104 protein-coding genes, 2 rRNA genes and 1 pseudogene (1 of these 107 cut by a window edge) are annotated in these 114,391 nt (G+C 64.7%); 64 read left to right on the forward strand and 43 right to left on the reverse strand.

Going from position 1 to position 114,391, the window contains the following annotated elements; all coding sequences use genetic code 11:
• Window positions 1–1,156, forward strand: a 23S ribosomal RNA gene (locus AC56LN_RS13695); the annotation flags it as partial.
• A 158-nt stretch (window positions 1,157–1,314) separates the two neighbouring features.
• Window positions 1,315–1,427: ribosomal RNA gene (rrf, locus tag AC56LN_RS13700) — 5S ribosomal RNA — on the forward strand.
• A gap of 176 nt (window positions 1,428–1,603) precedes the next feature.
• Here rrf and AC56LN_RS13705 read toward each other — a convergent pair.
• From AC56LN_RS13705 to AC56LN_RS13725, 5 genes are all read right to left on the reverse strand, one after another.
• Entirely contained in the window at window positions 1,604–1,945 is a 342-nt protein-coding gene (locus tag AC56LN_RS13705; RefSeq protein ID WP_482897277.1) for a DUF1840 domain-containing protein, read from the reverse strand.
• Window positions 1,946–2,014: 69 nt separating this feature from the next.
• Window positions 2,015–3,568, reverse strand: a complete 1,554-nt coding sequence (locus AC56LN_RS13710) for a putative ABC transporter permease subunit (RefSeq protein WP_499572499.1) — start codon at window positions 3,566–3,568, stop codon at window positions 2,015–2,017.
• A complete protein-coding gene (locus AC56LN_RS13715) occupies window positions 3,565–4,299 on the reverse strand; it encodes an ABC transporter ATP-binding protein (protein ID WP_499572501.1) in 735 nt (244 codons plus the stop codon). Before AC56LN_RS13715 ends, AC56LN_RS13710 begins: the two co-directional genes overlap by 4 nt.
• An 8-nt stretch (window positions 4,300–4,307) precedes the next feature.
• Window positions 4,308–4,814, reverse strand: coding sequence for a hypothetical protein (locus AC56LN_RS13720; RefSeq protein ID WP_499572503.1), 507 nt, complete (start codon window positions 4,812–4,814; stop codon window positions 4,308–4,310).
• A gap of 40 nt (window positions 4,815–4,854) precedes the next feature.
• Entirely contained in the window at window positions 4,855–6,384 is a 1,530-nt protein-coding gene (locus tag AC56LN_RS13725) for a YifB family Mg chelatase-like AAA ATPase (RefSeq protein ID WP_499572505.1), read from the reverse strand.
• A gap of 236 nt (window positions 6,385–6,620) precedes the next feature.
• Between AC56LN_RS13725 and AC56LN_RS13730 the strand changes: the two genes are divergently transcribed.
• Together AC56LN_RS13730 and AC56LN_RS13735 are read left to right on the forward strand one after the other, a co-directional pair.
• Window positions 6,621–7,547, forward strand: coding sequence for an ABC transporter ATP-binding protein (locus AC56LN_RS13730; RefSeq protein WP_499572507.1), 927 nt, complete (start codon window positions 6,621–6,623; stop codon window positions 7,545–7,547).
• A gap of 9 nt (window positions 7,548–7,556) precedes the next feature.
• Window positions 7,557–11,138 carry an ABC transporter permease/M1 family aminopeptidase gene (locus AC56LN_RS13735; protein ID WP_499572509.1) on the forward strand — a complete coding sequence of 1,194 codons (3,582 nt, stop codon included), beginning with the start codon at window positions 7,557–7,559 and terminating at the stop codon, window positions 11,136–11,138.
• A 28-nt stretch (window positions 11,139–11,166) separates the two neighbouring features.
• Here the strand turns inward: AC56LN_RS13735 and AC56LN_RS13740 are convergent, their stop codons facing one another.
• Together AC56LN_RS13740 and AC56LN_RS13745 are read right to left on the reverse strand one after the other, a co-directional pair.
• Window positions 11,167–11,685 (reverse strand): DUF1579 family protein, encoded by a 519-nt coding sequence (locus tag AC56LN_RS13740; RefSeq protein WP_499572511.1) that lies wholly within the window; start codon window positions 11,683–11,685, stop codon window positions 11,167–11,169.
• 280 nt (window positions 11,686–11,965) lie between these two features.
• Window positions 11,966–12,199: pseudogene (locus AC56LN_RS13745) on the reverse strand (accessory factor UbiK family protein); the annotation flags it as partial.
• 261 nt (window positions 12,200–12,460) lie between these two features.
• On the opposite strand from AC56LN_RS13745, the gene AC56LN_RS13750 reads away from it, so the two are divergent.
• The 12 genes from AC56LN_RS13750 (at window position 12,461) to AC56LN_RS13805 (ending at window position 23,838) form a co-directional block, all read left to right on the forward strand.
• The gene (locus tag AC56LN_RS13750; protein WP_499561467.1) at window positions 12,461–13,195 is read left to right on the forward strand and encodes a TorF family putative porin; all 735 of its coding nucleotides are present in this window, start codon (window positions 12,461–12,463) and stop codon (window positions 13,193–13,195) included.
• A 19-nt stretch (window positions 13,196–13,214) separates the two neighbouring features.
• Window positions 13,215–13,553 carry a P-II family nitrogen regulator gene (glnK, locus tag AC56LN_RS13755; RefSeq protein ID WP_137171558.1) on the forward strand — a complete coding sequence of 113 codons (339 nt, stop codon included), beginning with the start codon at window positions 13,215–13,217 and terminating at the stop codon, window positions 13,551–13,553.
• 14 nt (window positions 13,554–13,567) lie between these two features.
• On the forward strand, window positions 13,568–14,968 hold the full coding sequence (locus tag AC56LN_RS13760; RefSeq protein ID WP_499572513.1) for an ammonium transporter: 1,401 nt from the start codon (window positions 13,568–13,570) through the stop codon (window positions 14,966–14,968).
• Window positions 14,969–15,130: 162 nt separating this feature from the next.
• Window positions 15,131–16,432 (forward strand): glutamate--cysteine ligase, encoded by a 1,302-nt coding sequence (gene gshA, locus AC56LN_RS13765; protein ID WP_499572514.1) that lies wholly within the window; start codon window positions 15,131–15,133, stop codon window positions 16,430–16,432.
• Between the two features lie 88 nt (window positions 16,433–16,520).
• On the forward strand, window positions 16,521–17,465 hold the full coding sequence (gene gshB / locus AC56LN_RS13770) for a glutathione synthase (RefSeq protein WP_499572515.1): 945 nt from the start codon (window positions 16,521–16,523) through the stop codon (window positions 17,463–17,465).
• A gap of 4 nt (window positions 17,466–17,469) precedes the next feature.
• Entirely contained in the window at window positions 17,470–17,871 is a 402-nt protein-coding gene (locus AC56LN_RS13775) for a PTS sugar transporter subunit IIA (protein WP_343024972.1), read from the forward strand.
• A gap of 76 nt (window positions 17,872–17,947) precedes the next feature.
• Window positions 17,948–18,217, forward strand: coding sequence for an HPr family phosphocarrier protein (locus tag AC56LN_RS13780; RefSeq protein WP_183556652.1), 270 nt, complete (start codon window positions 17,948–17,950; stop codon window positions 18,215–18,217).
• 41 nt (window positions 18,218–18,258) lie between these two features.
• Window positions 18,259–20,013, forward strand: a complete 1,755-nt coding sequence (gene ptsP, locus AC56LN_RS13785; protein ID WP_499572517.1) for a phosphoenolpyruvate--protein phosphotransferase — start codon at window positions 18,259–18,261, stop codon at window positions 20,011–20,013.
• A gap of 67 nt (window positions 20,014–20,080) precedes the next feature.
• Window positions 20,081–21,250: a homoserine O-succinyltransferase MetX gene (gene metX, locus AC56LN_RS13790; RefSeq protein ID WP_499572519.1), complete on the forward strand. Its 1,170-nt coding sequence runs from the start codon at window positions 20,081–20,083 to the stop codon at window positions 21,248–21,250.
• On the forward strand, window positions 21,247–21,864 hold the full coding sequence (gene metW, locus AC56LN_RS13795; RefSeq protein WP_183556659.1) for a methionine biosynthesis protein MetW: 618 nt from the start codon (window positions 21,247–21,249) through the stop codon (window positions 21,862–21,864). Before metX ends, metW begins: the two co-directional genes overlap by 4 nt.
• A gap of 143 nt (window positions 21,865–22,007) precedes the next feature.
• Window positions 22,008–22,892, forward strand: a complete 885-nt coding sequence (locus AC56LN_RS13800) for a M48 family metallopeptidase (protein WP_482897291.1) — start codon at window positions 22,008–22,010, stop codon at window positions 22,890–22,892.
• Between the two features lie 7 nt (window positions 22,893–22,899).
• Entirely contained in the window at window positions 22,900–23,838 is a 939-nt protein-coding gene (locus AC56LN_RS13805; RefSeq protein WP_499572521.1) for a pseudouridine synthase, read from the forward strand.
• Here the strand turns inward: AC56LN_RS13805 and AC56LN_RS13810 are convergent, their stop codons facing one another.
• The gene (locus AC56LN_RS13810) at window positions 23,839–24,609 is read right to left on the reverse strand and encodes an exodeoxyribonuclease III (RefSeq protein ID WP_183556665.1); all 771 of its coding nucleotides are present in this window, start codon (window positions 24,607–24,609) and stop codon (window positions 23,839–23,841) included. It abuts the gene before it with no gap.
• Between the two features lie 201 nt (window positions 24,610–24,810).
• On the opposite strand from AC56LN_RS13810, the gene AC56LN_RS13815 reads away from it, so the two are divergent.
• Window positions 24,811–26,772, forward strand: coding sequence for a hybrid sensor histidine kinase/response regulator (locus AC56LN_RS13815; RefSeq protein WP_499572523.1), 1,962 nt, complete (start codon window positions 24,811–24,813; stop codon window positions 26,770–26,772).
• A 32-nt stretch (window positions 26,773–26,804) separates the two neighbouring features.
• Window positions 26,805–27,476, forward strand: a complete 672-nt coding sequence (gene pyrE, locus AC56LN_RS13820; protein ID WP_499572525.1) for an orotate phosphoribosyltransferase — start codon at window positions 26,805–26,807, stop codon at window positions 27,474–27,476.
• 469 nt (window positions 27,477–27,945) lie between these two features.
• Here pyrE and gatB read toward each other — a convergent pair whose 3' ends face one another.
• From gatB to gatC, 3 genes are read right to left on the reverse strand one after another with little or no spacing between them, the layout of a single operon-like run.
• Window positions 27,946–29,406, reverse strand: a complete 1,461-nt coding sequence (gene gatB / locus AC56LN_RS13825) for an Asp-tRNA(Asn)/Glu-tRNA(Gln) amidotransferase subunit GatB (protein WP_499572527.1) — start codon at window positions 29,404–29,406, stop codon at window positions 27,946–27,948.
• A 32-nt stretch (window positions 29,407–29,438) separates the two neighbouring features.
• Window positions 29,439–30,914 (reverse strand): Asp-tRNA(Asn)/Glu-tRNA(Gln) amidotransferase subunit GatA, encoded by a 1,476-nt coding sequence (gatA, locus tag AC56LN_RS13830; RefSeq protein ID WP_499572529.1) that lies wholly within the window; start codon window positions 30,912–30,914, stop codon window positions 29,439–29,441.
• Window positions 30,915–30,963: 49 nt separating this feature from the next.
• Window positions 30,964–31,263 carry an Asp-tRNA(Asn)/Glu-tRNA(Gln) amidotransferase subunit GatC gene (gatC, locus tag AC56LN_RS13835; RefSeq protein WP_499572531.1) on the reverse strand — a complete coding sequence of 100 codons (300 nt, stop codon included), beginning with the start codon at window positions 31,261–31,263 and terminating at the stop codon, window positions 30,964–30,966.
• Window positions 31,264–31,579: 316 nt separating this feature from the next.
• Here gatC and AC56LN_RS13840 point away from each other — a divergent pair, with 316 nt between their 5' ends.
• From AC56LN_RS13840 to AC56LN_RS13865, 6 genes are all read left to right on the forward strand, one after another.
• Entirely contained in the window at window positions 31,580–32,623 is a 1,044-nt protein-coding gene (locus AC56LN_RS13840; protein WP_183556678.1) for a rod shape-determining protein, read from the forward strand.
• A gap of 99 nt (window positions 32,624–32,722) precedes the next feature.
• Window positions 32,723–33,895: a rod shape-determining protein MreC gene (gene mreC / locus AC56LN_RS13845; protein WP_499572533.1), complete on the forward strand. Its 1,173-nt coding sequence runs from the start codon at window positions 32,723–32,725 to the stop codon at window positions 33,893–33,895.
• 6 nt (window positions 33,896–33,901) lie between these two features.
• Window positions 33,902–34,420: a rod shape-determining protein MreD gene (mreD, locus tag AC56LN_RS13850; RefSeq protein ID WP_343024960.1), complete on the forward strand. Its 519-nt coding sequence runs from the start codon at window positions 33,902–33,904 to the stop codon at window positions 34,418–34,420.
• Window positions 34,421–34,454: 34 nt separating this feature from the next.
• Complete coding sequence (gene mrdA, locus AC56LN_RS13855) at window positions 34,455–36,443, forward strand: penicillin-binding protein 2 (protein ID WP_499572535.1); 1,989 nt, start codon at window positions 34,455–34,457, stop codon at window positions 36,441–36,443.
• A gap of 3 nt (window positions 36,444–36,446) precedes the next feature.
• Complete coding sequence (rodA, locus tag AC56LN_RS13860) at window positions 36,447–37,565, forward strand: rod shape-determining protein RodA (protein ID WP_482897300.1); 1,119 nt, start codon at window positions 36,447–36,449, stop codon at window positions 37,563–37,565.
• An 18-nt stretch (window positions 37,566–37,583) separates the two neighbouring features.
• Window positions 37,584–38,612, forward strand: coding sequence for a septal ring lytic transglycosylase RlpA family protein (locus AC56LN_RS13865; RefSeq protein WP_499572537.1), 1,029 nt, complete (start codon window positions 37,584–37,586; stop codon window positions 38,610–38,612).
• 27 nt (window positions 38,613–38,639) lie between these two features.
• On the opposite strand, the gene AC56LN_RS13870 is transcribed toward AC56LN_RS13865, so the two are convergent.
• The 7 genes from AC56LN_RS13870 to argS form a co-directional block, all read right to left on the reverse strand.
• Window positions 38,640–39,416, reverse strand: coding sequence for a PEP-CTERM sorting domain-containing protein (locus AC56LN_RS13870; protein WP_499572539.1), 777 nt, complete (start codon window positions 39,414–39,416; stop codon window positions 38,640–38,642).
• A gap of 208 nt (window positions 39,417–39,624) precedes the next feature.
• Window positions 39,625–40,356 carry an SPOR domain-containing protein gene (locus tag AC56LN_RS13875; protein ID WP_499572540.1) on the reverse strand — a complete coding sequence of 244 codons (732 nt, stop codon included), beginning with the start codon at window positions 40,354–40,356 and terminating at the stop codon, window positions 39,625–39,627.
• Window positions 40,350–41,087 carry a type III pantothenate kinase gene (locus AC56LN_RS13880; RefSeq protein ID WP_499572542.1) on the reverse strand — a complete coding sequence of 246 codons (738 nt, stop codon included), beginning with the start codon at window positions 41,085–41,087 and terminating at the stop codon, window positions 40,350–40,352. Before AC56LN_RS13880 ends, AC56LN_RS13875 begins: the two co-directional genes overlap by 7 nt.
• Entirely contained in the window at window positions 41,084–41,848 is a 765-nt protein-coding gene (locus AC56LN_RS13885; RefSeq protein WP_499572544.1) for a biotin--[acetyl-CoA-carboxylase] ligase, read from the reverse strand. The genes AC56LN_RS13880 and AC56LN_RS13885 overlap by 4 nt, the downstream gene beginning before the upstream one ends.
• The gene (locus AC56LN_RS13890; protein ID WP_499572545.1) at window positions 41,845–42,630 is read right to left on the reverse strand and encodes an SDR family oxidoreductase; all 786 of its coding nucleotides are present in this window, start codon (window positions 42,628–42,630) and stop codon (window positions 41,845–41,847) included. The genes AC56LN_RS13885 and AC56LN_RS13890 overlap by 4 nt, the downstream gene beginning before the upstream one ends.
• 6 nt (window positions 42,631–42,636) lie before the next feature.
• On the reverse strand, window positions 42,637–43,299 hold the full coding sequence (locus AC56LN_RS13895) for an SPOR domain-containing protein (RefSeq protein ID WP_499572547.1): 663 nt from the start codon (window positions 43,297–43,299) through the stop codon (window positions 42,637–42,639).
• Between the two features lie 32 nt (window positions 43,300–43,331).
• Complete coding sequence (gene argS / locus AC56LN_RS13900) at window positions 43,332–45,044, reverse strand: arginine--tRNA ligase (protein ID WP_499572549.1); 1,713 nt, start codon at window positions 45,042–45,044, stop codon at window positions 43,332–43,334.
• Window positions 45,045–45,253: 209 nt separating this feature from the next.
• Here argS and rsmB point away from each other — a divergent pair, with 209 nt between their 5' ends.
• The 8 genes from rsmB to AC56LN_RS13940 all read left to right on the forward strand — a co-directional run bounded on the left by rsmB (window position 45,254) and on the right by AC56LN_RS13940 (window position 53,810).
• A complete protein-coding gene (gene rsmB / locus AC56LN_RS13905) occupies window positions 45,254–46,852 on the forward strand; it encodes a 16S rRNA (cytosine(967)-C(5))-methyltransferase RsmB (RefSeq protein ID WP_499572552.1) in 1,599 nt (532 codons plus the stop codon).
• Between the two features lie 43 nt (window positions 46,853–46,895).
• The gene (locus AC56LN_RS13910; RefSeq protein WP_499572553.1) at window positions 46,896–47,471 is read left to right on the forward strand and encodes a DUF4390 domain-containing protein; all 576 of its coding nucleotides are present in this window, start codon (window positions 46,896–46,898) and stop codon (window positions 47,469–47,471) included.
• A 4-nt stretch (window positions 47,472–47,475) separates the two neighbouring features.
• Complete coding sequence (locus tag AC56LN_RS13915; protein ID WP_499573290.1) at window positions 47,476–49,776, forward strand: sensor histidine kinase; 2,301 nt, start codon at window positions 47,476–47,478, stop codon at window positions 49,774–49,776.
• Between the two features lie 196 nt (window positions 49,777–49,972).
• Window positions 49,973–50,743, forward strand: a complete 771-nt coding sequence (locus AC56LN_RS13920; RefSeq protein ID WP_499572555.1) for a response regulator — start codon at window positions 49,973–49,975, stop codon at window positions 50,741–50,743.
• The gene (locus AC56LN_RS13925; protein WP_499572557.1) at window positions 50,743–51,186 is read left to right on the forward strand and encodes a GTPase; all 444 of its coding nucleotides are present in this window, start codon (window positions 50,743–50,745) and stop codon (window positions 51,184–51,186) included. Before AC56LN_RS13920 ends, AC56LN_RS13925 begins: the two co-directional genes overlap by 1 nt.
• Window positions 51,187–51,308: 122 nt before the next feature.
• Window positions 51,309–51,566, forward strand: coding sequence for a BTH_I0359 family protein (locus tag AC56LN_RS13930; protein WP_343024945.1), 258 nt, complete (start codon window positions 51,309–51,311; stop codon window positions 51,564–51,566).
• Window positions 51,567–51,646: 80 nt separating this feature from the next.
• Entirely contained in the window at window positions 51,647–52,435 is a 789-nt protein-coding gene (locus AC56LN_RS13935) for a class II glutamine amidotransferase (RefSeq protein ID WP_499572559.1), read from the forward strand.
• 97 nt (window positions 52,436–52,532) lie between these two features.
• The gene (locus tag AC56LN_RS13940) at window positions 52,533–53,810 is read left to right on the forward strand and encodes an EAL and HDOD domain-containing protein (protein ID WP_499572561.1); all 1,278 of its coding nucleotides are present in this window, start codon (window positions 52,533–52,535) and stop codon (window positions 53,808–53,810) included.
• A 253-nt stretch (window positions 53,811–54,063) separates the two neighbouring features.
• Here AC56LN_RS13940 and metH read toward each other — a convergent pair whose 3' ends face one another.
• A complete protein-coding gene (gene metH, locus AC56LN_RS13945; protein ID WP_499572562.1) occupies window positions 54,064–57,834 on the reverse strand; it encodes a methionine synthase in 3,771 nt (1,256 codons plus the stop codon).
• Between the two features lie 235 nt (window positions 57,835–58,069).
• Between metH and AC56LN_RS13950 the strand changes: the two genes are divergently transcribed.
• Window positions 58,070–58,300, forward strand: coding sequence for a BrnA antitoxin family protein (locus tag AC56LN_RS13950; protein ID WP_499572564.1), 231 nt, complete (start codon window positions 58,070–58,072; stop codon window positions 58,298–58,300).
• Window positions 58,301–58,396: 96 nt separating this feature from the next.
• Here AC56LN_RS13950 and fmt read toward each other — a convergent pair whose 3' ends face one another.
• The gene (fmt, locus tag AC56LN_RS13955; RefSeq protein WP_499572566.1) at window positions 58,397–59,344 is read right to left on the reverse strand and encodes a methionyl-tRNA formyltransferase; all 948 of its coding nucleotides are present in this window, start codon (window positions 59,342–59,344) and stop codon (window positions 58,397–58,399) included.
• Entirely contained in the window at window positions 59,344–59,883 is a 540-nt protein-coding gene (def, locus tag AC56LN_RS13960; protein WP_482897318.1) for a peptide deformylase, read from the reverse strand. Before def ends, fmt begins: the two co-directional genes overlap by 1 nt.
• Before the next feature lie 279 nt (window positions 59,884–60,162).
• On the opposite strand from def, the gene AC56LN_RS13965 reads away from it, so the two are divergent.
• The 4 genes from AC56LN_RS13965 (at window position 60,163) to AC56LN_RS13980 (ending at window position 66,020) form a co-directional block, all read left to right on the forward strand.
• Window positions 60,163–61,284: a LysM peptidoglycan-binding domain-containing protein gene (locus AC56LN_RS13965; protein ID WP_499572568.1), complete on the forward strand. Its 1,122-nt coding sequence runs from the start codon at window positions 60,163–60,165 to the stop codon at window positions 61,282–61,284.
• A gap of 7 nt (window positions 61,285–61,291) precedes the next feature.
• Window positions 61,292–62,434 carry a DNA-processing protein DprA gene (dprA, locus tag AC56LN_RS13970; protein WP_499572570.1) on the forward strand — a complete coding sequence of 381 codons (1,143 nt, stop codon included), beginning with the start codon at window positions 61,292–61,294 and terminating at the stop codon, window positions 62,432–62,434.
• Window positions 62,435–62,647: 213 nt separating this feature from the next.
• Entirely contained in the window at window positions 62,648–63,106 is a 459-nt protein-coding gene (locus tag AC56LN_RS13975) for a Smg family protein (RefSeq protein ID WP_183556726.1), read from the forward strand.
• A 244-nt stretch (window positions 63,107–63,350) separates the two neighbouring features.
• Window positions 63,351–66,020, forward strand: coding sequence for a DNA topoisomerase III (locus AC56LN_RS13980; RefSeq protein ID WP_499572572.1), 2,670 nt, complete (start codon window positions 63,351–63,353; stop codon window positions 66,018–66,020).
• 71 nt (window positions 66,021–66,091) lie between these two features.
• Here the strand turns inward: AC56LN_RS13980 and AC56LN_RS13985 are convergent, their stop codons facing one another.
• The 3 genes from AC56LN_RS13985 to AC56LN_RS13995 are packed head-to-tail and all read right to left on the reverse strand — an operon-like array spanning window position 66,092 to window position 70,831.
• Entirely contained in the window at window positions 66,092–66,298 is a 207-nt protein-coding gene (locus tag AC56LN_RS13985) for an addiction module protein (protein WP_332532557.1), read from the reverse strand.
• Window positions 66,299–66,341: 43 nt separating this feature from the next.
• Window positions 66,342–69,935, reverse strand: coding sequence for an ABC transporter permease/M1 family aminopeptidase (locus AC56LN_RS13990; protein ID WP_499572573.1), 3,594 nt, complete (start codon window positions 69,933–69,935; stop codon window positions 66,342–66,344).
• A gap of 2 nt (window positions 69,936–69,937) precedes the next feature.
• Window positions 69,938–70,831: an ABC transporter ATP-binding protein gene (locus AC56LN_RS13995; protein ID WP_332532559.1), complete on the reverse strand. Its 894-nt coding sequence runs from the start codon at window positions 70,829–70,831 to the stop codon at window positions 69,938–69,940.
• A 230-nt stretch (window positions 70,832–71,061) separates the two neighbouring features.
• Here AC56LN_RS13995 and AC56LN_RS14000 point away from each other — a divergent pair, with 230 nt between their 5' ends.
• Entirely contained in the window at window positions 71,062–71,493 is a 432-nt protein-coding gene (locus tag AC56LN_RS14000) for a hypothetical protein (protein WP_499572574.1), read from the forward strand.
• A gap of 15 nt (window positions 71,494–71,508) precedes the next feature.
• The gene (gene coq7 / locus AC56LN_RS14005; protein ID WP_499572576.1) at window positions 71,509–72,153 is read left to right on the forward strand and encodes a 2-polyprenyl-3-methyl-6-methoxy-1,4-benzoquinone monooxygenase; all 645 of its coding nucleotides are present in this window, start codon (window positions 71,509–71,511) and stop codon (window positions 72,151–72,153) included.
• A gap of 166 nt (window positions 72,154–72,319) precedes the next feature.
• Here coq7 and AC56LN_RS14010 read toward each other — a convergent pair whose 3' ends face one another.
• Genes AC56LN_RS14010 through AC56LN_RS14025 form a run of 4 tightly spaced genes read right to left on the reverse strand, consistent with a single transcriptional unit; the run spans window position 72,320 to window position 76,163 of the window.
• Window positions 72,320–72,742, reverse strand: a complete 423-nt coding sequence (locus AC56LN_RS14010) for an OsmC family protein (RefSeq protein WP_499572578.1) — start codon at window positions 72,740–72,742, stop codon at window positions 72,320–72,322.
• A gap of 54 nt (window positions 72,743–72,796) precedes the next feature.
• Window positions 72,797–73,981 (reverse strand): ABC transporter permease, encoded by a 1,185-nt coding sequence (locus AC56LN_RS14015; protein WP_499572580.1) that lies wholly within the window; start codon window positions 73,979–73,981, stop codon window positions 72,797–72,799.
• Entirely contained in the window at window positions 73,978–74,709 is a 732-nt protein-coding gene (locus tag AC56LN_RS14020; RefSeq protein WP_499572582.1) for an ABC transporter ATP-binding protein, read from the reverse strand. The genes AC56LN_RS14015 and AC56LN_RS14020 overlap by 4 nt, the downstream gene beginning before the upstream one ends.
• 14 nt (window positions 74,710–74,723) lie before the next feature.
• On the reverse strand, window positions 74,724–76,163 hold the full coding sequence (locus AC56LN_RS14025; protein ID WP_499572584.1) for an alpha/beta fold hydrolase: 1,440 nt from the start codon (window positions 76,161–76,163) through the stop codon (window positions 74,724–74,726).
• Window positions 76,164–76,426: 263 nt separating this feature from the next.
• Between AC56LN_RS14025 and rplM the strand changes: the two genes are divergently transcribed.
• The 4 genes from rplM (at window position 76,427) to erpA (ending at window position 79,058) form a co-directional block, all read left to right on the forward strand.
• Entirely contained in the window at window positions 76,427–76,855 is a 429-nt protein-coding gene (gene rplM, locus AC56LN_RS14030) for a 50S ribosomal protein L13 (RefSeq protein WP_183556744.1), read from the forward strand.
• 9 nt (window positions 76,856–76,864) lie between these two features.
• Window positions 76,865–77,257, forward strand: coding sequence for a 30S ribosomal protein S9 (gene rpsI, locus AC56LN_RS14035; RefSeq protein WP_183556746.1), 393 nt, complete (start codon window positions 76,865–76,867; stop codon window positions 77,255–77,257).
• 165 nt (window positions 77,258–77,422) lie between these two features.
• Window positions 77,423–78,460 (forward strand): N-acetyl-gamma-glutamyl-phosphate reductase, encoded by a 1,038-nt coding sequence (argC, locus tag AC56LN_RS14040; protein WP_183556748.1) that lies wholly within the window; start codon window positions 77,423–77,425, stop codon window positions 78,458–78,460.
• A 229-nt stretch (window positions 78,461–78,689) separates the two neighbouring features.
• Complete coding sequence (gene erpA / locus AC56LN_RS14045) at window positions 78,690–79,058, forward strand: iron-sulfur cluster insertion protein ErpA (protein ID WP_183556750.1); 369 nt, start codon at window positions 78,690–78,692, stop codon at window positions 79,056–79,058.
• 69 nt (window positions 79,059–79,127) lie between these two features.
• Here the strand turns inward: erpA and AC56LN_RS14050 are convergent, their stop codons facing one another.
• Window positions 79,128–80,219: an anhydro-N-acetylmuramic acid kinase gene (locus tag AC56LN_RS14050; RefSeq protein WP_499572586.1), complete on the reverse strand. Its 1,092-nt coding sequence runs from the start codon at window positions 80,217–80,219 to the stop codon at window positions 79,128–79,130.
• A 144-nt stretch (window positions 80,220–80,363) separates the two neighbouring features.
• On the reverse strand, window positions 80,364–81,728 hold the full coding sequence (locus AC56LN_RS14055; protein WP_499572588.1) for a peptidoglycan DD-metalloendopeptidase family protein: 1,365 nt from the start codon (window positions 81,726–81,728) through the stop codon (window positions 80,364–80,366).
• 180 nt (window positions 81,729–81,908) lie between these two features.
• On the opposite strand from AC56LN_RS14055, the gene tyrS reads away from it, so the two are divergent.
• The 14 genes from tyrS to AC56LN_RS14125 all read left to right on the forward strand — a co-directional run bounded on the left by tyrS (window position 81,909) and on the right by AC56LN_RS14125 (window position 95,925).
• Window positions 81,909–83,138 (forward strand): tyrosine--tRNA ligase, encoded by a 1,230-nt coding sequence (tyrS, locus tag AC56LN_RS14060; RefSeq protein ID WP_499572590.1) that lies wholly within the window; start codon window positions 81,909–81,911, stop codon window positions 83,136–83,138.
• The gene (gene dtd / locus AC56LN_RS14065) at window positions 83,135–83,593 is read left to right on the forward strand and encodes a D-aminoacyl-tRNA deacylase (RefSeq protein ID WP_499572592.1); all 459 of its coding nucleotides are present in this window, start codon (window positions 83,135–83,137) and stop codon (window positions 83,591–83,593) included. Before tyrS ends, dtd begins: the two co-directional genes overlap by 4 nt.
• Window positions 83,594–83,639: 46 nt before the next feature.
• Entirely contained in the window at window positions 83,640–84,305 is a 666-nt protein-coding gene (locus AC56LN_RS14070) for a YbhB/YbcL family Raf kinase inhibitor-like protein (RefSeq protein ID WP_499572593.1), read from the forward strand.
• A gap of 42 nt (window positions 84,306–84,347) precedes the next feature.
• Window positions 84,348–85,022, forward strand: a complete 675-nt coding sequence (locus AC56LN_RS14075; protein WP_499572594.1) for a histidine phosphatase family protein — start codon at window positions 84,348–84,350, stop codon at window positions 85,020–85,022.
• A 282-nt stretch (window positions 85,023–85,304) separates the two neighbouring features.
• Complete coding sequence (gene dusB / locus AC56LN_RS14080) at window positions 85,305–86,330, forward strand: tRNA dihydrouridine synthase DusB (protein ID WP_482897338.1); 1,026 nt, start codon at window positions 85,305–85,307, stop codon at window positions 86,328–86,330.
• Between the two features lie 116 nt (window positions 86,331–86,446).
• On the forward strand, window positions 86,447–86,680 hold the full coding sequence (locus AC56LN_RS14085) for a helix-turn-helix domain-containing protein (protein ID WP_005667930.1): 234 nt from the start codon (window positions 86,447–86,449) through the stop codon (window positions 86,678–86,680).
• 91 nt (window positions 86,681–86,771) lie between these two features.
• Window positions 86,772–88,358, forward strand: a complete 1,587-nt coding sequence (gene purH, locus AC56LN_RS14090) for a bifunctional phosphoribosylaminoimidazolecarboxamide formyltransferase/IMP cyclohydrolase (RefSeq protein ID WP_183556791.1) — start codon at window positions 86,772–86,774, stop codon at window positions 88,356–88,358.
• A 137-nt stretch (window positions 88,359–88,495) separates the two neighbouring features.
• Window positions 88,496–89,035, forward strand: a complete 540-nt coding sequence (gene ruvC / locus AC56LN_RS14095) for a crossover junction endodeoxyribonuclease RuvC (RefSeq protein WP_183556793.1) — start codon at window positions 88,496–88,498, stop codon at window positions 89,033–89,035.
• A gap of 15 nt (window positions 89,036–89,050) precedes the next feature.
• Window positions 89,051–89,629: a Holliday junction branch migration protein RuvA gene (ruvA, locus tag AC56LN_RS14100; RefSeq protein WP_332532574.1), complete on the forward strand. Its 579-nt coding sequence runs from the start codon at window positions 89,051–89,053 to the stop codon at window positions 89,627–89,629.
• A gap of 13 nt (window positions 89,630–89,642) precedes the next feature.
• A complete protein-coding gene (gene ruvB / locus AC56LN_RS14105) occupies window positions 89,643–90,719 on the forward strand; it encodes a Holliday junction branch migration DNA helicase RuvB (protein ID WP_258836665.1) in 1,077 nt (358 codons plus the stop codon).
• A gap of 74 nt (window positions 90,720–90,793) precedes the next feature.
• Entirely contained in the window at window positions 90,794–91,306 is a 513-nt protein-coding gene (locus tag AC56LN_RS14110) for a hypothetical protein (protein ID WP_332532576.1), read from the forward strand.
• 121 nt (window positions 91,307–91,427) lie between these two features.
• On the forward strand, window positions 91,428–93,764 hold the full coding sequence (locus AC56LN_RS14115) for an ATP-binding protein (protein ID WP_499572596.1): 2,337 nt from the start codon (window positions 91,428–91,430) through the stop codon (window positions 93,762–93,764).
• A complete protein-coding gene (locus AC56LN_RS14120; protein WP_499572598.1) occupies window positions 93,761–94,228 on the forward strand; it encodes a response regulator in 468 nt (155 codons plus the stop codon). The genes AC56LN_RS14115 and AC56LN_RS14120 overlap by 4 nt, the downstream gene beginning before the upstream one ends.
• The gene (locus AC56LN_RS14125; protein WP_499572600.1) at window positions 94,219–95,925 is read left to right on the forward strand and encodes a hybrid sensor histidine kinase/response regulator; all 1,707 of its coding nucleotides are present in this window, start codon (window positions 94,219–94,221) and stop codon (window positions 95,923–95,925) included. The genes AC56LN_RS14120 and AC56LN_RS14125 overlap by 10 nt, the downstream gene beginning before the upstream one ends.
• A 17-nt stretch (window positions 95,926–95,942) precedes the next feature.
• On the opposite strand, the gene AC56LN_RS14130 is transcribed toward AC56LN_RS14125, so the two are convergent.
• From AC56LN_RS14130 to AC56LN_RS14160, 7 genes are all read right to left on the reverse strand, one after another.
• The gene (locus AC56LN_RS14130; RefSeq protein ID WP_499572602.1) at window positions 95,943–96,317 is read right to left on the reverse strand and encodes a hypothetical protein; all 375 of its coding nucleotides are present in this window, start codon (window positions 96,315–96,317) and stop codon (window positions 95,943–95,945) included.
• A 64-nt stretch (window positions 96,318–96,381) separates the two neighbouring features.
• On the reverse strand, window positions 96,382–99,480 hold the full coding sequence (locus tag AC56LN_RS14135; RefSeq protein WP_499572604.1) for an efflux RND transporter permease subunit: 3,099 nt from the start codon (window positions 99,478–99,480) through the stop codon (window positions 96,382–96,384).
• A 6-nt stretch (window positions 99,481–99,486) separates the two neighbouring features.
• Entirely contained in the window at window positions 99,487–100,602 is a 1,116-nt protein-coding gene (locus AC56LN_RS14140) for an efflux RND transporter periplasmic adaptor subunit (protein ID WP_499572606.1), read from the reverse strand.
• Between the two features lies 1 nt (window position 100,603).
• Window positions 100,604–101,164: a hypothetical protein gene (locus AC56LN_RS14145; protein WP_499572607.1), complete on the reverse strand. Its 561-nt coding sequence runs from the start codon at window positions 101,162–101,164 to the stop codon at window positions 100,604–100,606.
• Entirely contained in the window at window positions 101,161–102,312 is a 1,152-nt protein-coding gene (locus AC56LN_RS14150) for a TolC family protein (protein ID WP_499572609.1), read from the reverse strand. Before AC56LN_RS14150 ends, AC56LN_RS14145 begins: the two co-directional genes overlap by 4 nt.
• A 169-nt stretch (window positions 102,313–102,481) precedes the next feature.
• On the reverse strand, window positions 102,482–102,868 hold the full coding sequence (locus tag AC56LN_RS14155) for a hypothetical protein (RefSeq protein WP_499572611.1): 387 nt from the start codon (window positions 102,866–102,868) through the stop codon (window positions 102,482–102,484).
• A gap of 102 nt (window positions 102,869–102,970) precedes the next feature.
• Window positions 102,971–103,864: an AraC family transcriptional regulator gene (locus AC56LN_RS14160; RefSeq protein ID WP_499572613.1), complete on the reverse strand. Its 894-nt coding sequence runs from the start codon at window positions 103,862–103,864 to the stop codon at window positions 102,971–102,973.
• Window positions 103,865–104,011: 147 nt separating this feature from the next.
• On the opposite strand from AC56LN_RS14160, the gene AC56LN_RS14165 reads away from it, so the two are divergent.
• Entirely contained in the window at window positions 104,012–104,767 is a 756-nt protein-coding gene (locus AC56LN_RS14165; protein WP_499572615.1) for an SDR family NAD(P)-dependent oxidoreductase, read from the forward strand.
• A 16-nt stretch (window positions 104,768–104,783) separates the two neighbouring features.
• Complete coding sequence (locus AC56LN_RS14170) at window positions 104,784–105,188, forward strand: VOC family protein (RefSeq protein WP_499572617.1); 405 nt, start codon at window positions 104,784–104,786, stop codon at window positions 105,186–105,188.
• A gap of 10 nt (window positions 105,189–105,198) precedes the next feature.
• Here the strand turns inward: AC56LN_RS14170 and AC56LN_RS14175 are convergent, their stop codons facing one another.
• Window positions 105,199–105,606: a hypothetical protein gene (locus AC56LN_RS14175; RefSeq protein ID WP_499572619.1), complete on the reverse strand. Its 408-nt coding sequence runs from the start codon at window positions 105,604–105,606 to the stop codon at window positions 105,199–105,201.
• A gap of 295 nt (window positions 105,607–105,901) precedes the next feature.
• Between AC56LN_RS14175 and AC56LN_RS14180 the strand changes: the two genes are divergently transcribed.
• The 3 genes from AC56LN_RS14180 to AC56LN_RS14190 are packed head-to-tail and all read left to right on the forward strand — an operon-like array spanning window position 105,902 to window position 109,453.
• The gene (locus tag AC56LN_RS14180) at window positions 105,902–107,713 is read left to right on the forward strand and encodes a CIA30 family protein (RefSeq protein WP_499572621.1); all 1,812 of its coding nucleotides are present in this window, start codon (window positions 105,902–105,904) and stop codon (window positions 107,711–107,713) included.
• 16 nt (window positions 107,714–107,729) lie between these two features.
• The gene (locus tag AC56LN_RS14185; protein ID WP_499572623.1) at window positions 107,730–108,851 is read left to right on the forward strand and encodes a sensor histidine kinase; all 1,122 of its coding nucleotides are present in this window, start codon (window positions 107,730–107,732) and stop codon (window positions 108,849–108,851) included.
• Window positions 108,848–109,453 carry a response regulator gene (locus AC56LN_RS14190; RefSeq protein ID WP_482897347.1) on the forward strand — a complete coding sequence of 202 codons (606 nt, stop codon included), beginning with the start codon at window positions 108,848–108,850 and terminating at the stop codon, window positions 109,451–109,453. Before AC56LN_RS14185 ends, AC56LN_RS14190 begins: the two co-directional genes overlap by 4 nt.
• Here the strand turns inward: AC56LN_RS14190 and AC56LN_RS14195 are convergent.
• The 4 genes from AC56LN_RS14195 to AC56LN_RS14210 all read right to left on the reverse strand — a co-directional run bounded on the left by AC56LN_RS14195 (window position 109,420) and on the right by AC56LN_RS14210 (window position 111,139).
• Window positions 109,420–109,944 (reverse strand): hypothetical protein, encoded by a 525-nt coding sequence (locus AC56LN_RS14195; protein WP_499572625.1) that lies wholly within the window; start codon window positions 109,942–109,944, stop codon window positions 109,420–109,422. The two genes, AC56LN_RS14190 and AC56LN_RS14195, sit on opposite strands and share 34 nt — an antisense overlap.
• A gap of 61 nt (window positions 109,945–110,005) precedes the next feature.
• The gene (locus AC56LN_RS14200) at window positions 110,006–110,347 is read right to left on the reverse strand and encodes an SMR family transporter (RefSeq protein ID WP_407070048.1); all 342 of its coding nucleotides are present in this window, start codon (window positions 110,345–110,347) and stop codon (window positions 110,006–110,008) included.
• A gap of 39 nt (window positions 110,348–110,386) precedes the next feature.
• Window positions 110,387–110,839: a DUF2147 domain-containing protein gene (locus AC56LN_RS14205; protein WP_499572627.1), complete on the reverse strand. Its 453-nt coding sequence runs from the start codon at window positions 110,837–110,839 to the stop codon at window positions 110,387–110,389.
• Between the two features lie 105 nt (window positions 110,840–110,944).
• Complete coding sequence (locus AC56LN_RS14210) at window positions 110,945–111,139, reverse strand: hypothetical protein (protein ID WP_183556826.1); 195 nt, start codon at window positions 111,137–111,139, stop codon at window positions 110,945–110,947.
• A gap of 230 nt (window positions 111,140–111,369) precedes the next feature.
• Here AC56LN_RS14210 and AC56LN_RS14215 point away from each other — a divergent pair, with 230 nt between their 5' ends.
• Window positions 111,370–112,851 (forward strand): alanine/glycine:cation symporter family protein, encoded by a 1,482-nt coding sequence (locus AC56LN_RS14215; protein ID WP_499572629.1) that lies wholly within the window; start codon window positions 111,370–111,372, stop codon window positions 112,849–112,851.
• A 161-nt stretch (window positions 112,852–113,012) separates the two neighbouring features.
• Window positions 113,013–114,041: an MBL fold metallo-hydrolase gene (locus AC56LN_RS14220; protein WP_499572631.1), complete on the forward strand. Its 1,029-nt coding sequence runs from the start codon at window positions 113,013–113,015 to the stop codon at window positions 114,039–114,041.
• Here AC56LN_RS14220 and AC56LN_RS14225 read toward each other — a convergent pair whose 3' ends face one another.
• Window positions 114,042–114,391: the 3' portion of a transglycosylase domain-containing protein gene (locus AC56LN_RS14225; RefSeq protein WP_499572633.1), read on the reverse strand. The gene runs 334 nt beyond the window's last position; the window shows 350 of its 684 coding nt (coding positions 335–684); the start codon falls outside the window, past its right edge; its stop codon occupies window positions 114,042–114,044. It lies immediately after the preceding gene.

A 114,391-nucleotide genomic window follows, 5' to 3' on the forward strand; every position in this document is an offset into this window, starting at 1 on the left:
AGGATGAACGGGTTGCAATAAAATGGTGGCTGCGACTGTTTAATAAAAACACAGCACTCTGCAAACACGAAAGTGGACGTATAGGGTGTGACGCCTGCCCGGTGCTGGAAGATTAAATGATGGGGTGCAAGCTCTTGATTGAAGTCCCAGTAAACGGCGGCCGTAACTATAACGGTCCTAAGGTAGCGAAATTCCTTGTCGGGTAAGTTCCGACCTGCACGAATGGCGTAACGATGGCCACACTGTCTCCTCCCGAGACTCAGCGAAGTTGAAATGTTTGTGATGATGCAATCTACCCGCGGCTAGACGGAAAGACCCCATGAACCTTTACTGTAGCTTTGCATTGGACTTTGAATCAATCTGTGTAGGATAGGTGGGAGGCTTTGAAGCGGACACGCTAGTGTTCGTGGAGCCAACCTTGAAATACCACCCTGGTTCATTTGAGGTTCTAACCTTGGTCCGTTATCCGGATCGGGGACAGTGCATGGTAGGCAGTTTGACTGGGGCGGTCTCCTCCTAAAGTGTAACGGAGGAGTTCGAAGGTACGCTAATTACGGTCGGACATCGTGATGATAGTGCAATGGCATAAGCGTGCTTAACTGCGAGACCGACAAGTCGAGCAGGTACGAAAGTAGGACATAGTGATCCGGTGGTTCTGTATGGAAGGGCCATCGCTCAACGGATAAAAGGTACTCTGGGGATAACAGGCTGATTCCTCCCAAGAGTTCATATCGACGGGGGAGTTTGGCACCTCGATGTCGGCTCATCACATCCTGGGGCTGTAGCCGGTCCCAAGGGTATGGCTGTTCGCCATTTAAAGTGGTACGTGAGCTGGGTTTAAAACGTCGTGAGACAGTTTGGTCCCTATCTGCCGTGGGCGTTGGAAATTTGAAGGGGGCTGCTCCTAGTACGAGAGGACCGGAGTGGACGAACCTCTGGTGTACCGGTTGTCACGCCAGTGGCATTGCCGGGTAGCTAAGTTCGGAAGAGATAACCGCTGAAAGCATCTAAGCGGGAAACTTGCCTTGAGATGAGATTTCCCAGAGCCTTGAGCTCTTTAAAGGGTCGTTCGAGACCAGGACGTTGATAGGCTGGGTGTGGAAGTGCAGTAATGCATTAAGCTAACCAGTACTAATTGCCCGTACGGCTTGTCCCTATAACCTTGGTAGTCCAGGGTTAGCAAGAGTTCAGCTGTTGTTGATACAAATACGACCCCAAACAAAAACTACTTCTTCCAGATTCAGAGTACCTACTTGCGTAGGGTGGACGGGTTTCCCGTCCACGCGTTCAACGACGATACTCGTACAAGTTATGCCTGATGACCATAGCAAGTCGGTCCCACCCCTTCCCATCCCGAACAGGACCGTGAAACGACTTTGCGCCGATGATAGTGCTGCAACCAGTGTGAAAGTAGGTTATCGTCAGGCTAGTTATATAGAAAAGCCCCACTCAGTGATCTGAGTGGGGCTTTTCGCTTTGGCCGATCGATTTCGACTGATCCAGGGATCACTGATCATTAAAGCCACTTCAACGCCAGAAAAAAAGCCCGCTGACTCAGATCAGCGGGCTTTTTTCATACAGACACGAATAACCCAGAGCCTGCTTACACACCCCAGAGGATATCGGTCTTGTTGTCACGCGCCGAGCGCAGCATTTCCAGCAATGGATACATGCGCGTCGAGAAACTGACGACCTCGATCGCCTGGTGCTCATGGTCATCTTCATCGCGGTGATGCGCCTGAACATCATGCGCCACCTGATCCGACACCTGATGCTTGCGCGACTCTTCGATCTCGTCCTCGATCAGCGAAATCACCTGGGTGGCTTCGGCCGACGTAATCACACCGCGCTCCGGCTCCTTGTGCAGCAGGTCAAGGATACGTTTGGCATGTTCCTGATACATCAGAACTTCTGGATACGATTTGCATTTAAAAGTAATCAACATAGCTATCTCTTGGTTTTGTTAGTAATTAAACGATATCACGACTGACGCACCTTCACAGTGCGGTCGCGCTCACATCGGACGGGACCGTAACATCCACGCAATGCCAGGGACGGAAATGGCGAGCAACGCAGCGCCGGTCGCTGCGAGCATGCCCACCTTGTCCAGTGGGCCAAGCGTCGCAGCCGACAGCAGCCATCCCAACGCGCCCCATGCCAGGCTGTTGCCCAACTCAAGCACGTTCATCACGAAGCCACCCTTGCCACGGCCCTTGAAATTGGTGCGGACGCCAGGGCGCCCACACCAGAATACGACCAGGCCGGCACCGGCAACGGCCCCGCATACCACAAGGCATGCGACCAGTCCTGCAGCCGGCATGCGCACTGTCAGCCATAGCAGGGGAAGAGCCACCACGCCCAGTACTGGCAGCATCGCCGCTGCCAGCTTGGCGCGCCGCACCGTGCGCCGTGATGCGGGCGATGCCAGCAGCAGATCCGGCGCATCCTCGGCCGACAAGGCAATCCATGCCAACGCGCCCGTCAGCGAACTGCACAGCAGGGCCAGGCCCGCACCGATGGCTTGCACCTGCACGTCGGCGCGCTTGAAAATCAGGAAAAACAACGGCAGCAAAAACAGTATTTGCAGCATCACCTGCGACAGCAATTGCGGATCGCGCACGATCAGGCGCCATTCCTTGACGACCACCGTGCCGAACAGGCTGCGCCCGAAGCGGGGCTGCAGTGGCATCGCCGAAGCCTTGCCCGCAGCTGTTGACGGCGACGACGCGGCCAGTTGCAGACCGCGCGCAAAGAAGCGGTGCGTGCGCCAGGTCGTCAGCATGAACATGGCGCAGGTGAGCGCCCCGAGCAGCAGCACTGGCAACGGCTCGCCCAGCATCGCCCGCGCCGGCAGCCAGAGCGGGTTATCCGCCGCACCCTCCCTCTGCACCAGTCCGAGCACGGTATCGCGGATGCGCTCCTGCGTCTGCCTTGACGTGAGCGCATGCAGCTGCGACGCGATGACGAGCAGCGCGCCAGCCAGCGCCCCGACGATCTGCGCCACGACGCGCGTGAGGCGCGCACCGAGCATGCGCACGAGGCCCAGCGTGAGCAGCATGGCAGCACAACTGCACAGCACCGCAAGGGCGATCACGCCGGGATAGATGCCGAGCCAGCGAAATTGGCCCTGCAGCAGTCCTGCATGCGCGAACGGCGCCAGGAAAAACAGGTACAGCGCCGCCGTGCCCGCGCACACGCCAAGCAGGCGCACGGTGAAAATGCTGCGCGAGGGCAGGGGCGACGATAGCAGCAGATCGAGGTCGCTGCGTTCGAACATCACCACGACGCAGGCTTTGATCGCGGACGACAGCATGAAGGTCGTGGCCACGATCAGCAGCGCGGACACCGCCAGCAGGATGCGGGGATCGTCGCCCGGCATCCCTGCCAGCTGGCGCACGACAAACCAGCTTGCGACATGCATCACGATACAGCCGGTGGCCGCCAGACCGAGCGCCATATTGCCTGGCCGGCGCCGCCCGTCCGCCGCTTTGCCGCCGGCGGCATTGAACCAGGCGAGCCGCAGCTCGTGCCGCAGCAGCCAGCCGACGCTGCCCGGCGCCAGTCTCATGGCGCAGCCATCAGGTGCAGGAACATGTCTTCCAGGCTGCCGCCCTGCGTGCGCTCGCGCAGCGCGTCCAGCGTGCCTTCGGCGATCAGCCGGCCCTGGCGGATGATGCCGATGCGGTGCGCCAGGCGCTCGGCCACTTCAAGAATGTGTGTTGTCAGGATGACGGTCCCGCCCTTGGCGACGTGCGCCAGCAGCAGGTCTTTCACCTGGCGCGCCGCTGCTGCGTCCAGGCCGGTGAGCGGCTCGTCAAGGATCAAGAGTTCCGGGTCGTGGATCAGGGCGCCGGCCAGCGCGAGCTTTTGCTTCATCCCGCGCGAAAAACCTTCGGTCAGCTCGTTCGCATGCTGGGTCAGGTCGAGCCAGTCGAGCAGTTCGCGTGCGCGCGGTTCGGCGTGCTGCGCCGCCACACCCCACAACCCCGCGACGAATTCGAGGTACTCGAATGGCTTGAGCTTCCCGTACAACATCGGCTCGTCCGGCAGGTAGGCCAGCTTCGCTTTGGCTGCTGCCGGCGCCGCAGTCATGTTCACGCCCAGCACCTCGATCGTGCCGGCATCGGGCGCCAGCAGGCCCGTGACCAGGCGCAGCGTCGTCGTCTTGCCGGCGCCGTTCGGCCCGAGCAGCGCATAGAACTCGCCGCGCCGGACCAGGAGGTCCAGGCCATCGACGGCAGGGCGACCGAAGTGCTTGCGCAGGCCGACCAGGCGCAGGGCGGGAAGCTGGTCATCCATGGGCGACCTTAATAGCTGGTGAAGGAGGTGAGGAACTGCTCGACCTGTTCCGGCGGCGTCTTGCCTGCGGGGCCAAGCACGATGACCTGGTAGAAGCGGTTGCCCTTGGCGGCGAAGCGTCCGCTCAGGTGCATTGACGCGCCCTGACCGGCGCCCGTGGCATCCACGCTCAGGTCAGCGGTGACAGGGGCGTCGGGCGCGCCGATATTGCGCAGCAGCGCCAGGCGCATGGCCGGCAGCGCTGCCTGCGCGCCAGCCGCATCGGGCGCCACGCCCGTGCCGACGGCGAAGGTCGTGTTGTCCACCTTGGCCGCTGTCATGGTCATCTCGACCTGCAAGCCGTTCAGGTCCACGGTGCGGGTCAGGGTTGCGGGCTTGGCCGGAAACAGCGCCTTGAAGCGGCCATCCTCGCTCGTGTAGTCACGCCAGTTATAGGCCGGATTGCAGCCGGCCAGCAGCGCGCTGGCCAGGAGGATCGGGACAATCTGCAGGGCACGCACGGGAGAGGGTCGCATGCGTCGATGGTAACAGCAGCGCCGCAGAACGCAAGACCTGCTAATCGCCCTGCAAGGCGCGCCGGTAGCCGATCGCCTCGGCCACGTGTGCGGCTGCCACATGCTCGCTGCCGGCCAGGTCGGCCACCGTGCGCGCCACCTTGAGCACGCGGTGATACGCGCGCGCCGACCAGTGCAGGTGCTGCGCCGTCGCGTGCAACAGGCGTGCTCCCGCTTCGTCGGGCGCGCAGTAACGGTCGATGTCGCGCGGGCCCAGATGGCTGTTGGGCCAGCCCTGGCGCGCCACCTGTAAATCGCGCGCCTGCGCGACCCGCGCTGCGATCATGCTGCTTGGTTCTCCGTCGGCGCGTGCGCTCATGCTCTCGGGTTCCAGCGCCGCGACCGGCAACTGGATATCGATGCGGTCGAGCAGGGGCCCGGAAATGCGACTCTGATAGCGCAGCACGGCGGCCTCATGGCAGCGGCACTTGCCGCTGGCGTGACCGAGCCAGCCGCACGGACACGGATTCATCGCCGCGATCAGTTGGAAGCGTGCCGGAAAATCAGCCTGGTGCGCGGCGCGCGAAATCGTGATCTGCCCAGACTCGAGCGGCTCGCGCAGCACCTCGAGCACGCGCCGGTCAAACTCGGGCAGCTCGTCCAGGAACAGCACGCCATGATGCGCGAGCGAGACTTCGCCAGGGCGCGGCACGCTGCCACCGCCCACCAGGGCCACGCCGGATGTCGTGTGATGCGGGCTGCGAAATGGCCGCTGGCGCCATCGCTGCGGCGAGAAACCGCCGGCAAGCGATTGCACGGCGGCCGATTCGAGCGCTTCGGCGTCGCTCATCAACGGCAGCAGGCCAGGCAGGCGCGCCGCCAGCATGCTCTTGCCCGCACCGGGCGGGCCGACCAGCAAACAGGAATGGGCACCGGCCGCTGCCACCTCAAGCGCGCGCTTGGCATGCTGCTGGCCCTTGACCTCGGCGAAATCGGGGTAGCGCACCGCCTGCGCAAGGGCCGGTCCCACATGGCGAACGAGCCTGGGCGCGTCGGGCGCATTGGCGAAGTGCGCGCAAACTTCGAGCAGCGTGCGCGCCGGCAGGATCTCGGCGGCTTCGACCAGCGCCGCTTCGTCGGCATTGGCCAGTGGCAGGATGAAAGCCCGTCCCTGTGCATCCGATTGTGCAGAACCCGCACGCACCATCGCAAATGCCATCGCCAATGCGCCGCGGATCGGCCGCAGCTCGCCCGACAGCGACAGCTCGCCGGCGAACTCGTAGCGCGCCAGTGCATCGCCGCGGATCTGGTGCGATGCGGCCAGGATGCCCAGTGCGATCGGCAGATCGAAGCGCCCCGATTCCTTGGGCAGATCGGCTGGCGCGAGATTGATCGTGATGCGGCGCGGCGGGATATCGAAGCCCGAATTCTGCAGCGCTGCGCGCACGCGGTCCTTCGCTTCGCGCACCTCGGTGTCGGGCAGGCCGACGATCGTCCAGCCGGGCAGGCCGTTGGCCAGATGGACTTCGACATTGACCGGCGGCGCTGCCATGCCGGCCAGCGCGCGGCTTTTCAGGACGGCGAGACTCATCGGATTCCTTCTGCAGAACGCCAGGGTGCCCCATCCTAAAGCGCAGATCGCACCACCGTTTGAGAGCGGACAGGCGTGCGCGCCTGGCCGTTCATGACAGGTGCATATACCGGCCATTTCGTCGTTCATGCCGGGATTCATACCGTCTGTCACAAAATGCTGACATTGCTTTTTATTAACGCTACATTGATCGTGAACAACAACGATAACCACAACCGTCCCCGGAGAATCAGTCCATGCTATCGATTAAGCAGCTCAACAAGACCTATGCCAACGGCGTCAAGGCGATCAACAATGTCAGTCTCGAGATCCCGAACGGCATGTTCGGCCTGCTCGGTCCGAACGGCGCCGGCAAGTCGTCGCTGATGCGCACGATCGCCACGCTGCAGGACCCCGACAGTGGCAGCATCGATTTCAACGGCCTGGATGTGTTGAAGGACAAGGAAGGCCTGCGTCGCCAGCTCGGTTACCTGCCGCAGGACTTCGGCGTCTACCCGAAAGTCAGCGCCGAAAAACTGCTGAATCACTTCGCCGTCCTCAAGGGCCTGACGGCCAAGGGCGAGCGCAAGGAGATGGTCGAGGCGCTGCTGCACCAGACCAATCTGTGGGAAGCGCGCTCGCGCGGCCTGGGCACCTTTTCGGGTGGCATGCGCCAGCGCTTCGGCATCGCGCAGGCGCTGCTTGGCGCGCCGCGCCTGGTGATCGTCGATGAACCGACCGCAGGTCTGGACCCCGATGAACGCAACCGCTTCCTGAACCTGCTGGCCAAGATCGGCGAGCAGGTCGTCGTGATCCTGTCGACCCACATCGTCGAAGACGTCACCGACCTGTGCCCGCGCATGGCGATGATCGCGAAGGGCACGGTACTGCTGCAGGGCGAGCCGCAAGCCGCCATCGACACGCTCAGGAGCCGCGTGTGGCGCCGCACCGTCAGCCAGGATGCGCTGGCCGAGTACCAGCGCGATTTCAACGTGCTCTCCACGCGCCTGGTGGCAGGGCGTCCGCAGATCAACGTGTTTGCCGAGTCGCAGCCGGACGACGGCTTCGTCAGCGTCGAGCCGGACCTGGAAGACGTCTACTTCCTCCAGATCCGCAACGCCAACCGCGCGGCTGCTCAGACAACCGATGCGGCGCCGGCATCCACCGCACCGGTCGTCGCATAAGGAGCCGGCATGCTACGGGAATTCTTCAAGTTTGAGCTGGGTATCCAGCTGCGCCAGCCGCTGTTGTGGGTGTGCGCGCTGATCTTCGGTGCGCTGGCCTTTGGCGCGACCACCACCGATGCGATCCAGATCGGCGGCAGCATCGGCAACGTGAACCGCAATGCGCCGGTCGTCGTCGCGCAACTGCTCGGCGTCTTCAGCCTGATGTCGATGTTTGTCGTCACCATCTTCATCGCCGGCTCGGTGCTGCGCGATGGCGACGTCGGCATTTCCGACATGCTGTTTGCAACGCCGATGAAAAAGCACGACTACCTCGTCGGCCGCTTCCTGGCGGGCCTGGTGGCCTGCATGGTGATCTTTGCCGTGATCGTGGCGGGCATGATGCTTGGTCCCCTGATGCCGTGGATCGACGCCGAGCGCGTGGGCCCGTTCCCCGGCGCCGCCTATCTGTGGGCGCTGTGCGTGCTGGTGGTGCCGAACCTGCTGTTCATCGGCGCCTTGCTGATGCTGCTGGCTGCGACCACGCGCTCGATCATGATGGTGTATGTCGGCGTGATGGCGTTCTTCGTGCTGTGGATCCTGGCCGGCAAGTTCACCAGCAATATCGACAACGAGTGGATCGCCGTGCTGGCCGACCCGTTCGGCCTGCGCGCCCTTGGCCGCGCCACGCGCTACTTCTCGACGGCAGAATCGAATGCCGGCCTGCCGGCCATCGGCGGTTATATGCTGGCCAACCGGCTGTTATGGAGCATGGTTGGCCTGGCGCTGCTTGGTCTCACGCTGGCGCTGTTCAAGCCGCAGCGCGCCGGCACCGGCAAACGCCTGTTCGGCAAGGCCAAAGCGGCAGCGCCGGCAGCGGGCACGCCGGCGCACGTCGCGCTGCCACGCATCGCGCCGCGCTTCACCCGCGGCACGCGCTGGACCCAATGCTGGCACATCTTCGTCTTCGATGCGGTCGCCGTGTTCAAGAGCGTGCCGTTCCTGGTCATGCTGCTGTTCGGCGTGCTCAATATGGTGGGCAGCTCCAGTCAGCTGGGCCAACTGTTCGGCACCGACGTCTATCCGCGCACCTACCTGATGATCGAGCTGCTCAAGGGCAGCTACAACTTCCTGCTGCTGATCATCGTGATCTTCTACGCCGGTGAACTGATCTTCAAGGAGCGCCAGGCCGGCATCGCCGACGTGAACGATGCGATGCCGATGCCGAACTGGGCGCCGCTGGTGGCGAAAAGCCTGGCCCTGGTTGGCGTGGTGCTGGCCTTCCTGTTGGCCGGGATCCTGACCGCGATCGCCATCCAGCTGTACAAGGGTGGGGCGCCGATCGAGCCGATGGTGTACCTGCAGGGCGTGTTCATGGCGGGCACGCCATACATCCTGATGGCGCTGATCGCCGTGGCGCTGCAGGTCATCACGAACAACAAGTTTCTGGGCTACCTCTTCATGATCGTGCTGATCGTGGCGCAGATCGTCCTGTCGGTCCTGCACTTCGATCACAACCTGTACAACATCGCCCTGCTGCCCGAGACGCCGTATTCGGACATGAACGGCTTCGGCCACTTCGTCAAGGGCTGGTCGTGGTTCGCGCTGTACTGGACCCTGTTTGCCGTGGCGGGCCTGATCGTGGCCCAGGCGTTCTGGGTACGTGGCCTGTCGGTCGAGTGGCGCACGCGCACGCGCGAAGCGACGCGGCGCCTGAAAAGCCCATCGGGCGTAGCGCTGGCCGCCTGCACGATCGCGTTCGCGCTGGTGGGTGGCTGGATTTTCCACAATACCGTCACGCTGGACCGCTACGAGGCGCAGAACGTGGCGATGGACAAGCAGGCCAGGTACGAAAAGACCTACCGCAAGTACAAGGACCTGCCGCACGTGAAGATCGTCGACGTGCGCGCCGCGGTGGACATCTACCCGGCCGAGCGGCGCGTGATGGTCAAGGGCCGCTACGTCTTCGAGAACAAGACGAACCAGCCACTCGACACGCTGCGCCTGCAAGTCAATCCGGACGTCGTGACCACCTTCGCCGGCCTGCCCGCGCACACGGTGGTCCTGGACGACCAGATAGCGGGCTTCCGTATCCTCAAGCTCGCGCAGCCGACAGCGCCGGGCGCCCGCCTGGCGCTGGACTTCACGGTCGACGTGCGCCGGCCCGGTTTTTCCAACGCGGGCAGGGGCGACACGCTCAACCTGAACGGCACGTTCTTCAACAACCGCGAGTTCTTCCCGCTGGTTGGCTACCAGAGCGAGTTCGAACTACTGGACCGCAACGAGCGCCGCAAGCGCGGCCTGGGCGAGCCGGAGCGCATGGCCAAGCTTGAAAACAAGGCGGCGCGTGCCAACACGATGTTCGGGGACGACGCCGACTGGATCAGTTTCGACACCACCGTTTCCACCAGCGGTGACCAGATCGCGCTGGCGCCGGGCTACCTGCAAAAGGCGTGGAAGGAAAATGGCCGCAACTACTATCGCTACAAGATGGACCAGAAGATGATGCCGTTCTTCGCTTACCTGTCAGCCGACTGGCAGATCAAAAAAAGCGACTGGCATGGCATTCCTATCGAGATCTATCATGATCCGAAGCACGCCTACAACATCGACCGGATGATCGCGGGCACGCAAAAGTCGCTCGACTACTTCACGACCCAGTTCACGCCCTACCAGCACAAGCAGGTGCGTATCCTGGAATTCCCGAACTACCAGCGCTTCGCGCAATCGTTCGCCAACACGATCCCGTTCTCGGAATCGATCGGCTTCATCGCCGACCTGCGCGACAAGGAAGACATCGACTACGTGTTCTACGTGACGGCGCACGAGATGGCGCACCAGTGGTGGGGCCACCAGGTCACGGCCGCGAATGTGCAGGGCGCGAGCATGCTGATCGAATCGCTGGCGCAGTACTCGGCGCTGATGGTGATGGAGAAGGAATACGGCCCGCACCAGATGCGCCGTTTCCTGCGCTATGAACTGGACCGCTACCTCAGTTCGCGCAGTGCCGAGAAGATCGAGGAACTGCCGCTGGTGCGCGTGGAAAACCAGGACTACATCCACTACCGCAAGGGCAGCCTGGTCTTCTACCGCCTGCGCGACGAGATCGGCGAAGCGGCACTGAACCGCGCCCTCAAGCGCTTCCTGCAGGACAAGGGCTATCAGGAGGCGCCGTTTGCGACATCCGCCGAACTGGTCGACTACATCCGCGCCGAAGCCCCGGTGGGCAAGCACGCGCTGATCGCCGACCTGTTCGAGCGCATCGTCTTCTACGATAACCGCGTGACCGAAGCGAAGGCCGTCAAGCGCCCGGACGGGCAGTGGGACGTGACGATGAAACTGCATCTGGCGAAAATGCAGGCCGACGGCAAGGGGCAGGAAACGCCGCGCACCTATGACGAAGCCGTGGAGATCGGCGTGTTCGCACGCGCGAAGGATGCCAAGGAATCGGACGAGCGGGTGCTGTTATTGGAGAAGCGCGTACTGCAGGGCGAGAATCCGACCGTGACGGTGACCGTCAAGGAGCAGCCGTTCGACGTTGGCATTGACCCGTACAACAAGCTGATCGACCGCGTGGCGCGTGACAACCGCAAGGAGGTCAGCATCGATTGACGCCCGCCGGCTACGCGCTCAGGCGCTTTTACTCGCGCCTGAGCGCGTAGCCGGCGAAGTGCTTCCACGAGCCGTCCGGCTGCGCCGCGTCGAGCGCGAACTGCCACGTCGCGCCCGCCGGATCGAAGCGCCAGGTATTGCGAAACGGGCCGCTCGGGTAGGGAATGGTGAAGGTGACGACGTTGCCGGTGATGTCGCCGCTTCCGTGCGGGATCGAGTATTTTGCGCCGAAGCTGTCCATCCAGTGCGCGATGACGGTCTTTGTGGCGGCGTCGTAGCCGACGAAGACGGCCGCTTCGTACTGCGCGGGCACCTGCACGTCCTGCATGCGCAGCTCGGTGAATGTGCCGTGCAAGGCCGGCCTGGCAACCATGCGGTAGGTGACCGGTTTGCCCCGCACATCACCTGTCATGGTCCAGGCGCCATCGAGCTGGCGCAGGATCTCGGGACGCACGTCACCGCCGGCAGGGGATGACTGCGCATGGAGCGACGCCGGCAGGGCCAGCATGGTGCAGGTGGTGATCAGCGCGGCATACTGTCGGGTCATCGTGGTCTCCGTAAAGACGACCAGTATAAGCCGGGATGCGCGTCAAAAGATGGCGACACGGGTGTGGCGCCACTGCCGCCGAGGCCGCCCGCGCAAGGCGGGCTGGCCTGTGGGCTGTTTAATGCTTGTCGAGCGTTGGCGGCACGACGATCGTCGGGTCTTCCGGTGCGCCCGGGAACGGCGCGGTGGCCGACGGCGCGGCGCCTGGCATCGGAATCGCCGAGCTGCCCGAGGTCGCAGAGGCAGCTGACGTCGACGCGGTTGCCGTGGTGCTGCCTGCACCCAGTCTGGCTTCGAGCTCACTCACGCGCAGTTCGAGCGCCTCGAGCTTGGTGCGGGTCTTGGCCAGCACCTGGGCCTGGATATCGAATTCCTCGCGCGTGACCAGATCGAGCTTCGAAAAGCCCGACGTCATGGCCGCCTTCACATTGCGTTCAATGTCCTTGGCCGGACCGCTCTCGAGCGCCTGGTTGATCTTGCCCTGCAAGTCGCTGAAGAAGTTGCTGTTACTCATATCCATTTCCCTTTCTGCCGAGGCCGCACGCTCCATGATGGTGCAATGTGACCTGATGTAGTGCGCCGAACGGCCGTCTGGGTGCCGTGTGCGGTCCGTTGTGTTAGTGCAAAACCGATGTGGGGCGTGTTTACCAAAAAAACAAGGACCTTTTTCCTGTTTATGAGCTGGCACGCATCCTGCTAAATAAAGCGTAGACAAAGAACATCACAAGGATCCACAAGCAGTCATTTTTCACGTTGTTCATCAAGGGGGTTTGTCATGAAGTGCAAAGCAAAATTCAGCGCAATTGTCCTGGCAGTGTTGGCTCTTACCAGCGCGCCGGGCATGGCACAGGAACAACCCGCCGAACATCAGGTGAGCTACAACGCGAGCATCACCAGCGACTACCGTTACCGCGGTCTGTCGCAAACAGCCCTCGACCCGGCCCTCCAGGGCGGCGTCGACTATGTACATGGCCCATCCGGCTTCTACGTGGGCACCTGGCTTTCCACCATCAAATGGACGAAAGATCTGGGCGGCGACGGCAATATCGAATGGGACGTATATGGCGGCAAGCGCGGTCAGTTGAGCGACGCGATCAGCTATGACATTGGCGGCCTGTATTACTACTACCCGGACAATGGCCTGAACCCGAGCGCGAACACGTTCGAGCTGTACGGCAAACTCGGCTACGGCCCGGCCTACATCAAGTACTCGCACTCGACGACCAATCTGTTCGGCACTGCAGACAGCAAGCGCAGCGGCTACCTGGACGTGGGCGCCGACATCGACGTCAGCAACGGCTTCATCCTGAACCTGCACGTCGGGCGCCAGAAACTGAAGAACAACAGCGCGTTTTCGTACACCGACTACAAGGTCGGCGTCACCAAGGACTTCGGCGTCGCCACCGTGGCGCTGGCGTGGCACAAGGCGAATACCGACGCCTACCTGAGCCCGGAAGGCAAGAATCTCGGCAAGTCTGCCGCCGTGCTGTCCGTCTCAAAAACTTTTTGATTGCAAAAGAGGCAATACCATGAAAATGATCACCGCCATCATCAAGCCCTTCAAGCTCGACGAAGTGCGAGAGGCGCTGTCGGAAATCAACGTGCAAGGCATGACGGTGACCGAAGTGAAGGGTTTCGGTCGCCAGAAAGGCCACACCGAGCTGTACCGTGGTGCCGAGTACGTCGTCGACTTCCTGCCCAAGATCAAGATCGAAGCCGCTGTCGACGACGCCATCGTCGACCAGGTCATCGATGCGATCCAGGGCGCTGCCCGCACCGGCAAGATCGGTGACGGCAAGATCTTCGTGGCCGACCTGAACCAGGTCATCCGTATCCGTACCGGCGAGACCGGCAACGACGCACTGTAAGAGGGAATGTTTTCATGAAGCGTATAACTACAACGATACTGACCGCCTTGCTGGGCCTGGGCGTCGCCCTGCCGGCCATGGCGGCGCCGTCCATCAACAAGGGGGATACGGCCTGGATGTTCGTCGCCACGCTGCTGGTGATCCTGATGACCATTCCCGGCCTGGCGCTGTTCTACGGCGGCCTCGTGCGCGCCAAGAACATGCTGTCGGTGCTGATGCAGGTGATGATGGTATTTGCCCTCGTGATCGTGCTGTGGTGCCTGTACGGCTACTCGCTGGCCTTCACGCAGGGCAATGCGTTCATTGGCGGCTTCGACCGCGCCTTCCTGCAAGGCATCTGGGATCCGGTCGCCGGCAAGTTTGCGATGGCCGCGACCTTCAGCAAAGAGACGATGATCCCTGAATTCATCTTCGTCGCCTTCCAGGGCACCTTCGCAGCGATTACCTGCGCGCTGATCGTCGGCGCTTTTGCCGAACGCGCCAAGTTTGCGGCCGTGCTGGTGTTCGTCGTGCTGTGGTTCACGTTCGGCTACCTGCCGGTCGCGCACATGGTCTGGTTCTGGGCCGGTCCTGACGCCATCACCGACGCTGCCTCGCTGCAAACCGTTACCGCAGCTGCCGGCTACCTGTGGCAGCAGGGTGCGCTCGACTTCGCGGGCGGCACCGTGGTCCACATCAACTCGGCCGTCGCCGGCCTGGTGGGTGCCTATGTGATTGGCAAGCGGATCGGCTACGGCCGTGAATCGATGGCGCCTCACTCGCTGCCGATGACGATGGTCGGTGCGTCGCTCCTGTGGGTCGGCTGGTTCGGCTTCAATGCCGGCTCGGCGCTCGAAGCAGGCGACGTCGCTGCACTGGCGTTCCTGAACACGCTGCTGGCCACTGCCGGCGCGACCCTCACCTGGGTGCTGGGCGAGTGGATCTTCAAGCACAAGCCATCGATGCTGGGCGCCGCATCGGGCGCCGTGTCGGGCCTGGTGGCCATCACCCCGGGCGCCGGCTTCGTCGGTCCGATGGGCGCGCTGGTCATCGGCCTGCTGGCCGGTATCGTCTGCCTGTGGGGCGTGACGGGCATGAAGCGCCTGCTGCGCGCCGACGATTCGCTCGACGTGTTCGGCGTGCACGGCGTGGGCGGTATCCTGGGCGCGCTGCTGACCGGCGTGTTTGCGTCGCCGGCACTGGGCGGGCAGGGCGTGTGGGATTACACGACCAATGCCATGAACACGAGCTACTCGATCGCCAGCCAGCTGTGGATCCAGGCACATGCGATCGGCGTGACCGTCATCTGGTCGGCCGTCGTCGCCTTCATCGCCTTCAAGCTGGTGGATATCGTGATTGGTCTGCGTGTGCCGGAAGAAGAGGAACGCGAAGGCCTGGACATCACGAGCCACGGCGAGTCGGCTTACCGTTACTGATCTGCTCAGTCGTCGCTGTTCCCTGAAAACGTCGTCTCCGCGCAAGCGGGGACGGCGTTTTTTGCATTCTTCGCATTGCCCTTTAAAATAGCCTGACCAACCCCATATGCGATTCCCAACTTAAATTAACAACAAGAAGCGCACAACAAGGACGTCCAATCAATGGTTCCGCACCTCGCCACCGCCCAGACCGGTCCTTTGATGGACCTGGAAAAGAAAATCCTCGAAGCCACGCCTGCCATCGAGCGCTGGTTCCGCCTCGAGTGGCAGGAGCACACGCCGCCATTTTATTGCTCGGTCGATCTGCGCAATGCCGGCTACAAGCTCGCACCGGTGGACACCAACCTGTTCCCGGGCGGCTTCAACAACCTGGCCAGCGAGATGCTGCCGCTGACGGTGCAGGCGGCCATGGCCGCCGTCGACAAGTATTGCCCGGACGCGCGCAACCTGCTGCTGGTGCCGGACGCCGACCGCCGCAGCCCGATCTACCTGCAGAACGTCGCGCGCCTGATGCAGATCTTCCGCCAGACCGGCTTGCATGTCCGCCTTGGCACGTTCTCGCCCGACATCACCGAACCGACCCCGCTGGCGCTGCCTGACGGCAATATGCTCGTGCTCGAGCCCCTTGTGCGATCAAGCAATGGCCGCCGCGTCGGCCTGCCCGACTTCGACCCGTGCACCATCCTGCTCAACAATGATTTGTCCCGCGGGATCCCGTCGATCCTGGAAAACGTGCACGAGCAAGCCCTGCTGCCGCCGCTGCACGCCGGCTGGGCGCTGCGCCGCAAGAGCAATCACCTCAAGGCGCTGGACGAAGTGGCCAAGAAGTTCGGCAAGCTGATCGACATCGATCCGTGGCTGGTCAACCCGCTGCACAGCACCTGCGCCGAAGTCGACCTGCGCGAGAACGTCGGCACCGAAGCGCTGGCCGACGACGTCTCGGCGCTGTTCTCGAAGATCAAGAAGAAGTACAAGGAATACGGCATGAAGGAGCGCAAGCCCTTCGTGATCCTCAAGCCCGACGCCGGCACCTACGGCATGGGCATCATGACCATCAAGGACGCGAGCGAAGTACGCGACCTGACCCCGGCCCAGCGCGCGCGCATGTCGGTGGTCAAGGATGGCGTGGCCGTGACCGACCTGATCATCCAGGAAGGCGTGCCCACCTTCGAATCGATCGACGACGCGGTCGCCGAACCGGTCGTCTACATGATCGACCGCTATGTGGTCGGTGGCTTCTACCGCGTGCACGCCGAGCGCGGCATCGACCAGAACCTCAATGCGCCTGGTTCGCAGTTCGTGCCGCTGGCGTTCGCGCAGCAGCACGCGATGCCCGATCCGAAGGCCAAGCCGGGCACCGCCGCGCCCAACCGCTTTTACGTGTACGGCGTGGTCGCGCGCCTGGGCATGCTGGCCGCATCGCTGGAACTCGAACGCACCGATCCGAATCCGGAAGTGTACTGACGCACTGCGTCCGGCAAACCTCGGGGCCTGGTCCGCGAGGTTTGCCGATTCGGGCTAAAATCAAGGTATTACATCGATTGGACGCCCCATGAAAATCGCTTTTCTCGCCGACCCGCTGTCCGGATTCAAGATTTACAAGGATTCGACCTTCGCCATGATGCGCGAGGCGGCCCGGCGCGGTCATGCCCTGTACTTCTTCGAACAGCGCGACATGGTGCTTGAAGAGGGCATCGTCAGCGCGCGCGTGATGCAGATCCACCTGACGGGCGAGCCGGATGTCTGGTACACGGCCGATGCCGCAGTCGATGTGAAGCTGTCCGAATTCGACGCGATCATCGAGCGCAAGGACCCGCCGTTTGACATGGAATACGTCTACGGCACCTACCTGCTCGAACTGGCCGTGCGCCAGGGCGCCTGCGTGATCAACAGCCCGTCGGCGATCCGCGACCACAACGAAAAACTGGCGATCGGCCAGTTCAGCCAGTACACGTCGCCGACGATGGTCAGTTCGGACGAAGCGCGCCTGCGCGCCTTCCACGCCAAGCACGGCGACGTGATCTTCAAGCCGCTCGACGGCATGGGCGGTGCCGGCATCTTCCGCGTGAAAAGCGACGCGCTCAATCTGGGTTCGATCATCGAGACGCTGACGGCCAATGGCCGCCACACGATCATGGCCCAGAAATTCATCCCGGCGATCGACAAGGGCGACAAGCGCGTGCTGGTCATCGGCGGCAAGCCGGTGCCGTTCGTGCTGGCGCGGATTCCGCAGAATGGCGAAGTGCGCGGCAACCTGGCCGCCGGCGGCATCGGCGTGGCGCAGCCGCTCGGCGAGCGCGATCGCGAGATCGCTGAAGCCCTCGGCCCGTTGCTGGCCGAGCGTGGCCTGTTACTGGTAGGATTGGACGTCATCGGTGACAACCTGACCGAAGTGAACGTGACCAGCCCGACCTGCTTCCAGGAGATCTTCGACCAGACAGGTTTTGACGTGGCCGCGATGTTCATCGACGCGGTCGAACAGAAAGTACTTGGATAACGACATGGTAGGCATCCTGCTCCTGACCCACGCACCGCTGGGCCAGGCATTCATCGCCGCAGCAGCACACGTGTTTCGCGGCCCCACCGAGCGTGTCGAGGCAATCGACGTGACCGCTGACCAGGATATCGGCCAGATCAACTGCCTGGCCAAAGAGGCCATCGCACGCCTGGACGACGGCGACGGTGTGCTGGTGATCACCGACGTCAAGGGCGGCACGCCGTCGAACTGCTGCAATTCGCTGGCCGATGCAGGGCACGTGGAAGTCATCGCCGGCATCAGCCTGCCGATGCTGCTGCGCGCGATCACGTACCGGCGCGACTCGCTCGACGTGGTCGTTGAAATGGCACTGGCCGGCGCCCAGAACGGGGCAGTGCGGGTGGACAACCGGATCCGGGTGGGCTAGGGTCCGGCGGCGGCGACGATGCGCGCGAGGAGATGCCGGGCGCAGTCAGACACATTACAAAAACGATAAAGCGACTATGATTCAACAAGAACTCGAGATCATCAACAAGCTGGGCCTGCACGCACGGGCCTCCGCCAAGTTCACGCAACTGGCCGCCAGGTACAAGAGCGACGTCTGGCTTACCCGTAACGGCCGCCGCATCAATGCCAAGTCGATCATGGGTGTCATGATGCTCGCCGCCGGCAAGGGCGCCAAGGTCACGCTCGAAGCCGATGGCGCCGACGAAGAAGCCGCACTGGCCGCCCTGACGGCGCTCGTCAACGACAAGTTCGGTGAAGGTGAATAATGCCGCGTGAAGCGGTCCCCTCGCGTTCAACGGATTCTTCCATGGCTTCCTTTATCCTTCACGGCATTCCGGTTTCGCGCGGCATCGCGATCGGCCGCGCACACCTGCTCACGCCGGCCGCACTCGACGTCAAGCATTACCTGGTCCCTGAAGAACAGGTCGAGGCCGAGGTGCAGCGCCTGCAGGATGCGATCGCCGCCGTGCACCACAATCTGCAGGAACTCTGGACCGGCCTGCCGAAGGATGCCCCGACCGAACTGGGCGCCTTCATCGACGTGCATGCGCTGATCCTGTCCGATCCGATGATCTCGGAAGCGCCCAAGGGCATCATCCGGTCCCGCCACTACAACGCCGAATGGGCGCTGGTGACGCAGATCGATGAACTCTCGGCGCAGTTCGACGAGATTGAAGACGCCTACCTGCGCGAGCGCAAGTACGACATCCAGCAGGTCGCCGAGCGCGTGCTGAAGGTCTTGACCGGCACTGCACTGAGCGTCGCGCCGGTATTTGCCGACGAAGACCAGCCACCGCCGCAGATGATCGTCGTGGCCCACGATATCTCGCCGGCCGACATGCTGGCGTTTCGCGACCGATCGTTCATCGGCTTCGTGACCGACGTCGGCGGCCAGAACTCGCATACCGCCATCGTCGCGCGCAGCCTGGATATCCCGGCGGTCGTCGGCATGGACCAGGCGTCGCGCCTGGTCGAGCAGGACGACTGGCTGATCGTCGACGGCGACGCCGGCGTCGTCATCTGCAACCCGAGCCAGCTGGTGCTCGAACAGTACCGCGCGCGCCAGATCACGATGGCCAAGGCTCGCAAGCGCCTGCTCAAGCTCAAGAAGACCCCGGCCATTACGCGCGACGGCACCGCAATCACGCTGCTGGCGAATATCGAACTGCCCGACGATTGCCCGGCCGCTCTCGAAGCCGGCGCCAATGGCGTGGGCCTGTTCCGCTCCGAATTCCTGTTCATGGGCCGCGGCGCGCAGGCACTGCGCATCCCGGACGAAGAAGAACAGTTCGAGCAGTACCGCAAGGCGGTGCTGGCGATGAAGGGCCGTCCGGTCACGATCCGCACGCTCGACGTGGGCGCCGACAAGCCGCTCGACCAGACCGACCACACGGCGCTCAATCCGGCGCTCGGCCTGCGCGCGATCCGCTATTGCCTGGCCGAGCCGCAGATGTTCCTGGTGCAGCTGCGCGCGATTCTTCGTGCGTCGGCCTTCGGCAAGGTGCGCATCCTGATCCCGATGCTCGCGCATGCCTTCGAGATCGACCAGACGCTGGGCATGATCGAGCAGGCCAAGGCCCAGCTGCGCGACGAGAAGATCCGCTTCGACGAAGGCATCGAGGTCGGCGCCATGATCGAGATCCCGGCCGCGGCGCTGGCGCTGCCGCTGTTCGTGCGCCGCATGGATTTTTTGTCGATCGGCACCAATGACCTGATCCAGTATCTGCTGGCGATCGACCGCGTCGATTACGAAGTGGCGCACCTGTATAATCCGCTGCACCCGGCGGTGCTGCACCTGATCGCCTCGACCATCGCCACGGGCCACAAGGCCGGGCTGGATGTGGCGGTGTGCGGCGAGATGGCCGGCGACGTCAAGCTCACCCGCCTGCTGCTGGGCATGGGTCTGCGCGAATTCTCGATGCATCCGGCGCAGCTGCTGGCGGTGAAACAGGAAATTCTGAATACCGACCTTGGCGTGGTCACGACCCGTACCCGCCGCATCCTGCGCGCGATGGAGCCGGGTGAAATCGCCGCCGCCGTCGAGCAGTTGCAGACCCTGTGAGTCGGCCGCCGTTGCCACGCCCGGCAACGGCGCCACCACCGCATCATCAATCAAAGCACACAGTCCCATGGGATCTCTAGGAATAGTCACACCGCAGGCGATGCACTTCGCCGAGCCGCTGCGCCTGCAAAGCGGCGCGCAGCTCAGCAACTACACGCTGATGTATGAAACCTATGGCACGCTCAACGCCGACAAGTCCAATGCGGTGCTGGTCTGCCACGCCCTGAACGCCTCGCACCACGTCGCCGGCCAGTACGACGCGCCCAAGAGCGCCGGCTGGTGGGACAATATGGTCGGCCCGGGCAAACCCGTGGACACCGACCGCTTCTTCGTCATTGGCGTGAACAACCTCGGCTCGTGCTTCGGCTCGACCGGCCCGATGCATGTCAACGCAGAAACCGGCAAGCCATATGGCGCGAGCTTTCCGCTGGTGACCGTGGAAGACTGGGTGACCGCGCAGGCGCTGCTGGCCGACCGCCTCGGCATCGACCGGTTTGCCGCCGTGATGGGCGGCTCGCTGGGCGGCATGCAGGCCCTGTCGTGGAGCATCAAGTTCCCCGAGCGCCTGCGCCACTGCATCGTGATCGCCTCCACGCCGAAGCTGTCGGCCCAGAACATCGCCTTCAACGACGTCGCCCGCCAGGCGATCCTGACCGACCCCGATTACCACGGCGGCGACTTTTATGAGCATGGTGTGGTGCCGAAGAACGGCCTGAAAGTGGCGCGCATGATTGGCCACATCACGTATCTGTCGAACGACGACATGGCCGAGAAATTCGGGCGCAAGCTGCGCAATGCCGCCGAGACCAATGACTACAACTTCGACTTCGGCGTGGACTTCGAGATCGAATCGTACCTGCGCTACCAGGGCGACAAGTTCTCGGAATACTTCGACGCCAATACCTACCTGTTGATCACGAAGGCGCTCGACTACTTCGATCCGGCGCGCGAATACGATGGCGATCTCGAAAAGGCGCTGGCCGGTACCAAAGCGCAGTTTTTGATCGCGTCGTTTACGACCGACTGGCGCTTCTCGCCCGAGCGCAGCCGCGAGATCGTCGAAGCCCTGATCAGCAACCGGCGCCGCGTGACCTACGCCGAAATCGACGCGCCGCACGGCCACGATGCGTTCCTGCTCGACGATGCGCGCTACATGAACGTGGTGCGCGCGTATTACAACCGCATCGCCCTTGAACTGGCCCCGGGCGCTGCCACCACCGCCAGGGAGGCCGCATGAATTTTGCCGACCTCAATACGCTGCGGCCCGACCTGGCCTTCATCGCGCACTGGGTGGGCGAACGCGCCCACGTGCTCGACGTCGGCTGCGGCGACGGCGCCATGCTGCGCTACCTCGAATCCGGCAAACGCTGCTCGGGCTACGGCATCGAGATCGCCGACGACAAGGTCCTGGAAAGCACCGCGCGGGGCATCAACGTGATCCAGCACGATATGGAAAAGGGCCTGGGCCTCTTTGGCGACAACACATTCGACACCGTGCTGTGTCTGAATTCGCTGCAGATGATGCAGCATGTCGAAGGCCTGCTGCGCGACATCGTGCGCGTCGGTCACGAGGCGATCGTCTCGTTCCCGAACTTCGCGCACTGGCCGCACCGCCTGGCGCTGCTGCGCGGACGCATGCCGGTCTCGCGCGCGTTGCCATACCAGTGGTACGACACGCCGAACGTGCGCTGCGCGACGATCTACGATTTCCAGGAGCTGGCCGTGGAGTGTGGCCTGGAAGTGCTGGAATGCGTGGCGCTGGCCGACGGCAAGGTGGTCAAGTTCCTGCCGAACCTGCGCGGCAGCATGGCGGTCTTCCGCCTGCGCAAAAAAGCGCCGCCGGCAGTGTAGGGCAGGGCAGGTTGCGACTTATGTGCGTTGGCGGCTTGAGCGGCGCCGGTACATACGGCATGATCACGTCGATTCTGCGCGGGCTGCTGCCCATTTATAACCAATTTTACGAGGCCGGCTGCCAACAACAGCCTGCCGGAGCCATGATGAAACTGAAACAACTCGCCGTTTGTCTGACCCTGTTCGCCGCGACCGGCCTGGCCACCGCGCAAGAGGCCGGCGTCGTCGTCCAGGATGGCATCGAGGTCAAGCCACTGTCGCGCATGCGCGTGCTGGCGCCCGAAGAACAGGTGAACGAGGCGGCGCGCCTGCAATACACCGAGATGATGAGCGAGGCCAAGCAGAAAGGCTTGCTGGCGCCGGCCACCGACCCGCAGCTCAAGCGCCTGCGCACGATCGCGCAGCGCATCATCCCGTTCACGCCGCGCTGGAATCCGGTGGCCAGCAAGTGGGACTGGCAGGTCAACCTGATCCAGGCCGATGAGGTCAACGCGTTCTGCATGCCGGGTGGCCGCATTGGCTTCTACACCGGCATCCTCACCAAGCTGCAGCTGACCGACGACGAAGCTGCAGCCATCATGGGCCACGAGATCGCGCACGCACTGCGTGAACACGGGCGCGAGCGCCTGGCCAAGTCCAACGTCACCGCGCTGGGCGCGCGTGTCGGCGGCGCGCTGTTGTCGGGCATTTTCGGCGTCGATCCCAACCTCACTGCCACCGCGGCCAATGGCCTGGGCAGCATGCTGGTGCTGAAATTCTCGCGCGACGAAGAGCGCGAGGCCGACCTGGTGGGCCTGGATATCTCGTCGCGCGCCGGTTACGATCCGCGCGCCGGCATCGTCCTGTGGCGCAAGATGGCAACGCTGAACCAGAGCGCGCCGATGGAAATCCTGTCGACCCACCCGGGCGGCGACACCCGCATCAAGGACATGGAAGCGCACATGAACGTGCTGCTGCCGCTGTACGCGCGCGCCAAGAAGACGACGGTCGCCAAGCTGCCGGCCTACAAGAGCACTGCGCTGAATTGAGGCGCTGATGGGCAGTAGCGCCAGGGGCCGTCAGGCCGAAGCCAATGCGGTCGTCCCGCTGCCCCTGCGCGACGGTGTCGCGCCCAGCTATCTATGGCTGACCGAGACGCGCGCCGGCGGCATGCTGCGCTTTTTATGCGAGCGCTTTCCCGACGTGCCGATGCAATCCTGGGCGGCGCGGCTGGAACGCGGTGAGGTCGTTGATGCCAAGGGCGCGCGGGTGGCGTTCGATACGCCGGTGCGCCAGGGCATGCGCATCTGGTACTACCGCGAGCTGGACGTGCCCGAGGTGCCGATCCCGTTCCAGGAGGCGGTGCTGTTCCAGGATGACCACATCTTGGTCGCCGACAAGCCCCATTTTTTACCAACGATTCCGAGCGGGCGCTTTCTGAGAGAGACGTTGCTTGTGCGCCTGAAGCGCACCTATGACTTGCCGCACCTGGTGCCGATTCACCGGCTCGATCGCGAGACGGCGGGCGTGGTGATCTTTTCGCACAATCCCGCGTCGCGCGGCGCTTACCAGTCGATGTTCCAGAAGCGCGTGGTGACGAAGACCTATGAAGCGATCGCGCCGCTGCTGCAGGGGCGCAGCTTGCCGTTCACGTACCGCAGCCGCATGCAGGATGCGGCGCAGTTTTTCCTCAGCGAAGAAGTGGCGGGCGAACCCAATTCGGAAACCCTGATCGAATTGATCGAGCAGCGCGGGCAGCTCGCGCGCTACCGGCTGCATCCGCACACGGGGCGCAAACATCAGCTGCGCCTGCACCTGGCGTCGCTCGGCGCGCCGATTGTCGGCGACAGCTTTTATCCGGTGGCGCGGCCCTGCGGCAGCGACGATTTCAGCGCGCCCCTGCAGTTGCTGGCGCGCGCCATCGCGTTTGACGATCCGCTCACGCGCCAGCCACGCAGCTTCGCCAGCCGCTTCGATCTGGATTGGCCGGCGTGATTACAGGTCGTAGTCGATGATGAGCGGGGCGTGGTCCGAGAACTTCACGTCCTTGTAAACCGAGACGGTTTTGGCGCGCGCAGCGATGCCGGGCGTGGCGACGTGATAATCGATGCGCCAGCCGACGTTCTTCGCATAGGCTTGGCCGCGGTTGCTCCACCACGTGTACTGATCAGGGCGCGCATCCAGGCCGCGGTGCACGTCGACCATCCCCAGCTCGTCGAAGATGCGCGTCATCCACGCGCGTTCTTCGGGCAGGAAGCCTGAATTCTTCAGGTTGCCCTTCCAGTTCTTCAGGTCGATCTCCTTGTGCGCGATGTTCCAGTCGCCGCAGATGACGACTTCGCGGCCCTCGGCCTGCAGTTCCTGCAGATGCGGCAGGAAGACTTCCATGAAGCGGAACTTGGCCAGCTGACGCTCGGGCGACGAGGAGCCGGACGGGCAGTAGACCGAGATGACGGTCAGGTTGCCGAAGTCGCAGCGCGTGTAGCGGCCTTCGGCATCGAATTCGAGGCAGCCGAAACCGATGCGGTGCTGGTCAGGCTCTGTGCGGCTGTAGACGCCGGTGCCCGAGTAGCCCTTTTTCTCGGCGTAGTGGAACCGCCCGTGGTAGCCGTGCGGGCGCAGGAAGTCTTCGGTCATGTCGGCTTCCTGGGCCTTGAGTTCCTGGACGCAGATGTAGTCGGCGTCCTGCGTGGCCAGCCAGTCGAAGAAGCCCTTCTTGTGGGCGGAGCGGATACCGTTGAGGTTTGCGGAGATGATTCGTGGCATGAAGATGTTCAGGCAGGTGAAAGAGGGCAGCGTGCACCGGAAGGCGCGTCGATAGCCGGCAAGTGTAGCGTGTTTTGATGCTGCCCGTCATTCCTCGGGGCTGTTGCTTTATGGGGACTGCTCGTGATAGATGGCAACGATCTGGTACACTCTCGGTCCCCCGCGCGTCGATGGCACGCCGCATTTTTTCTTCCCGACACCATGAACACTGACAAACCGCTTCCTGCGGACGTCGTCGCTATGCCCGTGCGCCAGCACGATGACGCCACGGCCGCCGAACTGTACGATTTCGTGGAGAACGCGGTAGAAGGGCTGCACCGCGTCGGCCCCGACGGCACCATCCTGTGGGCCAACCGCGCCGAATTGCAGATGCTCGGCTATGGCTGGGACGACTACGTCGGGCGGCATATCGCCGACTTTCACGAAGACCCGGCCACGATCGATTTCATCCTGCGCACGCTGCTGGCGGGTGAGGCACTGTATGACCAGCCGGCGCGCCTGCGCTGCAAGGATGGCTCGATCAGGCATGTGCTGATCCACTCGAACGGGCATTTCGTCGATGGCCAGCTGCGCTACACGCGCTGCTTCACGCGCGACGCGTCCGAGCGCCACGAGCGCGACCAGGCGCTGGCGCAGCGCGACGCCATGCTGATGGCCGCGCCGGTCGCGGCCGCGCTGTTGATGGGACCCGAGCTGCGCTTCCGGCTGGTGAATAACCGCTACCGCGATCTGATCGATACCAGCGGCATGCTGGGCCAGACTTTCGACGAAGCGTTTCCGCATCTGGGCGGGGCCGGTGTCGCGGAGGCAGTCGCCCGCGTCTACGCCAGCGGCGTGTCGTACCAGGCGGAAGAGCTGTCAGTCACGCGCCCGGATGCAGAGGGGCAGCCGGTCGAGCGCTTCTTCAAGTTCAGCCTGGAGCCGCTGCTGGACCTGGACGGCCGGCCGGAAGGCGTGATCGTGGTGGCGGTCGACGTGACCGAGCATGTGCGCAACCGCCTCGCGATCGAGCACGCCGCCCGCGAGCGCGAACAGCTGCTGGTCGACCTGGGCGCGGCCAGCCAGGCCAAGGATGAATTCCTGGCGATGCTGGGCCACGAGCTGCGCAATCCGCTGTCGCCGATCGTCACGGCGCTGCAACTGATGCGCATGCGCGGCGACGGCGCCTACGGCCGCGAGGGCGAGATCATCCAGCGCCAGGTCGACCATCTGGTGCGGCTGGTGGACGACCTGCTCGATGTCTCGCGCGTCACGCGCGGCAAGATCGAACTGAAGTTCGAGCAGGTCGAGATGGCGCAGGTGACGGGCCGCGCGCTCGAGATGGCGAGCCTGCTGGTGGAGCAGCGCGGTCACCATCTCGAGGTCGATGTCGAACCGGGCTTGGTGTGGGAAGGTGATCCGGCGCGGCTGGTGCAGGTGGTGTCGAATCTCTTGACCAATGCCGCGCGCTACACCGAACCGGGCGGCCGGATCTGGCTGCGCGCGCGGCGCGACGGCGCGGACGTGGTCGAGATCAGCGTGCGCGACACGGGTATCGGCCTGGCGCCGGCGATGCGCGAGCAGGTGTTTGAGCTGTTCTTCCAGGGCAAACGCAGCATCGACCGCGCCGAGGGCGGGCTCGGGATCGGGCTGGCGCTGGTCAGGAACATCGTCGAACTGCATGGCGGCACGGTCGAAGCGCGTAGTGAAGGGCGGGGCCTGGGCAGCCAGTTCGTGGTGCGCCTGCCGCTGCGCGACGTGGCAGGACTGGCTGCGCCGGTGGCCATCGCGGCCGCGCCGGCCATCGACAGCGCGCCGCAGCGGGTGCTGGTCGTGGACGACAATGCCGACGGTGCCAACACGCTGGCGCGCCTGCTGACGGCGCACGGGCACACGGTCGAGGTGTATCACGATCCGGAGGCGGCGCTGGCGGCGATTGAACGCTTCCGGCCCGACGTCGCGCTGCTCGACATCGGCCTGCCGGTGCTCGACGGCTACCAGCTCGCTGCGCGCATCCACGCGCTGCCGGCGGGGCGCCTGTGCCGGCTGGTTGCGCTGACCGGGTACGGCCAGGCCACGGACCGCGCGCGCAGCCAGGCCAGCGGCTTCGCGGCGCACATGGTCAAGCCGATCAGCGGGGCCGAAGCGCTACGGGTCGTCGCCGGCGAGGCCGTGAGCGATTAAAATAGCCGCTTTCGACATTCAGGGAGAAGTACATGACTGATCTGCGCCAGCAATTCATCGGGTTTTCGGTCGAGGCCGAAGTATTGAAGTTCGGCCAATTCACGACCAAGGCCGGGCGCCTGTCGCCCTACTTCTTCAACGCCGGCCTGTTCCACGACGGCGCCACGCTGGGCAAGCTGGCCCAGTTCTACGCGCAGACGCTGCTCGACTCGGGCGTCGAATTCGACATGCTGTTCGGCCCGGCCTACAAGGGCATCACGCTGGCCTCCGCCACGGCAGTGGCCCTGGCCGCAAAAGGCCGCGACACGTCGTACGCGTACAACCGCAAGGAAGCGAAGGACCACGGCGAAGGCGGCACCATCGTCGGCGCCAAGCTGCAGGGCAAGGTCGTGATCATCGACGACGTGATCAGCGCCGGCACCTCGGTGCGCGAATCGGTCGCCATGATCCGCGCCGCCGGCGCCGAGCCAGCCGCCGTGCTGATCGCACTGGACCGCATGGAACGCTCGGGCACGGATGACGCACTGTCCGAACTGTCGGCCGTCCAGGAAGTCTCGCGCGAATTCAACATTCCGGTCATCTCGATCGCCAACCTCGCCGACCTCTTCACCTACCTCGACACCCACACCGCCGACCCCCGCCTGTCGCAACACAAAGACGCCGTCTCCGCCTACCGCGCCCGCTACGGCACCCAAAAGCAATAACCCAACAATCAGGGTCAGAGTAGATTTGTTGGGCAATTACCCAAAGTTGTCAAACAATTCGACTCTGACCCTAATTTAGATTGGCGGAAAGTCTTGCAAATTAATTAGGGTCAGAGTCGACTTATTGGGCAATTTTCTAGAGTTGTCAAACAAATCGACTCTGACCCTCATTGTTTATGTGCTTGCAGGAACCGATTTATTTTCAGTTTGGAATATAACTTGCCAATTTAATGACTTGAACAGGAATCGGGGCAGTTTTCCTGCTTTGCGGACAGTTTGGGCTATCCAAACAAATAGGGTCAGTGTCGAATTGTTGGGCAATTGCTCGCGGTTGCCCGATAAGTGGGGACAGAGTCGCTAGGCTGGGCAATTACTGGGGGTAAAAATGAATCAGGGTCAGCGTTGAATCGCTGGCAATTGTGGGCAATTGCTCAATAATTCGACGCTGACCCTGATTGGGGTGGGGCGGTTAGCTGGTCAGCTTTTTCTTCAGCAGTTCGGTCACTTGCGCTGGGTTGGCTTTGCCTTTGGAGGCTTTCATCGCCTGGCCGATCAGTGCGTTGATGGCTGCTTCTTTGCCAGCGCGGTATTGTTCGACGGACTTGGCGTTGGCGGCCAGGACTTCGTCGACGATCGCTTCCAGTGCGCCCGTATCCGAGATCTGTTTCAGGCCTTTCTGGTCGATGACCGTGTCGGCCAATCCCTCGTCATCCGATTTGGCGTCCCACATTGCGGCGAAGACTTCCTTTGCGGCCTTGTTCGAGATCGTGCCGTCGGCGATGCGCTTGAGCAGCAGCGCCAGTTGCGCGGCGCTCACGGGCGACGCCTGCAGCTCGACGCCTTCACGGTTCAGTGTCGACGACACGTCGCCCATCATCCAGTTGGCCGCTGACTTCGCGTTTTCTTTCCCGGCGTTCGCCACCACCGCTTCGTAGTACGTCGCCATCGTCTGTGACGAGGTCAGGACCAGGCTGTCGTATTCCGGCAGGCCGTATTCGCCGGTGAAGCGGGCGCGCATGGCGCCTGGCAGTTCCGGCATCTCCGCTTTGACGCGGTCGATCCAGTCCTGGCCGATGGCCAGCGGCGGCAGGTCAGGGTCGGGGAAGTAGCGATAATCCTGCGCGTCTTCTTTCGTGCGCATCGAGCGCGTTTCTTTGCGGTCCGGGTCCCACAGGCGGGTGGCCTGGATCACCTTGCCGCCGTCTTCGATCAGCTCGATCTGGCGGCGCACTTCGTAGTGGATCGCTTCTTCCATGAAGCGGAACGAGTTCAGGTTCTTGATTTCGCAGCGCGTGCCGAATTCCTGCTGGCCCACCGGGCGCACCGAGACGTTGACGTCGCAGCGGAACGAACCCTCCTGCATATTGCCGTCGCAAACGCCCAGCCACATTACCAGCGAGTGCATCGCCTTGGCATACGCCACCGCTTCGGCGGCGCTGCGCATTTCGGGCTCGGACACGATCTCGAGCAGCGGCGTGCCGGCGCGATTCAGGTCGATCCCGCTCATGCCCGCATAGTCTTCGTGCAGCGACTTGCCCGCGTCTTCCTCGAGGTGGGCGCGGGTCAGGTTGACCGTCTTCATTTCGAGCTTGCCGTCTTTTTCGTAGGCGAAGGTCAGCGTGCCGCCCTGGACCACCGGATCGGCGAACTGGCTGATCTGGTAACCCTTCGGCAGGTCGGGATAAAAGTAGTTCTTGCGCGCGAAGACCGACTCCGGCGCGATGGTGCCGCCGACCGCCAGGCCGAAACGGATTGCGCGTTCGACGGCGCCGCGGTTCAGCACCGGCAGCACGCCCGGCAGCGCCAGGTCGACCGGGCTGGCCTGCGTGTTCGGCTCGGCGCCGAAACGGATCGCGCTGCCGCTGAAGATTTTCGATTGGGTCGTGAGCTGCACGTGGTTCTCAAGACCGATGACGACTTCCCATTGCATAGTGTTCTCTCTTTGTTCTGTGTCGGCGCGAATCAAACGCCGTCCGGCGTGCGCGTATGCCAATCGGTCGCGAGCTGGTACTGGTGCGCGATGTTCAGCAGCCTGGCTTCGGCGAAGTAGTTGCCGATGATTTGGAGGCCGACCGGCCGCTTGCCGTTCTTTTCGCCGGCGCCGAAACCGCACGGGATCGACATGCCGGGCAGGCCCGCCAGGCTGGTCGAGAGCGTGTAGATGTCGGCCAGGTAGTTCGCCACCGGGTCGTTCGACTTGGCGCCCAGGTCCCACGCCACGGTCGGCGCGACCGGGCCCATGATCACGTCGCACTTGTCGGCAAACGCGGCCTGGAAATCGTCGGCGATCAGGCGCCGGATCTTCTGCGCCTGCACGTAATACGCGTCGTAGTAGCCGTGGCACAGCACATAGGTGCCCACCAGGATGCGGCGCTTGACCTCCGTGCCGAAGCCTTCGGCGCGGGTTTTGCGGTACATGTCCTGCAGATCCTTGTACTCGCTGGCGCGGTGGCCGTAGCGCACACCGTCAAAGCGCGACAGGTTCGACGACGCTTCGGCCGGTGCGATGATGTAATAGGTCGGGATCGACAGCGCGGTCTTCGGCAGCGAGATGTCCACCAGCGTCGCGCCCAGTTTCACGAACTGTTCGAGCGCCGCGCGCACGGCGCCTTCGACGTCGGCCGCCAGGCCTTCACCGAAATACTCGGCCGGCACGCCGATGCGCAGCCCGGTCAACGGCTGGTTCAGCGCGCGTGTGTAGTCTTCGGCGACGTTGCCCTGCTCGACCGTCAGGCTGGTCGAATCACGCTCGTCGAAGCCGATCATTTCATTGAGCAGCAGCGCGCAATCCTCGGCGCTCTGGGCGATCGGGCCGCCCTGGTCGAGCGACGAGGCAAACGCGATCATGCCGAAGCGCGAGACGCGGCCATACGTCGGCTTGATGCCGGTGACGCCGCAGAATGCGGCCGGCTGGCGAATCGAGCCGCCGGTGTCGGTGGCGGTGGCCGCTGGCGCCAGGCGCGCAGCGATCGCTGCCGCCGAGCCGCCCGACGAGCCGCCCGGCACCGCCGTCATATCCCATGGATTCTTCACTGCGCCGTAGGCCGAATTTTCATTGGCCGAGCCCATCGCGAATTCATCGAGGTTGACCTTGCCCAGCGTGACCATGCCGGCATTGCGGAAGCGCTCGACCACGGTGGCATCGAACGGGCTGACGTAGCCCTCGAGCATCTTCGAGCCGGCCGTCGTGCGCCAGTCGCGCGTGACGAAGATATCCTTGTGCGCGATCGGCACGCCGGTCAGCGGGCCGGCCGTGCCGGCGGCGAGGCGCGCGTCGGCGTCGGCCGCCTGCGCGAGCGATAACGCGTGGTCCACGTCCAGGAAGGCGTTGTGCCCGCTGGCGTCGATGCGGCCGAGGTAGTGGCGCGTCAGTTCGGTGCTCGAGATCTGCTTCGAGTGCAGGAGCGTGGACAGCTCCTTGAGGGTCTTGTTATGCATGTGCGTGTCGATTCTAAAAGCGGATTCGGGGGCGATTCAACAGTCAGGATTACTCGATGACCTTTGGCACCAGATACAGGCCGTCCTGGGCTTTCGGGGCCGGCGCCTGGTAATCGTCGCGGTGGTTCTCTTCGGTGACCACGTCGTCGCGCAGGCGCAGGGGCAGGGCGAGGATCGCTGACAGCGGCTGGGCCAGTGGCGCCACGCCGGTGGTGTCGACCGCCTGCATCTGCTCGGCCAGCGCGAAAATGCCGTTCAGTTCACCCAGCGCGATCTCGGCATCGGCGTCGTTCATCTCGAGCTGGGCCAGGTTGGCAATGCGTTTTACGTCAGATAGGGTCAGGGGCATGGCAATATGGCGCGGCCAGGGCCACGCAGAATGTGATTAGGCAAATAAAGAATGTTAGCAAGTTGTCAGCGAAAAGCATTTTAAAGTTGGTAAAACCCTTCAAATATCACGCAAACCGCTTGCAATTCGGTGGGGAAATCCACCTGTATTGGGCATGTAAACGTCAAATTATAAGGTAGAATGGCGGGCTAATGCGTTGTCGTGCCGAAAGCTATGGCTGCCGCGCAATGAAAGTCCGCGGTGCCCTCGATTGGCAAGTGCGGCACAGAATCCCCGATCAATGTTTAGGCGCACATTGATGCGCATCAGGACACTCATGTTTGGTTTTTTACGCAGCTATTTCTCGAACGATCTCGCCATTGACCTCGGTACCGCCAATACGCTGATTTATGTGCGCGGTCTGGGTATCGTGCTGGACGAGCCATCGGTCGTCGCGATCCGCCAGCAGGGCGGGCCAAATGGCAAGAAGACAATCCAGGCGGTCGGCAAGGAAGCCAAACAGATGCTGGGCAAGGTGCCTGGCAATATCGAGGCGATCCGCCCGATGAAGGATGGCGTGATCGCCGACTTCACCGTCACCGAACAGATGCTCAAGCAGTTCATCCGCATGGTGCACGAGTCCAAATTCTTCCGTCCTTCGCCGCGCATCATCATCTGCGTGCCGTGCGGTTCGACCCAGGTCGAGCGCCGCGCGATCCGTGAATCGGCGCTTGGCGCCGGCGCGTCGCAGGTGTATCTGATCGAAGAGCCAATGGCTGCGGCCATCGGCGCCGGCCTGCCGGTCTCGGAAGCGACAGGCTCGATGGTCGTCGACATCGGCGGCGGCACCACCGAAGTGGGCATCATCTCGCTGGGCGGCATGGTCTACAAAGGTTCGGTGCGCGTGGGCGGCGACAAGTTCGACGAAGCCATCGTCAACTACATCCGCCGCAACTACGGCATGCTGATCGGCGAACAGACTGCCGAAGCGATCAAGAAAGCGATCGGCTCGGCGTTCCCGGGTTCGGAAGTCAAGGAGATGGAAGTCAAGGGCCGCAACCTGTCCGAAGGCATCCCTCGCTCGTTTACGATCTCGAGCAACGAGATCCTCGAAGCGCTGACCGACCCGCTGAACCAGATCGTTTCGGCCGTGAAGAACGCGCTGGAACAGGCCCCGCCGGAGCTGGGCGCCGACATCGCCGAAAAGGGCATGATGCTCACCGGCGGCGGCGCGCTGCTGCGCGACCTGGATCGCCTGCTGATGGAAGAAACCGGCCTGCCGGTGCTGGTGGCCGAAGACCCGCTGACCTGCGTGGTGCGCGGCTCGGGCATGGCGCTGGAACGGATGGACAAACTCGGTTCCATCTTCTCGTACGAATAAGCCGCACGTGGTCTTCCAGGACGGGCAGGGCGTGCGGTCACAAGCTGCGCGCATCTGCCCGTCTTGATATGAACTCCCGCGTTACCACCACCAGAGCTCATGGAATATAGTCCTCCGCCGTTGTTCAAACAAGGCGCGCCCGCGCGTGTCAAGGTGACGGTGTTCGCGCTGATCGCGATCGTTCTGCTGGTGGTCGACGCCCGCATGGGGCTTCTTGCCGGTGTGCGTACGGTCGCTGCCACCGTGCTGTACCCGATGCAGATGGCCGCCATGCTGCCACGCGATGCGGTCGGCAATATGGGCGTGTACTTCTCGTCGGTCTCCACGCTGCAAAAGCAGGTCCAGGCGCTGAAGAACCAGGAGCTGGCCCAGGCCCGCCTGCTGCAGCAGGCGCAGTTCCAGATGGCCGAGAACATCCACCTGCGGCGCCTGATGGACGGCAAGCAGCAACTGCCCGTGCAATCGCAGATGGCTGAAATCCTGTACGACGCACGCGATCCATCGACGCGCCGTATCGTCATCAACCGCGGCTCGCGCGACGACGTCACGCCGGGCCTGCCCGTGATCGACCATGCCGGTGTGGTGGGCCAGGTCACGCGCGTGTTCCCGTTCACGTCCGAAGTCACGCTGCTGACCGACAAGGACCAGGCCATTCCCGTGCAGGTGCTGCGCAGCGGCTTGCGCAGCATCGTGTACGGCCGCGGTCATTCCGGCCAGCTCGATCTGCGCTTCGTCGCCCAGGATGCCGACATCCAGGTCGGCGACGTGCTGGTCACGTCGGGCCTGGACGGCATGTACCCGGCCGGCCTGGCCGTGGCGCGCGTGACGCAGGTTGAAAAGGCGACCGGCTCGTTCGGCCGCGTGGTTGGCCTGCCGCTGGCCGGCATCGACCGCAACCGCCAGGTACTCGTGATCATGTCGAACCACGCCTTGCCGGCGCGCCCGCCGCAGGAAACGCCGCCAGCCGGCAACCGCCGCAAGCTGCCGGCGATGACACCGGTGCCAACGCCGCCGTTGCCCGCTTCGCCGTTGCCGGCAGCCGGCACGCCTGCTGTTATCCAGGCGCCGGTTGCACCGGCCACGCCGGGCGCCGCACCAGCTACGGCACCGACAACGACAACGACCGCACCTGCGACGACGCGCGCCGCCACGCTGCCCGCCACACGGGCGCAGCCGGTTCAGACGCAGCCTGCACCGACGCCGGCCGCACCTGCGCCGGCCGCACCTACGCCGGCTGCACCTACGCCGGCTGCACCGTCCCCAACCCGATAAGCGACCATGCCAGGTAACCGCCCGCATTACATCCTGCTGCCCGTCAGCCCGCTGTTCATCACGTTCAGCCTGGTGTGCGCCTTCATGCTCAACCTGATGCCATGGGGCCGCTGGCTCGGTGCGCCCGACTTCGTCGCGCTGGTGCTGGTCTTCTGGGGCATCCACCAGCCGCGCAAGGTCGGCATCGGCGTCGCTTTCTGCATGGGCCTCCTGATGGACGTGCACGACGCGAGCCTCTTGGGCGAGAACGCGCTGGCCTACACGCTGCTGTCGTACTTCGCCATCATGATCCACCGCCGCGTGCTGTGGTTCCCGACGCTCACCCAGGCGATGCACGTGTTTCCGTTGCTCCTGATGGCGCAGGCGATCCAGCTGATCGTGCATTTCGTCGTCTCCGGCCGCTTCCCGGGCCTGCTGCAGTTCATCGAAAGCGTGGTGGCAGTGATCCTGTGGCCCGTGATCACCTGGCTGCTGCTGGCGCCCCAGCGCCGCGCGGTCGACCGCGACCACACCCGTCCGATCTGACGATCCGAATCGACCTGAATCGACCCCTACGCGCATGACCGAATTCAAAGACAGCGATCGCGAGATCCACCAGTTCCGGATGCGCCTGACGGTGCTGATCGCGCTGGTCTTCATCTGCTTTGGCCTGCTGGTCGCACGCGTCGTGTGGCTGCAGGTGCTGCACCACGACCAGTACGCGGCCCAGGCCGAGGACAACCGCATCGCGCTGGTGCCGATCGTGCCCAACCGCGGCCTGATCGTCGACCGCAATGGCGTGGTCCTGGCGCGTAACTATTCGGCCTACACGCTCGAACTGACGCCGTCCAAACTGCAGGCGAACATGGAATCAGTGATCGACGAACTGGCCAAGCTGGTGCAGATCGAGCCGCGCGACCGGCGCCGCTTCAAACGTTTGCTGGAAGAATCGCGTAGCTTTGCCAGCGTCCCGCTGCGCACGCGCCTGACCGATGACGAAGTGGCGCGCTTCACGGCCCAGCGTTTCCGCTTTCCCGGCGTCGAAGTGCAGGCGCGCCTGTTTCGCCAGTATCCGATGGGCGAGGTGGCCTCGCACGTGATCGGCTATATCGGCCGCATCAACCAGAAGGAAGCCGACGCACTCGAAGAAAGCGACGACGCCGCCAACTACAATGGCACCGACCACATGGGCAAGGAAGGCGTCGAGAAGCGCTACGAGCGCCAGCTGCACGGCCAGACCGGCTACGAGCAGGTCGAGCGTTCCGCCGGCGGTCGCGCCATCCGCACGCTGCGCCGCACGGCGCCCACGCCCGGCAGCAACCTGATCCTGTCGATCGACATCGAACTGCAGAAGATCGCCGAAGAAGCGTTCGGCGACCAGCGCGGCGCGCTGGTGGCGATCGAGCCGGCCACCGGCGACGTGCTGGCGTATGTGTCGCGCCCCGGGTTCGATCCGAACCTGTTCGTCGACGGCATCGACACCCAGAGCTGGAACGAACTCAATACCTCGCTCGACAAGCCGTTGATGAACCGGCCGCTGTCGGGCACCTATCCGCCCGGTTCGACCTTCAAGCCGTTCATGTCGCTGGCCGCGCTCGAGCTGGGCTTCCGCCGGCCGCAGGATGCGATCCGCGATCCCGGCTTCTTCATGCTGGGCGGGCACCGCTTCAACGATGACAAGCCGGGGGGCCACGGCATCGTCAATATGTACCACTCGATCGCGCACTCGTGCGACACCTATTACTACCAGCTGTCCAACGAGATGGGCATCGATAACATCTCGAAGTTCATGCGCGAATTCGGCTTTGGCCAGCCGACCGGGATCGACCTCGATTACGAAAAGACCGGCGTGCTGCCATCCAAAGAGTGGAAGGCCGAGCGTTTCAAGCGCAACCCTGCAGCCCAGAAGTGGGTGGGCGGCGACACCATTTCGGTCTCGATCGGCCAGGGCTTCAACAACTACACGATGCTGCAGCTGGCGCATGCGACCGCGATCCTGGCCAACAATGGCGTGGTGATGAAGCCGCACCTGGTCAAGATGATCGAGGACGGCGCCACGCGCGAGCGCACGCTGACCGTGCCGAAGGAAACCCGGCGCCTGGCCATGAAGCCCGAGCACATCGCCTTCATCAAGGATGCGATGGCGGGCGTGATCCGCGAAGGCACCGGCCAGAAAGCCTTCGCCGGCGCGCTGTACACCGCCGGCGGCAAGACCGGCACCGCCCAGGTGATCGGCTTGCGCGGCAAGAAATACAATGCCAACGCGATCGATGAACGCCACCGCGACAATGCGCTGTTTACCGTGTTTGCACCGGCCGAGCAGCCACGCATCGCGCTGGCGATGGTGGTTGAAAACGCCGGCTTCGGCGGGGCCGTGGCCGCGCCGATCGCGCGCAAGGTGCTCGATTACGCCATCCTGGGCAAGCGCCCGGCGCCGCCGGCCGAACCAAAGAAGACCGAGCGCCCCGTCACGGTCAGGAAAACCGCGCCGGCACCAGCGCCAGCGCCCGTGCCCGTGACTGCACCGCTCCAGACGGCCAGCGTTCCCGCCGTCACCCGAACCGAGTAAACCATGGCCCATATTCCAGAACGGCGCTCGCTGCGGCGCCGCCTGCGCCCCTATTTCACGGTGTTCGACCTGCCGCTCACGCTGATCCTGGCGGTCCTGGTCACGATCAGCATGGTGACCATGTCGTCGGCCGGCGCCGACTTCCCGGACCGGGTCGAGCACCAGATCCGCAACTTCCTGCTGTCGTTTGCCGTGATGTGGATCGCCGCAAACATCGCCCCGCAGACGCTGATGCGTCTGGCCGTGCCGATCTATACGATTGGCGTGGCCCTGCTGCTGGCGGTGGCCATGTTTGGCCTGATCAAGAAGGGCGCGCGGCGCTGGCTGCACATCGGCGTCATCGATATCCAGCCGTCCGAGATCATGAAGATCGGCGTGCCCCTGATGCTGGCCTGGTACTTCCAGACCCGGGCCCAGGTCGCGGGCTGGAAGAATTACCTGGCCGCCGGGGCGCTCCTGATGATCCCGGTGGCATTCATCATGAAGCAGCCCGACCTTGGCACATCGCTGCTGGTGGCGTCGTCGGGGCTGTACGTGATCTTCCTGGCCGGCCTGTCGTGGAAGGCCATTGCCGCGGTGTCGGTGCTGGGACTGGCCGGCCTGCCGGTGGGCTGGTCGATGATGCACGACTACCAGCGCGAGCGGGTGATGACGCTGATCGATCCGACCTCCGACCCGTTGGGCAAGGGTTTCCACATCATCCAGTCGATCATCGCGATCGGTTCCGGTGGCGTGAGCGGCAAGGGCTATATGAAGGGCACGCAGGGTTACCTCGAATTCGTCCCCGAGCGGACCACCGACTTCGTGTTCTCCGTGTATTCGGAAGAATTCGGCCTGATCGGCAACCTGTTCCTGCTGTTCGTGTACCTGCTGCTGATCGGGCGCGGCCTGATGATCGCGGCCAACGCGGCCAATACCTTCGGGCGCCTGCTGGCCGGATCGATCTCGATGATTTTCTTTACCTATGCCTTTGTCAACATGGGCATGGTGGCGGGCATCCTGCCCGTGGTCGGCGTGCCGTTGCCCTTCATGAGCTATGGCGGTACGGCCTTCATCACACTTGGCCTTGGTGCCGGCATATTGATGAGTATTCAAAGACACCGTAAACTGGTGAAGACTTAACTAGCAGGAGGACTGCCGATGGGCGTTCGCAAAAACATCCCGGCGGTCGTGGCGGTTGCCTTTCTTGTCACGGCATGCAGCAGTACCGGTGAACACAAACGCTTGTCGCCATTCCCTTGGCCGCACAAGCCGACCGCCAAGCATGGCCCCGCGCCCAAGCTGCCGGCCGCCAATTCGGGGCGGGGCGGCTACTACAAGGACGACGGCCCGGGCGAGAATCCGCCCGACGGCCTGCTCGAGACGCCCGACGCGGTCGTCGTGGCCGAGCCGTTCAACAAATTCACCAGCCGTCCCTACACGGTGCTAGGCAAGACCTACACGCCGCTGGGCAACGATGAGCGCTGGACCCAGCGCGGCATCAGTACCTGGTATGGCAAGAAGTTCCATGGCCAGCGCACGGCCTCCGGTGAGCTCTACGACATGTACAAGATGACCGGCGCGCACCCGACGCTGCCGATTCCATCGTATGTGCGCGTCACCAGCCTGGACAGCGGCCAGTCGGTGGTCGTGCGCATCAACGATCGCGGCCCGTTCCACTCCACGCGCATCATCGATGTGTCGTACACGGCAGCGCTGAAACTGGGCCTGCTCGGCAAGGGCAGCCACGAGGTCGAGATCGAGCGCCTGTTCCCGGGTGATCCGATCGTCCCGCCGACGCAGATTGCCGCCGCGCGGCGCGAAGCGACGTCACAGGCGCAATCGGCGCCGCCCGAGATCGCCGCGCTGATGCTCGAAGACCGGGTGCAGTCCGACAGCGGCGCTGTCGTGCGCCTGGTGGAGCCGGCCACGCCAGCAGCACCGGCCGCCCGCGCCACCACGGGCGAGTACTACATCCAGCTCGGCGCGTATGGCCGCACCGGCACGGCCGAGGCGATCAGCGAGCAGGTCACGCGCACCGGCGTCGACGTCGGCACGCTTGAAGTGGTGAAGGTGGGGGCATTCAATCGCCTGTACGGCGGACCGTATCCGACGCGGGCCGAGGCGATCGAGGCGATGGACGCGCTGCCGGCGTCCTTGGGCCTGAAGCCGATCGTCGTGCGGCGCTGAGGCCGCGCCGCGCTTTCTGAAAACGTCTTAGGTTGCCGCGCGCTTGCTGCGGCGACGCACTGCGCCCAGGCCGGCCAGGCCGGCGAGCGCCAGCAGGATGCTCGATGGCTCGGGCACTTCGGCAGAGGCCACGACTTTCGTGTAGTCCAGCAGCAGCTGGGAATTGGTCAGCACCAGGTCGCCCACGACGTTCAGGTTCAGCGTCAGCTGGTCGCTGCGCAGCAGTTCGTCGATGATCGACCGGTTCGAGATGATGCCGCTGATGGTGAAGGCACCTGTGCTGTCCCGGGTGATGGTCGTGGTCTCGGTCGAGCTCTTCGTGTAGAGATGATAGCAAGCGTAGGTGTTGCAGCCGATGCCTTCGTACGTGGCCAGGAGGGGACTTGCGCTCTTCGTGCTCGATTCGGTCCATGCCGTGCTGCCGGTTCCCAGAGCGACGCCGCCGATCGACAGGGTGGCGCTTTCCTGCTGGCCCGTGCGCAGCACCGTTTCATAGTTGGTCAGATAGCGTGCATAGCTGACCGACGTGTGCGGAAGCCAGCCCGTCATGCTGCTGCCCGTCGAGACTGGCGCCGATGTCGTGAACATGTCCGTCCCATCGTCACGGAACGAAAACGAGTACGTCAGGCTGTTGACCGTGTAGTCGGCTGGCAAAAACGATTTGCCACTGAACACGGCGCTGTAGTTGTTGTTCGCCATGTCGCTCGAGGCAAACGCGCCGGTCATGGCGATTGGCGTGGCCAGTGCTGCAGCGGAGATGGTGCACAGTGCGGTCAGCAGAGCGGTGGTGATCAGTTTTTTCATGGCAAACCCCTATATTTTGAATTTAAGAAACTATGATTTGTATATAGCAATACTTGTGCCAGCAAAGCAACCTATTGATTATAAACAATCTTATTTTCTTAAAAGAATTTAGTGTAAAGAAATTCGACACTTTTTAGCGTCCGCGCAACACGTTGGGACGAAAAAAAAGCGCACCCGCAAGTGCGCTGTGGCGAATCGTGATGCAAGCTCAACTGCAGCGGGTGAGGGCGACGCCGTTGTAGTCGTCGGCAAACCCCGTCAAGCGGTCGCGTTCGGTGACGTCGATGCCGCGGTACTGATAGCCGGTGCGCATGACCTGCGGTCCGCGCGGCAGGATACGCACGCCGCGCACGCCCTGGCGCTGCAGGTCGGCCACGAGCTTTCGCGCCGCACCGTCCGACTTGAACACGCCCAGCGAAATCGCATGGCGCAGTGGCGACGTGTCGTTCTGCATGATGAAGAAGTTGGTGACGCCACGTTCCCGCAGCTCGGCGACGCGGCGCTGGGCGCCCTCGCGGCCGCCGTTCGGCGGCAGGTAGACCAGGCGGCTCGTCACTTCCTGGTACGGCATCTCGATGCGCGACTGGCGCGCCGCGAGGCCAAGCCGAGCGACACGGGCCTCGAAGCGGCGCGCATCGGCCGTGCTGAACGGGCCCGCCTGGACGCAGGCGACCAGCTCCCGCATAACCGGAGCTGGCGCTGGCGCAGGCGAGGGCGCAGGCAGCGGCACGGGCGCCTCGTCTTGCGGCGCCGGCGCCACGCTCGCCGCCGCTTGCCTGGCCTGCGTCGGCGTGAGCTGCTGCATGCGCTCGGGCGCTAGCTGGTTTTTCAGGCGCGCCGGCTCGCGCGCCGCATCCGGCGACTGGCCGAGCAGGCCCTGGCCATATGCCAGCAATACGCCATTGGCGCCCAGCAGCGCCCAGAACACGAATTTCAACACCGCGTTTCTCCCGTCGAGCCGGTGGCTGCCGCATGCAGGCCGACCAGTACGATGTTATCGACCACCTGGTGCGCAACCTTGAGGGCTGGCGCGATATGGGGCGCGGCGCCGCCCGAGACGATGCAGGCAGCGCCGCCCAGTCCGGCCACCGCGCGCTCGATCGTGCCGGCCTGCGCCGAGAGCAGGCCGGACAGGATTGCATCCTGCGTATTGTCGCCAAACAGCGGCGGCAGCGCGCCGGCGTCAACCTGCGGCAGTTGCGCCGTGTTGCGCGCCAGGCTCGCCGCCATCAGGGCCAGTCCCGGCAGGATCATGCCGCCGAGGAAGCGGCCGTCGGCGCGCACCGCGTCGACCGTGGTGGCGGTGCCGCAGGTGGCCACGATCAGGTCCTGGCCAGGCAGCAGTGCGCGCGCGCCGATGGCGGCGGCAAAGCGGTCGCACCCGAGCCGCGCCGGTTCGCGGTAGCCGTTGGTGACACCGGCGCGCTGCAGGGTGGACGCGAACCACTCGACCTGCGCGCCGGCGGGCAGCAGCGCGGCGATGCGTTCGGCCAGCGCAGGCCCCGCCACATTCGAGACCAGTACGCGCGTGGCACTCGCCCAGTCTTCATGCACCGCATCCAGCCCGGCATGGGCCACCGCACCGGTTGCCGACCAGGCGCCGGGCGCCGCGCGGTCGTCTGCCAGCGCCCACTTGACGCGGGTATTGCCGGCATCGATCAGCAGCATCATGCTTTCACCCGCAGCGAAACGTCGCCGGCCATCACGGTGATGCGGCCTTCGTCCGTATCGAGCAGCAGGCGCCCGCTGTCGTCGACACCGGCTGCGCGGCCTTCGTGCCGCACGACGCCGCCGTCGAGCAGGACAACGGTCTCGCCCTGCCACGCATGGCGCAGGTTCCAGCGCGCGCTGAAGGCGGCAAACCCGCGCGTGGCAAATTCGCGCAGGCAGTCCGCCAGGCCATCGAGGAGCGCCGCCATCAACGCGTCGCGGTCCATGCGCGCCAGCCATGGCATGCCGGCCGCGCTGCGGCCCAGCTGCGCTTCCATCTCGTCGGGCATCAACAGGTTCAGGCCGATGCCGATCACGGTCCAGGTGCCGCCGCCAGGGGCGGCCTGGGTTTCGATCAGGATGCCCGCCAGCTTGTCGCCATCCTTGAGCACATCGTTCGGCCACTTCAGCTGGACCTGCTGGCCCAGCGTGCCAAGCGTGTCGGCCAGCGCCACGCCCACCGCGAGCGGCAGGCCAAGCAGCGCCTGCGGCCCGCCGTCGAAGCGCCAGGCCAGCGAAAACGTCAGCGAGCCTTCGGGCGACGACAGCCAGCTGCGGCCGGCGCGTCCGCGGCCGGCGCTCTGGTGTTCGGCCACCAGCAGCAGCGGGGCGGCAAGTGTGCCGGCGCGCGCGAGCAGGTCGGCGTTGGTCGACCCGGTCTGCGCCACGACTTCAATGGCGATACCGGCGCGCGATTGCGCGGCGATGGCGGCGGCGTTCATGGCTGCTCCCGGCGCGGCTTGGTCGGCGCGCGCGCAAACAGACGGTCGAACAGGGCATTGGGCAGCAGGCGCAGCAGCCTGGCAACGACGCCCATCTGCCATGGCAGCACGCGGTAACTGTCGCCGCGCGCGATTGCCGCAACAGCCTCTGTGGCAAAACGTTCGGGAGGCATCAGGAAGGGCATGGGGAAGCGGTTGGCTCGGGTCATGGGGGTATCGATGTAGCCGGGCGCGATGGTCACCACGCGAATGTTCGACGGGCGCAGCTCCACGCGCAGCGCTTCGCAATAGCTGTGCAGCGCGGCCTTGCTGGCGCAGTAAGCGCCGGCGCCGCGCATGCCGCGAATGCCGGCCACGCTGCCGATGCCGACCAGGCGGCACGGCGTCGACTGCGTTTTCATGGCGGCGATGAATGGCGCGAAGGTCGCCACCGTGGCGTTCATATTGGTGGCAAACACGGCGTCGAACACGGCCAGGTCGTCGGCCTGTTCGGTCAGCGTGCCTTGCGAAATGCCGGCGCAGGCGATGACGATATCGGCGCCGCCGTTCAAGGCGAGGAAGTCCTGCGCCGCGCTGGCAAGGGCCGCGCGATCGAGCACATCCACTACATAGACTTGATGGCGCGAGGAATCAGGGAGTGATTGACGCAGTTGGTCGAGCGCGTCGCGCCGCCGGCCGAGCAGGCCGACCGTGGCGCCGCGTGCGGCATACGCGCGCGCCAGCGCGGCGCCAATGCCGCTCGAGGCGCCGGTGATGAAGACGCGCTCCGCCGGCAGCGACATGCCGGATCAGCGCTGGTTGCGCACGATGGCGACGTCGATGCCGCTGTCGAGCAGCTTGGCGCGCGCGCGGTTGACGGCTTCGACCTGCGTGTACGGACCGACGCGCACGCGGTGCAGCACGCCGCTGTCGGTGCTGCGATCGGTGATCGCGGCCTCGAAGCCCAGCAGGGCCAGCTTGGCGCGGGTGTTTTCGGCGTCCGACATTTCGCGGAACGCGCCCGCCTGCAGGTAATAGATGTAGCCGTCGGTGACGGCGGCTGCGGCTGGCGCCGCGGCGACCGTATTGACGGGCGCCGGCGTTGGGGCCGGTGCCGGTGCGCGGCGCGGCTCCTGCATGCCGGCGATCGCTGCGCCCAGTGGATCCGCGTCGGCCGGTGCCGCAGCCGGCGCTGCAGGCGCGGGCGCCGGTGCGCTTGGCGCCGGCTTGGGCGTTTCGCGCACCGGTGTGCGGGTGCCGTACAGCGGCTTGTTCGGATCGTTGGCCTGGCTCGGTTCGAGGTCGGCCGGCCGCCCCATCTTGTTGGAACGGTCGGTGAAGGGCGACGCGCCCTTGGTGATCACGAGAGCGACCGCCACTGCGATGCCCAGCCCGATGATCAGGCCGATGATGATGCCCGTCAGGGTGCTGCCGCGCTGGCGGAGGGGCGAGAAGGATCGAATGGCGGTCATGACGCTTTCTGGTTGTGCTGTGGGATGCAGTGTTACATTTTGTCCGGCGCCGACACGCCGATCAGTGCGAGGCCGTTGCGCAGCACCTGGCGCGTGGCGGCGGCCAGCGCGAGACGGGCCAGCTTGAGCGGCTCGTCGTCGTCCAGCAGCCACTTGTGCGCGAAGTAGTAGCTGTGCAGGTCGCCGGCCAGTTCGCGCAGGTAGAACGCGACCTGGTGCGGGCCCAGTTCGGCCAGCGCGCGCTCGAGCACTTCAGGGTACGACGCCAGCTTGGCCAGCAGTTCGAATTCCTTCGGCGACGTGAGCGGCGACAAATCGACGCTGGCCAGCGAAGCGACATCGCCGCCCCAGTTGGCCAGCGCCGAGCAGATGCGCGCGTGGGCGTACTGGACGTAGTACACCGGGTTCTCGTCGCTCGTTTCGAGCGCGACGTTCACGTCGAACACGAACTCGGTGTCGGCCTTGCGCGAGATGAGGAAGAAGCGCACCGCATCGCGGCCACGCGTGACGTCGCCCGCGCCCGACCAGTCGATCAGGTCGCGCACGGTGACGTATGAGCCGGCGCGCTTGGAAATCTTGACCTCTTCGCCGTCCTTCATGACGGTGACCATCTTGTGCAGCACGTAGTCGGGATAGCCTTGCGGGATCCCGATGTCGACCGCCTGCAGGCCGGCGCGCACGCGCGCGATCGTGCCGTGGTGGTCACTGCCCTGGATATTGATCGCCTGGTCGAAGCCGCGGCGGAATTTCTGGATGTGGTACGCGACGTCCGGCACGAAGTACGTGTAGGTACCGTCGGACTTGCGCATCACGCGGTCCTTGTCGTCGCCGTAGTCGGTGGTCTTGAGCCACAGCGCGCCGCCGTCCTCGTAGGTCTTGCCCGAGTCGACCAGCGTCTTGACGGCGGTGTCGACCTTGCCGTCGGCGTACAGCGACGATTCAAGGTAGTAGTTGTCGAACTTGACGCCGAAGGCCTGCAGATCCTGATCCTGCTCGTTGCGCAGGTAAGTCACGGCGAAGCGGCGGATCGATTCGAGGTCGTCCACATCACCGCTGGCGGTGGCCGGCTCGCCATCGCTGGCCGACACAGTCTTCTTGGCCAGGAAATCAGCGGCGATTTCGGCGATGTAGTCGCCGTTGTAGGCCGACTCGGGCCACCCGGCATCGCCCGGTTTCAAGCCGCGCGCACGTGCCTGCACCGAGTTGGCCAGCGTGGCAATCTGCACGCCCGCATCGTTGTAATAGAACTCGCGCGTGACGTCATGGCCCTGCGACAGGAACAGCGACGCCATCGCGTCGCCCAGCGCGGCCTGGCGGCCGTGACCGACGTGCAGCGGGCCGGTCGGGTTGGCCGAGACGAATTCGATGATCACGTGGTGGCCGGCGCCGCTGGTGCTGCTACCGAATGCCGCGCCCTGTTCGAGCACGCTGCGCGCGACCGATTGCTTGGCGCTGGCGGCCACGCGCAGGTTGATGAAGCCGGGGCCGGCGATGTCGGCCGCGTCGATCAGGCCTGCTGCGCCAGGTTCGGCCAGCAGTGCGGCGACCAGGCGCGTGGCCAGTTCGCGCGGGTTGGTTTTCAGTGGCTTGGCCAGCTGCATCGCGATATTGCAGGCGATGTCGCCATGCGACGGATCGCGCGGCCGTTCGAGCACCACGTTCGGGGTGAGATCGGTACCGGCAACGATCGGCGCGAGGGCGGCCTGGAACAGGGCAACGATTTGTTGTTTTTGTTGGGCGAGCATGGGAATGGTCGAAAATGTAATGAGGCGGCGCCTGGAGGTCAGGCAAACAGTGCACATTATACTAGCTTGAAGGATCGCTTTGGCGGGCTGCGGCGCCAGCGGCCAGCGTAGCACCCATCATCAGGATAACCACAGCGGCCACTATATTAAGCGTCGTCAAAGGCATAACCGTTACAATGGGAGCCCATTTTCGCAACAATTTATTCGCCATGACTGACAAGCGTCCAACGCTCTCCCTGAAACCCAAGGCCAAGCCGGCATCCGACCGCCGCGGCGCCGGCGCAGCAGGCCGCAAGCCGGCCCAGGCCGGCGAACGCGCGCAACCACGCGCACAGGGACACGGGCAGGGGCAGGGCAGTCAGGCACCGCAGGGCGAACGCGCACCGGCCCAGCCGGCAGCGGCGTCCGGCTATCAGTTGAAGCATCACGTCGTGCGCGCGCCGCGCGAAGAGCCGCGCCTGCGTGCCAGTCATGAAGTGAAGGTGGCGCCGCAGCGCGACTACAAGCCCGACCTGAAATCCGACTCGCTGGCGCTGGCGCTGCTGGGCGCGGCCAGCGCCGTCGCCCGCGTGCAGGGCGGCATGGCGCTGCCGCAGGCTCTGTCGATCGTGTTCGGCGCCTACGACGTCACGCCGCAAACGCGCGGCGCGATCCAGGACATCGCCTACCGCACCATGCGCCAGCTGGGCCGCAGTGAAACGCTGCTGGGCCTGATGACGAGCAAGGCGCCCGAGCCGCCGATGCTGGGCGCGCTGCTGTGCGCGGCGCTGTCGCTGCTCGATCCGCCCGATGGCACACCGGCGCCGTACGAAGCATTTACCGTGGTCGACCAGGCCGTCACCGGCGCGGCGGCGCACCCCGATTTCGCGCACGCCAAGGCGATGGTCAATGCGGTGCTGCGCCGCTTCCTGCGCGAGCGTGAATCGCTCGTCGAAGAAGCGCTGCGCACGCCGCTGGCGCGCTGGAATTATCCGCAGTGGTGGATCGACACCGCGCGCGCCGCCTACCCGCGCGACTGGGAAGCGGTGCTTGCGGCCGGCAACGCGCATCCGCCACTGACGCTGCGCGTGAACCGCCGCCGGCAGGATGTCGCCGCCTACCTGCAGTCGCTGACTGACGCGGGCCTGGACGCCGAGCAGGTCGGGCCGTACGCGGTGCGCCTGGCGCAGGCGATCAATGTGAGCCAGATTCCCGGCTTTGCCGAGGGCGTGGTGTCGGTGCAGGATGCCGGCGCCCAGCTGGCTGCGCCGCTGCTCGACCTGCAGGACGGCATGCGCGTGCTCGACGCGTGCGCGGCGCCCGGCGGCAAGAGCGGCCATATCCTCGAGGTGGCGGATGTGGACCTCACGGCCGTCGATACCGATGCGCTGCGCCTCGGCCGCGTGGGTGACAACCTCGGCCGACTTGGCCTGGCGGCACAACTCGTGACGGCCGATGCCGGCGCGACCGACTGGTGGGATGGCCGTCAATACGACCGCATCCTGGCCGACGTGCCGTGCACGGCGTCGGGCATCGTGCGGCGTCACCCGGATATCCGCTGGTTGCGCCGCAAGTCGGATACATCCCAACTTGCAACACTTTCAGCCAAAATACTCGACAACCTTTGGCAGATGCTACTGCCGAATGGTAAATTGCTATTCGTGACATGTTCGCTCTGGCCCCAGGAATCGGAGGCGCAGGCGGCTGCCTTCGCGGCCCGCCACGACGCGGTCCGCCTCGATGCGCCGGGCCAACTGCTGCCCGTCGGTGGCGCCGGACAGGATCATGACGGTTTGTTCTACGCCCTGTTCCAGAAGAAAGCGGCGTGAAGTTCTTTTCACTACGCGCATTATTTAAGGCCCCGGCTCCCCCGTGACGTTACGATTTTTCCGCCTTCTCGCCTGTCAGTTTCTGCTGGCGATCGCGTGCGTTGCCATGGGCACGCCGGCGCAGGCGGCCGACGATATCGAGATCACCCGCGCAACCATCGAAGCGAGCGACGATGGCTACCGCCTCAACACGGCCTACAACTTCGAACTGAATCACGGCCTGAAGGACGCGATCCAGCACGGGGTCCAGCTGCACTTCACCACCGAGATCGAACTCACGCGCCCGCGCTGGTACTGGCGCGACGAGAAGGCCGTCTCGCAAAAACGCACCATCCGCATTTCGTACGACGTGCTCACGCGCCAGTATTACGTGGTCGTGGTGGGCTCGTTCCAGGAACGCTTCCAGACCTTCGAGGACGCGATGTTCATGATCCGGCGCCCGACGCGCTGGCTGATCGCACCCAAGGGCACGCTCAAGCCCGGCGAAGTGTATGAAGTCTCGCTGCGCATGTACATGGACCGCGAGTACCTGCAAAAGCCGTTGCAGGTCAATGCCTTCAACGACTCGGACTGGCGCCTGACTTCCAGCCGAAAGACCTTCACCTACCGTGCGGAGTGAAGTGATCAGCGGCGGGGTGCGCTATGCGCTGATCGTCGGCGGCGCGATCGTCTCGATCCTGCTGTTCCTGCTGGCCGGCGCGTCCGACAACTCCGGCTTCTTCGGCCGTTACTACAGCGCCTTGCTGGGCCTGACCGCCGCGATGGCGTTCCTGCTGCTGATCGTTGTCGTCGTCGCGCTGGGGCGCCTGTATTCACGCTACAAGGCCGGCAAGTTCGGCTCGCGCCTGATGGCCCGGCTGGTGCTGCTGTTTGCCGGGATCGGCATCCTGCCGGGCCTCGTGATCTTCATCGTGTCGGTGCAGTTCGTCTCGCACTCCATTGATTCGTGGTTCGACGTCAAGATCGAATCGGCCATCGAGTCCGGCCTGAACCTGGGCCGCGCCGCGCTCGACGAATCGCTGTCCGAACTGGGCGCCACCGCGCAGACGGCCGCCGCCACGCTGGCAGGGCAGAACGACATGACCGCGCAACCGGTGCTGGCGCGGCTGCTGGCTGACACCAGCGGCCTGCAAAGCGCGATGCTGGTCGACGCCAACGGCGCCGTGCTGTCGGCCGCTACCGAAGACCGCGGCGCCAACCTGGCTGCCGACGCGCCCAATGAACGCATGCTGCGCAGCGCCGGGATGCCGGGCGGGTATGCCCAGGCCGAGGGCGGTGTCGGTCCTGCCGACGCGGGCGACGAGGCCGCAGACGGCGCCTCGAATGCACTCGATGCGGTCACCGGCCTGCGCCTGCGCGTCGTGATGGCCGTGCCCGAACCGCCCGGCGTGCAGCAGCGCTACCTGCAGCTGCTGCAGGCGGTGCCGGTCGGCCTGGCCTCGAACGCCGAGGTGCTGCGTTCGGCCTCCACCGAATACCGGCTGCGCCTCGAGGCGCGCACCGGCCTGCGCAAGATGTACATCGTGACGCTGACCCTGACGCTGCTGCTGGCGATCTTCGGGGCGATCGGCAGCGCCTTCCTCATCGCCGGCAACCTCGCGCAGCCACTGCTGGTGCTGGCCGAAGGCACGCAGGCGGTGGCCGAGGGCGACCTGTCGCCGCGCCCCATTGTCGAGACCAACGATGAACTGGGCACGCTGACCCGATCCTTCAACGCAATGACGGGCCAGCTGTTCGAGGCCCGAAGCGCCGTGGAGCGCAACCGCGCCGCGCTGCAAAGCGCCAAGGCTCACCTGGAATCGGTGCTGGCGAACATGTCGGCCGGCGTGATCGTGCTCGATGCCGAAGGCGTGGTGGTCAATTCGAACGACGCTGCGTACCGCATCCTGCAGGTCGAACCGGGCGCGATGGCCGGGCCGTTGAACCGCATCGCCGGCCTCGAACATTTCTCGAACACAGTCGCGCGCTCGTTCTCGGCGCAAAGCGCACACGTGGCGGCCGAGCGGCGCAAGCGCGCGCACTGGCAGCAGCAGATCGAGATTCCGCGCGACGCCCAGCGCAAGAGCGGCGCCGCCGACGAACAGGAGCACGACATCGTGCTGCTGGCGCGCGGCTCGCGCCTGCCGGTGGGCGCCGACAGCGGCTTCATCGTCGTGTTCGACGATATCTCGGACGTGATCACCGCGCAGCGCTCGGTGGCCTGGGGCGAGGTGGCGCGCCGCCTGGCGCACGAGATCAAGAACCCGCTCACGCCGATCCAGCTGGCGGCCGAACGCATGCAGATGAAGCTGGCCGAACACCTGCCGCAAGCGCAGGCCGACCTGCTCCAGCGCGGCACGACCACGATCGTCAATCAGGTCGATGCGATGAAGCGCATGGTCGACGACTTCCGCGACTATGCACGCACGCCGCCGGCGATGCTCGACCAGCTCGACCTGAATGGCCTGATCGCCGAGATCCTGAGCCTGTACCTGGCTGATGACGGCAGCGACATCATCCACGCCAACCTTGCGCCGGACCTGCCGCGCGTGATGGGCGACGCGACCCAGTTGCGCCAGGTGATCCACAACCTGGTGCAGAATGCGCAGGATGCGCTGGTCGAGCGGGGACCAGATGCGCCGGCGCCGCGCGTGGACATCACGACCGAGGCGATCCAGTATACCGGCACCGGTGGCTTTGCCGGCACCGCGGTGCGCCTGGCGATCGTCGACAACGGGCCCGGTTTCGCGCCCCGCATCCTGGCGCGCGCGTTCGAACCGTACGTGACGACCAAGGCGCGCGGCACGGGCCTTGGCCTCCCGATGGTCAAGAAAATCATCGACGAACACGGTGGCCGCATCGATGTCGGGAACCGCAGCGATGGAACTGGCGCAGCAGTGTCGATTTTACTGTTAAAGTTAGCTCCCGAAGCAAGCTTGGCTTAAGGACAACTGAACAAGCGGCTGCGTGTTGTCCTGCCAATCGCACCGCCCGGCAGTACACTGCGCCGTGTTTGTCAGTACAGTGCGTATTTCCGGCCGATCGTGGCTCCGCTCGTAATGGTTTTTCGAACTCCCCTTCGGTGCAAAAAACTTATAAAATTGCACACACGTCGGGTAGAAGATCAGGAAGGTAGAAGAGATGGCGAACATACTGGTAGTTGACGATGAAATGGGGATCCGGGAGCTGTTGTCCGAGATTCTCGGTGACGAAGGTCATGCCATCACCCTGGCCGAGAACGCGCAGCAGGCGCGCGAGGCGCGCGCGGCCGGCGCCCCGGATCTCGTGCTGCTCGATATCTGGATGCCCGATACCGATGGCGTCACGCTGCTCAAGGAATGGCAGCGCGACGGCCTGTTGACCATGCCGGTCATCATGATGTCGGGTCACGCGACCATCGACACCGCAGTCGAAGCAACGCGCATCGGCGCGCTGAACTTCCTCGAGAAACCGATCGCGCTGCAAAAGCTGCTCAAGGCCGTGCAGCAGGGTCTGAGCCGCGCGCAGGAAGTCGCGCGTGCGCCGATGGCGCCGCCGCGTCCGATCGCGCCAAGCGTGCCGAGCATGGGCCTTGACGGTGGCAGCGCTGCATCGGCGTCGGCCTCGCCATCGGCGCCGATGTTCGCCTCGGCCAATGCACAGCCAGGCGCAGGCGCGGCCCTTGGCAATGGCGCACGCCTCGTGCATGCGATGTCGCAGGGCGAGGGCACCGGCTACACGCTGTCGTTCGACCTGCCGCTGCGCGAAGCACGCGACGCGTTCGAGCGCATGTACTTCGAACACCACCTGGGCCGCGAAGGCGGCAGCATGACGCGCGTGGCCGAAAAGACGGGCCTGGAGCGCACCCACTTGTACCGCAAGCTCAAGCAGCTCGGCGTCGAGCCGGGCAAGCTGGCCAAGAAAGGGGGCTGATGGCCCGCGCGGCCACCAGTCTCGTTACCGGTTCGACGGCGGCGGCGCGCGAAGGGACCATTGCGGCGCTGCTGGCCGCGCCCTTCGATGCAGCCTCTGCATCGTCTGCATCGTCTGCGTCCGTCAGTGGCCCGGCATCGCCGGCCAGCCGCCTGCCGGCGCCCGCCATCCCGTTCGACGCCGTCATCCTCGAAGGCCTCGGCGTGGCCGCCACCCCGCTCGAATCCCATCCTGGCCTGCAGGTCATGCGCATCGCCCCGGGCTGCCTGTGCTGCGACGGGAATCTGGTTTTGCGTGTAACATTGAATCGTCTGCTGCGCCAACGCCCTCGGCGCCTGTTCATCGGTCTGGCGAGCAGCGAACACCTTGATCAGTTGCGATCGTGGCTTGCAGCACCGCCATACGATCAGCTGTTGGCCCTGGAACCCGTCGTGCACGCCTGAGCTTTACGGGCGCGTTCACTTGAAATCCAGCTGGCCAGCCCCACCTCTTTATCGAAGTGAACAGCCTGCCATTTGCCGCCATCCGGCAGGTTGGCACCAACTTTCTGATCGAAGGAGTCAACATGAACATGATCTACAACAGTGAACAGTACAGCGTCGTCGAATTCGGTGTCGATCGTGAACTCGAGGCACTGCGCTTTGGTGGCTTCGAGATCGTCGACAAGACCGGCCGGCGCGAAGCGTTCATCGGCGGCCGGCTCGCGCAATCGTTCCGACGCGATGTCAACAACCTGATCGCCAGCGAACCGACGATGGAAGAAATCGACGAATTCCTGGGCGAGTACGACACGCTCATGAGCCAACCGGTGGTGCTGCATTAAGCCGCTGGCGAAGTACCTGCCGCGCCATCTCCTGCCAGGGTGATGGCGCTCTCGTTTCAGTAGTCTACCAAGCTGTACCCATGTGCCAGTTACTTGGAATGAACTGCAATGTCCCCACTGACATTGTCTTTTCTTTTACCGGCTTCGCCCATCGCGGCGGCCGTACCGATACCCACCATGATGGCTGGGGGATCGCGTTCTTCGAAGGTACCGGCGTACGCCACTTCGTCGATCACCAGGCAGCGATTGCCTCGCCGATCGCCGAGCTGATCAAGCGTTACCCGATCAAGTCCACCAACGTCATTGCCCATATCCGCAAGGCCACCGTCGGCCAGGTGGCGCTGGAAAACTGCCATCCGTTCGTGCGCGAATTGTGGGGCCGCTACTGGGTGTTTGCCCATAACGGCGACCTCAAGGCATTCGCGCCTGTCCTCGATGGTGCATTCCGGCCCGTCGGCACGACCGACAGCGAGCTGGCCTTCTGCTTCCTGCTGCAAAGCCTGCGCCGCGAATTCGGCGACACGGCGCCCACGCGCGCGGCGCTGGCCGGGGCGCTCGAGCGCATCATTCCCGGTATCGCCGCCCATGGCACCTTCAACATGATGCTGTCCGACGGCACGGCGCTGTACACGCATTGCTCTACCAAGCTGTGCTACGTCGTGCGCAAGCACCCGTTCGTGACGGCCTGCCTGTCGGACGAAGACCTGTCGGTCGACTTTTCGCAGGTGACGACGCCCGATGACCGGGTCGCCATCATCGTGACTGAACCGCTGACGACGAACGAAGCATGGACCCATTTCGTGCCGGGCGAGCTGAAGGTGTTCGTCGAAGGTCTGCCGCAGGAAGTGGCGACACTGTCAGCAAGTTGATCGTTCCCCAACATTCTCACAAAAAATTTATTTTAGGAAACCCAACTGTCATTGGGATGCGGTAAAGTAGATTAGTTGCCGCGATATTGAGAATGACATGACCGATACAGCCCGCCTCGACGAGGCATCCCAGCCACTGCGCATGCGCAATTTCTTCCTGGCGCGCCAGCCGGTGCTGGACCGTAACCAGGCATTGTTTGGTTACGAATTGCTGTTCCGGGGCAGTGCCCAGGGGCCGGCCGAGTTCGAGTCCGGCCTGTCGGCCAGCGCCAGCGTCATCCACCATGCATCCCAGCTCGGCCTGCCGCGTGCGATTGGCGATGCCACCGCGTTCATCAATGTCGACAAAGAGGCGCTGATGAGCGACATGTTCGCGTTCATGCCGCGCGAGCGCACGGTGCTGGACATCGTCAGCTCGGTCGAACCCGATGTCGACGTCATCAACCGCATGACGCACCTGGCATCGCACGGTTTTCGCTTTGCTGCCGAAGCATCGGCCCATGGCGCGGCGCTGTCGCGTTTGCTGCCCGTGATCGACTTCGTCAAGATGGACCTGCGCGCGCTGCCGCTCGTGACGATGCTGTCGCTCGCGCCGCGCCTGCGCACCACCGGCAAGCGGCTGGTGGCCGAGAAGGTCGAGAACCTCACCGAATACCGGACCTGCCTGGACGTCGGCTTCGACTATTTCCAGGGCTATTACTTTGCCAAACCATCGGTGATCGCGGGGCGCAAGCTGTCGCCATCGCAGACGACGGTGCTCGACCTGATGAACCTGATCATGTCGGATGCCGACAATGCCGAGATCGAGCAGGTGGTCAAACGCGAAGTGACGATCGGCCTGAACCTGCTGCGCCTGGTGAACACGCCAGCCGTCGGCGCAGGGCGGCGCATCGAATCGATCAGCCAGGCCCTGACCTTGCTGGGCCGGCGCCAGTTGCAGCGCTGGCTGCAGATCCTGCTGTTTGCCGAACCCGACGTGCGCGGCCACAGCCAGAGTCCGCTCCTGATGCTGGCCACAACCCGCGCGCGCCTGATGGAGCTGCTGGCCCAGCGCATGCGCCCGGCGCAGCGCAACGTTGCCGACATCGCGTTCACGGTCGGCATGATGTCGCTGATGGACACGCTGTTCTGCATCCCGATGCGTGACATCGTCGAACAGATCCCCGTGATCGACGAAGTGCGCGCCGCGCTCCTGAACCGCACGGGCTTCTTTGGCGAACTGCTCAAGCTGGCCGAATCGATCGAACGCATGGACGACCAGCAGGACGATATGCTCGCCGGCCTGAAGTCACTGGCCTTTGACGGCGACGACCTGGCCGAGCTCGAAGTGGCTGCATTCGAATGGAGCGACAAGGTCGTACGCTACGCGATCTGACGCCACCAGCAGCATCACCCAATCGGGCCGCCAGGAAACTGCCGGCCCGTTTCACATTCCCAGCCAGAAAAGCAATTACCCAACAATGAGGGTCAGAGTCGAATTGTTTGACAACTTTTCCAATCCGCAAGGCCGCAAATGGCCGAGACCGCTATTGACGAGAGCAATTGCTCAATAATTCGACTCTGACCCTAATTAAAATTAGTGATCTCAGGAAAAATTACTAATTAATTCTACTCTGACCCTATTTGGGTCAGGAGAGGTTGGGGGCCAGGTGGCGTTCGACTTCCTGTTTGTCCATGTTGCGGCGGGTGGCCATGTCGTCGACCTGGTCGTTGGCGATTTTGCCGACGACGAAGTATTTTGAGTCGGGGTGGGCCAGGTAGAAGCCGGAGACGGCGGCGCCGGGGTACATGGCGTAGGACTCTGTCAGTTGCATGCCGATTTCTTCGGCTTGCAGCGTGGCGAACATGTCGGCTTTGACTGTGTGCTCGGGGCAGGCCGGGTAGCCGGGGGCGGGGCGGATGCCCAGGTATTTTTCGGCGATCAGCGCTTCGTTGCTCAGGTCTTCGCCGACGGCGTAACCCCACAGGTCGGTACGCACGCGTTCGTGCAGGTATTCGGCGAACGCTTCGGCCAGGCGGTCGGCTAGCGACTTGAGCATGATCGACGAGTAGTCGTCGTGCGCGGCTTCAAAGCGCTGCTCGTGCTTTTCGATGCCCAGGCCCGCTGTCACGGCGAACATGCCGATGTAGTCGGCAACGCCGCTGTCCTTCGGCGCGATGAAGTCGGCGATGCACTGGTTCGGGCGCTGCTCGCCGTTCACCATGGGTTTCACGCCCTGCTGGCGCAGGCCGTACCAGGTCAATGCCACCTGCGAGCGTGATTCGTCCGTGTAGATTTCGATGTCGTCGTCATGCACCGTGTTCGCTGGCAGCAGCGCGATGACACCGTTGGCCGACAGCCAGCGGCCTTCGATGATCCGCTTGAGCATTGCCTGGCCTTCGGCAAACACCTTGCTCGCGGCGTCGCCCACCACCGGGTCGGTGAGGATGGCGGGGAAGGGACCGGCCAGGTCCCAGGTCTGGAAGAACGGGCCCCAGTCGATGTAGCGCGCGATCATGCCCAGGTCAACATTCTTGAAGATACGGCGGCCAATGAACTTCGGCTTCACCGGCGCGAATGCGAGGCGCGCCTTGTTGGCGCGTGCCTGCTCGAGCGTGAGCATCGGCAGCGCCTTCTTGCTGGCGTGCTGGATGCGGATGCGTTCGTAGTCCTGCGCCAGTTCGATGATGTAGGCGTCGCGCGTGTCGTCCGTGACCAGCGACTGGCCGACCGATACCGAACGCGATGCATCCGGCACGTACACCACCGGGCCGTCGTAGAACGGCGCGATCTTGACGGCCGTGTGCGCGCGGCTGGTGGTTGCGCCACCGATCAACAGTGGCATCTTGCGGTCGCGGAAGTAAGGATCGCGCTGCATCTCGCGCGCCACGTGCGCCATCTCTTCCAACGATGGCGTGATCAGGCCCGACAGGCCTACCATGTCGGCGTTTTCTTCTTTCGCACGCGCGAGGATGTCGGCGCACGGCACCATCACGCCCATGTTGACGATCTCGAAGTTATTGCATTGCATGACCACCGAGACGATGTTCTTGCCGATATCGTGCACGTCGCCCTTGACGGTGGCGATCACCATCTTGCCCTTCGGCTTGGAGACGATGCCGGTGCGCGCTTCTTCGAGTGCCTTTTCTTCTTCGATGAATGGCACCAGGTGCGCCACGGCCTGCTTCATCACGCGCGCCGATTTCACCACCTGCGGCAGGAACATCTTGCCCTGGCCGAACAGGTCGCCGACGATGTTCATGCCGTCCATCAGCGGGCCTTCGATCACGTGGATCGGGCGGCCGTTCGCGGCCAGCACCTGCTGGCGCATTTCTTCGGTGTCTTCGACGATCCACTGCGTGATGCCATGCACCAGCGCATGCGCCAGGCGCTGTTCGACCGCGGCTTCACGCCATTCGAGGTTCTGTTCCTGCTTGTTGCCGCCGGCTTTCAGGGTGCCGGCGATCTCGATCATGCGTTCGGTGGCGTCCTTGCGGCGATTGAGCACGACGTCCTCGACGCGCTCGCGCAGTTCGGGCGCCAGGTTGTCGTAGACGCCGACCATGCCGGCGTTGACGATGCCCATCGTCAGGCCCGCCTTGATCGCGTGGTACAGGAACACGGTGTGGATCGCTTCACGCGCCGGATCGTTGCCGCGGAAGCTGAACGACACGTTCGACACGCCGCCCGAGATCTTCGCGTACGGCAGATTGTCGCGGATCCACTGGCACGCTTCGATGAAGTCGTTCGCGTAGTTGTCGTGTTCTTCGATGCCGGTGGCGATCGCGAAAATGTTCGGATCGAAGATGATGTCTTCGGGCGGGAAGCCCACCTGCTCGGTCAGCACCTTGTAGGCGCGGCCGCAGATATCGGTCTTGCGCGCGAACGTGTCGGCCTGGCCCTGTTCGTCGAACGCCATCACGATCACGGCCGCGCCGTAGCGGCGGCACAGGACCGCCTGGCGAATGAATTCTTCTTCGCCTTCCTTCATCGAGATCGAGTTGACGATCGCCTTGCCCTGCACGCACTTCAGGCCCGCCTCGATCACCGACCACTTGGACGAGTCGATCATCACCGGCACGCGCGAGATATCGGGTTCCGATGCGATCAGGTTCAAGAAGCGCGTCATGGCCGCCTGCGAGTCGAGCATCGCTTCGTCCATATTGATGTCGATGACCTGGGCGCCGTTCTCGACCTGCTGGCGCGCGACCGACAGCGCCTCGTCGAACTGCTCGTTGAGGATCATGCGCGCGAACGCCTTTGAACCCGTCACGTTGGTGCGCTCGCCGACGTTGACGAACAGCGACGACTCGTCGATCGTGAACGGCTCCAGGCCCGACAGGCGCATCGCCACCGGGATCTCGGGAATCACGCGCGGCGCGTGCTGCTCCAGGATGGTTGCGATCGCGTTGATGTGTTCGGGCGTCGTGCCGCAGCAGCCACCGGCGATATTGATGAAGCCCGCATCGGCAAATTCGCGCAGCAGCGCGGACGTGTCCTCGGGCAGTTCGTCGAAGCCCGTGTCGCTCATCGGGTTGGGCAGGCCGGCATTCGGGTAGATGCAGACGAAGGTATCGGCGATGTTCGACAGTTCTTGCGCGTACGGGCGCATCAGGGCGGCACCCAGCGCGCAATTGAGGCCGATGGTCAGCGGCTTGGCATGGCGCACCGAATTCCAGAAGGCCGGCACGGTCTGGCCCGACAGGATGCGGCCCGACGCATCGGTCACGGTACCCGAGATCATCAGCGGCAGGCGCGGCACGTCTGGGTGTTCGTTGAAGTACAGGTCGATCGCAAACAGCGCCGCCTTGCAGTTCAGGGTATCGAAGATCGTCTCGACCAGCAGCACGTCGGCGCCGCCGTCGACCAGGCCGCGCACCTGCTCGTGGTACGACGCGACCAGCTGGTCGAACGTCACGTTGCGCGCCGCCGGGTCGTTTACGTCAGGCGAAATCGAGGCGGTCTTGGGCGTCGGGCCCAGCGCGCCGGCGACGAAGCGCGGCTTCTCTGGCGTCGAGTACTTGGCGCAGGCAGCGCGCGCCAGTTTGGCGGCCTGCACGTTCATCTCGTAGGCCAGGTGCGCCATGTGGTAGTCGTCCTGCGCCACGCCGGTCGCGCCGAACGTGTTCGTCTCGAGCAGGTCGGCGCCGGCGGCCAGGTAACGTTCGTGGATTTCCTGGATGATCTGCGGCTGCGTCAGCGTCAGCAGCTCGTTATTGCCCTTGACGAACAGCTCGCGTGCGCCGCTGCCTTCGGGCGCGGCGAAGGTCGCAAACCGCTCGCCGCGGTATGCCGCTTCATCGAGCTTGTACTGCTGGATGATCGTGCCCATCGCGCCATCCAGGATCATGATACGGCGCGCGAGGATGTCACGCAGCTGGGTTTCGATCGGCGAGATGGCGTTGGCGCGGGCGTTCATGGTGAGGTCTTTCGAGGAGGCGGCTTGACAGATGGAGCCTGTTGGGCGGTCTGAGATTATACGCCAAGCCGTTGATATCGCTGAAAGTCGGGCCTGTGTATGTATCCTTTTGTATGTAACACGGAATGTGTTACATGGCGTTACAATTCACACCTTTGCAGCAATCTTTACGTTACATGGTGGGACGACAATCAAGTCAAGCCACCGCGAGTGGCGTGAATAGATGGGATAACGCATGAACAAAGAATATCGACCGGACTGGGATCAGCCGATGGACCGCAACCCGGAGCCAGCAACATCGTCGAGGCCGCAAGTCGCCAGCAATGGTGTGAAACAGATCGTCACGATCCGATTGGATGTGGATATGCTTGAATGGTTCAAGGCCGCCGGTCCTGGCTATCAGACCCGCATCAACCAGGTTCTGCGTGAACACATGGACGCCGAGCGTGATGCGCAGGCCGACTAGGTGATTGCAAGGCGCCGGCGCGGTGCCTGTTTCACGGCGTGAAGACAAAAACGGCAGCCCGCGGGCTGCCTTGTTGTTTCCGAAGCACGCGCCTGGTCAGTTGAACGTCAAGCCCGCCAGCGCAAAACCCTTCAGGAATTCGGCCGCCGCAAGGCGCTTGCCGCCGGGTTTTTGCAGCTCGGTCAGGCGCAGCGCGCCCGCGCCGCACGCCACCACGATTCCGCCCGCATCCGCCTGCAGCACCTGGCCCGGCGCGCCGTTGCCCTCGACTGCCACGGCATGCCAGATCTTCACTGCCACGCCATCGACCACGCCATTCGCACCGGGGAACGGATTGAACGCGCGGATCTTGCGTGCCAGGACGCCCGCCGGCAGCGCGAAATCGAGCTTCGCTTCTTCTTTCGTGATCTTGGCCGCGTAGGTCACGCCGACATCCGGCTGCGGTGTGGCCACCAGCTGGCCGGCCGCCATCTTGTGCAGCGCCTCGACGATCATGCGCGCGCCCAATGCCGCCACCTTGTCATGCAGCGTGCCGGTGGTGTCGGTGTCCTCGATCGGCAAGCCCTCCATCAGCAGCATCGGGCCGGTGTCGAGGCCTTCTTCCATTTCCATGATGGTCACGCCGGCATCCACGTCGCCCGCCTCGATCGCGCGGTGGATCGGCGCGGCGCCGCGCCAGCGCGGCAGCAGCGAGCCGTGAATATTGATGCAGGGGCGGATGTCGAGCGTGCTGCGCGGCAGGATCAGGCCATAGGCCGCCACCACCATCACGTCATAGTCCAGCGCCAGCAGCTGCGCATGGGCCGCGCGTGCCTGTTCGGCGCGCTCGGGATCCTTGCTGTCGGTGCGCAGCGACAGCGGTTGCGCCACCGGCATGCCATGCGCCAGCGCGTATTGCTTGACGCTGGAAGCCTGCAACTGCATCCCGCGCCCGGCCGGGCGGTCGGGCTGGGTCAGCACCAGGGGGACGGTGAAGCCGGCTTCGTGGATCGCACGCAGGGCGACGGCGGCAAACTCCGGCGTGCCGGCAAAGACGACCTTCATCAACGGCGCGCGCTGCGCTGCGCTGCTTCACGCGCCAGGCCGCGCTCTTCCTTCTGCAGCTTGGCCTTGATGCGGTTGCGTTTCAGCGGCGACAGGTATTCGACAAACACCTTGCCCTTGAGGTGATCCATCTCGTGCTGGATGCAGACAGCCAGCAGGCCATCGGCGTCGACCGTGAACTCCTTGCCGTCGAGGTCGAAGGCGCGCACCTTCACGCGCGACGGGCGCTCGACGCCGTCGTAGACGCCCGGCACCGACAGGCAGCCTTCGTCGTACACGGCGCGCTCTTCGCTCGACCAGGTGATTTCAGGATTGATGAAGACCATCAGGTCGTCCTGCGCTTCGGTCACGTCGATCGTGACGACCTGCTCGTGCACGTCGACCTGGCTCGCGGCCAGGCCGACGCCGGGCGCGTCATACATGGTGTCGGCCATGTCGGCCACCAGGGTGCGCAGGCGCTCGGTGCCGAATTCGGTCACGGGCGTGGCAATCTTGTGCAGACGTGGGTCGGGATAGCGAAGGATGTCGAGTAGGGCCATGATCAGTTCGGATTTCGAGAGGTGGGTGCGGTTGACGGGGCTGGAGCGCGGGCAATTTCAGACAGCAAATGCGCCACACGCCCCGCAGGACAAACGCCGGTTTGTCTTGCTAGTTCAGGCAATTGTGTGCAGAATTTGATTCTATACAGCAACCCTTCCGTGGGCGGGGAGCGGTACGTCGTGATGCTTCTGGCGCCGCGGCCGGGCGCAATAGTCGCGCGGCCTGCAATCGTATTCGGATTTACGCTGTCTTAACGCCGGACTTAACGGACGTCTTCAATGAAAAATTTTAGCACAGTCATGGCCCATGCTGCAGCGGTGGCCTTGCTGGCCTGCGCCGCCAGCGGCGCCGCCGTGGCCCAGACGAATGCTGACACCCCGTCGGCGGCCTGCGCATTCCGCCCCGACGCCCCCGACAGGCACGTCGTCGTCAAGCGCGACACCCTCTGGGACATTTCCGGCAAGTTCCTGCGCAACCCATGGTGCTGGCCCCAGGTCTGGGGCATGAACCGTGATGAAATCCGCAACCCGCACTGGATCTATCCGGGCCAGGTGATCTGGTTCGACCGCGCGCGCGGCCGCCTGTCGTTCGAGCGCCCGGGCGAGGGCGGCGATGGCCGTGGCCAGCCGCCCCTGACGCGCCTGTCGCCGCAGGTGCGCAGCGAAGGCACGGGCCAGGGCGCGGTGCCGTCGATTCCCGCCGGCGCCATCGAACCGTACCTGACCCAGCCGCTGGTGGTCGAAGCCGACGAGCTGGCCGGCGCGCCGCGCATCGTCGCCTCGCAGGAAGGCCGCTTCTATCTCGGCATGGGCGACCGCGTGTATGTCCATGGCGCGCTCACGAGCGACACGGTGTACCAGGTGTTCCGGCCCGGCACCGTGCTGCGCGATCCGCAGACCGGCAAGGTGATGGCGCATGAAGCGGCCTTCCTGGGTAGCGTCAAGCTCGTCACCCCGGCCGGCCCGGGCGTCGACGCGCACACCTTCCAGGTCGTCGACACCGTGCGCGAAATGGGTGTGGGCGACCTGCTGGTGCCGCAGCCGCCCACGCCGGTGCGCAATTACGTGCCGCATGCGCCGCTGCAACCGGTCGATGCGCGCGTGATGTCCATTTACGCCGGCGTGACTTATGCCGGCCAGAGCCAGGTCGTGACTGTCAACCGGGGCGCGGTTGACGGACTCGATGTCGGCGCCGTGCTGCAGCTCTATCATGTCGGGAAGACTGTGGCCGACCCGGCGAGCCGGGGTTTCCTCGGCATGGGGCGTGCCCAGTTGAAAATGCCTGACGAGCAAAACGGCAGCCTGTTCATCTTCCGCGTGTTCAAGAACGTCTCGTACGGCTTGATCATGACGGTGACAGCACCGGTGCAAGTCGGCGACGTGGTCAAATCACCGGAGTAACCCCGCCGTGCAGGCCACGGACCCCCGCCCAATCCACCATGAGCATGCCACCCGCATCACCGACTGGCTGCGCCTGGAACAGGCTGACGGGGTAGGGTGCCGCAGCGTGCACGCGCTGCTGTCCGTGTTCGGCACACCCGGCGCCATCCTGCGCGCCGGTCCGGCAGCGCTGGGCGCGCATGTCACGGGCGCCCAGGCGCGCGCCCTCTGCGCGCCCGTCACGCCCGTGCTGGCGGCCCTCATCGAGGCCACGCTGGCCTGGCTGGCCGCACCTGGCCACCATCTCGTCACCTTCCACGATCCGCGCTATCCGCCGGCGCTGGCGCAGATTCCCGATCCGCCGCTGCTGTTGTATGTCAGCGGCCGCCCCAAGCTGCTGGCGCAGCCGCTGGTTGCGGTCGTGGGCAGCCGCAATGCCAGCGTGCAGGGCCGGGTGGATGCCGAATCGTTTGCTGCCGCGCTGGCCGGTGCCGGGCTGTGCGTGGTGTCGGGGCTGGCGCTGGGGATCGACACGGCAGCGCATGAGGGCGCACTGCGCGGGGGCGGCTCGACGATCGCCGTCGTCGGCACGGGCCTGGATCGCGTCTACCCGGCGCGCAACCGCGCGCTCGCGCACCGCATTGCCGAACAGGGCTGCATCGTCAGCGAATATGCGCTGGGCACGCCGCCGCTGGCCGCCAACTTCCCGCGTCGCAACCGCATCATCAGCGGCCTGGCGGCCGGGGTGCTGGTGATCGAGGCGGCGGCGCAGTCCGGCTCGCTGATCACGGCGCAGATGGCGGCCGAGCAGGGCCGCGACGTGTTCGCGTTGCCTGGCTCCATTCATTCGGCGCTGACCAAGGGCTGTCATCGCCTGATCCGCGAGGGCGCGCAACTGGTCGAAACGGTGGACGAGGTGTTGACCGCCATGCGCGTGTCGCCGCTGGTACGGTTGCAACAAGCGGCTGATGCTGCGGGTGAGGCTGCCCCTGCCGCGCACGACGATGCCATCCTGCTGGACGCCCTGGGTCACGAACCGGTCGCGCTCGACGAGCTGCTGGCCCGTCTGGCGCTCGATCCCGGGGCCCTCGGCGCGCGCCTGCTCGACCTCGAACTGGCCGGCTTCGTGACCCGGTTACCGGGCGGCCGGGTGCAGCGCATCTGGCGCTGACAGCACTGCGGCAGGGTGCGTTTATGACCGGCGATGACACGCCGCCCATGCTTCCTGCCCCGCATTATGCGAATGGTATGTGCTTGTTTTTAATCATTATTAATAAGCTGGCTTATTGAACAAGGCTTGGATACAACGGTTTTTCCGTGGTGCGGCGTGGCGGGCGCGCTCCACTTGTGCCTCACGAAGTTTAGCTGCTACAGTAGCGTCACTATGTTCGACATCCTGGTCTATCTCTACGAGACGTACTACCGTCCCGACGCCTGCCCCGAGCCGGCAGCCCTGGCGCGCAAGCTCTCCGCCGTTGGTTTCGATGACATCGAAATCACGGAGGCGCTCGACTGGCTCGGCGGGTTGACCGACGCGCCGCTGCCCGAAACCATCGATGCTTCCACCGGCACGCGTTACTACGTCGACGAAGAATATATCGAGCTCGGCAGCGCAGCGATCGGCTTCATTGCCTTCCTCGAAAGCGCCAAGGTGCTGGGCCCGATCCAGCGCGAAATCGTCATCGAGCGTGCACTCGCCTGCGACGAATCGCCCATTGCATTGAGCAAACTCAAGATCATCGTGTTGATGGTGCTGTGGAGTCAGGGCAAGGAACCGGATGCGTTGATGTTCGACGATCTGTTCAGCGATGACGACGAGCAGGAGCCGCGTTTATTGCATTGAAGCTAATGCAATAATGGTAACAACGGAACGGGGCTGCGCGCCCCGTTTTGTATTTCCGGCCTGCCTGCCTTGATGCACCAGCATGGGGCGGCCCCTTGCCGGAAGCGCGGGAACCCGCTTATCATGGGCCGCTTCCTTCAGGACGTTACCAAACTGGCATGATGGCTGGAATTTCACCAGCGCCAGCTTGAGCATGTATGATGCGCAAGCCCCACACTATATAGACAGTACGACGAGAAACACTATGACCAAATCCCTCATCATCGCCGAGAAGCCGTCGGTCGCGAACGACATCGCCAAGACGCTGGGCGGCTTCACCAAGCACGATGAGTACTTCGAATCGGACGAATTCGTGCTCTCGTCGGCCGTTGGCCACCTGCTCGAAATCGCCGTGCCCGAAGAGCACGACGTCAAGCGCGGCAAGTGGAGCTTCACACACCTGCCGATGATCCCGCCGTACTTCGCGCTCAATCCGATCGCCAAGACCGAATCGCGCCTGAAGGTGTTGAATCGTTTGATCAAGCGCAAGGATGTCACGACGCTGATCAACGCATGCGATGCGGGGCGCGAGGGTGAACTGATCTTCCGCCTGATCGCGCAGAACGCGAAGGCCAAGCAACCGGTCAAGCGCCTGTGGCTGCAGTCGATGACGGCCGGCGCGATCCGCGACGGCTTCGCCAACCTGCGCAGCGACGAAGAAATGCTGCCGCTGGCCGACGCCGCGCGCTGCCGCTCCGAAGCCGACTGGCTGATCGGCATCAACGGCACGCGCGCCATGACGGCGTTCAACTCGAAAGAGGGTGGCTTTTACCTGACCACCGTCGGCCGCGTCCAGACGCCGACGCTGTCGATCGTCGTCGAGCGTGAAGAAAAGATCAAGAAATTCGTCGCCCGCGACTACTGGGAAGTGCGCGCCGAGTTCGTGTGCGCCGCCGGTATCTACGAAGGCCGCTGGCTCGACCAGAAGTTCAAGAAGGACGAGAACGACCCTGAAAAACGCGCCGAGCGCCTGTGGAGCAAGACCGCGGCCGACTCGATCGCCGCCGCCTGCCGCGGCAAGCAGGGTGCCGTCACCGAAGAATCCAAGCCGACCACGTCGATGGCGCCAGCGCTGTTCGACCTGACGAGCCTGCAGCGCGAAGCCAACGGCCGTTTCGGTTTCTCGGCCAAGAACACGCTGGGCCTGGCCCAGGCGCTGTACGAAAAGCACAAGGTGCTGACCTACCCGCGTACCGATTCGCGCCACTTGCCAGAAGACTATATCGCCACGGTCAAGGAAACGCTGGTCGCGCTGGCCGAGACCAATAACTACAACCAGTTTGCCAAGCAAGTGACCAAGGGCGGCTGGGTCAAGCCGAACAAGCGCATTTTCGACAACACCAAGATTTCGGATCACTTCGCGATCATTCCGACCGGCATCGTGCCGAAAAACCTGTCCGAGCCGGAACAGAAGCTGTACGACCTGGTCACGCGCCGCTTCCTGGCCGTGTTCTTCCCGGCCGCCGAATTCCTGGTCACGACGCGCTTCACCGAAGTCTCGGGCCACCAGTTCAAGACCGAAGGGAAGGTCATGACCAATCCCGGCTGGCTGGCCGTGTACGGCAAGGACTTGGGCGACGACAAGGATGGCGCCAACCTGGTGCCAGTGGCCAAGGGCGAGAAAGTCCTGACCGAGAAAATCACGGCCAACGGCCTGGTCACGAAACCGCCTGCACGCTACAACGAAGCGACGCTGCTGTCGGCCATGGAAGGCGCCGGCAAGCTGATCGACTCGGACGAGCTGCGCGACGCGATGGCCGGCAAGGGCCTGGGCACGCCGGCAACGCGCGCCGCCATCATCGAGGGTCTGCTGACCGAGAAATACCTGCTGCGCGAAGGCCGCGAGCTGATGCCGACCGCGAAAGCGTCGCAGCTGATGACCTTGCTGCGCGGCCTGGGTGTGAATGAACTGACAGCGCCCGAACTGACCGGCGAATGGGAATTCAAGCTGTCGCAGATGGAAAAAGGCAAGATCTCGCGTGAAGAATTCATGCGCGAAATCGCCCAGATGACCCAGATCATCGTCAAGCGCGCCAAGGAATACAGCAACGACACGATCCCGGGCGACTACGCGACGCTCACCACCCCATGCCCGAACTGCGCGAGCGTGGTCAAGGAAAACTACCGCCGCTTCGCCTGCACCAAGTGCGATTTCTCGATGAGCAAGACGCCGGGCAGCCGCCAGTTCGAGATCAGCGAAGTCGAAGAGCTGCTCGAAAAACGCACGATCGGCCCGCTGCAAGGCTTCCGCTCGAAGATGGGTCGCCCGTTTGCCGCCATCCTGCGCATCGTGCGCGACGAAGAGATCAAGAACTTCAAGCTCGAGTTCGACTTTGGCCAGGACGATGAAGGCGCCGATGGCGAAGGTGTGGACTTTACCGGCCAGACGCCGGTCGGTCCGTGCCCGAAGTGCACCGGCGGCGTGTTCGAAATGCCATTGGCCTATGTGTGCGAACACAGCGTGGCCAAGCCAAAGACCTGCGATTTCCGCAGCGGCCGCATCATCCTGCAGCAGGAGATCCTGCCTGAACAGATGAGCAAGCTGCTCAATGAAGGCAAGACCGACCTGCTGCCGGGCTTCGTGTCGCAGCGCACGCGGCGCGCGTTCAAGGCGTTCCTGGTGCGTGGCAAGGACAACAAGATCAGCTTCGAGTTCGAAGAGCGCAAGGCCAAGCCGGGTGCGAAGGTCAAGGCCGGCGCTGCCGATGGCGCCGTGGATGCCGAAGCAGCGGTGGACGGCGCAGCCGCGCCGGTGAAGGCAGCGCGCAAGGCGGCTGCCAAGCCAGCGGCCAAGAAAGCACCGGCGGCCAAGAAGGCAGCGGCCAGGAAGCCAGCGGCAAAGAAAGCACCGGCCAAAAAGGCGGCGGCCAAATAAGCCAGCGCCGACCGGCGTAAAAAAACCGCGGCATGCCGCGGTTTTTTGTTTTTCAGACGGACCGAACGCTGTCAGTCTTGCCATTCCTTCAATGCGCGAATCGCTGCTTCGCCATTGTGAATGGCCTGCACGCGCCGCACGACTTCATTGCGCCACGCTTCATCGGCGTCCTGATCGGGCCCGTCGATGTCCTGCAACAGCATGTGCAGCACCTGCTGTTTCTCCGTTGCGTTCAGCATCTGGATTTTTTCGGTAATTTCCGTGACCAGGTTTGACATGACGCTTCCTCCCCCAAATTTTGATTTGATCATAGCGCGAGAACTACTGCTTGTCGACTGCCAACATATTGTCCCGCGGTTTTCGATCGATCAACTTGTTATCGGGATCGATGCCGGCGCGCGCCGGGATGCCATCGACCACCAGCGTAATTTGCTGTTCAGCCTGGCTGACGAGGCGCCGTTCGCGCGCCAGGGGATTGCCATCGCTGTCGTCCACGCCGAATTCGATGAAGTCGTGTAGCGGCATCGGCTGCTCTTCGCCCTGGTCGGTGGCGCGCATCTTGCCGGCGCTGGCGCGGATCGTCACGTCATACCTGCCATCCGCGCGCCGCTGCGCCGTAGCGCTGTCGGTCCGGTTCTCGTACAGCACGATCGATTCGAACAGGTCGTCGATCAGGTAGGCCTTCGAGGGCGGCGTCACGGCGCGCAGGCCGTCGATCAGGTTCGATGCGGTGGGGTAGGGCGGGCCCTGGTAGCCGTGCCGGTCGAGCAGGCCACGCAGCACGCCGTTGACGACATCCTCGCCCAGCATGTCCTGCATCAGGTACAGTGCCAGCGCGCCTTTCTGGTAGTGGATGTAAGGCTGCTGTTCGTTCAGCGCCAGCGGTGCTTCCTTGTTCTGCTCGCTCGCGCGGCCCCGCAGGTAGCGGTCGAGGTCATAGCGCAGGAAGCGCCGCATCTTGTTCGGGCCGTAGGCGCGCTGCATGACCATCAGTGCCATGTACTCGGACAAGCCTTCGCTGAGCACCGTGCTGCCGCGCGTGTTGGCGCCCACGAGCTGGTGCCCCCACCACTGGTGCGCCGTCTCGTGCGCGCTGATGTAGAACGGATAGTCGAGGTCTTTCGGCGAACCGGGATCGATGCGCGCAATGAAGCCGGCGCTTTCCGAGAACGGGATCACGCCGGGGTAGGCAACGGCGCCAGTGCTGTAACGGGGGAACTCGACGATGCGCAGTTCGCGCAGCGGATAGCGCCCGAAGTTGCGCGCGCCGTAATCGAGGCCTGCCTGGGCGCCGCGCACCATGCGCTCCACATTCGCTTCGTGGCCCGGGTGGTAATACACGTCGATCGTCACGTCCTGCCAGCGTTCGTGGCGCACTTCGTAGCGTGCCGACTGGAAGGCGTAGCTGTTGAGCATCGGGCGGTCCATCTTGTAGCGGAAGTAGCGCCGGCCGTCCTGGCTCCATTCGCGCACCAGGGTGCCTGGCGCCACCGCGATCTGGTCGGCGCTCGTGCTGACGGTGGTCTCGAAGTCGATCCAGTCGGCGTCCACGCCCAGCAGGTGGTTGGCGCGCGCCGCCGGATCGTCGCGCGCGGCCATGCGCGCGCGCGGGGCCAGGCCATGGCGACGGCGATCGCGTTCGTCGCGCAGCTCTACCGCCGGCTGGTAGCCGATGCGCGGCATGACGTCATTGGTAAAGAACGTGCCGTTGCCCACCACCGGCGTCTCGCTGCCCAGGCCGAGCAGGCCGCGCGGTGCGTAGTCGACGGTGAAGTCCAGCACCATGCGCGCGCCCGGCGCCATCGGCGTGGCCAGCCGGTAGCGATAGAAACCCCGTTCCGGGTCGCTTGCTGCCAGCGTTGCCGGCTGCGTGAACGTCACGTTCAGGCGCGCGCCACGCTGCTGGTACAGCACCACGTCCGACAACGGGCGGCTGGTGCGGTTCTCGAGTTGATAACTGCCCTTGACCTGCAGCGCGCGCGCGGCCGGATGGATGGCCGTGTCGAGCCTGACGGCCGTGATGCGCGGCTGCGGCAGGAATGCGGTGCGGTGGTAGCGCTGTTCGTAGTCGGCGCGCAGCTGTTCGGCCTGATGCGCGCTCAGGTAGCCGCCCTGCGCCATTTCCCAGGCCAGGAAGGCGCCGCTGCCCGCGAACACGACGGCCCCGGTGCCGATCGTGGCCAGTACCGGCAGCGTCAAGCTGCGGCGCGCCAGTTGCAGGCGCTCGCGCCAGCCACTGTCGACGCCCCTCTGCCACAGCGCGCGCGCCGCGCCCAGCAGCATCAGGGCCGCGCCGCTCCAGTACAGCAGGTAGAAGCGCTCGCGCAGCAGGTAGTGGCCAAAGCCGTTCATGGCCGAATAGGTCAGGTCGGGCCAGACCGCGTACAGCACCAGCGGATGATCGATGCCCGCGCCACTGAAGGCGAGTGCCGCCAGCACCCAGCCGATCATGACGAAGTTGGCCAGGTATTTGTGGTTGACGATGACCTGCACGGCGATCGCCAGCACCGCGAGCAGCGCGAAGTGGGGCAGCACGACCGAGAACAGCGCCCGGATATACAGGCCCGGTTCGAGCTGGAAGTACCCCTTGAACAACTGGATCAGCATGGCCGTGACCATGGCAACGAGCAGCAGGCAGGCTTGCAGCCCGACCAGTGCCAGCGTCTTGCTGGCCAGCGGCAGCCAGCTGGGCACCGGCAGCGCATCGAGGATCTGGCTGGTGCGCATCTCGCGCTCGCGCCAGACCAGTTCACCGGCATAGAAAATGGTCGTGATGATCAGGAACAGCCCGGTCACATCGCGGATCAGTTCCAGCATCATGTAGGTGACCGGATACGTCGGCGTGCCATACATCGCGCCCAGGTCGAGCGCGCTGGCGACCAGCGCGAGCACGCTGGCCGTGGCCAGCGCCACAAAGTACGCATTGCGGGTCGATTCGCGCAGCTCGCCCCAGCTCGATTTGACGAGCAGCGCGGCCAGGCTGCGGGCCGCGAAATCCGGCGGCGTACTGGTGTCGCGCGCGGCGCGCGACAATGACGGGGCCAGGCCGGACGGCAGCTCGGGCACCGTCTTGCGGCGCGCGCGCGCCTGGCCTTCCGTTTCGCCGACGGCCTGGAAACGCCAGTAGCCAAGCAGCAGCACCAGCAGCGAAAACCCGACCCAGGCCAGGCGGTTGATCAGGTACACATCGGTCAGTTCGATCAGGCGCACGTTGCGCTCGGCCAGTGGCCAGTACTCGGTCAGGCGGATCAGGGCGGTGGTGCCGAACGGGTCGATCAGCGCGGCCAGCGTCTTGAAATCGAGGTCGCGCGCCAGCGACGGTGCCACCGTGTACCCGAGCGTCATGATCACGCTGGCCACGTACACCGGCAGCATGCGCCGGGTGAGGGCGGCCAGCACGAAGAAGATCGCGCCAAAGATGAACAGGTTGGGCAGAAGCGTGAACAGGTAGGGCGTGAGCCAGGCCGCCAGCGGCGCGCCGCCGAGGCGATCGGGCGCGATCCCGGGCAGCATGGTGCCGAACCACAGGCCCAGCACGATGCCGGCAAAGATCACGGCCAGCGTGGCATACGCGCCCAGGAAGCGGCCGAACACGTAGTCGGCCTTGCGCAGGGGCGCGCTGAAAAAGAAGTGGTGCATCTCGTGCTCGAAATCCTGCTGCACCGCGCGGCCCATGACGGCCGCCGCAACGATGACCCCGAGGCTGCCGAGCATGGCGACGGCCAGCGCGATCTGGCGCGGCCCGTCGATCGCGATGCGGGTGCCGAACGTGATCGACAGCTCGCGAAACGCGCCGCCCGACGCCACCATCCACAGCATCCCGAGCGCCAGGAAACCGGCGAAATACACCCAGGTCGACAGCAGCCGCAGGCGCTGCCTGGCCTCGAAACGGGCAATGACGAGCAGCGCGCGCACGGTCAGCAATCCCCGGCGGCGGGATTATGACGGCCGGCGATGGTGGCGAAGTAGACGTCGTCGAGGCTGGCGCGGGCCGGCTCGAAGCCGTCGCCCGGGTCGTCCTCGGCGTACACGTGGATCAGCGTGCGGCCGCTGAGCAGGCGGCTCGAGATCACGCTGTGGCGCGCCTGGAACGCCGGCAGTTCGGCCTTGGTGACGAAGCGCGCCCAGATGAAGTCTTCGATGCCGTAGATGAGTTCCTGCGGCTCGCCGCACAGCAGCACCTGGCCCTTGTTGATGATCGCCATATTGGCGCACAGGTCGGCCACGTCGGACACGATGTGGGTCGAGAGCAGCACGGTGCGCTCTTCGCCGATGTCCGACAGCAGGTTGTGAAAGCGCACGCGCTCCTGCGGATCCAGGCCGGCCGTGGGTTCGTCGACGATGATCAGGCGCGGGTCGCCCAGCAGGGCCTGGGCGATGCCGAAGCGCTGGCGCATGCCGCCCGAAAAAGTGCCCAGGCGCTGCGCGCGCACGTCCCACAGATTGGTCTGCTGCAGCAGGCCGTCGACGACTTCACGCCGGCGCGCCCGGTGCGACAGGCCCTTGAGCTGCGCGAAATGGTCGAGCAGGTCGTAGGCCGTGACCTTCGGGTACACGCCGAAATCCTGCGGCAGGTAGCCGAGCATGCGGCGCACGGCGTCTTTTTCGTCCAGCACATCGATATCATCGAGGAACACCGACCCGGCGTCGCATTCCTGCAGCGTGGCCAGAATCCGCATCAGCGTCGATTTGCCCGCGCCGTTCGGACCGAGCAGCCCGAACATCCCGGCCGGGATATTCAGCGTGACACGGTCGAGCGCGACCACGCCGTTGGCGTAGGTCTTGGACAAATTGCGGATCTTTAATTGCATGACAACTCCTGGCTGCAGTGATGTATTTACATCGCAGCTACGCTTTTTTCACACTGGCATTGTATTCAATCGTCACGGCCAGGATTGGCACGGTGCGATGCACGGACCAAAGCGGGCCACAGGCTGCATTATCCGGTGACAGGGTGCATGCCGGGTTTCTTTCTATAAATTTGTTGCGATCCGCAGCGGGCAGGCGGCCCGCGCCCGCTCAAATTATGGATAATGGCAACATGGATGCCGCCACCCAAGACAAACTCTTGACCCTGATGCGCGAAGGTCGCAGCAGGGCCGAATCGACCGACTGGTTCCGTGTCGGCCTGGGGCTGGTGTACCTGGCCGGCCTGATGACGAAGGATGAGATCGACTTCAAGGCGGTCGACCGCGAATTCAACCGCTTCATCTATCACACGCTGGGCAACGGCCACACGATCACCAGCGTGCTGCAGTTCATGAGCGGCGAAAAGGTCATGCCCACCGTGGACTCAAGCCGTTTCCTGGACGCGTTTGCCCGCCACTGTCCCGGCGTGCCGCTGGTGTCGGTGCCATACCTGCTCGAACTGAACCTGGGCGTGGCCAAGAACATCTCGGGCATCGAACCGGAAGGCCCGCTGGTCGGGTGGATCGCGCAACGGAAGGCATATAATGAAGGTCTCAGCGACTAGATTACCGAGCCAGCCATGACCTCGAACCGTTTCATCAGCCCCCTGGACCACCTGATCGTCGGCGTCGACAAGGCCTTGCGCGTCGTCGGCGGCGTGACCGCCATGTCACGCCCGAACCCGGCCACGCACGCCATGGACAGCGAACTGTCCGACACCGAGCGCCGTCACAGCGCAGGCCTGATGCGCGTGAACCATGTCGGCGAAGTGTGCGCCCAGGCGCTGTACGATGCGCAGGCCAGCTTCGCCCACACCCCGCAACTGCGGGCGCAGTTCGAAGAAGCCGGGCAGGAAGAAGAAGACCACCTGGCCTGGTGCGCGCAGCGCCTGGACGAACTGGGTTCGCAGCCGAGCGTGCTCAATCCGCTGTGGTATGCCGGCGCCTATGTGATGGGCGCCGTGGCGGCCCGGATCGGTGACCCGGTCAGCCTGGGCTTCGTCGTGGAGACCGAACGCCAGGTCGAGGCGCACCTGAACAGCCACCTCGAACTGCTGCCGCAGCAGGACGCCAAATCGCGCGCGATCGTCGACCAGATGCGCATCGATGAAATCGCGCACGCCGATGCAGCCCAGGCGATGGGCGCGGCCCCGTTGCCGATGCCGGTCAAGGCGGCAATGCGGGCGATGGCCAAGGTGATGACGACGGCGGCGTATCGAATTTGATCGGGAGGGGCCTTGCACCCGTGCCCCTTGAACGTCATTCCCGCGCAGGCGGGAATCCAGGTGGCCCAGCATGCTACCTGCTTCAACGTCAGTGGCAGTGCATCGGACCTGGGTTCCCGCCTTCGCGGGAACGACGTGCCAGCGTCAACGAATCAAGACGGGCTGCCTAGCTTTCGACGATTTCGATCGTATGCGTCATCTCGGCGGTCTTGGCCAGCATGGCCGACGCCGAGCAGTACTTGTCATGCGATAGCTGCACCGCGCGCTCGACCGCCGCCGGCTTCAGGTTGCGGCCCGTGACCACGAAGTGGAAGTTGATCTTCGTGAAGACCTTCGGATCGGTCTCGGCGCGCTCGGCCTGCAGCGTCACGTCGCACCCGCGCACGTCTTCGCGCCCGCGCTTGAGGATCAGCACCACGTCATACGCGGCGCAGCCGCCGGTGCCGATCAACACCATCTCCATCGGGCGCGGCGCCAGATTGTGGCCGCCGCCTTCCGGCGCGCCGTCCATCGCCACCATGTGGCCGCTGCCCGTCTGGGCCCGGAAGCTCATGCCCGACGGGCCGTTCCAGCTGACTTTTACATCCATGTTCTGCTCCGCTCTGCTGTGATCTTGAAAAGGGGCTTCGATTGTACGGCGGGATTACACACCCAGCACGTATTTCTCGCTCTTCATGCGCCAGCTCGCGAACGCCACCACCAGCAGCGCCGGGATCAGCGCGCACAGGAACGTCAGCACGAACGGCAGCAGGCCGATGTCGCCCGTCTTGGCCAGTTCCTTGACCAGCGTCTGGTTCGACAGCATCGGCACCAGGTACATCCAGGTCGCGGTCTTGAGTTCCATGAACGACACCACGAAGCCCGGAATCACGGGCAGGATCGTCACGAAGCTGACCGTGGTCTGGGCTTCCTTGAAGGTCTTCGCGTTCATCGCCAGGCCAATGAACAGGGCGCTCGAGAGCAGCGACAGCGGCACCGTGACCAGGCACACGAGCATCAGCTCACCCCAGCCCAGGTTCCACGACATGCCGATTTCCTCGAGCGGCAGCCAGCGCAGGATCGCGTGCGCGACGCACAGGATCAACGTCACGCCCAGCAGCGACGGCACGCTCGCGGCCAGCCATTTGCCGACCACCAGTTCCCAGCTGCGGGCCGGCTGCGCCATCAGCACTTCGAGCGAGCGCCGTTCGCGTTCGCCCGCCGTGCTGTCGACGGCCGCCGACAGGTTCAGGAAGAACGCGGGCAAAAACAGGATGCCGATGATGCCGCCGATGACCATCGCCGAGCGCGAGGCATTGGTGCCCGTGTCATGGCGCTGCAGTTCGATGGGCGAGAGCGTGGCCGGCGAGACGCCGTGCGCGAGCAGGCGCGCGCTGGCGATATTGCTGCTGTACGCCTGCAGGATCTCTTCGACGTCGCGTCGCTGCGAGCCGTTCTCGGTGGACGAATCGAACCACAGCTCCAGGCGCGCGGGGCGCATGGCCTGGTAGTTGGCGATGTAGTCGTCCGTCACGCGCAGCACGGCAACGGTCTTTTTGGCGCGCAGCAGGTCGCCGATGGCATCCTCGGTCATCGGCGCGGCCTCGGTGACGGTCACGCTGCGCTCGCGCAGCTGGGCCATCAGGGTCGGCGCTTTGGCGCCGCCGATGACGACCATCTCGATGCCTTCACGTTCGGTGCGCGTGTTCCGTTCGATCATCTGGTTCAGCAGCAGGCCGATGATGGCGGGGTACATCAGCGACGCGGCCAGCAGGAACATCAGCGTGCGGCGCTCGCGCAGCATTTCGCGCAGCTCTTTCAAAAACACGATCCGGATCTTGGACTTCATGCGATACCTTCTTCGGTGCCGACCAGGCTGACGAAGGCGTCTTCCAGGTTGGTGATGCCGGTGCGCCGGCACAGTTCTTCGGGCGAACCCTGGGCCACGGTATGGCCCTTGGCGATGACGATCACGTCGTCGCACAGGTGCGTCACTTCCTGCATCACGTGGGTGGCCATGATCACGCAGCTGCCGTCTTCGCGCAGCGCGTTCAGGGCCGTGCGCAGCGCGCGCGTGCTCATCACGTCCAGGCCGCGGCTCGGTTCATCGAGCAGCAGGTGGCGCGGGCGGTGCAGCAGCGTGCGCGCCAGCGCGACCTTGATGCGCTGGCCCTGCGAAAAGCCCTTGGCGCGGCGATCGAGGATGTCTTCCATGCCCAGCAGCTCGGCCACTTCGCCGATGCGCGTGCGCAGCGCGGCGGCATCCATGTCATTGAGCTCGCCGAAATAATGCAGGTATTCGCGGGTGGTCAGGCGCTCGTACAGCCCGAACTGGTCGGTGAGAAAACCGATATTGCGGCGCACCGCCATCGGGTCCTGTTCGGGGTCGACGCCGCCGATCAGGATGCTGCCGTGGTCGCGCTTGAGCAGGCCGACGAGCGTGCGCAGCAGGGTGGTCTTGCCGGCGCCGTTGGGGCCGAGCAGCGCGGTGATCTGGCCATCGCGCGCGGTGAAGGAAACGCCGCCCAGCGCCTGGACGGCGCCGAAGGCCTTGCGTATATCGTGAACTTCGATCATGGCGTGTCCGAATCTTATGGTTGCGGCCCGGCGCTGCCGAGCTGGAAGGTGGGCGCCGGGATCTCGGCCATGCAGGCCGCGTCGAGCTTGTCCTGCGGATGGTCGAGGAAAGCACGCAGCAGGCGCGGTGCGCAGCCCAGTTGCGAGACACCGTGACCGGCATTGGCCACCACGATCTGCTGGGCGTGCGCCATCGAGCGGGCGGCGCTGGCAGCGCGGTGCGGCGGCGTGACCGGGTCGAGCGCGCCCGACAGCAGCAGCGCGGGCGCGTCGATGCGGGTCGGCGCGACATATGGCACGGCCGGCACCTTGATGTCGTCCCGGCACAGCTTCGGCATCATCTCGGCCAGCGGCCGCGCCAGCACGGCGGCGTCAGCTTTCATCAGCTCGGGCGTAAAGCGCGGCACGTCTTCGGCGCACACCACGGCGAAGTGCAGCAGCATCGACATGCTGGCGTCGTTGCCGAAGTCGCCCGCCAGGTTCTGGCGCGCGATGAACGGTTGCCAGCGCCCGCGGCTCGCGTTATGGATCAAAAACGGCAGGCGCCGCGCATCGGCCGGCGCATACAGGATGTTGTGCACGGTGCCCAGGAAACGGTCGGACGACATCGTGAAGCTGGTCTGCTCGGCCGTGCGCGGATTGGGCAGCGACAGGCGCAGGTTGCCCGCTTCGAGCCGCGTGACCAGGCCATCGAATTCGGCGCGCAGGTTCGGGTACGCCTTGTTGCAGGCGGCGTCGCGCGCGCAGGCGGCAAACACGCCGTCGAGCGCGGTCTGCGAGTCGCGGCCGCCGGCCGGGATCACCTGGTCGGGCGCGGCCACGCCGTCGAGCACGAGCGCGCGCACGCTGGATGGATAGGCGCGGGCATAGGTTTGCGCCAGGCGCGTGCCGTACGAGCCGCCCCACAGATTCACCTGGCCATAGCCCAGCGCAAGGCGCACGCGTTCGAGGTCGCGCGCGGCGGCCAGCGTCGTGTACGCGCTCAAAGGCGACTTGTTGGCCGCGATGCAGGCGCGCAGTTCGGCCATCAGTTCGGCGTCGCCCATGGTTTCGTGTTCGGGCTTGCTGACGCAGCCGAGCTTGCCCGACAGGCCGGTGCCGCGCTGGTCGATGAAGACGATATCGCGTGTGGCGCGCACGCGGTCGAACGCGGCCTTGAGCAGCACCAGCACATCGCTGCCCGCCTGGCCCGGGCCGCCGGCCAGCACGAACAGCGGATCGGTGCGGCTGCCCTGGCGGAACGCCGGCGCCACGGTCACGTGCAGGGCCAGCGTCGGCCCCTGCGGCTTTGCATGGTCGAGCGGCACCGTCACGCTCACGCAGCGCAGCGCCTCGACCACGCCGGGCAGGTGGCAGCTGCGGTCCGTCATGGCCGGTGCGGCGGCGCTGGCGCTACCCGCAGCCAGCAGCAGCGGCAGCGCCAGCAGGGCGGGCAAAATCTTGAATATCGTCACGACATCTCCTCAGGTTGCAACGATGATAAGTTCGCGTTGTTTCTATGGTCAACCCATTGTTTCAACTATGCATCAAGGGATGCGGAGCGGGTCAGGACTGTGGCCGCGCTGGCCCTGAAAATCACCAGATGGCGATTGACGTCAATGCCGGTGCAGGTTATGATCGTCGGCTTTCCGTTTGCTCAGGAAAAGATAACAAGGCCGAGTCCGCTGAAGTACAGGGCGGAACCACCATTTGAGCAATTTTTTATTTTGGAATAAACATGAAAACTTTTTCCGCTAAGGGCCATGAAGTCCAGCGCGACTGGTTTGTCATTGACGCGACGGACCTGGTCCTCGGACGTGTTGCCAGCGAAGTGGCACTCCGACTGCGCGGCAAGCACAAGCCGGAATTCACCCCGCACGTCGACACCGGTGACTTCATCGTTGTGATCAATGCAGGCAAACTGCGTGTGACCGGTACCAAGGCCACCGAAAAAACGTACTACCGTCACTCGGGCTACCCGGGCGGTATCTACGAAACGAACTTCCTGAAAATGCAACAGCGTTTCCCAGGTCGCGCACTCGAGAAAGCGGTCAAGGGCATGCTGCCTAAGGGCCCACTCGGCTACGCAATGATCAAGAAGCTGAAAGTGTATGCGGAAGGTTCGCACCCACACGCTGCTCAGCAACCACAAGCACTGACCCTCTAAGGAACTGACATGATCGGTAACTACAACTACGGCACCGGCCGTCGCAAGAGTGCAGTCGCTCGCGTGTTCATCAAAACTGGCACCGGCCTGATCATCGTGAACGGCAAGCCTGCTTCGGAATACTTCTCGCGCGAAACCGGCCTGATGGTCATTCGCCAGCCGCTGGAACTGACCGGCAACGTCGAGCGTTTTGACATCAAGGTCAACGTGCACGGCGGCGGCGAGTCGGGCCAGGCTGGCGCCGTCCGTCACGGCATCACCCGCGCTCTGATCGACTACGACGCAGCACTGAAGCCAGATCTGGCCCGTGCTGGCTTCGTCACCCGCGATGCGCGTGAAGTCGAGCGTAAAAAAGTTGGTCTGCGCAAAGCACGTCGCGCAAAGCAATTCTCGAAGCGTTAATTCGTTGTTGCCGGCGCCTCCGGGCGCTGTGCCGAAAAAGCCGTCCGCCGCAAGGTTGGGCGGCTTTTTTGCTTTACAGAGCGTTACGCCCCGCATTTCCCAGGCTGTTAAAATGCACCTTCGTCCTGCAAGCAGGGCCTTTCTACCATTATTAAGGAACAGAACATGATCAAAGTTGGCATCGTTGGCGGCACCGGATACACGGGCGTGGAATTGCTGCGGCTGTTGGCCGTGCACCCGGATGTGCAACTGACGGCGATCACCTCGCGCAAGGAAGACGGCCTGCCGGTGGCCGACATGTTCCCGTCGCTGCGCGGTCGCGTCGACCTGGCGTTCTCGAGCCCTGATAAAGCCGATCTGAAAAGCTGCGACGTCGTGTTCTTTGCCACTCCGCACGGCGTGGCCATGGCCCAGGCGCCCGAACTGCTGGCAGCCGGCGTCAAGGTGATCGACCTGGCGGCCGACTTCCGCCTGAAGGACCAGGCCACGTTCGAAAAATGGTACAAGATCGACCACACGGCGCCCGAGCTGCTCGAAGAAGCCGTGTACGGCCTGGCAGAACTGAACCGCGACGCCATCAAGGGCGCGCGCCTGATCGCCAATCCGGGCTGCTACCCGACCACGATGCAGCTTGGCTACTACCCGCTGCTCAAGGCCGGCATCATCGACGCGGGCAACCTGATCGCCGACTGCAAGTCGGGCGTGTCCGGTGCTGGCCGCAAGGCCGAGATCGCCACGTTGTTCTCCGAGTCGAGCGATAACTTCAAGGCCTACGGTGTGAGTGGACACCGCCATACGCCGGAAACGACGGCCCAGCTGGCGCGCTTCACCGACCAGAAGGTTGGCCTGATCTTCACGCCGCACCTGGTGCCGATGATCCGCGGCATGCACGCGACGCTGTACGCGCGCCTGACGAAAGAGATCGACGATGCGGCGCTGCAGGCGCTGTTCGAAGATGAATACAAGGACAGCGAGTTCGTCGACGTGATGCCGTTCGGCTCGCACCCTGAAACGCGCTCGACCCGCGGCTCGAATGTGCTGCGCCTGGCGCTGCATCGCCCGGATGGCGGCGACACAGTCGTGATCCTGGTGGTGCAGGACAATCTGGTCAAGGGCGCCTCGGGCCAGGCTGTGCAGTGCATGAACCTGATGTTCGGGCTGGATGAAGCGACTGGCCTCAAGCAGATCGCGCTGTTGCCATAACAGGCATCGCTGGTACCTCCCAGACTTGAATTGCGGCCACTTGGCCGCATATTCGAGGCTACTGCACCAGCTCTTGCAGAAGGATCATGTCCTCTTGATATCATCATGGGACGGTACCCTGTCTGAGTGACAACTGGTGTCTCATCTGGCCGACTTTCCCCGAGGGTCGGCAGCATGAGTTCCCCCAACCGTCTATAATGGGCGGAGTTTGATTATCCAGGAGCATTCCATGACCGCAGTCGCCGAAGTAGTAGATTTCGACACGATTCCCGTACCAATCAACTTCACCGACAGCGCGGCACAGAAAGTGGCCCAGCTGATCGAAGAAGAAGGCAACCCCGACCTCAAGCTGCGCGTCTTCGTGCAGGGCGGCGGCTGCTCGGGCTTCCAGTATGGCTTCACCTTCGACGAGATCATCAACGACGATGACACGACGATGGAAAAAGCAGGCGTCCAGCTGTTGATCGACTCCATGAGCTACCAGTACCTGGTCGGCGCCGAGATCGATTACAAGGATGACCTCGAAGGCGCCCAGTTCGTGATCAAGAATCCGAACGCCACCTCGACCTGCGGTTGCGGTTCGTCGTTCTCGGCGTAAGCAGCGCAGCGTTATCCGGCAACTGCCGGGGAATCAAAAAAAGCCCGCATCAAGCGGGCTTTTTTGCGTTCACGCCGGATACAACGCGCCCAGGATGCGCAAGCCGTGCGCCCCTGTCACGGCCGGCAGGTTGCTCGGTTCATGCTGCGTGAAGCGCCAGCCCAGCCAGGCGAACGCGAGCGCCTCGACCCGGTTCGGCGCGACGCCCAGTTCGGCCGTTGAGGCCACTGTTACGCCATCGAGCTCGGTGCTGATGGCGCGCAGCAGCGTGCCGTTATAGGCGCCGCCACCGCACACGTACACGGCGTCCGGAACGATGCCTTCATCAACGATGGCCCGTGCGATCGTCACGGCCGTCAGGCGCGTCAGCGTGGCCTGGACGTCGGCCGGGGCGACCTCTTCGAAAGCCGCCAGCCTGGCATCGAGCCAGGCCGCGTGGAACAGGTCGCGTCCCGTGCTCTTGGGCGCCGGCAGCGCGAAGTACGGCTCATCGAGCAGGGCTGCCAGCAAGGGCTGGTGCACAGTCCCGCTCGCGGCCCAGGCGCCATCCTCGTCGTAGGCGCGGCCCTGGTGGCGCGCAATCCACAGGTCCATCAAGACATTGCCCGGACCGGTATCGAAGCCCGTCACGCGCCCGTCGCCATGCAGCACGCTGATGTTGCCGATGCCGCCGATATTCACAACGACGCGCGCCATGCCCGGCGTGCCGAACGCGGCCGCGTGAAAGGCTGGCACGAGCGGCGCGCCCTGGCCGCCGGCAGCGACATCGCGGCTGCGAAAGTCCGCGATCACGTCCAGACCCGTGAGTTCGGCCAGCAGCGCCGGATTATTGGTCTGGCGCGTAAAGCCCAGCTCGGGGCGATGGCGGATCGTCTGGCCGTGCACGGCCACGGCCGCGACCTTGCCGGGGCTGGACGGCAACAGCGCACGCACGCAGTCGGCGTAGGCCAGCGCCAGCGCATTGGCAGCCAGCGCCTCGCGCTCGAGCTCGTTGTGGCTGGCCGCCTGAAGCGCCATCAGCTCATCGCGCAGGTCGGCAGGGAAGGGCGTAAAGGCGGCTGCAACCGTACGGATCGCGCCGTCGGAAAAGTCGGCCAGCACGCCATCGACGCCGTCGAGGCTGGTGCCGGACATCAGGCCAATGAACAGATTGGTTGTCATATGCGTAGGGTGGACGGCTGTGCCGTCCACGCGGTGATAGTTAACTGAGGATCCGTCGCACGGGCGATCGACAGAGGCCACAAAACAAAACGCCCTCCGGCATCGAAATGCAACGGAGGGCGTCGGGACAGGGTTGAAGCTGTCTTAGCGGGCGGCCATGGCCGAACCGCTTGGACCCAGCAGCGAGAAGCGGTGATTCATCTCGGCGGCAGCCATGCGGAAACGCCCCAGTTCTGCCTGGCTCAGCGGTTGCTGCGCCAGCGACTTGTACTGGTTTGGATCCTTGGCCACGCCTGCAACACGGAATTCGTAGTGCAGGTGGGCGCCGGTCGACCAGCCGGTCGAACCGACGTAGCCGATGACCTGGCCCTGGCTGATCTTGGCGCCCTTGCGCAGACCTGGCGCGATACGGCTCATGTGCGCGTAGGCGGTGCTGTAGGCCGACCAGTGCTTGAGCACGACCATATTGCCGTAGCCATTGCCGTTGCCGGCAAAGTCGACGGTAGCGTCAGCCACGGCGCGGATCGGGGTGCCGGTCGATGCTGCGTAATCGACGCCCTTGTGCGCTTTCCATTTGCCCGACAGCGGGTGCACGCGCATCGAGAAGCCCGACGAAATGCGCGAGTACTCGAGTGGCGACTTCAGGAAGGCTTTTTTCAGTGCCTTGCCGTCCAGGGTGTAGTAACCGCCCTGTTTGGTGATCGGGTCTTCGTACCAGACCGACTGGTACGCCACGCCGCGGTTGACGAACTCGCCAGCCAGGATGCGGCCGGTCTTGACCTGTTCGCCGTCGAGCCAGAAGGTCTCGTAGACCACATTGAAGCGGTCGCCGCGCTTGACGTCGGTGCGGAAGTCGATATCGGTCGAGAACATCTCGATGATCTGGCCGACGATCGAATCAGGCAGGCTGCCGCCGTCGACGTTGGAGTCGGTGGCTGCATACAGCGACGAAGCGATGTCGCGCGAGCGCATTTCGACGCGACGCTCGAGCTTGGCAGGCGCTTCGAGGGCGACGAAGGATTCGCCCTTGCGTTCGACGCTGATCGTGCGTGCATTGCCGTTCTTGCCATCGATGACGGTGGCGCGCATCGACAGCAGCAGGCCGTTTTCATCGGTCTCGGCCTGAATGCGCTTGCCGGTCTGGAGCGACAGCAGGCGACGTGCCAGCTTGTCGGAACGAACGAATTTCTGTGCCTGTGCATCTTCGATGCCAAGGCGGGTGAAGAGCGAGCCGAGCGAATCGCCGCGGCGGATGCGTTCTTCGTGGATGAATTGCTGCTCGTCTTGCTGGAGCGCGGCGATCTGGGATGCCAGATTTGGCAGTTCCAGGTTCGTCGCGACCGAGGTCACGGGCAGGTCGGAAGGATCGCTGGCGATCGGGGCGACACCTACTGCGCCAAAGGCGCACATGCTGAGGAAGACGGCGCCGGCGCTTAGTACGCGGGCTTTGCGGGTCTTCGGCACCAGCTGCAGCAGTGTCTGACGGGTGATTTTCTGTATAGGGTTCATGCAATCAGTTAAAATTTGCGGCTGAACTTTCAAGGGCCATGTTCATGACGTTTAACAAAGTTTTCTTTGGGAAACGAAAACAGGATCGTGAATTATACCAAAAGATGTGGTCCTACAACCGTTTTAGCCAATTTCCTACACGAATTTATGACCTCAACTGCAGTTCCTAGCGGCAATTCCATGGTAAATGCGCCTGTGCGCCTTCCTCTGACTGACCGCGTTCTCGAGTCCCTCGCCATAGCAAAAAGGGGTGTCGACGAGTTACTGGTCGAGGCCGATTTTGCGCAAAAACTGGCGCGATCAGAACAAACCGGCACACCGCTGCGCATCAAGCTGGGCCTGGACCCGACGGCGCCAGACTTGCATCTGGGTCACACGGTGGTGCTGAACAAGTTGCGTCAATTGCAAGATCTGGGTCACCAGGTAATTTTCTTGATCGGTGACTTCACGTCGATGATTGGCGACCCGTCGGGGCGCAACGCAACCCGGCCGCCGCTGACGCGCGAGCAGGTCGAAGAAAACGCGATGACGTACTTCCGTCAGGCCTCGCTGGTGCTGGACGCCGGCCGCACCGAGATGCGCTACAACTCGGAGTGGTGCGATCCGCTCGGCGCGCGCGGCATGATCCAGCTGGCGTCGCGGTATACAGTAGCGCGCATGATGGAGCGCGACGATTTCACCAAGCGTTACAAGAGTGGGACACCGATCGCCGTGCATGAGTTCCTGTATCCGCTGATGCAGGGCTACGATTCGGTCGCTTTGCAGTCCGACCTTGAGCTGGGTGGAACGGACCAGAAATTCAACTTGCTGGTTGGCCGCGAACTGCAGAAGGACTACGGCCAGGAGCCGCAGTGCATCCTGACCATGCCGCTGCTCGAAGGCCTGGATGGCGTCGAGAAGATGTCCAAGTCGAAAAACAACTACATCGGCATCACCGAAGCACCGAACACCATGTTCGGCAAGCTGATGAGCATTTCCGACGACATGATGTGGAAGTACTTCAATCTGCTGTCGTTCCGCTCGCTGGACGACATCGCCCAATTGAAGGCGACGATCGACGGCGGCGCCAACCCGCGCGACGCCAAAGTGGCGCTGGGCAAGGAAATCGTGACGCGCTTCCACTCGTCGCAGGCGGCCGACGATGCGCTGGCCGACTTCGTCAACCGTTCCAAGGGCGGCATCCCCGACGACGTGCCGGAAGTATCGCTGTCGGGCGCCCCGATGGGCGTGGCGCAATTGCTCAAGCAAGCTGGCCTGTGCGCATCGACATCCGAAGCCATGCGCATGGTCGACCAGGGCGGCGTGCGTATCGATGGCGCCGTCGTGGCCGACAAAGGCTTGCAGGTGGCTGCCGGCACGCTCGTCGTGCAAGTGGGCAAGCGCAAGTTCGCGCGCGTGACGCTGGCATGATCGGCCTGCTGCAACGCGTGAGCGAAGCGGCAGTGCGCGTCGACGGCGCGACCGTCGGCGCCATCGGTCCCGGCCTGCTGGTATTGCTGTGCGCCGAAAAGGGCGACACCGAGCGCGAAGCCGACCTGCTGCTGACCAAGCTGATGGGCTACCGCGTCTTTTCGGACGAGGCTGGCAAGATGAACCGCAGCCTGGCCGACGTCAATGGCGGCCTGCTGCTGGTGCCGCAATTCACGCTGGCGGCTGATACCAAATCCGGCACGCGGCCATCGTTCACGCCGGCCGCCGCGCCGGAAGACGGCCGGCGCCTGTTCGATCACGCCGTGCGCCAGGCGCGCACGCGCCACGGCCAGGTAGAAACCGGCGTGTTCGGCGCCGACATGAAGGTGTCGCTCATCAACGACGGGCCCGTGACATTCTGGTTGCGCGTTGATCCGGTCGTAGCAACGCGCTGAAACCCCGGCTGGCTGCAGGTGTCAAAACCAGTAGCCAGGAGGAGCCATGCGCATCTGGAGCAATTCATTTACCAACGGGGCTGCCATTCCCGCTGCCTGCGCGTTCGCCGTGGGCGACCCTGCCACCCACGTCAGGCTGTCGAGCAACCGCAACCCGCACATTGCCTGGGACGACGTGCCGACCGGCACCGAATCGCTGGTGCTGGTCTGCCACGATCCCGACGTCCCGCGCGATGCACGCCGCGTCAATATCGACGGTTGCACGGTACCGCTGACGGCGCCGCGTACCGCTTTTTTCCACTGGACGCTGGCCGATATTCCCGTGTGCCTGACCGCGCTGGCCGAGGGCAGGTTCTCCAATCGCGTCACGCCGCATGGCAAGCCGGGTCCGCTGGTGCCGTTCACCATCAAGAACGGCACCGAGCACCAGCTGCGTCACGGCATCAATGACTATACCCGCTGGTTTATCAATGACCCCGCCCTGGCCGGCGAGTTCTATGGCTATGATGGCCCGTGTCCACCCTGGAACGACGAGCGCGTGCATCATTATGTGTTCACCCTGTATGCACTCGATATGCCGCGCCTGCCGCTCACGGGGCGCTTTACGGGGCCAGAAGCCCGCATCGCGATCTACGGGCACATCCTCGACGAGGCGTGCATCTTCGGTACGTATGCGCTCAATCCCCACGCCGTCGCCGATCTGCCAAAATAGCGTATTCATCCGATCGGCCCGAGGTTCGGGCACCAGAACCTCATGACCCTGACCACAGCGCCCCGGGGCGCGACCACGATCCTGCTCATCCGCCACGGCGAAACCGCCTGGAATGCCGAACGCCGGTTGCAGGGCCATCTCGATATCCCGCTCAATGCCGAAGGCGAGCGCCAGGCGGCGCTGCTTGGCGCGGCCCTGGCCGGTGAAGCCATCGACCACGTACTGTCCAGCGACTTGGGGCGTGCCCGGCAAACCGCCGAGGCAATCCTGCGCGCGCGGGGCATAGCCCCGGCTGTGCAGGTCGATCCGCAATTGCGCGAGCGCTGCTACGGCGGCTTCGAAGGTTTGCTCTATAGTGAGATCGCGGCCCGCTATCCGCTGGAGTTTGCCGCCTGGCAGGCGCGCAACATCGATGCGACCCTGCCGCCAGGCAACAATCAGGGTGAATCGTTCCGCGCCTTTTTTGACCGCGTCACGACGGCGATCGCGGCCCATGCTGCGCGCCATCCCGGGCAGACGCTGGCGCTGGTGGCCCACGGCGGCGTGCTCGAGTGCGCCTACCGCGCCGCACTGGGCCTGGCCCTGGACACCCCGCGCGACTTCAAGGTGCACAACGCCAGCATCAACCGCTTTGCGGTCGAGCAGGGCAAGCTGCGCCTGCTCAGCTGGGGCGAAGTCGACCACCTGCGCCAACCCGCCCTCGACGAGTTGCCGTAGGGTGGAAGGCTCCGCCTTCCACGCGGTGATGGTTGGCGGTGGGGTTGTCCCGCACTCAACCGGCGCCGATTGGTTGGCGGTGGAGTTGCCCCTCGCGTGACCGGCGCCCATAGCGATCGCCGCGTGGACGGCGACGCCGTCCACGCTACGCGAGCGTCTCATTCCCCATTTCCTGACCTTGCCAATATCGCACACACAACAATTTGAAAAATTGTGCTGATAAATTGAGCAGCGCTTGAGGTAAAATAGCAGGTTCCCGTGTCACTTTTGAGTCTGCCAGCTGTGCAAATAGGTCCTTATCTCCTGCGTAATAACGTCTTTGTCGCGCCGATGGCTGGTGTGACGGACCGTCCGTTCCGACAACTGTGCAAGCAGCTCGGCGCGGGCTATGCGGTGTCCGAGATGGCTGCGTCCAATCCGCGCCTGTGGGCCAGTGAAAAGACGTCGCGCCGGATCGACCACGCGGGCGAGATGGAGCCCAAGGCGGTGCAGATCGCCGGCGCCGACCCGAAAGACCTCGCCGATTGCGCGAAGTTCAACGTCGAGCGTGGCGCGCAGATCATCGACATCAATATGGGTTGCCCGGTCAAGAAGGTCTGCAACAGCTGGTGCGGGTCGGCCCTGTTGCAGCACGAAGACCTGGTCGAGCGCATCCTGCACGCGGTGGTCGAGGCCGTCGATGTGCCGGTCACGCTGAAGTTCCGCACCGGCTGGGATCGCCAAAACAAGAACGCGCTGCGCATCGCGCGTCTGGCCGAGCAGGCCGGCATCCAGATGCTGACCCTGCACGGCCGCACCCGGGCCGACGGCTACAAGGGCGACGCCGAGTACGACACCATCCGCGCCGTGAAGGCGTCGGTCGGCATCCCGGTGGTGGCCAATGGCGACATCACCACGCCCGAGAAAGCCAGGTTCGTGCTCGACTACACCGGGGCGGATGCCGTCATGATTGGCCGGGCGGCCCAGGGCCGGCCATGGATCTGCCGCGAAATTGATCACTTCCTGCGCACGGGCGAACACATGCCGGCGCCGCTGGTCGAAGAGGTGCGTGAGCTGATGCACGAGCACTTGCCGGCGCACTACGCCTTCTATGGCGAGTTCATCGGCGTGCGCACCGCGCGCAAGCACATCGGCTGGTATGTCCAGGATCTGCCTGGTGGCGAAGAATTCCGTCAGCGCATGAATCTGCTGGAATCGACCGCCGAGCAACTCGCTGCGATGGATGACTTCCTGAAATCACAGCACCGCCATGGCGAGCGGTTACAATACCGCCCCGCGCTTCCCGCCGTGGACGCGATCGCCGCATAGAACACCAGCACAACCAGCGACAAGAAGAACAATTGGGGACGCGCTGCCCATCGATGCAGCAAGACAGTGCAGCAAGCCGGGCAGTAATCACACAACCAGGATGAAGCAGCAAAGACATGAGCAAAGAAAGTATCCAGGAAGTCGTCCAGAAGAGTCTTGAAGACTATTTCAACGATCTCGGCGAGCAAAAACCGACCAACATCTACGACATGATGGTGTTGACCGTCGAAAAGCCCGTCCTCGAAGTGGTCATGTCGCGCGCCGACGGCAACCAGTCGCATGCCGCGCAGATGCTGGGCATCAATCGCAATACATTGCGCAAGAAACTGCAAGAGCACGGGCTGCTCTAAGCGTTGCCGGTTGGCTGCGCTTCCTGCGCGGCCCCGGAGACCCAACGGTCTCCAGCTCCGGCGCCAGGAATTCTCAACCATAGGCCTCACCATGATCAAACAAGCTCTCATTTCCGTATCCGACAAGACCGGCGTGCTCGATTTCGCGCGCGCGCTGAACCAGCTGGGCGTGAACATCCTGTCCACTGGCGGCACCGCCAAGCTGCTGCAAGAAAATGGCGTGCCAGTCACGGAAGTGGCCGATTACACCGGTTTCCCGGAAATGCTCGATGGCCGCGTCAAGACGCTGCACCCGAAAGTGCACGGCGGCATCCTGGCCCGTCGCGATTTCCCTGAGCACATCGCGAAACTGGAAGAGCACAATATTCCGCAGATCGACATGGTCGTGGTGAACCTGTACCCGTTCCAGCAAACCGTCGCCAAAGAGCAATGCTCGCTGGAAGATGCGATCGAGAACATCGACATCGGTGGTCCGACGATGCTGCGTTCGGCCGCCAAGAACCACCGCGACGTAGTCGTGGTCGTTGACCCCGCCGACTACGGCGTCGTGCTGGCTGAAATGAAGGGCTCGGGCGGCGATGCCGGTCCGGTCAGCTACGAGACCAAGTTCCGCCTGGCCAAGAAAGTGTTCGCACACACCGCCCAGTACGACGGCGCGATCACCAATTACCTGACCAGCCTGGGCGAAGACCGCGCACACGCGACCCGCTCGAACTTCCCGGCCACGCTGAACATGGGCTTCGAGAAAGTCCAGGAAATGCGCTACGGCGAGAACCCGCACCAGGGCGCCGCCTTCTACCGCGACCTCGTCACGATCGACGGCGCACTGGCCAACTACCGTCAGCTGCAGGGTAAAGAGCTGTCGTACAACAATATCGCCGATGCCGATGCGGCCTGGGAATGCGTCAAGTCGCTTGGCGGCCTGGGCCAGGCGGCCGGTTGCGTGATCGTCAAGCACGCCAATCCGTGCGGCGTGGCAATTGGCGTGGATGCACTGGACGCCTATTCGCGCGCGCTGCAGACCGATCCGACCTCGGCCTTTGGCGGCATCATCGCCTTCAACGTCGAAGTCGATGGCAAGGCGGCCGAAGCGCTGGCCAAGCTGTTCGTCGAGGTGCTGATTGCGCCGAGCTTCACCGCCGAAGCGCGCCAGATCATGTCGGCCAAGCAGAACGTGCGTCTGCTGGAAATCGCCCTGGGCGCCGGCCAGAATGCCTACGACGTCAAGCGCGTCGGCGGCGGCCTGCTGGTGCAGTCGCCAGACGCGAAGAACGTCGGCATGGAAGACCTGCGCGTCGTTTCCAAGCTGCAGCCATCGCCGCAGCAGTTGCAAGACCTGATGTTCGCGTGGCGCGTGGCCAAGTTCGTCAAGTCGAACGCGATCGTGTTCTGCGGTAACGGCATGACGCTGGGCGTCGGCGCCGGCCAGATGAGCCGCATCGACTCCGCGCGCATCGCGTCGATCAAGGCCCAGAACGCCGGCCTGAGCTTGACCGGCTCGGCCGTGGCGTCGGATGCATTCTTCCCGTTCCGTGACGGCCTGGACGTCGTCGTCGATGCCGGCGCGACCTGCGTGATCCACCCGGGTGGCTCGATGCGCGACCAGGAAGTCATCGATGCCGCTGACGAGCGCGGCGTCGTCATGCTGTACACGGGCACGCGTCACTTCCGTCATTGATTCATTGGCAAGGCGAGGGCCGCGGGAAACCTGCCGCCCTGGCTGGCGTCTAACGGGGGTGTGCCGAAATGGTGCGCCCCTGTGTTTTTGCACAGTATTTTTCCCACGAACACCCCCAGCCGGGGTAACATTCCAGCATGATTATTCTCGGCATCGACCCGGGCCTGCGCACGACGGGGTTCGGCGTCATTGAAAAACACGGCACGAAGCTGCGCTACATCGCTTCGGGCACCATCAAGACCGGGCTGGAAGGCGCCTTGCCGCCACGCCTGAAAGTCATCCTGCACGGCGTCAGCGAAATCATCGCGACCTACCAGCCGGCCTGTTCCGCCATCGAAAAAGTGTTCGTCAACGTCAACCCGCAATCGACGCTGCTGCTGGGCCAGGCGCGCGGCGCGGCCATCACGGCGCTCGTAGGCGCCGACCTCGACGTCGCGGAATACACGGCGGTGCAGGTCAAGCAGGCGGTCGTCGGTACCGGCCGCGCGGCCAAGCCGCAGGTGCAGGACATGGTCGCGCGCCTGCTCAAGCTGCCGGGCCTGCCGGGCAGCGATGCCGCCGATGCGCTCGGCGTCGCGATCTGCCATGCCCACACGATCGACACGCTGGCCCTGCTGGGCGCGATTGCGCCCGACATGATCGGGCTGCGCATGAAAAACAGCCGTCTCGTCTCATAACAAGGAACTCATTCGATGATCGGTCGTCTCTCCGGAACCCTGCTCGAAAAAGCGCCGCCGCACGTGCTGGTGGATTGCAATGGCGTCGGCTATGAAGTCGATGTGCCGATGAGCACCTTCTACAACCTGCCGCACACGGGCGAAAAAGTCGTGCTGTTTACGCACCTGACCGTACGCGAAGATGCGCACCTGCTGTTCGGTTTTGGCACCGCGTCTGAACGCGCGCTGTTCCGGCAACTGATCAAGATTACCGGTGTCGGCGCACGCATGGCGCTGTCGATCCTGTCCGGCATGACCGTGGCCGAGCTGTCGCAGGCCGTCACACTGCAAGAGACGGGCCGCCTGGTCAAGGTGCCCGGCATCGGCAAGAAGACCGCCGAGCGCCTGCTGCTGGAACTGAAAGGCAAGCTCGGCGCCGATATCGGCATGGTGGCCGGCGTGCCGCGCGACGACACGCAGACCGACGTGCTCAACGCGCTCGCCGCGCTGGGTTACTCCGACAAGGAAGCGCTGCTCGCGATCAAGAACATGCCAGCCGGCGCCAGCGTCTCGGATGGCATCAAATTTGCGCTCAAGGCGCTCTCCAAAGCCTGACCGGATGTAAGCAATGAGTATCCAGACCGACAACTTTACCGAACAGCGCGTGATCGACGCCGCGCCGGCCTCGCCCAACGAAGAGGCAATCGAGCGCGCGCTGCGGCCCAAGCAGCTCGACGAATACGTCGGCCAGGAGAAAATCCGCGACCAGCTCGAGATTTTCATCACGGCCGCGCGCAACCGGCGCGAGGCGCTCGACCACACGTTGCTGTTCGGGCCACCGGGCCTGGGCAAGACGACGCTCGCGCACATCATCGCGCGCGAGATGGGCGTGAACCTGCGCCAGACGTCCGGCCCCGTGCTCGAGCGCCCGGGCGACCTGGCGGCGCTCTTGACCAATCTCGAACCGAACGATGTGCTGTTCATCGACGAGATCCACCGCCTGTCGCCGGTGGTCGAAGAGATCCTGTACCCGGCGCTCGAGGACTACCAGATCGACATCATGATCGGCGAAGGCCCGGCCGCGCGTTCCGTGAAACTCGACCTGCAGCCGTTCACGCTGGTGGGCGCGACCACGCGCGCCGGCATGCTGACCAATCCACTGCGCGACCGTTTCGGCATCGTGGCGCGCCTGGAGTTCTACAACGTTCCCGAGCTGACCAAGATCGTGCTGCGCAGCGCCGCGCTGCTGGTGGCGCCGATCGACGAAGACGGCGCGCGCGAAGTGGCCAAGCGCGCCCGTGGCACGCCGCGGATCGCCAACCGCCTGCTGCGCCGCGTGCGCGATTTCGCGCAGGTGAAAGGCACGGGCGAGATCACGCGCGATATCGCCGACCGCGCCCTCAAGATGCTCGACGTCGACAGCGTGGGCTTCGACGTGATGGACCGCAAGCTGCTCGAAGCGGTGCTGTTCAAGTTTGCCGGCGGCCCGGTCGGCATCGGCAACCTGGCCGCCGCCATCGGCGAAGCGGCCGACACGATCGAAGACGTGCTCGAACCCTTCCTGATCCAGCAGGGCTATCTGCAGCGCACCCCGCGCGGGCGCATCGCCACGCCGCTGGCCTACCAGCACTTTGGCGTGACCGCGCCGCGCATCAGCCCGACGGGCGACCTGTGGGACAGTCTGCCGCCAGGGCAGGGCGGCTGAAGTGGCTCGTGGCCTGATGTGACTTCGTGCGCGCGATGGTCAGCGCACAGCAATATTCTCTTTCTGGAGCAATCGTGAAAATGCTATTCCCGGCCGTCCTGGCCCTGGCCCTGCTGGGCTGCGCCGCGCCGCCAATCCAGGGCGACGCACCCTCTCCGCTGGGAGACGGCGTATGGTCAGGGACGTTGACGTCGCAAACGATCAGCCCTGATGATTCGGTGGCGGAAGGCACGTCGGACCTTCTGGTCGCGAGCTGCAAGGGCGTCGTACGCATCTGGGCGAGAGACGTGGGCCCCCAATTCCCGGATAGCGCCTATGTGCGGCTGGGGACGAAATACCGTGTTCAATCGCTTCCCGACAGTCACATGATTTACTATCTCCACGCAGCGCCGACGCAGCCTGATTGGGTAGAAATCCAGACCTATGCGTTTCTCGAGCTCGATGCGGATACCGCCGCACTGCAATGGAGTCGCGCTGTCAACAATCGCGATATCGATGGCGCCGCACAGGGCCGCTATTTTTTCAGTCAGGGCACCACCCGGCTGAAACGTGTGAACCGTGACTGCAGTAGCAGGCTGATGGAGTAGGCATCGTCTGGCGCAAAAGCGAAAGGTGCCGTCGTCACGCGACGTTTATCCGCAGTTCCGACGTTAGTGTTACTCTTCGCCCCTTCGTCTAGCAAACGGCCATGCGATAAAGAGTCACTCAATGAGTCGCAGCACCCTGCCGTTCCCGTACAGTATCAAGCGCCATGGCGTCTCCCTGTCCAACTGTGACGATGAACCGGTGCAGACCCCGGGCTGCATCCAGGCGCACGGCTTGCTGCTGGCGCTCAGTCTTGACGACCTGATCGTGCGCCAGGCCAGTGAAAACTGGCCGCAGCGTACCGGCCTGGCCATGGAGCAGGTCCTGGACCAGCCCCTGGCCGCCGTGATTGGCCCGCAGGCGGTGCAGTGCATCGTGCAAGCGATGCGCACCGAAGTCCTGGAGCGCAATGCGCTGTACGTGCTGACCGCGCCGCTGCCCCATGCAGCTTGCCACGATGTCGAGATGGACTTTTCGGTCCACGAGGCCGACGGCGTCCTGATCGTCGAGATCGAGCCGGCCAGCCGCCCGGGCGACACGGTCGTGACCGACAGCGACTATTACTCGATGGTGAAAACGACGCTGGTGCGCCTGAAGTCCGCCAGCAGCCTGAGTGCGTTCTGCGACATCGCCGCCAACGAGGTACGCCGCACGACGGGCCTGGACCGCGTGATGATCTACCGCTTCCACCGCGACGAGACAGGCGAAGTGATCGCCGATGCGCACCGCAGCGACCTCAATTCGTGGCTGGGATTGCGTTATCCGGCCAGCGACATTCCGGTGCCGGCGCGCGCGATCTTCAAGCGCATCGGCGTGCGGCCCTTGCCGGACGTGGATGGCGCGCTGATGGAGATCGTACCGCTGCTGAACCCCGTGACGGGGCGACCGCTGGACATGACCTATTGCGCACTGCGCGGCGCCTCCGTCATGTACACCGATTACCTGCGCAATATGGGCGTGGCCGCCACGCTGACGATGCCGATTCTGCGCGATGGCCGGCTGTGGGGCCTGATCGCGTGCCACCATTACGCGCCGATCGTGCTGCCCTATACCCTGCGCGCGGCCGCCGAATTTCTCGGCCAGGTCACGTCCCTCGAAATCGCCTCGGCCGAGGGCCGGGAACACCTGGAATACCGGCTCAAGCTTGAGGCCGCACACCACGCGGTGCTGGGCCAGGCGCTTGCCGACGGCAACTACGCGGCGCTGACCGATGGCGCGCCCTCGCTGCTCGACGGGATCGATGCGGGCGGCGTGGCGGTATCGGAGAATGGGCAGTGGAGCATGGCCGGCGCCACGCCGGATGCGCAGCAGCTCACGGCGCTGGCGGCCTGGCTGACGCTGCACAGCGCGCGCCTGGCCGATGGCAGCACGGTCATTGCGCTGGATGATCTGGGCCGCGCTTATCCTGAGGGCGGCAACGCGCTTGGTTGCTGCAGCGGCCTGCTGGCGTTTCCGATCTCGCAGCGCAGCCAGGGCGACTGGGTCATCTGGTTCCGCCCCGAGCAGTTGCAGACTTATCGCTGGGGCGGCAATCCGTACGAAGCCGGCAAGGCCACCGGAGAGCACGGCACGCGCCTGACGCCGCGTCAGAGCTTCGCCGTGTGGCAGGAAGAAGTGCGGGGCCGCGCCGAACCCTGGAAGCCGGTCGAGATCGAGGCGGCCAAGAACCTGCGCCTGTTGATGCTCGACGTCGTCGTCGCACGCGCCGAACAGCTGGCCGCGCTGAACACTGATCTGGTGCGCAGCAACGACGAACTCGATGCGTTTGCCTATGTTGCCGGCCACGACCTGAAAGAGCCGCTGCGCGGCATCCACAAGTACGCGCACTTCCTGCTCGAAGAAACGAAGGCGGGCCGCCCGCTCGACGCGCAGGGCCGCGAACGCATCGACGCGATGTTGCGGCTGACCGTGCGCATGGACAGCCTGCTCGACGCGCTGCTGCACTTCTCGCGCGTCGGCCGGCTCTCGCTCGAGCGCCATCCGATCGCGCTGGGCGACGTGGTGGCCGAAGCGACCGACATGCTTGGCGCCAGTCTGCTGGGACGCGACATCGACGTGCAGATTCCGCGGCCGCTGCCGACGATGTCGTGTGACCGCATCCGCGTGCGCGAAGTGTTCGCCAACCTGATCTCCAACGCCGCCAAGTACAACGACAAGTCGCAGCGCCGGATCGAGATCGGCTACCTCGATCCGGCCGATGGCGCCGACGCCGTCTCGACGTTCTACGTGCGCGACAACGGCATCGGCATCGACACCAAGCACAGTGAGCGCGTCTTCATGATGTTCAAGCGCCTGCACACGCGCGACGCCTATGGGGGCGGCAGCGGGGCCGGCCTGGCGATCGTCAAGAAGCTCGTCGAGCAGCACAATGGCCACAGCTGGTTCACGTCCGACGTGGGCGTCGGCACCACCTTCTACTTCACGCTGCCCGGCGCCGGCATGAAACAGCCGGGCGCATGACGCTGCCGGTGCGGAGCGACCTGCCGCCCATCCTGGTCGTCGATGACAGCGACGACGATTTCGACACCGTCTCGATTGCCGCGCGGCGGGCCGGCATCGGCAACCTGCTGGTGCATGCCCGGGATGCCGATGACGCCAGGCGCCGGCTGTTCGCCGTCTCCGGCAGCGCCTATGCCTTCATGCTCCTGGACTGCAATCTGCCGGGTGAAGATGGCCTGACGCTGCTGGAAGAAGTGCGCCGGCATCCGCAACGCCGCACGCTGCCGGTCATCGTGCTGACAGCCAGTATCAACCCGCGCGACCGGGACGCGTTCTACGCGGCCGGCGGCAATGCCTATCACGTCAAACTGGTGAACTTCGAGGAAGGCCTGGCCAACCTCGAGAGCATCTTTCGCTACTGGCTGACGCACGTCGTGCTGCCGGGCGCGGACACATCATCGACTGGAAAACCCCCATGCATGTGACTTACGATACCGATCGTCCCTGGCGCATCCTGCTGGTCGATGACAATGCGCTGGATCGTGCCGAGGCCAAAGCAGCGCTGCTGGGCGGGCACGATCGGCGCTACCAGTTCGTCGAAGCGACGTCGGCGAATGAGGCGATGCACCTGTGCGCAAGTTCGGCGCCATTCGACTGCATGCTGCTCGATTTCTTTTTGCCCGACGGCGACGCACTCGATGTGCTGGCACGCCTGCCGTGCGATGCCGACAAGATTCCGCACCTGCCCGTCGTGATCCTCACCGGCGTGGCCGGGACCGAGAGCCGCGCGTCGCTGCGCCATGGCGCCCAGGACTTCGTGGGCAAGGCCTGGCTGGGCCGCGAAAGCCTGACCTGGGCCGTCGAAAACGCCATCGAGCGGCGCAAGATCGCGCGCGAAGTCATGGCCGAACGCCAGGTGATGGACAGCCAGCGCCAGTACCTGTTCGAGGCCGAGCGCACGGCGCGCCTGGAAAGCGAACGGGTAGCGCTGCTGAAGGACGAATTTCTCGCCACGCTCAGTCATGAACTGCGCACGCCGCTGGCCGTGATCGTCGGCTGGGCCGGCGTGCTGCAACGCGCACAGGACAATCCCGCCACCATCAAGCGGGGCGTCGACGCCATCGCGCGCAATGCCGGCCTGCAGGCCAAGCTGATCAACGATCTGCTGGACATGAACCGCATCGTGACCGGCAAGTTGATCCTGGATCTGCAGCGGGTCGACCTGAGCGCGCTGCTCGATTCGGCCGCCGAATTCCTGCGTCCGCTCGCCATCGAGAAGGGCGTCGATATCCGGATCGACACCCATGACGGCGCGCCGCTGGAACTCGATGGCGACCCGGTGCGGCTGCAGCAGATCTTCGCCAATTTGCTGGGCAATGCGCTCAAGTTCACCCCGAGAGGCGGCGCGATCACGTTGACGGCGCAGCGCCGCGCCGACGCGCAGGTCGCGGTGACGGTGCGCGACAACGGCGAGGGCATCGATGCGCGGTTCCTGCCGCAGTTGTTCACCCGCTTCAGCCAGGAAAACAGCAAGGCCGCGCGCGTACATGGCGGGCTGGGGATCGGCCTGTCGATCGTCAAGCAGCTGACCGAGCTGCATGGCGGCAGCGTCAGCGGCGACAGCGCGGGCGTGGGCCAGGGCGCGACATTTACCTTGATGCTGCCGCTGCGCGTTACCGAGTCGGTGGGCGACACCGCGGCCGGCACGCTTGCAGAAGCCGAAGCAGAAGCGAATGCCCAAGCCGACCAGCTGATGCTGATCGACCTGCACGGCGTGAGCGTGCTGCTGGTCGATGACAACGAAGACATCCTGGAACTGAGCCGGCGCGTGCTGGAAGAGCGGGGCGCCGGTGTCGTCACCGTCAATTCGGTCGAGGCGGCGCTCGCGCAGTTGCGCAATGCGCGCCCGCAGGTGCTGGTCAGTGATATCAGCATGCCCAAGCTCAATGGTTACGACCTGATCCGCACGGTACGCGGCGACATGCAGCTCGATGACGACATGCTGCCGGCGGTGGCGATTTCCGCGTTCGCGCGGCCAGTGGATCAGCAGCGCGCGTTGCAGGCGGGGTACCAGGCGTATGTCATCAAGCCGCTGCAGCCGCATCTGCTGATCCGGGCCGTGGCGCGGCTGGTGGGGCGGGGGGACGTGTCACCCCTGGCACCGGCGTTGCAGCGCCACTGAGCCTGCCCGGCAAGACCTTACTTGACCGAGAACCGAACGCTGACCGTCTTTTTGTCGGCGAACGTGACGACTGCGACGGCCTTGCTGCCGGCAGCAAGCTTCGGGTCACCCTTGACCACCAGCGTATTGGTGCCGCCGGCCACGAGCGGCAGTTCGGTTTTTTCCGTCCCTTTCAGGACGGTCAGTGTGCCGGTTGCGCCGGCGGTCTGCTTGTCCTTGCCGTGGTCGTCGACGTAGATGGTCGCAGCGCCATTCGTGCTCACCAGCTCGAACGACAGGTCGCCCGCACTCTGCACGATGCCGCCATGTTTTGCTTTCGCGCCGTGCGCGTGGACGTTACCCGACAGGATGACACTGGCCGCGAGGGCCGCTACTGTGACGATGTTTTTCATTGTTTGCTCCAGAAAACGAAGGCGGCTCGGGATGGGCGCCGCCATATGGCCCATGTAACTTAGATCACATCACGTCGCCGCGGGCGTCCGCCAGCAACCGTTCCAGCGGTTGCCGGCCGACCTTCCAGAAGATGAGTGGTGTCAGCAGCGAATCGAGCAGCGTGGAACTGATCAATCCACCAAAGATGACGACGGCAACCGGGTGCAGGATTTCCTTGCCCGGCGCATCGGCCGCCAGCAGCAGTGGCGTCAGGGCGAATGCCGCCACCAGTGCCGTCATCAGCACGGGCGTGAGGCGCTCGATCGAGCCGCGCACGATCATCGGCCAGCCAAACTGCTCACCCTCGAACTTGCACAGGTTGACGTAGTGGCTCACCTTGAGGATGCCGTTGCGGGTCGCGATGCCGGCCAGCGTGATGAAGCCGACCATCGACGCCACCGACAGCGCAACCCCCGCGACCCACATGGCGATGACGCTGCCCACCAGCGCGAACGGGATGTTGCCCATGATGACAAGGGCCAGCGTGGTCGAGCGGTAGCGTGAATACAGCACCAGGAAGATCAGCACCAGCGACGCCAGCGACAGGCCGACGATCAGCTGCTGCGCCTGTTCCTGCGCCTGGAACTGCCCTTCGACGCTGATGAAATAGCCGCCCGGGAGCGCGCTGGCGGCCACTGCCTGGCGCACGTCGCCGATCACTTGCGCCATATCGGTGCCATCGGTATTGGCGTACACGACGATGCGGCGCCGGCCGTTCTCGCGCCCGATCTGGTTCGGCCCGTCGCCTTCCTCGACGGTGGCCACCGCGGACAGCGGAATCTGGCCTGCCGGCGCTGTCAGCATGACCCGCGCCAGATCCTGGGGTGTGCGGTCGGCGTCCGACAGGCGGACGACCAGATCGAAGCGGCGCGGCCCATCGATGACCTGGGTCACGCGCGTCCCTTCGGCCAGCGCCTGCAAGGCCTGCAGCACATCGCCCGCCGTCAGACCGTACTGGGCGGCCTTGCGGTAGTCGATCCGCACCTTGATCTGCGGGATCAGGACCTGCCGCTCCACCGACAGGTCGACCAGCCCCGGCACGCTTGCCAGGCGCGTGCGCAGGGTTTCCGCCAGCCCCCGGAGCGTGTCGATATCGTCGCCGTAGATCTTCAGCGCCACCTGTGCGCGCACGCCGGACAGCAGATGGTCGAGCCGGTGCGAAATCGGCTGGCCGATCGCCACCGAAGCGGGGATCACGGCGAGCTGGTTGCGGATGCTGGCCATGATGTCTTCGCGGCTGCGTCCGGACGGCTTGAGGTCGACGTCGATCTCGGACGAGTGCACGCCTTCCGCATGCTCGTCCAGTTCAGCGCGCCCGGTACGGCGCCCGACCCGGGTCACTTCCGGCACTTGGGCGATCAGGGTTTCGGCCAGCGCGCCCATGCGGTTGGCTTCGGCCAGCGAGGTCCCTGGCGTGAAGGTCATCCCCATGACCAGCGAGCCTTCGTTGAAGGCCGGCAGGAACGCGCGCGGGAAGAACGGCACCGAGGCGGCCGCCGCAACCACGGCGACAAGCGCTACCGACAGCAGCATGCGGGTACGGGGCAGCGACCAGTTCAGCGCGGCGGTATCCCACTGCTTCATGCGCCGCACGACCGGGCTGTCGCCGCGATGCAGGCGCTTCATGCGCGGCAGCAGGTAATACGCGAGGGCCGGCGTGACGGTCATCGACACCAGCATCGATGCCAGGATCGAGGTGATGTAGGCGATGCCCAGGGGCGCGAACAGGCGGCCTTCGATGCCGGGCAGCGCGAACAGCGGCACGAACACCAGCACGACGATGACGGTGGCGTAGACGATGCCCGAGCGTACCTCGACCGAGGCGTGCCAGATCACGTCCAGCACCGACTGGCCCGACTCGCTGCGCTGCTTCAGCCTGCGCACGATGTTTTCCACGTCGACCACCGCATCGTCCACCAGTTCGCCGATGGCGATCGCCAGCCCGCCCAGCGTCATCACGTTGATGGACTGGCCCAGCAGGTGAAATGCCAGCGCCGTGACCGCCAGCGACAGCGGGATGGCGACCAGCGAAATGACCGTCGTGCGCACGCTGAGCAGGAAGGCAAACAGCACGATCGCGACCAGGATCGCCCCATCGCGCAGCGCCTCGACGACATTGCCAATGGACGCGTCGATGAAATTGGCTTGCCGGAACAGGACCACGGGCGGCGCAATGCCGGCCGGCAGTCCCTGCCTGAGTTCGGTCAGCGCCGTCTCGATGGCCTGCGTCAGCTTGACCGTGTCGCCCGAAGGCTGCTTCTGGATGCTCACGATCACGGCCGGCTTGCCATTCAGGCCTGCGTCGCCGCGTTTGAAGGCTGCCGCATAGCGTACGTTGGCGACCTGGTCGAGCAGGACGGGCGCGCCATTGCGGTACGCGACGGCCAGGCCTTGCAGGTCGTCCAGGCGGCTGGTGCGGCCCAGGTTGCGGATCAGGTATTCGCGATTGTTCAGGTCGACGAACCCGCCGCTGGTGTTGGCGGCAAACCCGCGCAATGCATCGGTGACCTGCGCCAGCGAGACACCGAATTGCGCCATGCGCGCCGTGTCCGGTTCGACGCGCAACTGGCGCACTTCGCCGCCGATCGGAATCACCTGCGACACGCCCGGGATCGACAGCAGGCGAGGGCGCAGCACGAAATCGGCGTACTCGCGCGCCTTCATCGGATCGGTTCTGGCGGTGTCGATCGGCAGCGCGATCAGCATGATCTCGCCCATGATCGAGGACACCGGGCCCATCACGGGCGCGATCGCGCCCGGCAGCTGTTCCTTGACGAGGGTGATGCGCTCGGACACGAGTTGCCGGTTGCGATACACATCGGTACCCCAGTCGAACTCGGCATACACGATCGACAGGCCGACACCGGACACCGAGCGCACGCGCGTCACGCCAGGCATCCCGTTGAGCGCCGTCTCGATCGGGAACGACACGAGCTGCTCGACTTCTTCGGGCGCCATGCCGCCGGCTTCGCTCAAGACGGTGACCACCGGCTTGTTCAGGTCGGGGAACACATCGACCGGCGTGCGCGTTGCGGTCACCGCGCCGTAGATCATCAACAGGAGGGCCGCCGCCAGGACAAACAGGCGGTTGTGCAGGCTGAAACGGACAATGGCATTGAACATCGCCGCTCACCTGATCTGGTTGATCAGGGAGGTCCCGATGATCACCACCCTGTTGTCGGGACTGAGCCCTTTCGTCACGATGACGGTGCGGGCATCGAGCACCGTGGTCTCGACCGGCAAGGCAATGAAGCGCTGGGCACCCGACTTGATCCAGACCACCGTCTCATTGGCCGGATTGCGCGCCAGGGCCGCTGCCGGCAAGGCAATGCCCTTGATCGTTGTGTCGAGTCTGGCCACGACCGTCACCGGCTGCCCCACCGCCAGGCCGAGCGCGGCGCCGCGTGCCCGGAAACTGATGGGTACGGCGCCATCGCGCAGGCTCAGTCCACCCCCGAGCAGCGTCAGTTCGGCATCCGGGGCGTCGACCAGCGCCGCGCCGCGGATCTTGCGCGCGATCGCTGCGTCGGTCGTCAAGGCTTCGATCACCATGCGCTGCGGATCGACGATCTCGAACAGGATGTCGCGCGACTCGACGATCTGGCCCGCCAGCACGGCGGCGCTGGCAATCACGCCGCTGGCCGGCGCAACGATCGCCTGCGTCCCGCTGATCGAACTGGCGACGGCGCGCTCCTGGCCGATGGTGCCCTGCAATTCGGCGCGGGCGGCTTCGATGTCCTTTGCCGGCACCACGCCTTCCAGCAACACCAGGCGCTGCACCCGTTTTTCCAGCACGGTGCGGCTGGCACGCAGCGCCGCCAGTTGCGCCGCCTGGTTGCCACGCTCGATGGCCGCGCCGATAGGGGCAATCCGTGCCAGCAGCTGGCCCTTGACGACACGCTGGCCGGCGACCGGCAAGCCCTGCGGTCCGGGCGCGATCTGGCCCGCAAACGGGGCTTGCACGCGGCCGCCGGCGTTCGGGTCGATGGCGGCGCGCCCGTTGAGCGTCACGCTGCGCGCGAACTCGCCTTCCTTGACCATCAGCGTGCGCACGCCCATGCGGCGCTGCGCCGGTTTTGGCACGTTGACGCTGCCAGTCGGCAGGCGCGCCAGTCCGCCGGCCGACTGGCTTGCCGCGCCGTCGAGATGCTCGCCGTTCGGACCATGCGCGCCGGGCGAGGCGAGCAGGGACGTTGCCCATGCGGCGGCGATGATGCCGGCAATAACACGGTGTGAAATCGTCATGTCAGGCTCCCTTGCGTTGGCGGCGACGGCGCGCCAGGAATACGGCGGCCACGGCAACGAGCGCCAGGGCAGCAGCGGCCACCAGCCACCAGCGGCGACCGGCGCCATGTTCGTGGTCGTGCTCGGTGGCAGGCTCGGGCACCGTCAGCACGCCTTCCAGCAAATCGCTTTCCTTGCCAGCGACCAGCGTGAACAGCAGCGGGTGTGCGCCCGGTGTCGCGATCGCGGCCAGGAAGGCCGGATCGTCGACGGCGTAGTCGCCCTGGTCGGCGTGGAACGTTGCCTTTGCTTTCAGTTGCTTGTACTGGACTTCGAGCGCGCCATTCAGGACCGGCTCGTTGGTTTCGTAGCGATCAATCATGATCGACAGCTCGCCACCGGCCAGGTGGCCAAGCAGCTCGAACGATTCGGTGAAGGTTTCGATGCGCGGCGTGGAGGTGACGGCGCCGGTGGCCGTTGCCTGGCCGTCAAGGTGCTCGCCATTGGGGCCGTGGGCGCCAGGGCTGGCACAGGCGGGCGACGTGATCAGCATGGCGATCAGCAGCAGATACAGGTGTTTCATGGAAGGATTCCCAAAGCTTGATTGAGGGAGGCATGCGCCAGGCCGAGCGCAACGCGTTGCTGCGCCACGGCGACGTCGGCCTCGTGGGTCAGGGCATGCGAGCGCAGCAGTTCTGCAAGGCCACGTTCGCCATGCTGGAATGCCTTGGCAAACAGCGCCGTGTGTTCATGCAGCGCGACCGCGCGTGCCTCGGCGGTGGCAAGGGCAAGGCGGGTGTTCGCCAGGCGCTCCCGCGCGACCTCGACGTCGGCGACGGCGCTCGCTTGTGCCTGCGCCGCTTCGGCGGCCGCTGTCGCGATGACCGTGCTGGCCTGCGCTTCGATGCTGCGATTGCGTCCTGCGCTGCCAAGCGGGATCTGCAGCGCGATGCCGATGCTGCGCGCGGGTTCGCGCAGAGTGCGTTCATCTTCGCGCCGTACCGACAGGGCCAGCGTCGGCGGCGCCGCGCGGCTCGCCTTGGCCAGGCGCAGTGACGCCCGCGCCCGCTGCTCGGACGCCTGCGCAGCCTGGAGCCTCGGGTTGGCAGGCGCATCGGTGTCGTGGAGCGGCTCCGGTTCGAGCGCGGGCAGTTCGGGCAGGCCCGTCAGGACCCGATAGCGCGCCAGCGCGTCGGCCGCGGCAGTGCGCGCATGCAAGACCTGGACCCTGGCAGCGAGCACTTCCTGCTCTGCCAGCAGACCGTCGCTGCGGGCCAGGTCGCCCGCGGTGACACGGCGTTGCACTTCTTCGGCCAATTGCTCCAGATGCTGCACGTGGCCCTGTCGTTCATCGAGCGTGACCCTGGCGGCGGCCGCTTCCCACAGGCGGCTGCGCACCAGGCCGGCAATCTCGAGGCGCGTGGCACCGAGGTGGGCGGCGATTTCTTCGGTGCTGCGCTCGGCGAGCGTTTCGCGCGCCTGCTTCTGGTGCGGGAGCCAGATCGAGGTCGATACCGACAGGTCGGATTCGCGTTGATCGCGGCCGGACGCGCCGGTGTCATTGCGCTGCGACAGTCCGAGCGTCGGACTGCTGGCCAGCCATGACCCGGCCAGGCCGCGGGCCGCGGCGGCTTCGTCCTGGCGCGCTTCCAGTGTCCGGGCAACGGGTGCGCGGCGCCAGGCGCTGTCGACGGCTTGTTGCAGGGTGGTGCCGACCGGAAGCGGCTTCATTGGCGGCATTATTGGAGGTGCTGCTCCTGCCACGCATTGAAGCGCGAGGCCGGCACCGGCAAGGTAAAGCGACACGCGGGAAATGCGCATGTGTTCTCCATCGGGTGATAGTGACGATCACCGGGGGCGAGCACACCGGCGCGACAGGCGTCGCGCCGTTATCTTGCGATCATGCGTGCAGCGGCCCCCCGGCAGCTTGGCCGGGGGCGGGGGAAGGCGGTCTTGACGGACCGGCGAGGAACGGTTCCGGAACCCACTGGGTCACATGCGAAACGAGCTTTGTGACCAGTTGCTGGGGCGCGACCGGTAGTGGCGGCAGGCCAACGCCTGCGGGCTGGGATGGCGACGTATGGTCTTGCGCGTGATCGCGCGACGCGTCGGAATCGTCGTAATGGATGGTGCCGTCGTCGGCGTGGTGGTGGTGAGAAATACCCTGGTCATGTTCGAGCTCGTGCACCAGCGACACCGGATCCCCGTTTGATGGCACGCCGCCCTGCATGGCGAAGCCGTACAGGGGCAGGCACAGCAGCAAGAGGATGTGAAGAATCCGACGCAAGGCGATCACCAGTGGGTTTGGCGAAATTATAGCAGCAGGTTTGCTGCGCAACTGCGCGTCGCATCGTCGATGACGGCCGAAGGTGGCGCTGCAACGCCGGCGTCAGTCCGGCCCCGTACGCACCTGCGCTGCCATCCGCGCCGCAATGCGCGCCGCGTCCCGCCCCGGCGCCATCCCGAACATCCGCGCATACTCGCGGCTGAATTGCGTCGCACTTTCATACCCCACCTCGAACGCCGTCGTCGTCACGTTCGCGCCATGCGACACCAGCAGCTGGCGCGCCTGCATCAGGCGCACCCGCTTCTGATACTGCAGGGGACTGAGCGCCGTCACCGCCTTGAAATGCCGGTGGAACGACGAGGCGCTCATCGCGACCTTGTCGGCCAGCGCCTCGATGCGCAGGGGGCTGGCGAAATCTTCCCGGATCCAGGCAATCGCGCGCTGCACACGGGCCAGCGCGCTGTCGGGCAGCGCGATATCGCGCAGCATCGCGCCGTGCGGCCCCTGCAGCACCCGGTACAGGATTTCGCGCTCATACGCCGGTGCCAGCGCCGCGATGTCCTGCGGCTGGTCGATCAGCCGCAGCATGCGTACCCAGGCATCCATCAACTCGGGCGTGACGGCGGCCACGGAAAAACCGCTGTCGGTGCGGGTGCCGGCAGCAGGATCGGGCAAGTCGGCCAGCAGCGGCCCCAGCACCGCAGGATCGAGCGTCAGGCTCACAGCGAGGTAGGGCGCACCGCCTGCAGCCGCATGCACCTGGCCCACGGCCGGCAGCTCGACCGACATCACGAAATAGGTGGCCGGATCGTAGTGCAGCGTGCGCTCTCCGACCGTCATCGATTTGCTGCCCGTGAGGATCAGGTTGATCATCGGCTCGTACACCGCCGCCAGATGGTGTTCGGGAATCGCGCCCTGGACCATGGCCACGCGCGGGATGCCGGTCTCGGTGCGGCGGTTGGTCGCGCCGGCGGCAAGGCGCCGCAGTTCAGTCAACAGATGTTCCATTACGCATTGAAACAGAGCCAGGCGTGCGCCGCAAGGCATTGGCAGGATCGGGCAGGTTTATAGCAGGATCCGGTGGGCGCCGTGCGAGGCGGCTCGCTACCATGTTCTCATCCCTTCACCACACGGAGCACGAACATGAACACCCCAACGCACATCACCCTGATCACCGGCGCCAGCCGCGGCATCGGCGCCGCCACCGCCCTCGAATGCGCGCGGCGCGGCATGGGCGTCATCCTGACCTACAAGGACCAGCGTGAGGCAGCGGACGCCATCGTGCACCAGATCGCAGTCGCAGGTGGCAAGGCCGTTGCGTTGCAGCTGGACGTGGGCGACATCGCAAGCTTCGAGGGGTTCGGCGCGGCAGTGCGCCATGCGCTCGATACCACCTGGGGCGCAGCCCGGCTGCAGGGTCTGGTACACAATGCCGGCCATGGCCTGTACAGCCCGATCGAGCAGGTCACGCCGGACCAGTTCGACAGCTTGCTGAACGTGCACCTGAAAGGCCCGTTCTTCCTGACCCAGATCCTGCTGCCATTGCTGGCCGATGGTGCCAGCATCGTCAATCTTACCAGCGCCACCACCCGGGTGGCCACGGCTGGGGTGGCGCCGTATGCGGCGGCCAAGGGCGCGCTCGACGTGCTGACCCGCTACATGGCCAAGGAATTCGGCGCGCGCCGTATCCGTGCCAATGCGGTGTCACCCGGCGCGATCCGCACCGATCTGGGAGGCGGCTTGAACGATGCATTCGAAACCATGCTGGCGGCGCAGACGGCACTTGGCCGGGTGGGCGAGGCAGGCGAGGTTGCCAGCGTGATCGCCAGCCTGCTGGGCAGCGATCTGGCGTGGGTGAATGCGCAGACGATCGAAGTCGGCGGCGGTTATCAGATCTGAGTCACCGGAGTTCCCGATGCTCGACCACATTTTCTTGCCCGTATGCGACCTCGACAAGTCGCTGGCCTTCTATATTGCGGCGCTGGCCCCGCTCGGCATCACGCAGCGGCTCGATTTCGCTGGCAAGGATGGCCCGTCCGGTCATCCTGACCTGAAAGGTATCGGCGCCGATGGCCGCATGTTCTTCTGGCTGCGCCAGGGCGAACATCGCGGTACGGGCTTGCACATCGGCTTCGTTGCAAAGAGCCCGGCGGAGGTGGATGCCGCCTGGGCAGCGGCAATTGCAGCTGGCGCGCTCGACAATGGCGCGCCGGGAGCGCGCCTTCATTACGACCCCCGCTATTACGCCGCGAACGTGATCGATCCGGATGGGCACAGCCTGGAATTTGTCTACAAGAGCTGGCAGCATCCGGTCGGCTGACGCGCCACCTTCAGGGAACCACCACCACCTGCCGCGCGGCGCGCCAGCGCAGCAGCGCTTGCGTCTGCGTGCGCAGCACCGGATACACCAGGGTCAGGTACAGCGTCAGCGTCAAGCCGAGCAGCGCGCCGGCAATCCACATGAGGGCAGGCGCGGCGCCGCGCCACAACAACGCGGCGCAGAACGACAGCGGCACCGCCAGCAGCAGGGCCGCCACTGCGCGCAGCAGGGCAGAGCGGCGCAGCAGGTGGCCGGCCATCCCGACGACGAAGAAGGCGCACGCACCGAGCACGAAGCAGGCCAGTATCGCCGCCGCCTTGCCCGCGTCCGGCGTCATGGCGCCGGCCGGCAGCATGAACGCCGGCGCGACGAGTACCAGCATGCCGGCGGCAAGGCACAGCAGCCGCAGGATCGTCATGGCGATCCCTGGCGCAGCGGGTTGGCAAGGGCGGTGTTCTGGCGCATAGGAGGTCGATTGCAACATTTAGCCAGCACGGCAATGTGATAAAGATAGCACACAGGCAATATTGAGGTCATGGAAACTGTCTTTGGCACGCGACAGATGTGTCCTTGTTTCGCCGTGAATATGTCGTTCAGATGTAGCGGGGGCGGGGTCGCACATGACAGTTGTCACCCGATAGTGATGGCAACTGCGCCTGTCGGCAGACTCGCACGATCGACATACTGGTCTCACACCAACCCGTGAGGAAACCATGTCCACCATCGTCGCAAAAGCGGCACTCGCCGCAGCCGGTCTGTCCCTCTCCTGCCTGGCGCTCGGCGCCGCCACCCTGGTCCGGGACGTACGCGTCTTCGACGGCAAGGCCGTGCACGAACGGCGTTCGGTGCTGTTCGATGATGCGCGCATCGTCGATGCCGATGTTCGCGGGCCGGCCCCGGCAGGCGCGCGCATCGTCGAGGGGGCCGGGCGCACGCTGCTGCCGGGCCTGATCGACGCCCATACCCACGCCTTTAGGCAATTCGACCTGCCGGTGCTGTTCGGCGTAACGACCCAGATCGACATGTTTACCGCAGTGCCGGTCATGCAGGACGCCAAACGCAGCATGGCCTCAGGGCGGCACGCGGGCCAGGCCGACCTGTTCTCGGCCGGCGTCCTGGCGACGGCGCCGGGCGGCCACGGCACCCAGTTCGGCGTGCCGATCCCGACCCTGAGCAGCCCTGGCGAGGCGCAGGCCTTTGTCGACGCCCGGATCGCCGAAGGCTCCGACTTCATCAAGATCGTGCTGGAAGCGGGCGGGCATGGCGCTGGCACAATGAACTCGCTCGACATCGCGACCGCCACCGCGCTGATCGAGGCGGCGCACCGGCGCGGCAAGCTGGCCGTCGTTCACGTCAGCACCGAAAAAGACGCCCGCGCTGCGCTCGAGGCGGGCGCGGACGCGCTGGTCCATCTGTTCCTGGGCGCCGCGCCCGATGCAACGGCGGTCGACAGCCTGGCCAAACTGGCCAAACGCAAGAACGCCTTCGTGATCCCGACGTTCACCGTGATGGAAAGCATGGCTGGCATACGTGGCGACGACTTGCTGGGCAATGCGGATCTGGCGGCGCTGGTCGAACGCGAGGGCGCGGCGACCCTCAAGACGCGTTACGGGCAGCAGGCGCGGCCCCAGCTGCTGGCGATGCCGAAGGCCGTCACGGTGGCATTGGCCAGGGCGGGTGTGCCTATCCTGGCCGGGACCGATGCCGGTAATGCCGGCACGCTGTACGGCATCAGCATGCACCGCGAACTGGCCGCGCTGGTCGAAGCGGGTTTGACGCCGACCGCCGCGCTGGCCGCCGCCACGAGCGCACCGGCGGCCGCCTTCCGGCTGGGGCAGCGCGGCTGTATTGCCAAGGGTTGCAAGGCCGACCTGCTGCTGGTCGAGGGCGACCCGACACGCGACATCACGGCCACGCGCCGCATCGTCGAGGTGTGGAAGGACGGGCAGAGCGCGAACGCGCTGCGCGACGCCAAACGGCAACAGGTCGCGCAGGAGCGCGGCGCATCGACGCGCCCGGGTTTGCCGGCCGATGGACGCATCAGCCAGTTCAGCGCGGCGAAACTGGCCAGCCCGTTCGGCAGCGGCTGGATGCCGTCGACCGACCAGTTCGCCGGCGGCAAGTCGACCGTCAGGCTCGACGTGCTGCCGGCGCTGCCCGACGGGCAGATACCGCTGGCGGTGCAGGCCAGCGTCGCCCCCGGCCTGCCGTATGCGTGGTCGAGCGTCGCGTTCATGCCCGGTACGCAGCCGATGCAGCCGGCCGACCTGAGCGCGGCCAAGGTACTGCGCTTCAAGGTCCGTGGCGACGGCAAGACTTACCAGGTGATGATCATGGGCGCGGCCAACAGCCGGCCGAGCAGCGTGCCGTTCGTCGCCGGCAAGGAGTGGGAAGACATCAGCGTGCCGCTGTCGGCCTTTGCCGGCATCGATCCGACGGCGGTTGCCATGCTAGCATTCAGTGCCGGGCCACAGCCGGGCGAGTACCGCTTCGAACTCGCCGACGTGCGCCTGCTGGCGCAATAACGATCACGGAGTCACGATGACGACGACCTTCAGGCAGATGCTGGCACGCCCGTGGATGCCGGCCGACTACGGCACATTGCAATACATGTGGCTGCTGTCGCTGGGCTACCTGTTCTGGAAGTTTTATTACGTGACGCCCGGCGTGACCGAGGCGGTGCTGCTGGCGCTGACCATCATCCTGTTCGTGCCGCTGTACTGCGCCAGCTTCTGGCCCGGTGGCTGGCGCGTGGGCGTCTGCGTCGTGGCCACCTGCCTGATCGGCGCAGCCTGGGCGCGCTGGAATCCGGGCGCCGCCTGCTTCTTCATCTTTGCCTGCGCCATGTGCGCGCGCATTCACGGCACGGCGCGCGCCGTGGGCGCGATGCTGGCCGTGATCGCCGGCGGCGCGCTCGTCGCCTTGCTGATCCCGCAGATGCGGATGGTGTTCCTGATGCCGATCCTGATGGCCGGCATCCCGGTCGGCCTGTCGTGCATCATGGATGCCCGGCTGCGCGCGTCGCGCAGGCTCTTGATGCGCAAGCAGGAAGAGGTCGAGCACATGGCGCGCATCGCCGAGCGCGAACGCATCTCACGCGACCTGCACGACCTGCTTGGCCACTCGCTGTCGATGATCGCGCTGAAGGCCGAACTGGCGCGCAAGCTGGCGCGGCGCGACCTGGCTGCCTGCGAGCGCGAAATCGCCGACATCGAAACCAATGCGCGCGAGGCGCTGGCCGAGGTGCGCGCCGCCGTGACGGGTTATCGCCAGAGCGGCCTGGTGCAGGCGCTGGCCAGCGCGCGCGCCAGCCTGCTCGCGGCCGACGTACTCCTCGACGAGCGCATCGAGCGCATCGACCTGGCGCCGGCGGCCGAACACGTGGTGGCGCTGGCCGTGCGCGAAGCCGTGACGAATATCGTGCGCCATGCCGGCGCGTCGCGCTGCACGCTGAGCCTGGTGCAAGTGCAGCAGGATGGCCAGACGCACGCCGTGCTGCGCGTGCTCGACGACGGCAAGCTGCGCAGCACGGATGCCCTGCAGCAGGGTAACGGCCTGGCCGGCATGCGCGAGCGCGTCGCGGCGCTGGGCGGGCGCTTGTCGTTGCAGGCCGGCGCCGGCCTGGCGCTCGAACTGCACGTGCCGTCGGGAGCATCGGCATGATCCGCATCCTGATTGCCGAAGACCAGACGCTGGTGCTGGGCGCGCTCAGCGCGCTGCTGCGGCTCGAGCCCGACTTTGATGTCGTGGGCGGCGCTGCAGACGGACGCGCGGCGCTGGCGCTGTGCGAGCAGCTGGTGCCGGACATCGTGCTGACCGATATCGAAATGCCGCACATGACTGGCCTCGAACTGGCGCAGGGCCTGGCCCAGCGCAAGCTGGCCTGCCGTGTCGTGGTGGTGACCACGTTTGCGCGCAGCGGCTACCTGCGGCGCGCGATGGAAGCGGGCGTGCGCGGCTATCTGCTGAAGGATGCGCCGGTCGACGCGCTGGCCGCAGCAATCCGCGTCGTGCATGGCGGCGGCCGCGCGATCGCGCCCGAGCTGGCGCTGGAAAGCTGGAACAGCGGCAGCGATCCGCTGACCGAACGCGAACGGCAGGTATTGCGGCTGGCAGGGGAGGGACGCACCAGCGGCGAGATCGCGCGCCAGGTGCATCTGTCGGAAGGCACGGTGCGCAATTACCTGTCCGAAGCGATCAGCAAGCTCGGCGCCGGCAACCGGGTCGAAGCTTACCGGTTGGCGCGCGATGCCGGCTGGTTGTAGTCGTCGGGATTGCGGCGGGGCCGGCTCAACTGGTTCCAGGCCACCGTTTTGTTGGCGCGCCGGGGCGGCGCGGGTGGCTGCGGCACGTGCATCAGCGGATAGATGAAGCTGCAGTAGAGCAGGATCGTGTGGACCAGGAAGAACGTGCACAGGTAGACCATCAGCATATTGCTGCCGTGCCAGATGACGATGCCGCTGGCGCCGAACGGCACCATCAGCAGCAGCGCCGCGAACGAGCGCAGCATCGCGTCGCGCCCCATGCGATGGCCCGCCATCGCCACCAGGAAGAACCCGCCCGAACCCAGTGCCACGCCCACCAGCACGATGTACGGCTCGAGCCAGTCGGGGATGCCATGCGCCGTCGAGGCCAGCAGCGCGGCCGGCAGCAGGATGGCAAACACGCCGGCCGCCATGCTCAGGAGCCGCAGCATGCGCATCTCGCGCCCGCGAAAGACGGGGCGTGCGGTACGCGTGATCGGAGTGGATGTCATGGGGTGGATGATCGGGATGGGGCCGGATGTAACGTCCGGGCGCGTGGCGCGGTTGACATGGTCAGTGGCCGACGCTTTTCGAAAACAGGTTGATGACCAGCACGCCCGCGATGATCAGCGCCAGGCCGGCAATCGCCGCCAGGTCGAGGCTTTGCTTGAAATACAACCAGCTGACGATCGAAATGAGCACGATGCCCACGCCGGACCAGATCGCGTAGGCAATGCCGGTTGGCAGCACGCGCAGGCTGAAAGTGAGCAGGTAGAACGACAGGGCATAGCAGCCGACGGTGATCAGGCTGGGGAGGGGGCGGGTAAAGCTGTCGGACGCCTTGAGGGCCGTGGTGCCGATCACTTCGGCAACGATGGCAAATCCGAGATAGAGGTAAGCGAGGTTCAGGGTCATGGACAATAAAAACGGCCCGTCGCCGGGCCGTGGTAATGATTACTGCTCGCGCTGCCAGGTCTGGGTGCGCCCGAACATCGGCGCGCCGATGTAGCCGCGCACTTCGAGTTTGTTGCCGTTGTCGGCCAGGGTGGCCTTGCTCTTGTAGGTCTTGCCGGCGGCCGGGTCGAGGATTTCGCCACCGGTGTAGTCGCCGCCGTCTTTTTTCAGGCCCGACAGGATGGTCATGCCGATGATCGGCTGGTCCTTGCGCGCGTCGCTGCATTTGCCGCACAGCGGATTCTGCTCTTCGGATGGCGCGCGGTACAGTTTTTCGATCTTGCCGGTCAGGATGCCGCCTTCTTCGGTGATCCGCACCAGCGCCTTCGGCTTGCCGGTCTTGTCATCGATGGTCTTCCAGGTGCCGACAGGCGAGGTGGCCTGTGCCCAGGCGGCAGCGGGCAGGGCAAACATGGTGGCGGCAATCAGGCTTGCTTGAATCAGGTGGCGCATGGTGGTGTCTCCAGTGTTGTTGTAGGTACGGCGCCAGTGTAGCCTACCGCTTCGTCCGTGTGACAGGTTGACGCCCGAGGATGTCTTCCAATTGCGCACCAGGGGCTATGGCGCGTTGCGCACGTCTTCCGGGGTCACCTGGTGGCGCCGCTCGGCCGGGCGGGTGAGCACGCGCAGGCTCACTTCGAGCGGCACGCCCAGCGTGGCCAGTTCGCGCGCCGCAGGGCGGGCCTCGATCGAGACGTCGTGCAGCACGGCGTCGATGAGGAGGGAGGTCTTGTAATCGCTTCGTCGGTCCATGGTGGGATCGTATCATGTCCACCACGCTTTAGATCGCCAGCAATTGGTGCACCATCGGGCGCGTCCGCACCAGCAGCGCCCATTTTCCGTCCATCCTGAGCCAGCCCGGCGGATGGCGCCACAGAGCCGAAAAAATGATGTTAATTCCCTACGGAATCATGTAACTTGTGCGACTTCACGGTGGCGAAATGCCGCCTTCCTGAACCCCTCAACGCAGGAGTCGCACCACCATGCTCGACCTGGTCAACGCTGTCAACGGTATCATCTGGAGCCCCATCATGATTGCCCTGTGTCTGGGGGCGGGCCTGTACTTCTCGATCCGCGGCCGCTTCCTGCAGGTGCGACACCTGCGCGAGATGCTGCGCCTGATGCGCGAAGGGAAGAGTTCGGAGCAGGGCGTGTCCTCGTTCCAGGCGCTGGCCATGACGCTGGCTGGCCGGGTCGGTACCGGCAATATCGCCGGCGTGGCCACTGCCATCACGTTCGGCGGCCCGGGCGCCGTGTTCTGGATGTGGGCCGTGGCCTTCCTGGGCGCCAGTTCGGCCTTCGTCGAGTCGACGCTGGGCCAGCTCTACAAGGAGCAGATCGGCAACCAGTATCGCGGCGGCCCGGCCTTCTATATCGAAAAAGGCCTGGGCATGAAGCGCTACGCCTGGACCTTCTCCATCGCCACGCTGTTCGCCACGGGCCTGCTGCTGCCGGGCGTGCAGGCCAATTCGATCGCCGAAGGTCTCAAGACCGCCGCCGGCATCGATCCGCTCTACACCGGCATCGGCGTGGCCGTGGTGCTGGCCGCGATCATCTTCGGCGGTGTCAAGCGCATCGCCCATTTTGCCGAGATCGTGGTGCCGTTCATGGCGGCCGCCTACATCCTCGTGGCCGTGGCGGTGGTAGCGATGAACATTGAAGCCCTGCCGGGCGTGCTGCGCCTGATCGTCAGCTCGGCCTTCGGCCTGGATGCGGGCTTCGGCGCCATGCTCGGCATGGCCATCCAGTGGGGCGTCAAGCGCGGCATCTATTCGAACGAAGCCGGGCAGGGTACCGGCCCGCACGCGTCGTCGGCGGCCGAAGTGAGCCACCCGGCCAAGCAGGGCCTGGTGCAGGGCTTCTCCGTTTATATCGACACGCTGTTCGTGTGCTCGGCCACCGCCTTCATGCTGCTGGTGACGGGCCAGTACAACGTCGAGAACACCGACGGCACGGCGCGCTTCATCGGCGTGCAGGGCGTGGCGTCGGGTCCGGGCTATGTGCAGACCGCGCTCGAGAACGTGCTGCCGGGCTTCGGCGCGCTGTTCGTCGCGATCGCGCTGCTGTTCTTCGCGTTCACGACCATCGTGGCCTACTACTACATCGCCGAGACCAATATCGCTTACATGGACCGCCATAACCGCCATCCGTGGCTGGGCGTGGTCCTCAAGCTGTGCATCATTTCGGCCACCATCTACGGCGCGGTCAAGACCGCCGACGTGGCCTGGGGCCTGGGCGACATCGGCGTCGGCCTGATGGCGTGGCTGAACATCGTCGCGATCTTCCTGCTGCGCAAGGACGCCTTCAAGTGCCTGCGCGATTACGAAGCGCAGAAGAAGGCTGGCAAGGAACCCGAGTTCGATCCGGTTGCGCTCGGGATCAAGAATGCGCATTACTGGGAGGGGCGTGCGGCTGCGCTGAAGGTGCAAGGTGACGGTGCGCGCGACGCGGCGCCAGTCAAATAGCGTCGCGTGATGCTCCGGCCATCCAGGCCGGGGCGTCCGCCGGATCGTCCTCCACCCGCGCCAACGCCCGAACGTCCGGATTGGCCGCAGTGCACTTTTATCGAATCGACGCGTTCATGCGCCCGCTGACCGGCATCATCCTTCTGGGAGCTCTCGCTACCATGGCAATCTCCCCGCCGGTCTCGGCGACCACCACCACCACCCCGCAGTCGCCCCAATACCACGACGGCAAATACCGCAATCCGGTCGCCATGCACAAGCTGGGTCCTGGCGAGATCGCCAAGCTGTGGTGGGCCTTCGTGTTCCATAAGCCGGCCGGCACCATGCCGCAGCAGGCGGTGCCGGTGCAGCCGCTGACACGGGCCGCCCTGCTCGCCGCGCCCGACAACACGCTGTACCGCCTCGGCCACTCGACGATGCTGATCAAGCTTGCCGGTGAGTTCTACCTGACCGACCCCGTGTTCTCGCAGCGGGCATCGCCCGTGCAATGGGCCGGCCCCGCGCGTTTTCATGCGCCGCCGATCTCGATCGACGAACTGCCGCCCATCAAGGCGATCATCCTGTCGCACGACCATTACGACCACCTCGACTACGCGGCGATCATGGCGCTGACGGTGAAGACGTCCGTATTTCTCACGCCGCTCGGCGTGGGCGACCGGCTGGTCGACTGGGGCATCGACCGCGCCAAGGTGCGCCAGTTCGACTGGTGGCAGGGCGCCCAGATCGACGGCGTGCATTTCGTCGCGACGCCTGCCCAGCACTTCTCGGGCCGCGGGCCGCGTGACGGCAACTCGACGCTGTGGGCATCATGGGTGATCCGGCACGACGGACTGCGCCTGTTCTTCAGCGGGGACACCGGTTATTTCCAGGGCTTCAAGGAGATCGGCGCCAAATACGGGCCGTTCGACGTGGCACTGATCGAAACCGGCGCCTACGACAAGCTCTGGCCAGACATCCACATGCAGCCGGAAGAAACGCTGCAAGCCTTCGTGGACCTGAACGCAGCCTGGCTGCTGCCAATGCACAACGGAACGTTCGACCTGGCCCTGCATCGCTGGCAAGAGCCGCTCGACCGGATCGAGACGCTGGCCAACGAGCGCGGGATCAAGCTGGCCACGCCGGAGATGGGCGAAGCACTGAGCTTGACGCAGCCGCATGCCGGCGGGCGCTGGTGGCATGGCCTCAAGTGATCACGCGCCGCAGTGCGCCAGTGTTGTATCGAACCAGCCGTGAGCCTTGCAGGTGCCCTGCACCAGCGCACGCACCCGTGCCACGCGCGTCGCATACGCTGCGGGCTGCCTGACAGGATGGTACGCGTTGGGTGCCTTGATCATGGCAACCAGGCCAATGAATTCTTCTTCGCTGGTCTGTTCCAGCGACTTGCCGAGATAATTCCGGGACGCCGCTGACAAGCCCATGATCTGCCTGCCGTTGTGCGTTCCCAAATAGACACGGGTCGTGTACAGCGCCAGTTGTCGTGCCTTGGACAGCCTGGCGTCGAGCACCACGGCCATCGCATCACGGCCCAGATCGATCCGTT

This window comes from Telluria sp. ZT3P26, assembly GCF_059686035.1.

Bases quoted from the DNA above. Each gene is read 5' to 3' on its own strand.
- AC56LN_RS13925 (WP_499572557.1), top strand. From the start codon at position 50,743: ATGGCCCGCGCGGCCACCAGTCTCGTTACCGGTTCGACGGCGGCGGCG.
- AC56LN_RS13720 (WP_499572503.1), bottom strand. From the start codon at position 4,814: ATGCGACCCTCTCCCGTGCGTGCCCTGCAGATTGTCCCGATCCTCCTG.
- AC56LN_RS13865 (WP_499572537.1), top strand. From the start codon at position 37,584: ATGGGCGTTCGCAAAAACATCCCGGCGGTCGTGGCGGTTGCCTTTCTT.
- AC56LN_RS14050 (WP_499572586.1), bottom strand. From the start codon at position 80,219: ATGACAACCAATCTGTTCATTGGCCTGATGTCCGGCACCAGCCTCGAC.
- AC56LN_RS14200 (WP_407070048.1), bottom strand. From the start codon at position 110,347: ATGACCCTGAACCTCGCTTACCTCTATCTCGGATTTGCCATCGTTGCC.
- AC56LN_RS14180 (WP_499572621.1), top strand. From the start codon at position 105,902: ATGTCCACCATCGTCGCAAAAGCGGCACTCGCCGCAGCCGGTCTGTCC.
- mreC (WP_499572533.1), top strand. From the start codon at position 32,723: ATGGAATATAGTCCTCCGCCGTTGTTCAAACAAGGCGCGCCCGCGCGT.
- AC56LN_RS14020 (WP_499572582.1), bottom strand. From the start codon at position 74,709: ATGATCGAAGTTCACGATATACGCAAGGCCTTCGGCGCCGTCCAGGCG.
- AC56LN_RS14185 (WP_499572623.1), top strand. From the start codon at position 107,730: ATGACGACGACCTTCAGGCAGATGCTGGCACGCCCGTGGATGCCGGCC.
- AC56LN_RS13985 (WP_332532557.1), bottom strand. From the start codon at position 66,298: ATGTCAAACCTGGTCACGGAAATTACCGAAAAAATCCAGATGCTGAAC.
- ruvC (WP_183556793.1), top strand. From the start codon at position 88,496: ATGATTATTCTCGGCATCGACCCGGGCCTGCGCACGACGGGGTTCGGC.
- dtd (WP_499572592.1), top strand. From the start codon at position 83,135: ATGATCGGCCTGCTGCAACGCGTGAGCGAAGCGGCAGTGCGCGTCGAC.
- AC56LN_RS14165 (WP_499572615.1), top strand. From the start codon at position 104,012: ATGAACACCCCAACGCACATCACCCTGATCACCGGCGCCAGCCGCGGC.
- AC56LN_RS13880 (WP_499572542.1), bottom strand. From the start codon at position 41,087: ATGATGCTGCTGATCGATGCCGGCAATACCCGCGTCAAGTGGGCGCTG.
- rodA (WP_482897300.1), top strand. From the start codon at position 36,447: ATGGCCCATATTCCAGAACGGCGCTCGCTGCGGCGCCGCCTGCGCCCC.
- AC56LN_RS14015 (WP_499572580.1), bottom strand. From the start codon at position 73,981: ATGAAGTCCAAGATCCGGATCGTGTTTTTGAAAGAGCTGCGCGAAATG.
- AC56LN_RS13920 (WP_499572555.1), top strand. From the start codon at position 49,973: ATGGCGAACATACTGGTAGTTGACGATGAAATGGGGATCCGGGAGCTG.
- fmt (WP_499572566.1), bottom strand. From the start codon at position 59,344: ATGAAGGTCGTCTTTGCCGGCACGCCGGAGTTTGCCGCCGTCGCCCTG.
- AC56LN_RS13780 (WP_183556652.1), top strand. From the start codon at position 17,948: ATGATTCAACAAGAACTCGAGATCATCAACAAGCTGGGCCTGCACGCA.
- AC56LN_RS13705 (WP_482897277.1), bottom strand. From the start codon at position 1,945: ATGTTGATTACTTTTAAATGCAAATCGTATCCAGAAGTTCTGATGTAT.
- AC56LN_RS13975 (WP_183556726.1), top strand. From the start codon at position 62,648: ATGTTCGACATCCTGGTCTATCTCTACGAGACGTACTACCGTCCCGAC.
- ruvB (WP_258836665.1), top strand. From the start codon at position 89,643: ATGAGTATCCAGACCGACAACTTTACCGAACAGCGCGTGATCGACGCC.
- AC56LN_RS14085 (WP_005667930.1), top strand. From the start codon at position 86,447: ATGAGCAAAGAAAGTATCCAGGAAGTCGTCCAGAAGAGTCTTGAAGAC.
- mreD (WP_343024960.1), top strand. From the start codon at position 33,902: ATGCCAGGTAACCGCCCGCATTACATCCTGCTGCCCGTCAGCCCGCTG.
- AC56LN_RS13930 (WP_343024945.1), top strand. From the start codon at position 51,309: ATGAACATGATCTACAACAGTGAACAGTACAGCGTCGTCGAATTCGGT.
- AC56LN_RS14195 (WP_499572625.1), bottom strand. From the start codon at position 109,944: ATGACATCCACTCCGATCACGCGTACCGCACGCCCCGTCTTTCGCGGG.
- AC56LN_RS14135 (WP_499572604.1), bottom strand. From the start codon at position 99,480: ATGTTCAATGCCATTGTCCGTTTCAGCCTGCACAACCGCCTGTTTGTC.
- argS (WP_499572549.1), bottom strand. From the start codon at position 45,044: ATGCTCGCCCAACAAAAACAACAAATCGTTGCCCTGTTCCAGGCCGCC.
- AC56LN_RS13800 (WP_482897291.1), top strand. From the start codon at position 22,008: ATGATGAAACTGAAACAACTCGCCGTTTGTCTGACCCTGTTCGCCGCG.
- AC56LN_RS13965 (WP_499572568.1), top strand. From the start codon at position 60,163: ATGAAAAATTTTAGCACAGTCATGGCCCATGCTGCAGCGGTGGCCTTG.
- gatC (WP_499572531.1), bottom strand. From the start codon at position 31,263: ATGCCCCTGACCCTATCTGACGTAAAACGCATTGCCAACCTGGCCCAG.
- erpA (WP_183556750.1), top strand. From the start codon at position 78,690: ATGACCGCAGTCGCCGAAGTAGTAGATTTCGACACGATTCCCGTACCA.
- AC56LN_RS14150 (WP_499572609.1), bottom strand. From the start codon at position 102,312: ATGAAGCCGCTTCCGGTCGGCACCACCCTGCAACAAGCCGTCGACAGC.
- AC56LN_RS14115 (WP_499572596.1), top strand. From the start codon at position 91,428: ATGAGTCGCAGCACCCTGCCGTTCCCGTACAGTATCAAGCGCCATGGC.
- tyrS (WP_499572590.1), top strand. From the start codon at position 81,909: ATGGTAAATGCGCCTGTGCGCCTTCCTCTGACTGACCGCGTTCTCGAG.
- metX (WP_499572519.1), top strand. From the start codon at position 20,081: ATGGGATCTCTAGGAATAGTCACACCGCAGGCGATGCACTTCGCCGAG.
- AC56LN_RS14170 (WP_499572617.1), top strand. From the start codon at position 104,784: ATGCTCGACCACATTTTCTTGCCCGTATGCGACCTCGACAAGTCGCTG.
- AC56LN_RS13735 (WP_499572509.1), top strand. From the start codon at position 7,557: ATGCTACGGGAATTCTTCAAGTTTGAGCTGGGTATCCAGCTGCGCCAG.
- coq7 (WP_499572576.1), top strand. From the start codon at position 71,509: ATGACCTCGAACCGTTTCATCAGCCCCCTGGACCACCTGATCGTCGGC.
- rsmB (WP_499572552.1), top strand. From the start codon at position 45,254: ATGACTGACAAGCGTCCAACGCTCTCCCTGAAACCCAAGGCCAAGCCG.
- metH (WP_499572562.1), bottom strand. From the start codon at position 57,834: ATGAACGCCCGCGCCAACGCCATCTCGCCGATCGAAACCCAGCTGCGT.
- metW (WP_183556659.1), top strand. From the start codon at position 21,247: ATGAATTTTGCCGACCTCAATACGCTGCGGCCCGACCTGGCCTTCATC.
- ptsP (WP_499572517.1), top strand. From the start codon at position 18,259: ATGGCTTCCTTTATCCTTCACGGCATTCCGGTTTCGCGCGGCATCGCG.
- AC56LN_RS13750 (WP_499561467.1), top strand. From the start codon at position 12,461: ATGAAGTGCAAAGCAAAATTCAGCGCAATTGTCCTGGCAGTGTTGGCT.
- AC56LN_RS14145 (WP_499572607.1), bottom strand. From the start codon at position 101,164: ATGAAACACCTGTATCTGCTGCTGATCGCCATGCTGATCACGTCGCCC.
- AC56LN_RS13730 (WP_499572507.1), top strand. From the start codon at position 6,621: ATGCTATCGATTAAGCAGCTCAACAAGACCTATGCCAACGGCGTCAAG.
- mrdA (WP_499572535.1), top strand. From the start codon at position 34,455: ATGACCGAATTCAAAGACAGCGATCGCGAGATCCACCAGTTCCGGATG.
- pyrE (WP_499572525.1), top strand. From the start codon at position 26,805: ATGACTGATCTGCGCCAGCAATTCATCGGGTTTTCGGTCGAGGCCGAA.
- AC56LN_RS14210 (WP_183556826.1), bottom strand. From the start codon at position 111,139: ATGGACCGACGAAGCGATTACAAGACCTCCCTCCTCATCGACGCCGTG.
- AC56LN_RS14190 (WP_482897347.1), top strand. From the start codon at position 108,848: ATGATCCGCATCCTGATTGCCGAAGACCAGACGCTGGTGCTGGGCGCG.
- AC56LN_RS13805 (WP_499572521.1), top strand. From the start codon at position 22,900: ATGGGCAGTAGCGCCAGGGGCCGTCAGGCCGAAGCCAATGCGGTCGTC.
- AC56LN_RS14010 (WP_499572578.1), bottom strand. From the start codon at position 72,742: ATGGATGTAAAAGTCAGCTGGAACGGCCCGTCGGGCATGAGCTTCCGG.
- AC56LN_RS14125 (WP_499572600.1), top strand. From the start codon at position 94,219: ATGCATGTGACTTACGATACCGATCGTCCCTGGCGCATCCTGCTGGTC.
- gatB (WP_499572527.1), bottom strand. From the start codon at position 29,406: ATGCAATGGGAAGTCGTCATCGGTCTTGAGAACCACGTGCAGCTCACG.
- AC56LN_RS14140 (WP_499572606.1), bottom strand. From the start codon at position 100,602: ATGACGATTTCACACCGTGTTATTGCCGGCATCATCGCCGCCGCATGG.
- AC56LN_RS13715 (WP_499572501.1), bottom strand. From the start codon at position 4,299: ATGGATGACCAGCTTCCCGCCCTGCGCCTGGTCGGCCTGCGCAAGCAC.
- AC56LN_RS14130 (WP_499572602.1), bottom strand. From the start codon at position 96,317: ATGAAAAACATCGTCACAGTAGCGGCCCTCGCGGCCAGTGTCATCCTG.
- AC56LN_RS13740 (WP_499572511.1), bottom strand. From the start codon at position 11,685: ATGACCCGACAGTATGCCGCGCTGATCACCACCTGCACCATGCTGGCC.
- AC56LN_RS13710 (WP_499572499.1), bottom strand. From the start codon at position 3,568: ATGAGACTGGCGCCGGGCAGCGTCGGCTGGCTGCTGCGGCACGAGCTG.
- AC56LN_RS14055 (WP_499572588.1), bottom strand. From the start codon at position 81,728: ATGAACCCTATACAGAAAATCACCCGTCAGACACTGCTGCAGCTGGTG.
- rplM (WP_183556744.1), top strand. From the start codon at position 76,427: ATGAAAACTTTTTCCGCTAAGGGCCATGAAGTCCAGCGCGACTGGTTT.
- AC56LN_RS13950 (WP_499572564.1), top strand. From the start codon at position 58,070: ATGAACAAAGAATATCGACCGGACTGGGATCAGCCGATGGACCGCAAC.
- AC56LN_RS13935 (WP_499572559.1), top strand. From the start codon at position 51,647: ATGTGCCAGTTACTTGGAATGAACTGCAATGTCCCCACTGACATTGTC.
- AC56LN_RS14220 (WP_499572631.1), top strand. From the start codon at position 113,013: ATGGCAATCTCCCCGCCGGTCTCGGCGACCACCACCACCACCCCGCAG.
- def (WP_482897318.1), bottom strand. From the start codon at position 59,883: ATGGCCCTACTCGACATCCTTCGCTATCCCGACCCACGTCTGCACAAG.
- AC56LN_RS14120 (WP_499572598.1), top strand. From the start codon at position 93,761: ATGACGCTGCCGGTGCGGAGCGACCTGCCGCCCATCCTGGTCGTCGAT.
- argC (WP_183556748.1), top strand. From the start codon at position 77,423: ATGATCAAAGTTGGCATCGTTGGCGGCACCGGATACACGGGCGTGGAA.
- ruvA (WP_332532574.1), top strand. From the start codon at position 89,051: ATGATCGGTCGTCTCTCCGGAACCCTGCTCGAAAAAGCGCCGCCGCAC.
- AC56LN_RS13895 (WP_499572547.1), bottom strand. From the start codon at position 43,299: ATGACCGCCATTCGATCCTTCTCGCCCCTCCGCCAGCGCGGCAGCACC.
- AC56LN_RS13940 (WP_499572561.1), top strand. From the start codon at position 52,533: ATGACCGATACAGCCCGCCTCGACGAGGCATCCCAGCCACTGCGCATG.
- gshB (WP_499572515.1), top strand. From the start codon at position 16,521: ATGAAAATCGCTTTTCTCGCCGACCCGCTGTCCGGATTCAAGATTTAC.
- AC56LN_RS14205 (WP_499572627.1), bottom strand. From the start codon at position 110,839: ATGCGCCACCTGATTCAAGCAAGCCTGATTGCCGCCACCATGTTTGCC.
- gshA (WP_499572514.1), top strand. From the start codon at position 15,131: ATGGTTCCGCACCTCGCCACCGCCCAGACCGGTCCTTTGATGGACCTG.
- AC56LN_RS14175 (WP_499572619.1), bottom strand. From the start codon at position 105,606: ATGACGATCCTGCGGCTGCTGTGCCTTGCCGCCGGCATGCTGGTACTC.
- AC56LN_RS13775 (WP_343024972.1), top strand. From the start codon at position 17,470: ATGGTAGGCATCCTGCTCCTGACCCACGCACCGCTGGGCCAGGCATTC.
- AC56LN_RS13810 (WP_183556665.1), bottom strand. From the start codon at position 24,609: ATGCCACGAATCATCTCCGCAAACCTCAACGGTATCCGCTCCGCCCAC.
- AC56LN_RS13840 (WP_183556678.1), top strand. From the start codon at position 31,580: ATGTTTGGTTTTTTACGCAGCTATTTCTCGAACGATCTCGCCATTGAC.
- AC56LN_RS14000 (WP_499572574.1), top strand. From the start codon at position 71,062: ATGGATGCCGCCACCCAAGACAAACTCTTGACCCTGATGCGCGAAGGT.
- purH (WP_183556791.1), top strand. From the start codon at position 86,772: ATGATCAAACAAGCTCTCATTTCCGTATCCGACAAGACCGGCGTGCTC.
- AC56LN_RS13890 (WP_499572545.1), bottom strand. From the start codon at position 42,630: ATGTCGCTGCCGGCGGAGCGCGTCTTCATCACCGGCGCCTCGAGCGGC.
- AC56LN_RS13725 (WP_499572505.1), bottom strand. From the start codon at position 6,384: ATGAGTCTCGCCGTCCTGAAAAGCCGCGCGCTGGCCGGCATGGCAGCG.
- AC56LN_RS13815 (WP_499572523.1), top strand. From the start codon at position 24,811: ATGAACACTGACAAACCGCTTCCTGCGGACGTCGTCGCTATGCCCGTG.
- AC56LN_RS13995 (WP_332532559.1), bottom strand. From the start codon at position 70,831: ATGCAATTAAAGATCCGCAATTTGTCCAAGACCTACGCCAACGGCGTG.
- AC56LN_RS13870 (WP_499572539.1), bottom strand. From the start codon at position 39,416: ATGAAAAAACTGATCACCACCGCTCTGCTGACCGCACTGTGCACCATC.
- AC56LN_RS13885 (WP_499572544.1), bottom strand. From the start codon at position 41,848: ATGAACGCCGCCGCCATCGCCGCGCAATCGCGCGCCGGTATCGCCATT.
- gatA (WP_499572529.1), bottom strand. From the start codon at position 30,914: ATGCATAACAAGACCCTCAAGGAGCTGTCCACGCTCCTGCACTCGAAG.
- glnK (WP_137171558.1), top strand. From the start codon at position 13,215: ATGAAAATGATCACCGCCATCATCAAGCCCTTCAAGCTCGACGAAGTG.
- AC56LN_RS14070 (WP_499572593.1), top strand. From the start codon at position 83,640: ATGCGCATCTGGAGCAATTCATTTACCAACGGGGCTGCCATTCCCGCT.
- AC56LN_RS13980 (WP_499572572.1), top strand. From the start codon at position 63,351: ATGACCAAATCCCTCATCATCGCCGAGAAGCCGTCGGTCGCGAACGAC.
- AC56LN_RS14075 (WP_499572594.1), top strand. From the start codon at position 84,348: ATGACCCTGACCACAGCGCCCCGGGGCGCGACCACGATCCTGCTCATC.
- AC56LN_RS14215 (WP_499572629.1), top strand. From the start codon at position 111,370: ATGCTCGACCTGGTCAACGCTGTCAACGGTATCATCTGGAGCCCCATC.
- AC56LN_RS13760 (WP_499572513.1), top strand. From the start codon at position 13,568: ATGAAGCGTATAACTACAACGATACTGACCGCCTTGCTGGGCCTGGGC.
- rpsI (WP_183556746.1), top strand. From the start codon at position 76,865: ATGATCGGTAACTACAACTACGGCACCGGCCGTCGCAAGAGTGCAGTC.